Origin of the sequence: Vibrio sp. J2-3(2022) (assembly GCF_021725735.1) — a bacterium.
GTDB classification, from domain to species: Bacteria; Pseudomonadota; Gammaproteobacteria; order Enterobacterales; family Vibrionaceae; genus Vibrio; species Vibrio diabolicus.
Genome location: NZ_JAKKCK010000001.1, coordinates 980,416 through 1,095,758, shown reverse-complemented (window position 1 = coordinate 1,095,758; position 115,343 = coordinate 980,416). Strand labels below are relative to the sequence as shown.

Annotated in this window: 94 protein-coding genes (1 of these 94 running past the window's edge); 67 read left to right on the top strand and 27 right to left on the bottom strand. The window is 44.8% G+C overall.

Annotation, left to right across the window (positions count from 1 at the left end; translation table 11 throughout):
• The 4 genes from L3V27_RS04705 to L3V27_RS04690 all read right to left on the bottom strand — a co-directional run.
• Window positions 1-817, bottom strand: partial view of an enoyl-CoA hydratase-related protein gene (locus L3V27_RS04705; RefSeq protein WP_048625205.1) — the 5' portion only. The gene continues 23 nt to the left of window position 1, outside the view; 817 of the gene's 840 nt are visible here — the first part of the coding sequence; the start codon lies at window positions 815-817; its stop codon lies off the left edge, out of view.
• 29 nt (window positions 818-846) lie between these two features.
• Window positions 847-2,451 (bottom strand): carboxyl transferase domain-containing protein, encoded by a 1,605-nt coding sequence (locus L3V27_RS04700; RefSeq protein WP_237311151.1) that lies wholly within the window; start codon window positions 2,449-2,451, stop codon window positions 847-849.
• A gap of 25 nt (window positions 2,452-2,476) precedes the next feature.
• Window positions 2,477-3,646, bottom strand: a complete 1,170-nt coding sequence (locus L3V27_RS04695) for an isovaleryl-CoA dehydrogenase (RefSeq protein WP_134645805.1) — start codon at window positions 3,644-3,646, stop codon at window positions 2,477-2,479.
• A gap of 63 nt (window positions 3,647-3,709) precedes the next feature.
• Window positions 3,710-4,084, bottom strand: coding sequence for a MerR family DNA-binding transcriptional regulator (locus L3V27_RS04690; RefSeq protein WP_012842485.1), 375 nt, complete (start codon window positions 4,082-4,084; stop codon window positions 3,710-3,712).
• A gap of 277 nt (window positions 4,085-4,361) precedes the next feature.
• Here L3V27_RS04690 and L3V27_RS04685 point away from each other — a divergent pair, with 277 nt between their 5' ends.
• From L3V27_RS04685 to L3V27_RS04615, 15 genes are all read left to right on the top strand, one after another.
• The gene (locus L3V27_RS04685; RefSeq protein WP_237311150.1) at window positions 4,362-5,573 is read left to right on the top strand and encodes a thiolase family protein; all 1,212 of its coding nucleotides are present in this window, start codon (window positions 4,362-4,364) and stop codon (window positions 5,571-5,573) included.
• A 23-nt stretch (window positions 5,574-5,596) separates the two neighbouring features.
• Complete coding sequence (locus tag L3V27_RS04680; RefSeq protein WP_225461178.1) at window positions 5,597-7,090, top strand: CoA-acylating methylmalonate-semialdehyde dehydrogenase; 1,494 nt, start codon at window positions 5,597-5,599, stop codon at window positions 7,088-7,090.
• Window positions 7,091-7,109: 19 nt separating this feature from the next.
• Window positions 7,110-8,264: an acyl-CoA dehydrogenase family protein gene (locus L3V27_RS04675; protein WP_237311148.1), complete on the top strand. Its 1,155-nt coding sequence runs from the start codon at window positions 7,110-7,112 to the stop codon at window positions 8,262-8,264.
• A 38-nt stretch (window positions 8,265-8,302) separates the two neighbouring features.
• A complete protein-coding gene (locus L3V27_RS04670; RefSeq protein WP_006742441.1) occupies window positions 8,303-9,088 on the top strand; it encodes an enoyl-CoA hydratase in 786 nt (261 codons plus the stop codon).
• Window positions 9,089-9,096: 8 nt separating this feature from the next.
• On the top strand, window positions 9,097-10,236 hold the full coding sequence (locus L3V27_RS04665; RefSeq protein ID WP_048625200.1) for an enoyl-CoA hydratase/isomerase family protein: 1,140 nt from the start codon (window positions 9,097-9,099) through the stop codon (window positions 10,234-10,236).
• An 11-nt stretch (window positions 10,237-10,247) separates the two neighbouring features.
• Window positions 10,248-11,153: a 3-hydroxyisobutyrate dehydrogenase gene (gene mmsB / locus L3V27_RS04660; protein WP_237311146.1), complete on the top strand. Its 906-nt coding sequence runs from the start codon at window positions 10,248-10,250 to the stop codon at window positions 11,151-11,153.
• Between the two features lie 110 nt (window positions 11,154-11,263).
• Window positions 11,264-12,022 (top strand): SDR family oxidoreductase, encoded by a 759-nt coding sequence (locus tag L3V27_RS04655; RefSeq protein WP_065646176.1) that lies wholly within the window; start codon window positions 11,264-11,266, stop codon window positions 12,020-12,022.
• Window positions 12,023-12,813: 791 nt separating this feature from the next.
• On the top strand, window positions 12,814-13,695 hold the full coding sequence (gene cyoA / locus L3V27_RS04650; protein ID WP_005388604.1) for a ubiquinol oxidase subunit II: 882 nt from the start codon (window positions 12,814-12,816) through the stop codon (window positions 13,693-13,695).
• A 5-nt stretch (window positions 13,696-13,700) separates the two neighbouring features.
• Window positions 13,701-15,737 carry a cytochrome o ubiquinol oxidase subunit I gene (cyoB, locus tag L3V27_RS04645; protein WP_005375781.1) on the top strand — a complete coding sequence of 679 codons (2,037 nt, stop codon included), beginning with the start codon at window positions 13,701-13,703 and terminating at the stop codon, window positions 15,735-15,737.
• The gene (gene cyoC / locus L3V27_RS04640) at window positions 15,727-16,329 is read left to right on the top strand and encodes a cytochrome o ubiquinol oxidase subunit III (RefSeq protein ID WP_237311145.1); all 603 of its coding nucleotides are present in this window, start codon (window positions 15,727-15,729) and stop codon (window positions 16,327-16,329) included. Before cyoB ends, cyoC begins: the two co-directional genes overlap by 11 nt.
• The gene (gene cyoD / locus L3V27_RS04635) at window positions 16,329-16,640 is read left to right on the top strand and encodes a cytochrome o ubiquinol oxidase subunit IV (RefSeq protein ID WP_012842490.1); all 312 of its coding nucleotides are present in this window, start codon (window positions 16,329-16,331) and stop codon (window positions 16,638-16,640) included. Before cyoC ends, cyoD begins: the two co-directional genes overlap by 1 nt.
• A complete protein-coding gene (gene cyoE / locus L3V27_RS04630; RefSeq protein WP_237311143.1) occupies window positions 16,601-17,521 on the top strand; it encodes a heme o synthase in 921 nt (306 codons plus the stop codon). The genes cyoD and cyoE overlap by 40 nt, the downstream gene beginning before the upstream one ends.
• Window positions 17,522-17,644: 123 nt before the next feature.
• The gene (locus L3V27_RS04625) at window positions 17,645-18,058 is read left to right on the top strand and encodes a hypothetical protein (RefSeq protein WP_237311141.1); all 414 of its coding nucleotides are present in this window, start codon (window positions 17,645-17,647) and stop codon (window positions 18,056-18,058) included.
• Window positions 18,059-18,276: 218 nt separating this feature from the next.
• Window positions 18,277-19,380: an NADH:flavin oxidoreductase gene (locus L3V27_RS04620; protein ID WP_237311140.1), complete on the top strand. Its 1,104-nt coding sequence runs from the start codon at window positions 18,277-18,279 to the stop codon at window positions 19,378-19,380.
• 527 nt (window positions 19,381-19,907) lie between these two features.
• The gene (locus tag L3V27_RS04615) at window positions 19,908-21,293 is read left to right on the top strand and encodes an FAD-binding oxidoreductase (RefSeq protein ID WP_124008032.1); all 1,386 of its coding nucleotides are present in this window, start codon (window positions 19,908-19,910) and stop codon (window positions 21,291-21,293) included.
• 105 nt (window positions 21,294-21,398) lie between these two features.
• On the opposite strand, the gene L3V27_RS04610 is transcribed toward L3V27_RS04615, so the two are convergent.
• Entirely contained in the window at window positions 21,399-22,289 is an 891-nt protein-coding gene (locus tag L3V27_RS04610) for a LysR family transcriptional regulator (protein WP_104973784.1), read from the bottom strand.
• A gap of 155 nt (window positions 22,290-22,444) precedes the next feature.
• Between L3V27_RS04610 and L3V27_RS04605 the strand changes: the two genes are divergently transcribed.
• From L3V27_RS04605 to L3V27_RS04575, 7 genes are all read left to right on the top strand, one after another.
• Entirely contained in the window at window positions 22,445-22,843 is a 399-nt protein-coding gene (locus tag L3V27_RS04605) for a RidA family protein (protein WP_005375789.1), read from the top strand.
• 73 nt (window positions 22,844-22,916) lie between these two features.
• Window positions 22,917-24,377 carry an aldehyde dehydrogenase family protein gene (locus L3V27_RS04600; protein WP_237311138.1) on the top strand — a complete coding sequence of 487 codons (1,461 nt, stop codon included), beginning with the start codon at window positions 22,917-22,919 and terminating at the stop codon, window positions 24,375-24,377.
• A 68-nt stretch (window positions 24,378-24,445) separates the two neighbouring features.
• Window positions 24,446-25,435: a membrane dipeptidase gene (locus L3V27_RS04595; RefSeq protein ID WP_006742451.1), complete on the top strand. Its 990-nt coding sequence runs from the start codon at window positions 24,446-24,448 to the stop codon at window positions 25,433-25,435.
• A 109-nt stretch (window positions 25,436-25,544) separates the two neighbouring features.
• On the top strand, window positions 25,545-27,146 hold the full coding sequence (locus tag L3V27_RS04590; RefSeq protein WP_237311136.1) for a BCCT family transporter: 1,602 nt from the start codon (window positions 25,545-25,547) through the stop codon (window positions 27,144-27,146).
• Window positions 27,147-27,247: 101 nt separating this feature from the next.
• Entirely contained in the window at window positions 27,248-28,984 is a 1,737-nt protein-coding gene (locus L3V27_RS04585; protein WP_237311134.1) for a hypothetical protein, read from the top strand.
• On the top strand, window positions 28,981-29,712 hold the full coding sequence (locus tag L3V27_RS04580; protein WP_047009283.1) for a DUF3726 domain-containing protein: 732 nt from the start codon (window positions 28,981-28,983) through the stop codon (window positions 29,710-29,712). Before L3V27_RS04585 ends, L3V27_RS04580 begins: the two co-directional genes overlap by 4 nt.
• Before the next feature lie 144 nt (window positions 29,713-29,856).
• Complete coding sequence (locus L3V27_RS04575; protein WP_048625191.1) at window positions 29,857-30,234, top strand: nuclear transport factor 2 family protein; 378 nt, start codon at window positions 29,857-29,859, stop codon at window positions 30,232-30,234.
• A gap of 82 nt (window positions 30,235-30,316) precedes the next feature.
• On the opposite strand, the gene L3V27_RS04570 is transcribed toward L3V27_RS04575, so the two are convergent.
• Window positions 30,317-31,312, bottom strand: coding sequence for an ABC transporter substrate-binding protein (locus L3V27_RS04570; protein WP_237311132.1), 996 nt, complete (start codon window positions 31,310-31,312; stop codon window positions 30,317-30,319).
• Window positions 31,313-31,453: 141 nt separating this feature from the next.
• A complete protein-coding gene (locus L3V27_RS04565; RefSeq protein ID WP_237311130.1) occupies window positions 31,454-33,688 on the bottom strand; it encodes a hypothetical protein in 2,235 nt (744 codons plus the stop codon).
• A gap of 426 nt (window positions 33,689-34,114) precedes the next feature.
• Between L3V27_RS04565 and artP the strand changes: the two genes are divergently transcribed.
• From artP to L3V27_RS04540, 5 genes are all read left to right on the top strand, one after another.
• Complete coding sequence (gene artP, locus L3V27_RS04560) at window positions 34,115-34,843, top strand: arginine ABC transporter ATP-binding protein ArtP (protein WP_114322951.1); 729 nt, start codon at window positions 34,115-34,117, stop codon at window positions 34,841-34,843.
• Between the two features lie 88 nt (window positions 34,844-34,931).
• On the top strand, window positions 34,932-35,675 hold the full coding sequence (locus L3V27_RS04555; protein ID WP_005390934.1) for an arginine ABC transporter substrate-binding protein: 744 nt from the start codon (window positions 34,932-34,934) through the stop codon (window positions 35,673-35,675).
• A gap of 1 nt (window position 35,676) precedes the next feature.
• The gene (gene artQ, locus L3V27_RS04550; RefSeq protein ID WP_237311129.1) at window positions 35,677-36,366 is read left to right on the top strand and encodes an arginine ABC transporter permease ArtQ; all 690 of its coding nucleotides are present in this window, start codon (window positions 35,677-35,679) and stop codon (window positions 36,364-36,366) included.
• Window positions 36,363-37,031: an arginine ABC transporter permease ArtM gene (gene artM, locus L3V27_RS04545; RefSeq protein WP_065646167.1), complete on the top strand. Its 669-nt coding sequence runs from the start codon at window positions 36,363-36,365 to the stop codon at window positions 37,029-37,031. Before artQ ends, artM begins: the two co-directional genes overlap by 4 nt.
• Window positions 37,032-37,170: 139 nt before the next feature.
• Window positions 37,171-37,743, top strand: coding sequence for a protocatechuate 3,4-dioxygenase (locus L3V27_RS04540; protein ID WP_237311128.1), 573 nt, complete (start codon window positions 37,171-37,173; stop codon window positions 37,741-37,743).
• Between the two features lie 74 nt (window positions 37,744-37,817).
• On the opposite strand, the gene L3V27_RS04535 is transcribed toward L3V27_RS04540, so the two are convergent.
• The 3 genes from L3V27_RS04535 to L3V27_RS04525 form a co-directional block, all read right to left on the bottom strand.
• A complete protein-coding gene (locus tag L3V27_RS04535) occupies window positions 37,818-39,473 on the bottom strand; it encodes an ABC transporter substrate-binding protein (RefSeq protein ID WP_237311127.1) in 1,656 nt (551 codons plus the stop codon).
• A gap of 328 nt (window positions 39,474-39,801) precedes the next feature.
• Complete coding sequence (locus L3V27_RS04530; RefSeq protein WP_237311126.1) at window positions 39,802-40,419, bottom strand: OmpA family protein; 618 nt, start codon at window positions 40,417-40,419, stop codon at window positions 39,802-39,804.
• A 5-nt stretch (window positions 40,420-40,424) separates the two neighbouring features.
• Window positions 40,425-41,738: a TolC family outer membrane protein gene (locus L3V27_RS04525; RefSeq protein WP_048625183.1), complete on the bottom strand. Its 1,314-nt coding sequence runs from the start codon at window positions 41,736-41,738 to the stop codon at window positions 40,425-40,427.
• Between the two features lie 368 nt (window positions 41,739-42,106).
• Between L3V27_RS04525 and L3V27_RS04520 the strand changes: the two genes are divergently transcribed.
• Entirely contained in the window at window positions 42,107-49,726 is a 7,620-nt protein-coding gene (locus L3V27_RS04520) for a VCBS domain-containing protein (protein ID WP_267135620.1), read from the top strand.
• Window positions 49,727-49,885: 159 nt separating this feature from the next.
• On the opposite strand, the gene L3V27_RS04505 is transcribed toward L3V27_RS04520, so the two are convergent.
• Window positions 49,886-51,547 (bottom strand): electron transfer flavoprotein-ubiquinone oxidoreductase, encoded by a 1,662-nt coding sequence (locus L3V27_RS04505; protein WP_237311125.1) that lies wholly within the window; start codon window positions 51,545-51,547, stop codon window positions 49,886-49,888.
• A 138-nt stretch (window positions 51,548-51,685) separates the two neighbouring features.
• Between L3V27_RS04505 and L3V27_RS04500 the strand changes: the two genes are divergently transcribed.
• Window positions 51,686-52,651 carry an FAD-binding protein gene (locus tag L3V27_RS04500; protein ID WP_124008012.1) on the top strand — a complete coding sequence of 322 codons (966 nt, stop codon included), beginning with the start codon at window positions 51,686-51,688 and terminating at the stop codon, window positions 52,649-52,651.
• 66 nt (window positions 52,652-52,717) lie between these two features.
• On the opposite strand, the gene L3V27_RS04495 is transcribed toward L3V27_RS04500, so the two are convergent.
• Genes L3V27_RS04495 through pdhA form a run of 3 tightly spaced genes read right to left on the bottom strand, consistent with a single transcriptional unit; the run spans window position 52,718 to window position 55,933 of the window.
• Window positions 52,718-53,866, bottom strand: a complete 1,149-nt coding sequence (locus tag L3V27_RS04495) for a dihydrolipoamide acetyltransferase family protein (RefSeq protein WP_047009272.1) — start codon at window positions 53,864-53,866, stop codon at window positions 52,718-52,720.
• A complete protein-coding gene (locus L3V27_RS04490) occupies window positions 53,863-54,846 on the bottom strand; it encodes an alpha-ketoacid dehydrogenase subunit beta (RefSeq protein WP_005395620.1) in 984 nt (327 codons plus the stop codon). The genes L3V27_RS04495 and L3V27_RS04490 overlap by 4 nt, the downstream gene beginning before the upstream one ends.
• The gene (gene pdhA / locus L3V27_RS04485) at window positions 54,839-55,933 is read right to left on the bottom strand and encodes a pyruvate dehydrogenase (acetyl-transferring) E1 component subunit alpha (protein WP_237311124.1); all 1,095 of its coding nucleotides are present in this window, start codon (window positions 55,931-55,933) and stop codon (window positions 54,839-54,841) included. The genes L3V27_RS04490 and pdhA overlap by 8 nt, the downstream gene beginning before the upstream one ends.
• A 657-nt stretch (window positions 55,934-56,590) precedes the next feature.
• Between pdhA and L3V27_RS04480 the strand changes: the two genes are divergently transcribed.
• The 3 genes from L3V27_RS04480 to yegD all read left to right on the top strand — a co-directional run bounded on the left by L3V27_RS04480 (window position 56,591) and on the right by yegD (window position 59,324).
• The gene (locus L3V27_RS04480; RefSeq protein ID WP_005375836.1) at window positions 56,591-56,911 is read left to right on the top strand and encodes a DOPA 4,5-dioxygenase family protein; all 321 of its coding nucleotides are present in this window, start codon (window positions 56,591-56,593) and stop codon (window positions 56,909-56,911) included.
• A gap of 324 nt (window positions 56,912-57,235) precedes the next feature.
• Window positions 57,236-57,859 carry a hypothetical protein gene (locus tag L3V27_RS04475; protein WP_237311122.1) on the top strand — a complete coding sequence of 208 codons (624 nt, stop codon included), beginning with the start codon at window positions 57,236-57,238 and terminating at the stop codon, window positions 57,857-57,859.
• A 112-nt stretch (window positions 57,860-57,971) separates the two neighbouring features.
• Complete coding sequence (gene yegD, locus L3V27_RS04470; protein ID WP_006742470.1) at window positions 57,972-59,324, top strand: molecular chaperone; 1,353 nt, start codon at window positions 57,972-57,974, stop codon at window positions 59,322-59,324.
• Window positions 59,325-59,490: 166 nt separating this feature from the next.
• Here the strand turns inward: yegD and L3V27_RS04465 are convergent, their stop codons facing one another.
• A complete protein-coding gene (locus L3V27_RS04465) occupies window positions 59,491-59,964 on the bottom strand; it encodes a copper chaperone PCu(A)C (RefSeq protein WP_046875325.1) in 474 nt (157 codons plus the stop codon).
• Between the two features lie 93 nt (window positions 59,965-60,057).
• Complete coding sequence (locus L3V27_RS04460; protein WP_046875326.1) at window positions 60,058-60,519, bottom strand: hypothetical protein; 462 nt, start codon at window positions 60,517-60,519, stop codon at window positions 60,058-60,060.
• Between the two features lie 485 nt (window positions 60,520-61,004).
• On the opposite strand from L3V27_RS04460, the gene L3V27_RS04455 reads away from it, so the two are divergent.
• Window positions 61,005-62,054 (top strand): hypothetical protein, encoded by a 1,050-nt coding sequence (locus tag L3V27_RS04455; RefSeq protein WP_047009268.1) that lies wholly within the window; start codon window positions 61,005-61,007, stop codon window positions 62,052-62,054.
• Between the two features lie 157 nt (window positions 62,055-62,211).
• Here L3V27_RS04455 and L3V27_RS04450 read toward each other — a convergent pair whose 3' ends face one another.
• Window positions 62,212-63,411 (bottom strand): DUF5666 domain-containing protein, encoded by a 1,200-nt coding sequence (locus L3V27_RS04450; protein ID WP_237311120.1) that lies wholly within the window; start codon window positions 63,409-63,411, stop codon window positions 62,212-62,214.
• Window positions 63,412-63,501: 90 nt separating this feature from the next.
• On the opposite strand from L3V27_RS04450, the gene L3V27_RS04445 reads away from it, so the two are divergent.
• The 3 genes from L3V27_RS04445 to L3V27_RS04435 all read left to right on the top strand — a co-directional run bounded on the left by L3V27_RS04445 (window position 63,502) and on the right by L3V27_RS04435 (window position 66,401).
• A complete protein-coding gene (locus L3V27_RS04445; protein WP_005395631.1) occupies window positions 63,502-64,170 on the top strand; it encodes a response regulator transcription factor in 669 nt (222 codons plus the stop codon).
• Window positions 64,142-65,383: a HAMP domain-containing sensor histidine kinase gene (locus tag L3V27_RS04440; protein WP_237311118.1), complete on the top strand. Its 1,242-nt coding sequence runs from the start codon at window positions 64,142-64,144 to the stop codon at window positions 65,381-65,383. The genes L3V27_RS04445 and L3V27_RS04440 overlap by 29 nt, the downstream gene beginning before the upstream one ends.
• A gap of 88 nt (window positions 65,384-65,471) precedes the next feature.
• A complete protein-coding gene (locus L3V27_RS04435; RefSeq protein WP_237311117.1) occupies window positions 65,472-66,401 on the top strand; it encodes an SRPBCC family protein in 930 nt (309 codons plus the stop codon).
• A gap of 147 nt (window positions 66,402-66,548) precedes the next feature.
• Here L3V27_RS04435 and L3V27_RS04430 read toward each other — a convergent pair whose 3' ends face one another.
• The 5 genes from L3V27_RS04430 to L3V27_RS04410 form a co-directional block, all read right to left on the bottom strand.
• Window positions 66,549-67,004 (bottom strand): hypothetical protein, encoded by a 456-nt coding sequence (locus L3V27_RS04430; protein ID WP_012842506.1) that lies wholly within the window; start codon window positions 67,002-67,004, stop codon window positions 66,549-66,551.
• 12 nt (window positions 67,005-67,016) lie between these two features.
• Window positions 67,017-68,795, bottom strand: coding sequence for a S8 family peptidase (locus L3V27_RS04425; RefSeq protein WP_237311116.1), 1,779 nt, complete (start codon window positions 68,793-68,795; stop codon window positions 67,017-67,019).
• A 249-nt stretch (window positions 68,796-69,044) separates the two neighbouring features.
• Entirely contained in the window at window positions 69,045-69,386 is a 342-nt protein-coding gene (locus L3V27_RS04420) for a hypothetical protein (RefSeq protein ID WP_237311115.1), read from the bottom strand.
• 7 nt (window positions 69,387-69,393) lie between these two features.
• Complete coding sequence (locus tag L3V27_RS04415) at window positions 69,394-71,307, bottom strand: tetratricopeptide repeat-containing diguanylate cyclase (protein ID WP_114322966.1); 1,914 nt, start codon at window positions 71,305-71,307, stop codon at window positions 69,394-69,396.
• 616 nt (window positions 71,308-71,923) lie between these two features.
• Entirely contained in the window at window positions 71,924-73,180 is a 1,257-nt protein-coding gene (locus L3V27_RS04410) for an aromatic amino acid transport family protein (RefSeq protein ID WP_237311114.1), read from the bottom strand.
• Between the two features lie 381 nt (window positions 73,181-73,561).
• On the opposite strand from L3V27_RS04410, the gene L3V27_RS04405 reads away from it, so the two are divergent.
• The 11 genes from L3V27_RS04405 to nirD all read left to right on the top strand — a co-directional run bounded on the left by L3V27_RS04405 (window position 73,562) and on the right by nirD (window position 86,935).
• Window positions 73,562-73,996 carry an N-acetyltransferase gene (locus tag L3V27_RS04405; RefSeq protein ID WP_005395641.1) on the top strand — a complete coding sequence of 145 codons (435 nt, stop codon included), beginning with the start codon at window positions 73,562-73,564 and terminating at the stop codon, window positions 73,994-73,996.
• Window positions 73,997-74,288: 292 nt separating this feature from the next.
• A complete protein-coding gene (locus L3V27_RS04400) occupies window positions 74,289-76,934 on the top strand; it encodes a nitrate reductase (RefSeq protein ID WP_237311113.1) in 2,646 nt (881 codons plus the stop codon).
• Between the two features lie 20 nt (window positions 76,935-76,954).
• Window positions 76,955-77,860, top strand: a complete 906-nt coding sequence (gene cobA, locus L3V27_RS04395) for a uroporphyrinogen-III C-methyltransferase (RefSeq protein WP_237311112.1) — start codon at window positions 76,955-76,957, stop codon at window positions 77,858-77,860.
• Window positions 77,857-78,810 (top strand): glycosyl transferase family protein, encoded by a 954-nt coding sequence (locus tag L3V27_RS04390; protein WP_237284274.1) that lies wholly within the window; start codon window positions 77,857-77,859, stop codon window positions 78,808-78,810. The genes cobA and L3V27_RS04390 overlap by 4 nt, the downstream gene beginning before the upstream one ends.
• A gap of 170 nt (window positions 78,811-78,980) precedes the next feature.
• Window positions 78,981-79,898: a dienelactone hydrolase family protein gene (locus tag L3V27_RS04385; RefSeq protein WP_167427567.1), complete on the top strand. Its 918-nt coding sequence runs from the start codon at window positions 78,981-78,983 to the stop codon at window positions 79,896-79,898.
• Window positions 79,899-79,971: 73 nt separating this feature from the next.
• On the top strand, window positions 79,972-80,553 hold the full coding sequence (locus tag L3V27_RS04380; protein ID WP_237284273.1) for an ANTAR domain-containing protein: 582 nt from the start codon (window positions 79,972-79,974) through the stop codon (window positions 80,551-80,553).
• A 265-nt stretch (window positions 80,554-80,818) separates the two neighbouring features.
• On the top strand, window positions 80,819-82,183 hold the full coding sequence (locus L3V27_RS04375; RefSeq protein ID WP_005387573.1) for a CmpA/NrtA family ABC transporter substrate-binding protein: 1,365 nt from the start codon (window positions 80,819-80,821) through the stop codon (window positions 82,181-82,183).
• A gap of 72 nt (window positions 82,184-82,255) precedes the next feature.
• Window positions 82,256-83,221 carry an ABC transporter permease gene (locus tag L3V27_RS04370; RefSeq protein ID WP_237311111.1) on the top strand — a complete coding sequence of 322 codons (966 nt, stop codon included), beginning with the start codon at window positions 82,256-82,258 and terminating at the stop codon, window positions 83,219-83,221.
• 11 nt (window positions 83,222-83,232) lie between these two features.
• The gene (locus tag L3V27_RS04365; protein ID WP_237311110.1) at window positions 83,233-84,069 is read left to right on the top strand and encodes an ABC transporter ATP-binding protein; all 837 of its coding nucleotides are present in this window, start codon (window positions 83,233-83,235) and stop codon (window positions 84,067-84,069) included.
• 10 nt (window positions 84,070-84,079) lie between these two features.
• On the top strand, window positions 84,080-86,599 hold the full coding sequence (gene nirB, locus L3V27_RS04360) for a nitrite reductase large subunit NirB (RefSeq protein WP_237311108.1): 2,520 nt from the start codon (window positions 84,080-84,082) through the stop codon (window positions 86,597-86,599).
• Entirely contained in the window at window positions 86,600-86,935 is a 336-nt protein-coding gene (gene nirD / locus L3V27_RS04355) for a nitrite reductase small subunit NirD (RefSeq protein ID WP_237311106.1), read from the top strand.
• A gap of 98 nt (window positions 86,936-87,033) precedes the next feature.
• Here nirD and L3V27_RS04350 read toward each other — a convergent pair whose 3' ends face one another.
• Both L3V27_RS04350 and L3V27_RS04345 read right to left on the bottom strand, forming a co-directional pair.
• Window positions 87,034-87,438, bottom strand: a complete 405-nt coding sequence (locus tag L3V27_RS04350) for a PPC domain-containing DNA-binding protein (RefSeq protein WP_054868037.1) — start codon at window positions 87,436-87,438, stop codon at window positions 87,034-87,036.
• A 1-nt stretch (window position 87,439) separates the two neighbouring features.
• A complete protein-coding gene (locus L3V27_RS04345; protein ID WP_046875345.1) occupies window positions 87,440-88,015 on the bottom strand; it encodes a TetR/AcrR family transcriptional regulator in 576 nt (191 codons plus the stop codon).
• Window positions 88,016-88,159: 144 nt separating this feature from the next.
• Here L3V27_RS04345 and L3V27_RS04340 point away from each other — a divergent pair, with 144 nt between their 5' ends.
• The 4 genes from L3V27_RS04340 to L3V27_RS04325 all read left to right on the top strand — a co-directional run bounded on the left by L3V27_RS04340 (window position 88,160) and on the right by L3V27_RS04325 (window position 90,992).
• Entirely contained in the window at window positions 88,160-88,774 is a 615-nt protein-coding gene (locus tag L3V27_RS04340) for a glutathione S-transferase (RefSeq protein WP_047009249.1), read from the top strand.
• 213 nt (window positions 88,775-88,987) lie between these two features.
• The gene (locus L3V27_RS04335; RefSeq protein ID WP_005395662.1) at window positions 88,988-89,248 is read left to right on the top strand and encodes a hypothetical protein; all 261 of its coding nucleotides are present in this window, start codon (window positions 88,988-88,990) and stop codon (window positions 89,246-89,248) included.
• A 29-nt stretch (window positions 89,249-89,277) separates the two neighbouring features.
• Window positions 89,278-90,471: a SpoIIE family protein phosphatase gene (locus tag L3V27_RS04330; protein WP_237311105.1), complete on the top strand. Its 1,194-nt coding sequence runs from the start codon at window positions 89,278-89,280 to the stop codon at window positions 90,469-90,471.
• A 23-nt stretch (window positions 90,472-90,494) separates the two neighbouring features.
• Window positions 90,495-90,992: an ATP-binding protein gene (locus L3V27_RS04325; protein WP_012842174.1), complete on the top strand. Its 498-nt coding sequence runs from the start codon at window positions 90,495-90,497 to the stop codon at window positions 90,990-90,992.
• A 32-nt stretch (window positions 90,993-91,024) separates the two neighbouring features.
• Here the strand turns inward: L3V27_RS04325 and L3V27_RS04320 are convergent, their stop codons facing one another.
• The 3 genes from L3V27_RS04320 to L3V27_RS04310 form a co-directional block, all read right to left on the bottom strand.
• The gene (locus tag L3V27_RS04320) at window positions 91,025-91,216 is read right to left on the bottom strand and encodes a hypothetical protein (RefSeq protein WP_012842175.1); all 192 of its coding nucleotides are present in this window, start codon (window positions 91,214-91,216) and stop codon (window positions 91,025-91,027) included.
• Between the two features lie 34 nt (window positions 91,217-91,250).
• Window positions 91,251-91,586, bottom strand: coding sequence for an Hpt domain-containing protein (locus L3V27_RS04315; protein WP_005395669.1), 336 nt, complete (start codon window positions 91,584-91,586; stop codon window positions 91,251-91,253).
• A 429-nt stretch (window positions 91,587-92,015) separates the two neighbouring features.
• Complete coding sequence (locus L3V27_RS04310; protein WP_237311103.1) at window positions 92,016-94,166, bottom strand: serine/threonine-protein kinase; 2,151 nt, start codon at window positions 94,164-94,166, stop codon at window positions 92,016-92,018.
• Window positions 94,167-94,478: 312 nt separating this feature from the next.
• Here L3V27_RS04310 and tagH point away from each other — a divergent pair, with 312 nt between their 5' ends.
• From tagH to tssH, 16 genes are read left to right on the top strand one after another with little or no spacing between them, the layout of a single operon-like run.
• Entirely contained in the window at window positions 94,479-95,672 is a 1,194-nt protein-coding gene (gene tagH, locus L3V27_RS04305; RefSeq protein WP_237311102.1) for a type VI secretion system-associated FHA domain protein TagH, read from the top strand.
• 11 nt (window positions 95,673-95,683) lie between these two features.
• Window positions 95,684-96,139, top strand: a complete 456-nt coding sequence (tssJ, locus tag L3V27_RS04300) for a type VI secretion system lipoprotein TssJ (protein WP_005395676.1) — start codon at window positions 95,684-95,686, stop codon at window positions 96,137-96,139.
• A 21-nt stretch (window positions 96,140-96,160) separates the two neighbouring features.
• A complete protein-coding gene (gene tssK / locus L3V27_RS04295; RefSeq protein ID WP_258658823.1) occupies window positions 96,161-97,486 on the top strand; it encodes a type VI secretion system baseplate subunit TssK in 1,326 nt (441 codons plus the stop codon).
• Window positions 97,487-97,497: 11 nt separating this feature from the next.
• On the top strand, window positions 97,498-98,790 hold the full coding sequence (gene tssL / locus L3V27_RS04290; protein ID WP_176319532.1) for a type VI secretion system protein TssL, long form: 1,293 nt from the start codon (window positions 97,498-97,500) through the stop codon (window positions 98,788-98,790).
• A gap of 16 nt (window positions 98,791-98,806) precedes the next feature.
• Complete coding sequence (gene tssM / locus L3V27_RS04285; protein ID WP_145473018.1) at window positions 98,807-102,325, top strand: type VI secretion system membrane subunit TssM; 3,519 nt, start codon at window positions 98,807-98,809, stop codon at window positions 102,323-102,325.
• Entirely contained in the window at window positions 102,307-103,002 is a 696-nt protein-coding gene (gene tagF, locus L3V27_RS04280; RefSeq protein ID WP_104970766.1) for a type VI secretion system-associated protein TagF, read from the top strand. The genes tssM and tagF overlap by 19 nt, the downstream gene beginning before the upstream one ends.
• A 9-nt stretch (window positions 103,003-103,011) precedes the next feature.
• On the top strand, window positions 103,012-103,806 hold the full coding sequence (locus L3V27_RS04275; protein ID WP_005398381.1) for a protein phosphatase 2C domain-containing protein: 795 nt from the start codon (window positions 103,012-103,014) through the stop codon (window positions 103,804-103,806).
• On the top strand, window positions 103,799-104,917 hold the full coding sequence (gene tssA / locus L3V27_RS04270; RefSeq protein ID WP_145473012.1) for a type VI secretion system protein TssA: 1,119 nt from the start codon (window positions 103,799-103,801) through the stop codon (window positions 104,915-104,917). The genes L3V27_RS04275 and tssA overlap by 8 nt, the downstream gene beginning before the upstream one ends.
• A 15-nt stretch (window positions 104,918-104,932) precedes the next feature.
• Entirely contained in the window at window positions 104,933-105,463 is a 531-nt protein-coding gene (gene tssB, locus L3V27_RS04265; RefSeq protein WP_053808353.1) for a type VI secretion system contractile sheath small subunit, read from the top strand.
• Window positions 105,463-106,956, top strand: coding sequence for a type VI secretion system contractile sheath large subunit (tssC, locus tag L3V27_RS04260; protein ID WP_005396386.1), 1,494 nt, complete (start codon window positions 105,463-105,465; stop codon window positions 106,954-106,956). The genes tssB and tssC (L3V27_RS04260) overlap by 1 nt, the downstream gene beginning before the upstream one ends.
• Before the next feature lie 52 nt (window positions 106,957-107,008).
• Entirely contained in the window at window positions 107,009-108,520 is a 1,512-nt protein-coding gene (tssC, locus tag L3V27_RS04255; RefSeq protein WP_152814361.1) for a type VI secretion system contractile sheath large subunit, read from the top strand.
• 10 nt (window positions 108,521-108,530) lie between these two features.
• On the top strand, window positions 108,531-109,325 hold the full coding sequence (locus tag L3V27_RS04250; RefSeq protein ID WP_104973744.1) for a type VI secretion system accessory protein TagJ: 795 nt from the start codon (window positions 108,531-108,533) through the stop codon (window positions 109,323-109,325).
• A 7-nt stretch (window positions 109,326-109,332) separates the two neighbouring features.
• Window positions 109,333-109,797, top strand: a complete 465-nt coding sequence (tssE, locus tag L3V27_RS04245) for a type VI secretion system baseplate subunit TssE (RefSeq protein ID WP_012842186.1) — start codon at window positions 109,333-109,335, stop codon at window positions 109,795-109,797.
• The gene (gene tssF, locus L3V27_RS04240) at window positions 109,794-111,617 is read left to right on the top strand and encodes a type VI secretion system baseplate subunit TssF (protein ID WP_237311098.1); all 1,824 of its coding nucleotides are present in this window, start codon (window positions 109,794-109,796) and stop codon (window positions 111,615-111,617) included. Before tssE ends, tssF begins: the two co-directional genes overlap by 4 nt.
• Complete coding sequence (gene tssG, locus L3V27_RS04235; protein ID WP_237311096.1) at window positions 111,614-112,579, top strand: type VI secretion system baseplate subunit TssG; 966 nt, start codon at window positions 111,614-111,616, stop codon at window positions 112,577-112,579. The genes tssF and tssG overlap by 4 nt, the downstream gene beginning before the upstream one ends.
• A gap of 10 nt (window positions 112,580-112,589) precedes the next feature.
• Entirely contained in the window at window positions 112,590-115,157 is a 2,568-nt protein-coding gene (gene tssH / locus L3V27_RS04230; RefSeq protein WP_237308630.1) for a type VI secretion system ATPase TssH, read from the top strand.
• Window positions 115,158-115,343 lie beyond the last annotated feature (186 nt).

Genomic DNA, 115,343 nt, shown 5'->3' with positions numbered 1-115,343 from the left:
CCCAACTTGGGCTTCGTTTTTCAAGAAACGCTTGCAAGCCATCTTGGCCTTGTGGCGATACCCTAATGTCCGCAATGAGCTTGCTGGTATAGTGAATCAGTTGTTGATCGATGGGGTTTTGATGACATTGGTGACAGAGCGTTTTCGCTTTGCGCATCGCATCTGGGCTATTAAGTAGTAACGTCTTGATCACGCTATCGACCGCATTTTCAAGTTGTTTGGCTTCTTTCACTTCGTGCACAATACCAAACCGTTCGGCATCCTCGGCTGAAATGACTTCACCACTTAAAATATAACGTCTAGCTTGTCGATTCCCCATCGCGCGCATGACGTAGGGTGCAATGGTTGCCGGAACTAAACCAAGCTTAACTTCACTTAAGCAAAAGTTGGCACATTGGCTCGCGATGGCGATATCACTGCAACAAATCAATCCCAGCGCGCCGCCATAAGCGGAGCCTTGTACAACCGCGATGGTGGGTTGAGGGAACGAATCTAGTGTTTCCATGAGTCTTGCCAAGTTTTGGGCATCAACGAAATTATCTTGCCTCGTGCTGTCGGCCATCGACTGCATCCAATTCAGGTCGGCCCCGGATGAAAAGTGCTTGCCGTTACTTTTTAATACCAAGCATCGCACATCCGTTCGTAAAGCGAGATAATCTAGGCGGTGGATCAGCAAGTCGATCGTACAAGCATCAAAAGCATTGTGCTTGGCTGTTCTGTTTAGAGTGATGGTCGCTACGCCATTGTCATCGACATGCCAAAGAACATCATCTTGTCTTTGGGCGTTGGGAATAATGCTTGGTTGCATTTCCTGCATACTTACTTCCTTAATTTATCTCTGGATATTTACATTCTGAAGACGCCAAACTCGCTATCAGGAATGGGGGCATTTAATGCTGCCGTTAGCGCCTGACTCAACACCTGACGCGTTTGTTTGGGGTCAATAATTCCGTCATCCCATAGCCGAGCGCTCGCAAAATAGGGATGTCCTTGTGTTTCATACAAGTCTATGATTGATTCTCTAAAAGTGTGTTCTTCTTGCTCTGACCACGCTTCTCCCTGGCGTTCCTTCGCGTCTTTTCGAACTTGTGTTAAGACGCCTGCCGCTTGTTCTCCGCCCATCACAGAAATACGCGCGTTAGGCCACATCCACATCATGGTTGGATCATAAGCTCGGCCGCACATGCCATAATTGCCAGCGCCGTACGACCCACCGATGATCACGGTAAACTTCGGTACGTCAGCACAAGCGACGGCCATCACCAGCTTGGCGCCATGTTTTGCGATGCCTTCTTCTTCCACCTTTTTCCCGACCATAAATCCGGTAATGTTTTGGAGAAAGAGAAGCGGTGTTTTCCGTTTGGCGCAAAGTTCAATAAAGTGCGCGCCTTTTTGTGCCGATTCAGAAAACAAGATACCGTTGTTTGCCACAATACCGATCAAGTGTCCGTGAATGCGAGCAAAGCCACACACTAACGTTCTGCCGTACAAGGCTTTGAATTCGTCAAAATCAGAATCATCGACGATGCGGGCAATGATTTCTCGAACGTCGAATGATAGTCGTAAGTTGGCATTCACGATTCCGTAGATTTCTTCAGCATCGTAGCGGGGAGGTAGCACGGTGTTTTCCGGCTTAATCGATTTCGCTCTATTGGCATTGGCAATGGCTTCTCGAGCAAGCATTAGGGCATGCTCATCATTTTCAGCGTAATAATCAGCAACACCAGATTTACGACAATGCACGTCTGCACCGCCGAGCTCTTCACCCGTCACGACTTCGCCAGTGGCCGCTTTCACCAGAGGCGGTCCCGCCAAAAATATGGTGCCTTGCTCTTTGACCATAATGGACACATCCGCCATGGCAGGAACATATGCGCCCCCAGCAGTGCAAAGCCCCATCACAACAGCAACCTGAGGGATGCCTTTTGCTGACATCCTCGCTTGGTTAAAGAAAATGCGACCAAAGTGTTCTTTGTCGGGGAAGACGTCGGACTGATGAGGGAGATTTGCGCCACCGGAGTCCACCAAGTACACGCAGGGGAGTTGGCAACGTTGGGCTATCTCTTGCGCTCTAAGGTGTTTTTTTACCGTGAGTGGGTAGTAGGTTCCGCCTTTTACCGAAGCATCGTTGGCGATGACCATACATTGAATCCCCGCTATGAAACCAATGCCGGCGATAACGCCAGCGCAGGGGATGGATTCGTCATACACTTGCCAGGCGGCAAACTGGCTGATTTCAAGAAAGTCAGTGTTGTCATCAAGCAAGCGCGCGATGCGTTCTCGTGCGGGGAGTTTTCCTTTTTGCCTCTGGTGCTGAATGGCTTTTTCACCGCCTCCCTGTTTGATGGTCTCGATGTGTTGATTCAGTTGAGTGATCAACGTTTCCATCGCAGCTTTATTGGAAAGAAATAACTCGTCAGTTGGCTTAGTTTTACTTTTGATAATGGCCATAATGACTTCCTTGTCGTATGTTCCCTTAGCGAGATTCTTCGAACAGTTCTCGGCCTATTAACATGCGGCGAATCTCTGAGGTACCCGCGCCGATTTCATAAAGCTTTGCATCACGTAGCAAACGACCAGCAGGGTATTCATTGATGTAGCCATTCCCACCGAGCAACTGTATTGCATCAAGTGCCATTTGTGTGGCGAGTTCTGCACTGTACAGAATCGCTCCTGCGGCATCTTTGCGTGTTGCGTTACCTCGATCACAAGCCGCTGCGACGGTATATACATACGCTTTTGCTGCACTCATTCGAGAGTACATATCGGCGATCTTGCCCTGAACTAACTGAAACTCGCCAATGGATTTTCCAAACTGCTTTCGTTCATGTATGTACGGGACCACAATGTCCATGCAAGCTTGCATTATCCCGAGTGGTCCGGCAGCGAGGACGACGCGCTCGTAATCCAGCCCACTCATTAACACCTCGACGCCTTGATTCAGATCGCCAAGAATATTCTCTTTCGGCACTACGCAATTGTTAAATACAAGTTCGCAAGTGTTCGAGCCCCTCATGCCTAGTTTGTCCAGCTTTTGAGCATGGCTGAAACCTTCGATGTTGCGTTCAACAATGAATGCGGTAATACCTCGTGAACCTGCATTGACATCCGTTTTAGCGTAAAGCACCACTATGTCAGCGTCGGGACCGTTGGTGATCCACATTTTGTTGCCATTCAGTACAAAATAGTCGCCCTTGTTCTCCGCTTTCAGTTGCATGCTTATCACGTCTGAACCGGCATTGGGCTCACTCATAGCTAGGGCGCCAACGTGCGTACCGTCGATGAGTTTGGGAAGGTATTTCTTGCGTTGAGAAGGCGTGCCATTGCGAAAAATCTGATTGACGCACAGATTAGAATGAGCGCCGTAGCTTAAAGCGACGGAGGCAGAGGCTCGGCTGATCTCTTCCATCGCCACAACGTGAGCAAGGTATCCCATGCCTGCACCACCAAGTTCTTCATCGACGGTGACACCGAGCAGCCCCATTTCTCCAAACAAAGGCCACAAATGGTTCGGAAACTGGTTATCGCGGTCTATATCTGCGGCGATGGGAGCAATATGTTCCGTAGCAAAGGCATTAACGTGGTCTCGGAGCATATCGATGGTATCACCAAGTCCGAAATTCAGTGGGGCGTAGGTGCTTTTCATAACGTCTCCCGATATCAGAAAGGTGGAAAAGCCGATTGCAGTGTCGCTATTTGAGTATAGCGGTTATGTCTCTTTGCTTTTGAGTGTTTGAATACAGCGTTCTTTAGCGGCATTCAACTCTGCCATTACGACGCTGATGTCATTGAGTTGCTGTTGTAGGACGGCTTGTTTCTCTTCAATGATATTGAGCATTTTCAATAACTGTCCTTCGGTTTGTTGCATGTCATAGAGCTCGAAAAGTTCACGAATTTCTGCCAGTGAAAAACCGAGCCGTTTCCCTCTTAAAATCAGTTTGAGACGAATTTTATCTCTGCGTTGATAAACGCGCATGTTGCCTTTTCGCTCTGGTTCAATCAGACCTACGTCCTCATAAAACCGGATACTGCGAGTGGTAATATCAAACTCCTTGGCGAGGTCACTGATCTTGTATTTTTCCATAACATACTTACCTCGAATAAAAATCCAGTTTCTGGAAATCGAACCTTCAACGGAAAGGCCGAACGCAAATTTTGAAAGATAAACGCCTACTTGGTGTGTTTTTTCATCTCATTGTAAAGGCTAGTGCTATGCTTACGTAAACGTCAAGAAATCGCAGTATGAAAGTTTGTCAGTGAGAAAGGGCGACAAAGACTGGCGTAGCACTTGGTAAGCAATGTCATGCAAGGGCGTTATCAGTCAGTCTAGTGTTCACATATACCTCAAGGGAATGCGAATCATGGAAAAAGACATCTGGATTGTCAGCGCGAAGAGAACGCCGATCGGGCGCTTTCAAGGAAAGTTGCAAACTTACTCCGCTCCCCAATTAGGCGCACTGGCGATCAAGGCGGCAATGCACGAAGTGAATGTGACATCTGTAGATGAAGTTTTCATGGGATGTGTGCTCCCCGCGGGTTGTGGGCAAGCCCCGGCGAGACAAGCGGCAATTGGTGCGGATTTACCCATGAGTGTAGGGTGCACGACTATCAACAAAGTGTGTGGCTCCGGCATGAAGAGCGTCATGTTGGCGCACGATCTTATCAAAGCTGGAACGATTCGAACGGCCATTGCTGGTGGTATGGAGAGTATGACCAATGCGCCGTATTTATTGAAAGAGGCGAGAAAGGGAATGCGCATGGGCCACCAGTCGACGTATGACCATATGTTTCTCGATGGATTGCAAGATGCGTACGAAGGGCACTTAATGGGTGTTTATGCTCAGCACGTCGCAGACAGGCTTAAGTTTACCAGAGAGCAAATGGACGAATGGGCAGTGATGTCGGCAAAACGTGCGTTGGAAGCTCAAGAGCGAGGCTTATTTGCCGACGAGCTCTCACCGATTGAACTCAACACCAAGTCTGAACAAGGAACGCTGGATTACGATGAGCACCCGCGCTCGATTGATCTGGATAAAATCCCTCAACTCAAACCTGCATTTGATAAAAAAGGCACAGTGACCGCTGCTAATTCGAGTGCGATTTCCGATGGCGCTGCAGCGCTTGTTCTAATGGATGAAGAGACTGTGCTCCACCAAGGTCTTGAGCCACTCGCCGTTATCAAGTCTCACGCCACACACGCCAGAAAACCTGCTGAATATACTTTGGCTCCCGTTTATGCGATTGAACAGTTGTTGTCCCAATTGGATTGGTCAATTGACGAAGTGGATCTGTGGGAAATCAATGAAGCCTTTGCTGTCGTGACACAAATCGCGGTAGCAGAACTTGGGCTTGATATAAGCAAAGTTAATATTAAAGGCGGAGCGTGTGCACTCGGGCATCCGATAGGCGCAAGTGGCGCTCGAATTCTGGTGACATTGATTCATAGTTTGCGTCAGCTACAAGCTTTAGGTACCGACGGTGATCTAGACGCCAAAAAAGTGATGCGAGGCGTTGCGTCACTTTGTATCGGTGGTGGAGAGGCAACGGCGATAGGCATTGAAATACCGCTTTAATTGAAATCAGAAAGGAGTAAATGATGACTCGTTTGGTTCCCTTGTTTATTGGTGGAGAGTTTCGTGAATCTCAAACTTCGGATTGGGTTGAAGTGACTAATCCTGCCACTAATGATGTCATTGCGTACGTTCCCTGCTCTACGGATCACGAGATGGAAGCCGCCATTGATAATGCGAAAGAGACATTCCAATCCTGGAAGGAAGTGGCAGTATCTGAGCGTGCTAGAGTCATGCTTCGTTATCAGCACCTTCTCAAAGAACATCATGATGAGCTTGCCACACTGCTTTCTCATGAAACGGGTAAGATTTTAGCGGATGCTAAAGGCGATGTGTGGCGAGGCATAGAGGTTGTTGAGCAGGCTGCAAACATTGCCAGCAACATGATGGGCGAAACCGTCGAAAACGTTGCCACGGATATTGATAGTTACTCAATGATTCAGCCCCTAGGTGTGTGTTGCGGCATCACGCCGTTTAACTTTCCTGCCATGATTCCGTTGTGGATGTTCCCAATCGCTATCGCTGCGGGCAATACGTTTGTGCTTAAACCTTCCGAACAAGTGCCGTTGACTTCTATCCGTCTAGCCGAACTATTTGAGCAAGCTGGCGCGCCGAAAGGAGTGTTGCAAATCGTTCACGGTTGCAAAGACCAAGTCGACTTTCTACTGGCTCATCCTGACATTCGAGCGGTGTCATTTGTTGGCTCGGTTCCTGTTGCCCGTTATATCTACACCACGGGTACGAAACACTTTAAACGCGTTCAAGCTTTTGCTGGTGCTAAAAATCACATGGTGATCATGCCTGATGCGAACAAGGAACAAGTGGTGAATAACCTAGTGGGGTCCTCCGTTGGGGCGGCGGGGCAGCGTTGTATGGCAATTTCTGTTGCGGTATTTGTCGGCGATTCAAAACAATGGATTACAGACCTCAAACAGGCAATGGCGAAAGTACACCCAGGGCCTTGGGACGATGAGCAAGCTGCTTATGGCCCACTCATCAGTGAACAAGCCAAACAACGCGTATTGGACCTAATTGAAGATGGCAAACAACAAGGCGCAGTGTGTGAACTGGATGGCAGTCAGTGTGAAGTGGAAGGCTTTCCCGATGGAAACTGGATTGGCCCAACCTTGTTTAGCGGTGTAACAGCGAATATGTCGATTTACACGCAAGAGATATTTGGCCCCGTTTTAGTTTGTATGGAAGTCGAAACGTTGCAAGAGGCCATTGAGTTGGTGAATCGCAACCCTTACGGTAACGGCACTTCCATATTTACCGCTAATGGTGCTGCTGCAAGAAAATATCAGCATGACATTCAAGTCGGTCAAGTGGGGATCAATGTGCCAATTCCAGTCCCTTTACCATTTTTCTCCTTTACTGGTTGGAGAGGCAGTTTCTATGGCGATTTGCATGCGTATGGTAAACAAGCGGTACGTTTTTATACCGAGACTAAAACGGTGACGGCACGTTGGTTTGATGACGATATTCCAACGGGGCCTAATTTGACCATCCAACTGCGCTGAGTGAATAGAAGGAGCTTTTATGGACTTTGAACTTAATGAAGATCAACGTGCATTTGCCGATACCGCTCAGCAATTTTCCGATGAGCGTTTAGCACCGATGGCGGCGGAGTGGGATGAAAAACAGATCTTCCCCAAAGACGTATTTAGAGAGGCGGGAGAACTGGGGTTTCTCAGTCTCTACACTCCAGAAGCGCAAGGTGGCCTAGGGCTGAGTCGCTTAGATGCTTCAATTATCTTTGAACAACTGGCCATGGGATGTACGTCCACTACGGCGTTTATGACGATTCACAACATGGTCAGTTGGATGATAGCCAGTTTTGCTACCGATGAAGCCAAAACGCAGTTCTGTCCGAAGTTAGTTACGGGGGAATGGTTAGGCTCCTATTGCTTAACCGAGCCCAACGCAGGATCAGACGCCGCTGCACTGACCACTTCCGCTACAAAAAAGGGAGATAAGTATGTCATCAACGGCGGCAAAACCTTTATCTCTGGCGCAGGAGAGACAGATGTTTTGGTCGTGATGGCGAGAACCGGAGAAGCGGGTGCCAAAGGCGTGTCTGCATTTGTTGTTCCTGCTCAAACAGGTGGTATCAGCTATGGGCGCAAAGAACCCAAAATGGGTTGGAATAGCCAACCAACACGAGCGGTTACTTTTGAAAATGTCGTTGTTCCAGCTAGCCATTTACTTGGCGAAGAAGGTCAAGGTTTTGTCTTTGCGATGAAAGGGCTTGATGGAGGGCGTATAAATATTGCGACCTGCTCCGTCGGTACGGCGCAACAGGCCCTTAATCAGGCGGCACGGTATATTCAAGAACGTAAGCAGTTCGGCAAGCCGCTTGCGCAGTTTCAAGCCTTACAATTCAAATTGGCAGACATGGCGACAGAGCTAGTGGCTGCGCGGCAGTTGGTGCGCTATGCCGCCAGTAAACTCGACCGAAATGACCCAGATGCCACTGCTTATTGCGCGATGGCAAAACGGTTCGCAACCGATGTGGGCTTTCAGGTTTGCGACCAAGCGCTGCAGCTTTATGGCGGCTATGGTTATATCAAAGAGTATCCAATGGAACGTCATTTCAGAGATGTGCGTGTGCATCAAATTCTGGAGGGAACGAACGAAATCATGCGTTTAATCATCGCGCGCCGTTTGCTCTCTGAGGAGTCGACCTTGCTGTAGCGAAGTATTGGATTTGTTCATTGAGAAAGGATTCATATATGCCATTAACCCAAGAAGCCATTCAACATACGATCGCTAATCACGTTGCGGTGGTGACGATGAACAACCCGCCAGCCAATACGTGGACAGCAGAGAGCCTCAAGGCACTGAAGTCGCTGATACTCACACTTAACGATGATAAGCAGGTCTACGCACTGGTTTTAACCGGCAGTGGAGAAAAGTTTTTCTCTGCTGGTGCGGATCTCAAGCTATTTTCTGATGGTGACAAAGCGGTTGCGTTAGACATGGCGCGATGCTTTGGTGAAGCGTTTGAAACACTCTCGGAATTCCGTGGTGTTTCCATTGCCGCCATTAATGGTTACGCCATGGGCGGAGGTTTAGAAGTGGCATTAGCTTGTGATATTCGAGTAGTTGAAGAGCAAGCGGTACTTGCTTTACCTGAAGCCAAAGTCGGACTTTTGCCCTGCGCTGGCGGTACCCAAAACCTCACAGCGTTAGTAGGAGAAGGCTGGGCAAAGCGCATCATTTTATGTGGAGAACAAGTTAGCGCTGACAAAGCAAAAGAACTAGGCTTGGCTGAGGAGTTGGTTCCCAAAGGCGAAGCGTTAAGTAAAGCGTTGGAGCTTGCTGAATCTGTTGCGAACCAGTCACCATCTTCTGTCGCCGCATGTAAGGCGCTCATTCAAAATATGCGCTCTGCGCCACTTAAGCACGGCTTAATGAAAGAGCGAGAGTTGTTTCTGAATCTTTTTGATACGGAAGATCAAGTTGAGGGTGTTCGCGCCTTTTTAGAAAAACGCCCACCGCAATGGAAAAACCGATAGGAGGCCACATGGCAGGGATGGTAACCATCAGTGAAATAGAGTGCTTAGATGGCGTGCACCGCATTGGTATCGCAACGTTAGACAACACCGCTTCATTGAATGCATTGACGTATGACATGTTGGTCCAACTCAACGATCAGCTTATCAAGTGGCAAGACGATCCGCATGTGACTTGTGTGGTACTCACTGGCGCTGGAGAAAAAGCATTCTGTGCTGGTGGCGATGTTCGAGCTATGTATCACGTCATGCATAACGAGAGTAAAGAAAAAATCGTAGAGTTCTGTACGGACTATTTCTCGTTGGAGTATGAGTGTGACTATCTCATTCACACTTACAACAAGCCTATTATCGGTTGGGGAGAAGGTATTGTCATGGGCGGTGGAATGGGACTTTTTATGGGAACCAGCCACAAAGTTGTGACAACAACATCACGCCTTGCTATGCCAGAAATTAATATTGGACTGTATCCCGATGTGGGAGGTACATGGTTTTTAAGCCAGATAGATCCGCAAGTGGGTTTATTCCTCGGATTGACAGGTTCAATGGTGAATTCAAGTGACGCTGTCACTATTGGTTTGGCCGATTGGTTACTGTTGGAAGAGCAGTATCCCACCTTACTGGATGAGCTAAAGCGGCTCCAGTGGGGCAAAGAAGATGCGAAAGAGTTGGTAACTGCGCTACTACAATTAATGGAAGAACAGGTTATTGATAGCAAACCAACCACGCAAATTTGTCCATACTTAGATCAGATAGAGGAAGCGTGCAAAGGCTTTGATCTTAATGCAATAGCACAGCGAATCATGGCTATCGAAGGGAACAGTCAGTGGATAGAAAACGCGAAACAAACGTTCGCCGCGGGCAGTCCGATCACCGCACATATTTGCTTCAGACAAGTGAAAGAATACCACAGCTTACCACTTGCAGATTGCTTCCGATTGGAGCTGAGTTTATCGGTTCGCAGCGCCTTATTAGGTGAGTTTAAAGAGGGCGTCCGTTCTCGGCTTATTGACCGGGATGGCGAACCTAACTGGATGTTTAACAGTGTCAGTGAAGTCGATGAAGATGTCATCGATACCTTGTTTACCTCACTTTGGCCGGATGACGAACATCCGCTTGCTGATTTGGGTGAACAAACACTAGGTCAATAAGGAGAATGATCATGAGTACCATCGCATTTATCGGTTTAGGAAGAATGGGGCATCCGATGGCGCAAAACTTATTAGCGTCTGGATTTAACGTGCAAGTATTCGATGTCGATAGCGAAGCAGCAAAGCAACTTGCACCTTTTGGTGCGGTGGTGGCGAGCTCTATCGAGGAAGTCGTGGATGGTGCAAGCACGGTCATCACGATGCTACCAGCAGGATCTCACGTTCGTTCCGTGTATCTTGGCGACTTACACGGCGGCGTAGGTGTCCTCAATCTTGTCTCGCCAAGTACCTTGATGATTGATTGTTCAACCATTGATCCGGACTCTGCGCGATTAGTCGCCAATGAAGCGGCAAATAAACGCGTGCTGTTTGTCGACGCGCCCGTTTCGGGTGGTGTTGCCGGCGCTAAAGCGGCGACATTAACCTTTATTGTTGGTGGCTCGGATGAAGCATTTTCTAAAGCCAATGCCATTTTGCAGTACATGGGAAAAAATGTTTTCCATGCCGGTAAAGCGGGCGATGGTCAAATGGCGAAAATCTGTAACAACCTTATGCTCGGCATTTTAATGTCTGGTACGTGCGAGGCGCTAAATCTAGGTATCGATCATGGGCTCGATCCCAAAGTGTTATCAAACATCATGCTGCAAAGCTCTGGCCGAAATTGGGCATTGGAGCTTTATAATCCTTGCCCAGGAGTGATGGACAGTGCACCAGCCAGCAACGATTACCAACCGGGCTTTATGAGCAAACTCATGTTGAAAGATCTCGGTTTGGGGTTAGATGCGGCGTTACAAACACACTCTTCGGTTCCTATGGGCTCACTGGCGCGTAATCTATATTCTTTCCACAACGCGAGCGGCCACGGCGAGATCGACTTCTCAAGCTTGTTTGAGTTTTACAAGAGGAAGAAAGGCTAGACTGAGTTTTGCTACAAAGCCGTCTGAAATGGTGAAGTAAAACTCATCATTTCGGACCACCTAAACAGGCTTGAAATAGGGAACATTATTAGCGATGGAGTGCAGTAACTATGGATATTAAAAATAGTGTCATTGCCATTACAGGTGCAGGGCAAGGACTTGGGCAAATGATGGCAATTACGCTTGCTCAAGCCGGTGCAGATTTAGCGTTATTAGATGTAAACGCTAGCGGTTTAATGGAAACACAAGAGCAGTGCCGGATGCTGAGCGCAAAAGCGTTGACTTATCAAGTGGATGTAACGAGCGAAATCGACGTTGAAACCACGTTTGACGCGGTTATCCAAGATTTTGGCCAACTCAATGGGCTAGTCAATAACGCTGGCGTGCTAAGAGATGGGTTACTTGTAAAATCAAAAGACGGCGTGATCAGTAAGATGTCTTTGGATCAATTCAATTTGGTCATGAACGTCAACGTTACGGGGACATTTTTGTGTGGGCGTGAAGCTGCCGTTAAGATGATTGAGAGCGGCTCACAAGGCGTTATCATCAATATTTCTAGTGTCGCGAGAGCAGGGAATATCGGTCAAACCAATTATTCTGCATCTAAAGCGGCGGTCGCAACCATGGCGACAACGTGGGCCCGTGAGTTAGCAAGATACGGTATCCGCGCGGCGGCGATTGCACCAGGTGTGGTACATACCGCGATGGCAGAGCAAATGAAACCAGAAGCCATAGAACGGCTAGAAAAGATGATCCCAATTGGAAGGATGGGTGAAACAAGTGAAATCGCGCATGCAGTAAAATACATTCTTGAGAGTGATTACTTTACTGGCAGAGTTTTAGAAGTGGATGGAGGCATTCGTATGTAAAGCCCTAGGGTTAGGCCCCACAGACCGGAATGACAAGCTTCTTTCCCTTTCAACATTTCCTATTTTTCCGAGAGCCAGTTCTGGGCAACGTAAGTGTGTTTATTACTCATGTTTGGATTCACCCTGCGAATGGTTTGCCAAAAGTAAATAATGAGAAGTAAATACCACTCAAATACTAAGTGAAATCATTAATTTGATATTGATCACAATTTTCCACTTTTAATTTCCCCTTCGTAATCAAGCTATCTATGTAAATGCAGTTGATAGCCAGTCTCATCAAAATGAATTTGCAACTGTCTGTTTCAAAAGACATTAACTTTGAAGCACGTGAAGTTCGTGTTGAGGTTAATGTCCTATTGAAAGAGTGTGAGTTTCATTAATGGAAGGTTAGTTTCCAGTTGTGGCTAATGAGCTTTAACTTTTTACTCCTCATAATGCGCCAAATGTAACATTGTGTTTCAAAGTGTAACAATAAACTCACACTAATAGTGTGGTTTTGATCTCCACTCAATTCCGTTTTGTTTCGCTCTGATCCCGACGTTACTCATGCTCAACACATAAACATTCTAATGACTATAACAACTGGTTCTTAGCTTGATACCAATCGTAGCAAGTAATTGTTCATTCTAGCTGGTTAAGATGCTTGATAACGGCGCTGAAAAATTTGTAAGTAGAATAAATACTTATCAAAATTTTTGCCTTTTTATCAAACATTCCCCTGCGCTGTTTCTGAGCTCTTATTTACTGTGATTGGCATTGGCTTTGAAACCAGACAACCATCGAGAAAGTTAATGGAAGCCTCAAGATATAAACGCATCTTGTCGAGGGGAAGTTTGGCGTCCGTCATACTTATGCTCTCAGGATGTAATTCAGCTTTACTTGACCCCAAAGGTGCCATTGGTGTGCAGGAAAAAGAGCTAATTATTACTGCTCTTTTGCTGATGTTGATCGTTGTAATCCCTGTGATTCTAATGACGATTTACTTCGCTTACCGATACCGCGCCTCTAACACTGAAGAAGAGTACGCACCCGAGTGGTCACACTCGACCAAAATCGAAGTGGTGGTATGGACAATTCCAATCATCATCATTGCGATTCTTGCGACGATCACATGGCGTTCGACTCATGAACTAGAGCCATCCAAACCTTTGGAAAGTGATGTTAAACCAATGACCATCGAAGTGGTGTCACTCGATTGGAAATGGTTGTTCATCTATCCAGAGGAAAACATTGCGACGGTGAACTATGTGGCGTTCCCGAAAGACGTGCCAGTGCAGTTCAAACTGACTTCGGACAACATCATGAACGCGTTTTTCATACCTCGCTTAGGTACACAGATCTACGCGATGCCAGGCATGGTAACCAAGCTCAACCTGATAGCGAACCACGAAGGTGACTACAAGGGTTTTGCATCGAACTACAGCGGCGAAGGCTTTTCGCAAATGAAGTTCACAGCCTCTGCAATGTCTGATCGTGCTGCGTTCCTAAATTGGGTGCAGAAAGTGAAGGCGAGCCCTGATCGTATTGAAGATTGGGAGCAATACAGCTCACTGGCAGCGCCAAGTATCGCAGAGCCAGTCACTTTGTTCTCTAGCGTTCCTCCGTTCTTGTTCACCGACGTTGTGACTCAGCATCCTGGTTCAATGAACTGTTTGCCTGAAAACCAAGGATAATCGTAATGTTTGGAAGATTAACTCTTGATTCAGTTCCATTCCACGAACCTATTATCGTCATCACCTTAGCGGTTGTGGCGCTGGTTGGTTTAGCCGTAGTTTACGCGGTAACTAAAGCCGGAAAGTGGCAATATTTGTGGAATGAATGGTTTACTTCAGTAGACCATAAAAAACTTGGCTTCATGTACATCGCAGTAGCGATGGTGATGCTTGTTCGTGGTTTTGCTGACGCAGTCATGATGCGTAGTCAGCAACTCCTTTCTTCTGCGGGTGAAGCAGGTTACTTGCCACCGCATCACTACGATCAAATTTTTACTGCCCATGGCGTGATCATGATCTTCTTCGTAGCGATGCCATTGGTTATTGGTCTGATGAACATCATCGTGCCATTACAGATTGGTGCGCGTGACGTAGCTTTCCCGTATCTGAATAACTTGAGCTTCTGGCTGTTTGTTGTTGGTGTCATTCTAACAAACATGTCTCTCGGCTTAGGTGAATTTGGTCGCACCGGTTGGTTGGCGTATCCGCCGCTTTCAGGTATTGAGGCTAGCCCAGGAGTCGGGGTCGACTATTGGATTTGGGCGCTGCAGATATCAGGTGTCGGTACGACGTTAACAGGCGTGAACTTCTTCGCGACCATTTTGCGTATGCGTACACCGTCTATGCCAATGATGAAGATGCCAGTTTTCACTTGGGCGTCTCTGTGTGCAAACATTTTGATCATCATTTCATTCCCAATCCTAACGGTGACTATCGCTCTGCTAACGCTGGATAGATACCTAGGCATGCATTTCTTTACCAATGATCTTGGCGGCAACGTAATGATGTACGTCAACCTGATTTGGGCTTGGGGCCATCCAGAAGTGTACATTTTGATCTTGCCAATTTTTGGTGTGTTCTCAGAGGTCACCGCAACCTTCTCACGTAAAAAGTTGTTCGGTTACACATCGCTAGTTTGGGCTACCGTAGTTATCACGATTCTTGCGTTTGTCGTTTGGCTACACCACTTCTTTACGATGGGATCTGGCGCGAACGTAAATGCCTTCTTCGGTATTGCCACGATGATTATTTCTATCCCAACAGGGGTGAAGATCTTCAACTGGCTATTCACCATGTACAAAGGCCGCATCCGCTTTACGACGCCAATGATGTGGACAGTGGGCTTCCTGATCACCTTTACTGTTGGTGGTATGACGGGCGTACTAATGGCTGTTCCGGGCGCAGATTTCGTTCTGCATAACTCAGTATTCCTTATCGCTCACTTCCACAACGTTATCATCGGTGGTGTGGTGTTTGGATGTTTCGCTGCGATCACTTACTGGTTCCCGAAAGCGACAGGTTTCACAATGAATGAAACTTGGGGCAAACGCGCGTTCTATCTTTGGATTATTGGTTTCTTAATGGCGTTCCTACCGCTTTACGCGCTGGGCTTTATGGGGATGACTCGTCGTTTAAGCCAAGACATCAACCCTGAATACTTCCCACTGTTATCGATTGCCGCAGCAGGTACGGTTGTGATCGCGCTGGGCGTATTGTCTCAGTTCATCCAAATTTACGTGAGTATCCGTGACCGCGAGCAAAACCGTGACCTAACTGGTGATCCGTGGGGTGGTCGTACTCTTGAGTGGGCAACATCGTCTCCACCGCCGTTCTACAACTTTGCACACCTACCAAAAGGTGATGTGCTGGATGCCTTCTGGTACCAGAAACAAAGTGGCGAGTTCGATCCAACTAAAGAAGTGGAATACGAACGTATTCATATGCCAAAAAACACGGCAACAGGCATCTACGTGTCGGCTTGGTCGCTCCTATTTGGCTTCGGCATGATTTGGTACATCTGGTGGCTAGCGGCAGCAAGTTTGGTCGGTATTATCGTGACGTGTATTCAGCACAGCTACAACGATGACGTGGATTACTACGTGGAAGTTGAAGAGATCAAAGCAATTGAGGCCGAGCGTCGAGCTCAGCTTGAAGAAGCGAAGAAAAACTCAGTGAAAGACAGCGAAAGTAAAGATGATCTGGAGGTGACGTATGCAAACTAATCTCGCAGCACATCACGACCATGATCACCACCATAACACGAATGGCAACAAGCTATTTGGCTTTTGGGTTTACCTGATGAGCGACTGTGTATTGTTTGCGACCTTGTTCGCGACTTACGCCGTGCTGTCGAGCAATTCAATTGCGGGCCCAACAGGTAAAGACATTTTCGAACTCCCATTCGTTTTTGTCGAAACCATGCTGCTGCTGTTTAGCAGTATCACATTTGGTTTTGGCATTATCGCGATGAAGCGCAACAACGTTGCTGGTCTCAAACGTTGGATGTTAGCCACGTTCGCGCTTGGTCTTGGCTTTATCTGTATGGAGGTCTATGAGTTCCATCACCTGATTGAAGAAGGCTATGGCCCACAAACAAGTGCATTCCTGTCGGCATTCTTTACTTTGGTTGGTACGCACGGCCTGCACGTAACCTTTGGTCTGATTTGGTTAGCGGTAGCGTACCATCAACTGTCGACGAAAGGTCTAAACGACAATATGGCAATGCGCTTTAACTGCTTAAGCCTATTCTGGCACTTTCTAGATATCGTTTGGATTTGTGTCTTTACCATCGTTTACTTACTGGGGGTAATGTAATGGATCAACATGTAGAAACCAGTGCGTCAGATTATGTGAAAGGCTTTATTGCCTCACTGATTCTGACGGTAATTCCGTTCTACTTTGTTTGGACGAAATCATTACCAGATACAACGACCTATGCGATTCTATTTGGATGTGCATTAGTGCAGATATTTGTTCACTTTAAATACTTCTTGCACATGGAAACAAAAACATCCGACGGACGTTGGAACCTTGTATCACTGATGTTTACCGCCATTGTTGTACTTATCCTTATCGCTGGCTCGGTATGGATCATCTACAACATGAACGTCAACATGAAGTTGTAGGTCAAGGTATGCTGAAAAGTTATTTGTCTATCACCAAACCGGGCATTATTTTCGGCAACCTGATTTCTGTTGCGGCGGGGTTCTTCCTCGCCGCAAAAACAGAACCAGCTAGTCTAATGTTGTTCGTTACAACGTTAGTTGGTGTGGGGTTAGTCATCGCTTCAGGTTGTGTGGTGAATAATATTTTCGATCGTGATATCGACCAAAAGATGGCACGTACACGAAGTCGTGAAACAGTGAAAGGCAACATCAATATCGATATTGCGTTTGTTTATGCACTTGCTTTATTGCTGGTAGGCACCGCACTGTTATTTATCCGAGTGAACCCACTATCCGCTGTCGTCGTGTTGCTTGGCTACGTGTATTACGTGTTCTTTTACACGATGTGGTACAAACGTAACTCGGTGTATGGAACCTTAGTGGGAAGTATCTCAGGCGCAGTTCCGCCATTGGTGGGTTACTTGGCGGTAACAAACTTCATTAGCTTGGAAGCGATTTTACTCTTTACCATGTTCTGTCTCTGGCAAATGCCGCACTCGTACGCGATTGCCATGTTCCGGATGCAAGACTACCGAGAAGCCGGGATTCCCGTATTACCAGTTAAAGAGGGCATTCATAAAGCGCATCGACACATGAAAGCGTATGTCGTGGCGTTTGGGGCCGTATCGTTGGGGTTATTTTTACTTGGTGAAGCCGGGTATGAATACTTAGCGGTTGCAGCGGTCGTTTGCTTTATGTGGACGAAAGTGACTTTTCGCAGCATTGATGACAGCAACTACATCGCTTGGTCAAAGTCGGTATTTAAAGTCTCACTGCTAGTGGTGATGGGGATTAGTGGTGTACTAGGATTAGAGCTTATTCCGTTGCCGTTTATTTATTGAGTTTGAAGTTCTTTAATATCACTTCCATGTAGCTCCCATTCTGAGAGCTACATGCTTTGCTAGACTCGAATTCATGCCTAAAAGAGATAATATGATTATCCATTTTAACTATGGCCGTGGTTCATGTTTCGTCGTTTTACTCTTCTTTCAATTGTTGCAATTTCTTCATACGTATTAGCCCAAGTTCCGTCCTCGGTTAGCTCCGTGGAAACTTATCGTATTGGAGATACTCTTGTTAGGCTTATTATCCACAACATGGAGATTAATCCAGTGATTGAAGTCGATACAATTAATCGTTCAGATTATGAAATAAATGATGTATTTCGAGTTTCCTCCCTTTCTCTAGATAATGAAAAACTGGATTTCAACCAGAGTGCTGGCGTTTTTGTAGAAGAGTATGGAGAGCGTGATAATAAAGTATTTTTCGTGCTTGATTACTTTTATCTACATGGGGGAGGAAGCGTTCTTGTGGATTGTGAAGTCTCATTCGAAAAAGAAAAGATCTTACCCCCAGAATGTAGAGTGAAGGTAAACTGAGAAATCGGCCGAGTTGCTTTGCTTACAAGCTTATCTCACTAAACCTTAATCCAGATTAAAGTTTTGCCGCCCACGAGGCATTAAGGTGCGCCTGTAGTTTGCAGGTCTCACGGATTCAGAGAAGGAACAGCCATACGTTGTGTATCGCTGTTCCTTTTTTGTTCTTGGTTACTTGGGAAAAGATAGAACCATAAAGACAACATTTAAGAGGACTGGTTTTGAGCATTTTGTTTTCCGAAGCCCGCATTGGCAACATGACCCTAAAGAACCGTTTTGTGCGCAGCGCAACGTGGGAGAACATGGCGACCGAAGATGGCCACATGACGGATAAGCTTTACGATATTTACGAAGAGTTGGCGAAAGGTGAAGTGGGTTTAATTGTTACTGGTTATGCCAATATCGTGGAAGAAGAGAAACCCAACGCTGGGATGATGGGGATCTACAACGACTCTTTTATTGAAGAATACAAAAAGCTAACAGAGCTAGTACATCAACACGATTCTAAAATCGTAATGCAAATTGCTTACGGTGGAACCAAAACCACCTACAACGTCGGTGAGCGTGTCATCTTCGCTCCGAGTGACGTGCCTGAGCGTGGCACGAATACGCAAGGCAAAGCGATGACAAAAGACGAAATTGACTACATCGTAAAGGCATTCGCATTGGCGAGTAAACGTGCTCAAGACGCTGGTTTTGACGGCGTAGAGATACATGCGGCACACACTTACTTAATTAACCAGTTTTTAAGCACGTACTATAATCGTCGCGAAGACGAATACGGTGGTAGCTTAGAAAATCGCATGCGTTTCCTTTTAGAAATTTTTTCTGAAACCAGAAAGCTGGTTGGGAATACTTTCCCAATCCTTGTGAAGCTTACCGCGACAGAATTCTTTGACGGCGGTTTAACGTTCGATGAAACTCGCGTCGTTTGTAAGAAACTCGAAGAAGTGGGCGTTGATGCGATCATCGTGTCTGGCAATATTCACGGCAAAGCAAACGAGCTTGTTGGTGAAACGTTCGATGGTTACACACTACAAGAAGAAGGCTATTTTCACGAATATGGACATGTGATCAGTCAAGATGTGAGCATCCCGGTGATTACTGTCGGCGGATTGAGTGACATTGATGCGATTGAGAAAATTGCAGAAAACACAGATATCCAATTTTTCGCTGTGTCACGTCCTTTATTGGCTGAGCCTCAGTTAATAAAGCGCTGGAAAGAGGGTAATCGAGCGCCAGTGGATTGCGAGCGCTGCTCAAAATGCCGAACCAAACGTGGTAACTTTTGCGTGGTGTATAAGAACCGAAATCGTCGTAAATAACTCACCTTAAGTGGCGGTATATCATTGATAAATAGCGCAATAGTCTTCTAAAACACTAAGAAGGCTATTCAATTTAATTCAATATCACTGCCTCTAACGGCTATTCACTATTCGCAGTCCGAAATATTTTTATAATCCTATTTAATTGATAAATAAAGGTAATATAATTAATTATTAAAAATATTAATTATAAGACAAAGTTTCATATCTGAAACTAAATTGCATTCTAAACTTACAATGAACTTATTAATAATTAGGTGCGAGTGTCACGCAGGGTAAAGAATACAGAAGGTGCTTTGAGGTGCGGTATCATTGCTATAACTATCTGATTTTTATAACTGTGTTTCAGCTTTATCGAACCCAAGAGAGTAAGGGAATTTGTGACCCTACGGTATCGTTACTGTGGGGCCTTGTTTATTTGCTGAAAATAGCTACTCAAACGTCACGTTTAATTGTGAGGGACTTGTATTAGCTTGTCGTTGCATTGTGCTTTGCAAGCCTCATGTAAAACGTGAGAGGCAACTAATATGAATAGTCTAGAAAATGCAACCATTGAACACTTCAAAAATCAATTTCAGGGTGATGTTGTTTTGCCCGGAGATCCTACGTACGACGAAGTTCGTCAAATCTGGAATGGCATGATAGATCGCAGTCCCGGTGTTATCGCTCGCTGCAAGTCTGCCGATGATGTCGTGATGGCGGTTAACTTTGCTCGGGATAACAATCAGCTACTTTCGGTCCGAGGTGGTGGGCATAATATTGCGGGCAATGCGGTTTGCGATCATGGTGTGATGATCGACTTGTCGCTTTTGAATCATGTTCAAGTGGATGAAAGCGAAAGAAGGGCTTTCGTTGAACCTGGCTGTACGTTGGCTGATGTCGATGAGGCCACACAAAAATATGGATTAGCAACGCCTGTCGGCATTAATTCAACCACGGGAATTTCGGGGTTAACGCTTGGTGGTGGTTTTGGTTGGTTGAGCCGAAAATATGGTATGACGATAGACAACTTGGTCTCTGCAAATGTAGTAACTGCAGATGGTCGTCAACTGCTCGCGAATGAGGCAGAAAATGCCGACTTGTTCTGGGCGTTACGTGGGGGCGGCGGTAACTTTGGTATCGTTACGCGTTTTGAATTCCAGCTACATCCTGTCGGTCCAGAGGTGTTAAGTGGTCTCATTGTCTTTCCATTTGAGCAAGCGAAATCCATTATCACCCAGTTTGCGAAATTCACTGAGTCGGCCCCTGATGATCTAAGTGTCTGGATGGTGAGTCGGAAAGCGCCGCCACTCCCATTCTTACCTGAAAGCGTTCACGGAAAAGAAGTGGTTGTACTCGCGATATGTTATGCGGGTGACCCGGCTGAAGGTGAGAAGTTAATTGCACCGTTGAGAGAGTTTGGTGATGCACATGGTGAGCATGTTGGTGTACAGCCATTTGCGGCGTGGCAGCAAGCGTTTGATCCATTGCTTACTCCGGGCGCACGTAACTATTGGAAATCGCATAATTTTAACTCGCTAAGCGAAGGTGTGATTGATGCAGCGATAGAATACGCAGGTAAGTTACCATCGCCTCAGTGTGAGATTTTTATCGCCTCTCTTGGCTGCGCTGCCTCTAGACCTGAGCCCGAGTCTATGGCTTATTCTAGCCGTGATGCAAACTATGTATTAAATGTACATGGAAGATGGGATTTAGCAGAAGATGATGAAGCTTGCATCAGCTGGGCAAGGGAATTTTTTGCCAAGACTAAGCCCTATGCAAGTGGCGGAGCGTATATCAATTTCCTTACACAAGACGAAGCTGAACGTACAGAGTCTGCCTACGGTCCAACCTTTGCGCGTTTACAAGAAGTGAAGAAGAAGTTTGATCCAAATAATTTGTTCAGAATGAATCAGAATATCAAGCCAGAATAAGTGCAATAAGAGCGTCGTCATTTCATATGACCGGATCTGTCACTTAATATCAAATAACAGTGGCTCTAAAATCTAATGGAGCCACTGTTAGCTAAAACCTTCGAACTACGTTTCTTCATCTTGATAGTTTAGATAACGTACACACAAATCATGAAACGCTTTAGCTTGAGGCGAGATCGTGCGGTCGGTCAACGTAAAGATACCAATTTGCCTTTCAAGCGGTGGATCGATAAGCGGGATCCAAACCAAGCGTGTTTCATTGGTTGGGAAAGCAAGCTTCGGTAGGGTCGTGACACCAATCCCAAGTTCTAAGACAGAAAACAGCGAAGTGATATTCTCGACCGAATAGAGCGCTTGCTCACTCAGCGCTCTGGCTGGGGTTGGATCGAGAAGCGTACAGGTGCCGTTACGAATAAAAGGCTGTTCGAGCAAAGTTTGCCACTCGATTCCCTCTGTTTGATTGGCAATAGGGTTATCTTTTAAACACACCACGCCAATGGGGTCGGACAACAGCGGCGTAAAGTCAATGCCGCCCTCATCAAGGTGAGAGGGGTTACCGAGCGCCAAGTCGACTTCACCGGAGAGTAAGCGAGCCTCGACGCCCGCCGCGTTATCATCGATCAAGCTTACTTCTACATTTGGATACTGCTCGCAAAAGGCACCCAACACGCTCGGGATGAGTTTCGCTGCAACAGAAGGAACGCTCGCAATTCGCACTCTCCCTTGCTGTCCGGCCGCGGCAGCTTTGAGATCGTTGTCCAGCGCACTGTAGATATTGAGAAACTGAACCACCTTGGGCAAACAAATCTCACCAAAAGGCGTTAATTTGGTTTTGTTGCCGGGTTCAAACAGCGTTTGTCCTAGCATTCTCTCTAGCTCTTTTATCGACGTGGAGAGCGCAGCCTGAGATCGATTTGCACGATGTGAAGCGGCTCGAAACCCACCTTCCTCGACTACCATCACAAAATGCATTAATTGTTGAAGCTTAATACTCATCCCTAATGCCTCTTAATCCCTTTATTTACGTTATTCTCAATGAAGTGATAAGTTTTATTTATCAAATGTAAAAAATTTACCGTTAGATTTATCGCCTGTCAATGTGCATCATTTAACTATATTGAAACAAAGCTGTTACAAAGGTTGAAAGGCACGTGAATACTCCTACTAAAAAACATCCAGTAAAAACCAGTCTATTTGCTTCTAAAGCGCCGCTTGAATGGGCGATAGTCAACAACGGAACCCTATATACGGCTCAAATTCCTATTGATGACACAGGTGCGGTTGTGGAAGGCGGCATCGAAGCACAAACACGTCAAACCTTTAACAATCTCATTCACACCCTGGAGTGTGCCGGGGAGTCTTTGGACTCTGTATTGCAGGTCCTGATTTACGTGACCGACAGAGAATACTTAAAAACCGTTAACCAAGTGTACGCGGAATATTTTGAAGCGCCGTACCCAAATCGCGCCGCCATGGTGGTTGCAGGGTTAGCGCGAGAAGAGATGTTGGTGGAGTTTGTCGTCTACGCGTCGGCAAGCCAACCAGAATAAATCCAATAAGAACAATTAGAGATCAGTGAGTGGGTGGCTTGCCATCACAAATCGGAAGAACAAGGAAAGAACCATGACTTTTATTAACAATGTTCAAGCAGAAAAATCCCTCTATATAGCGGGTGAGTGGCAATCGGGCATGGACACCATCGCCAATATTAACCCTTCTGATATCAGCGAAAACATTGGCGATTTCGCACAAGCGAGTGTGTCGCAAGTAGAGCAAGCGATTCAAGCGGCTAAATCAGCGCAGCCAGAGTGGGAAAAAACACCAATCGAGCGCAAACAAGCAGTGCTGCAAGCGATTGGTGATGAGCTCATTGCACGATGTGACGAATTGGGTACCTTGCTTTCGCGTGAAGAAGGTAAGCCATTTGCTGAAGGTCGAGGTGAGATTTACCGTGCTGGCCAATTCTTCCAATACTTTGCTGCTGAGGTACTGCGTCAAATTGGCGATAACGCTGCTTCCGTCCGTCCAGGTGTCTCCGTTGAAGTTACTCGCGAAGCCGTCGGCGTTATCGCCATTATCTCTCCTTGGAACTTCCCAACAGCAACAGCGGCTTGGAAAATCGCGCCAGCACTTGCGTTTGGCAACAGTGTCGTCTGGAAGCCTGCCAACCTAACCCCAGCAAGTGCCGTTGCGCTGACAGAGATTATCCATCGCCAAGGTTTACCTGCTGGCACGTTTAACCTCGTTTTGGGTAGCGGTTCGCAAGTCGGTAATACCCTTATCAATTCGAAGGATGTGAACGGCGTTAGCTTCACTGGTTCTGTGGGCACTGGCCGTAAAGTTGCAGCGGCAACGGCACCAAATTTTGTGCGTTGTCAGCTAGAGATGGGTAGCAAAAATGCGCTCGTAGTGGCAGATGATGCAGACATTCAGATTGCTGTCGAAGCGACAATCGCAGGCTCATTCTCGGGTGCAGGTCAAAAGTGCACCGCGTCTTCTCGTCTTGTGGTTATGGACGGAATTCACGACGCGTATGTTGAAGCGCTAATCAAACGCATGAGCGAACTTAAAGTGGGTCACGCTCTAGAAGAGGGCGTATTCATGGGCCCTGTTGTTGATGGTAACCAGCTGAATGCGAACTTTGAGTGGATCGAAAACGCACGCCAAGCAGGCGCGGAGCTGGCTTTCGGTGGTGAGCGTCTGAGCCTAGAGCATGACGGTTACTACATGTCACCAACTCTGTTTTTAAATACACAGAATGGCTGGGAAGTGAACCAAGAAGAAGTCTTTGCGCCAATGGCGAGCGTGATTCGCGTTTCTGATCTGGATGAGGCAATTGCAGTCGCGAACGATACGCGCTTTGGCCTGACAGGCGGCATTATCACGCAAAGCCTGCGCAATAGCGCGATCTTCAAACAGCAAGTCCAAACGGGCTGCGTCATGGTTAACTTGCCAACTGCGGGTACAGATTATCACGTCCCATTTGGTGGCCGTAAAGAATCTAGCTTTGGCCCTCGTGAGCAAGGTCAGTACGCCAAAGAGTTCTACACCGTGGTGAAAACCGCTTATCAGCGCCCTTACTAAGACAGCAGGGTAGCTGATGGTGTCAGTTACCCGAACTAAAAGGCTAAGAAATTGTTTAAGGAGTGGTTATGTACCAACAACGGATTGTGATTGACGGATTGCAGTACTGCAATTGGGATCGAGAGTATTTCCAAACGCTTAAGGCGAGTGGCATTACCGCCGTTCATGCCACCATCGTCTACCACGAAACTGCGCGCGAAACCTTAACGCGTTTTGCTGAGTGGAACTTGCGCTTCGAGCAAAATGCGGACCTCATCATGCCTATTTATTCAATGGCAGATGTAGAAAAAGCCAAAGCAGAAGGCAAAGTCGGCATCTTCTTCGGCGCGCAAAATTGCTCACCGATTGATGATGAAATTGGCTTGATTGAAGTGATGCGCCGCCAAGGTCTGCTGATCATGCAACTGACCTACAACAACCAAAGCTTACTGGCGACAGGTTGTTACGAACAAAACGATTCCGGCGTAACTCGCTTTGGTAAGCAAGCGATTGAAGAGATGAACCGAGTTGGGATGATCATTGATATGTCCCACAGCGCGGAGCGTTCAACGTTGGAAGCTATCGAGCTCTCTTCGCGTCCAATTTGTATCAGCCATGCTAACCCGACATTTGCGCATGACGCACTGCGCAACAAGTCCAACACCGTGATCAAAGCATTGACGGAGCGCGGCGGTTTGATCGGATTCAGTTTATATCCGTTCCATTTACCAAATGGCAGCCAGTGCACGCTGGATGATTTCTGCCAGATGGTTGCGAAAACCGCAGACATGTTTGGCGTTGACCATTTAGGTATCGGTAGCGATTTGTGCCTAAACCAGCCGCAACAAGTGTTGGAGTGGATGCGCAACGGTCGTTGGTCAAAAGCGATGGATTACGGCGAAGGTTCAGCAAGTAACTCGGGATGGCCAGATGCGCTGCCATGGTTCTGCGGCAGTGCAGGGATGGAGAACATCTACAACGGATTAATGCGTCACGGATTCAGTGAATCTGAGGCAGGAAAAATATTGGGTGAAAACTGGTTTAACTTCCTCAAAGAAGGATTAGAGCCTATTTCATAGTACACCCAAAATTAGGAACCGCCTGCCTACATAACAACAATACGGCAGGCGTAAAACTCACATTTGTAGCCAGTCTTTGGCAGCTGCAAAGAACCTCTGGAGCCAGAGTATGTCTGATTTAACCAATAGCATGAAAGCTTCCACGATGAGCGTGCCATCGGGCAAGTCAAAAGCAACACACAACACATCAACAACAGAAAACACGACGGACAAATTGGGACTGAATAACCCGGCCTTTTGGTATAGCGGTGGTTTTATCGCGTTGTTCGTTGCTATTGCACTTTATGACGGCGAGTTGTTATCTACGATCGTTAACGCTGGCTTTGGCTGGGCAGTTCAAGTGTTTGGTCCTTACTGGCAGTTACTGCTGCTTCTCACTTTTCTTATTGGTCTTGGCTTGGCTGCAGGGCGAACAGGCAAAGTGATGTTGGGCGGGATTGCTAAACCAGAAATGGATTCTTTCCGCTGGATGGCGATTATTTTCTGTACCTTGTTGGCTGGTGGTGGTGTTTTCTGGGCCGCGGCTGAGCCTATAGCACACTATGTTAGCCCACCCCCGTTGTACGGCGCGCAAGATAACCCGCAGCAAGGTGCGGTGAATGCGTTGTCGCAATCCTTTATGCACTGGGGCTTTCTGGCTTGGGCGATTGTAGGTAGCTTAACTTCCATCGTGGTGATGCACCTGCATTACGACAAAGGCTTACCGCTAAAACCCCGTATTTTACTTTATCCAGTGTTGGGCGAACGAGCACTTAAAGGCCAACTCGGTGCATTGATTGACGCGTGCTGCATTATCGCGGTAGCCGCGGGCACCATCGGGCCAATTGGGTTTCTAGGCTTGCAGGTTAGCTACGCGTTAAATGCGCTGTTTGATATTCCTGATGGCTTTACGACTCAGCTTATCATCATTTTGTTTGCGATTGCGCTTTACACCTTGTCTGCACTCAGTGGATTAAGCCGAGGCATGCAACTACTTAGTCGTTACAACGTGATTCTGGCAATGGCATTGATGGTTTACATCCTGTTTTTTGGCCCTACGAATTTTATCTTTAACGGATACATTCAAGGTGTAGGGAGCATGCTGGATAACTTTATCCCAATGGCGACCTATCGCGGTGACGAAGGTTGGCTAAGCTGGTGGACAGTATTTTTCTGGGGCTGGTTCCTTGGTTATGGTCCGATGATGGCAATCTTTATTGCGCGTATTTCCCGTGGTCGCACTATTCGCCAAGTTATTTCCACCATCAGTATTGTTGCTCCGCTCACCACCTGTTTTTGGTTCACGATTGTAGGCGGCTCTGGCCTTGCGTTTGAAATTGCTGAACCGGGTAGTGTGAGTGCGGCGTTTGAAGGCTTTAACTTGCCAGGTGCTTTGCTTGCGGTGACTCAGCAACTACCAATGCCAATGCTGACTTCAATTCTATTTCTGATTTTAACCACGATCTTCATCGTCACGACGGGCGACTCAATGACCTACACAATCAGTGTCGTGATCAGTGGTGAAACGGAGCCGAATGCGATCATCCGTACCTTCTGGGGCGTAATGATGGGTGTGACAGCTCTGATCCTGATTTCGCTTGGCTCTGGTGGCATCTCTGCACTGCAATCTTTCATTGTGATTACCGCGGTTCCGGTTTCGCTGATTCTGTTGCCGTCACTTTGGAATGCACCGCAAATCGCAATCAAAATGGCGAAAGAGCAAGGGCTATAACAATTATCTAATTCAAACAACGTGGAGCTTGTGCGGGTGTTTTCCTCCTGCATCCGCACAAACCCTAGTATTCTTACAATAACAAATAGGTGGTGAGCAAAATGGATGCACATCGTTCTACTTATACGGAAGCAACTATGCGCGACGCAGCGATTGTCATGGCAGCCGAAAGGCTTGGCGCAATGCACCAAAACCGAATCAGCTTTGTTCGTAGCCTGATTCGTAATATGGCAAGCCAAAATTGGCAAGTAACCAAGCATGAGTGGCAACTTTGTCCGCGTGGTTATGGTCACGTTATTTACAAATTGACCACGCTAGAGCACGTTTATCATTTGGTGGTGTTCTGTGATGAAATTGCTGATGACGAGCGTAATGACCGCGTCATTGCTGAAAAGTGGGACGTCACATTCGCACTGGTTCAAGGCGATGTTGATGTTACTTTGTTGGAAAGATTGCGAGCAAATGTACCGCTGCAAGAAGCGGGACGTAATCCAAACAACGTACTTGTTCTGGCTCGCGCAAACAAAAGCGTGCGTGTGTTTGAACACATTGTTAGCGCACTTTCTCAAGGCAAGCAGCCCGAGCCAAAAGAGCTGGCGGAAGTGGGTTATATCCTGCGTACCACAGCTGTGTATGGGAACGGCAAGTTTGGCATCGCCGATTTCAAACTGCTAGAGAACAACTCAGATTTCAGTCAGTCTTTTAGTGCGCAAATGTGTGCCGTATATATGTTGCGTGAATTCAGCCTAGACTGGGTACACTACCTGGCACTTCAGCAAGGGGGCGACAACGCGGTAGCTTTGCATCGTGGCTTGCAGCGCTACCTTGGTGTCGGCAATGCGACTGGCTTAGGCATGGCTCCATACTTGATTAATCACCCGTGCATCGTTGACCAATGGATGACCTCTCGCGAGCGTGCGGTAGCGCGAGTCTTTGCGATGCCGTGTGAAGCGTCATTTCATGCTCCTTTGCAAGGATTGCTGCAAAAAGCACAGCGTCATTTAGAGCAAGTCATCACCATCAATGAACATCAAGACAGGCTCAATCATCAAGCGATAGCAGACATCAAACAACTGCTATCGGAGCTAACAACGTTAATGGCATTACATCCGAACTGGGCGAGTTTGGTCGAGCATAAGAAAACAATGAGTGTGGAAGCCCAAGAAATCCTCACCTCTTGCTTGATCGAACTCTACCCATCTTTAGTGGATGAATTTGCTAGCCAAATGAATACGGATGAAACGTTATCTATTCCGGGCGGGAAAAAGATCCAAGATTTACTGGAAGTGTTGCAAAGCAAGTACCGCTGGGCGATTGATGCGGATTACTCACTAGCCGAGAACAACTACTGGTTCTGGTATCGCTCACAAGACAAAGAAGAGCCAAGGCTTGGTGTTCGTGGGGAGGAAGCAGGAGAAGAAAAAGAGCTGCCGCTTGATATCGGCAGACAAGTGAATCGCTTGTACCACGCCTTGCTTGGTTGTGATGAAGAAATGTCCGTAGCAGAGTTTCTGTTGCAAAATCCGACTTACCGTTCGATCACACGTCGCGTATGGACGTTAGGCAACCGAGCAATGGGTGATATTCAAATGAACGTGCTACGCCAAGATGCACTGCCAATGCACTTATTGCGCTGTAAGTTGGCGATCTTTGGTGCGACTAAGTTTGATCCGCGCTCGGATCGTTGGGTTCGAGTAACTTTCTTCCAGGGCGCGCCGCTGTTAGATGAAATTCACGATCCTAAACTGGCGGACACATGGATTTTCCCAAGCATGCCGGAACGAGAAGAAATTGCGCAAAGTGACAATCTAAAAATCAACGGAGGATTTGCATTATGATCGTCTCTCACAACGAATTGGTGGCCGCGGTTAATAAGGCATTTCTTGGCATGCGCCGTCACTGTGGTGAGGCGGATGTCATTGCGAACATGGTGGCGGACTTGCAAATGGTTGGCTTGCACGGGGTGCGTCACTTTAATAACGCCAGCCTGTTTCTTGGGTTAGATTCGGACTGCGCCGTATCGGTGACCAACAACACGTCAGCGAGTATCGAGATGGATTTGCACAATGGCAGTGTGGCGTGCCACTTACCCGCCGTGTTGGATTTCGCACTTGAGAAAATGATTAACAGTAAGTCGATTACTATCACGTTGAAACAGTGTCATAACCGTTGGCTAGGTTTTAGTGAGTTGTTGAAGCTCTCTGCAAAAGGCATTGCGTGCCGTGCACAATGGGTCAATGGCTCTAGTCCAAAACGAACGCTTTATGTGTTAAATCGTGGACGAATCGCGCCAGAAGTCTTTTTCTCGGATCAGTTTGATGGGCATGATACGGATTTGCATAGTATGGTTATCGAACTCTCTGTGAACGATTTCGATATCGAGAAAAGCGCACAAGGATACACCATTCACATTGAAGGCGATGAGTTAAGCAACACGCAACAAGCCTCTTGGCAAAATGGTATTTTTGTCGAAGACCAAGAGTGGGAAACACTGAAACAAACCGCAACCGCGTTGCTAGTGGAGAACAGTGAGCGTTCCATGCAGGGTGCTGGTGGTGTGGTTTAAGCTCTGAAGGGACAGTGATTCCAAGTTTCAAGTGATGAAGGCTGCGGTTTAGCGGCCTTTTTTGTGCGCGATGTTCGGTCACTTCTTAGGTTCTAAGGCTATGATTATCGTTAAATACCAAGTAGAGCGACATAGGGAAGAAAAATGGACCTGCAAGAGAACAAAAGAAATGCCATTGCGTTTTACGAAACCGCCTATCGAGGTAATCCAAAAAAGGCAGTTGAAGACTACGTTGGCGATGAGTACATTCAGCACAATCCATTAGTTGGAAATGGCCCTGAGGCTTTTATCGAGTATTTTGAGCGGATGCAAAACGAGTATCCCAATAAAGACATTACGTTTGTGCGAGCCATTGCTGAGGGGAATTTGGTGGCACTACACACTCACCAAACATGGCCTAATGATATTGAATACGTGACGATGGATTTCTTTCGTTTTGATCATAATGGGAAAATCGTCGAACATTGGGACGCTCTGCAAGAGATTCCTAAAGAAACATTGAATGGTCACACCATGTATTAACGAATCGTTGATTAGCCTCCAATACTATTTATTCAAACGGTATGGGAGGCTAAATTATTTGGTACGAGTTAGACGTCAATCACTAGAGCGCTTTTTCGATCTTCATCGCTACGTCTTCAGATACCCAACCTTTCCATAACTCAGGGTAGGTATTAAAGAAGTAAAACATCGCTTCTTCACCGTCCGCGTAGTTATCTTCCATCCAGGCCAGCATTTCACTCATTTGCTCGTTGGTAAATCCGCGTTTCTGCAAGTACGCGAATGCTTGGGGTTCTTTGCTCGCAAACGCCTCAGTTGTTACTGTGCGAACTGGAGAAGGTGGGTACATTGTTACTTTTGGTGAAGCGCAATCAGGCTGGGTGGTACAGTTGCGATACTCTTCCAGATCCGTTCCGCTACCAAAATCCACTTTGACCATATCATACTTGCCCAATACGGGTGTTGGTGACCAGTAGTAACCAAACCAAGGCATTTTGCGATCATAGGCTTTGGCGATGGTGCCAGCTAATGCTGCGCCAGAGCCTGGGTCAACCATCTCAAAGCCGTGCTCACTTAACCCTAATGCATTAAACAAGTGACCGGAGGTGATTTGGCATGTCCAACCAGCAGGGCAGCTATAAAAGGCGAACTTGTCATCATCCTCAGGGTGTTCAAACAGCTTGGCGTGTTTAATGACGCCTTCTATCGTCGCGAGCTCTGGATACTGTTTTACCAGATAGGCGGGAACCCAAAACCCTTCTTCACCGCCATTGACAAGCGATTCACCAGCGATGCGCAAGCGTTTATCCGCAATGCCTTTATCAAGCGCTTCTTTAATGCCGTTTGTCCATAACTCTGGCGCAACGTCAGGTTGTCCCTTTTCAATCATAGAGGTGCCCGTAGGAACGCTATCACCAGGGATCAATTCCGCATCGCACTGGTAGCCTTCATTTAAGACAAATTGGTCGATGTGCGCCATTAAGCTGGCCGAATTCCAATTCATATCCGCGATGGTTATTTTTCCACATTCATCCGCATTTGCATGAGTTGATAATGCTGATAGCAGCAGAACAGAGAGCATTGAAGGTGTGGTCTTCATGTGACTGAATTTCCTTGTCGTTGTCATTTACTTCAGTATATACATCGGTTTATAAAGATTCAGTGAACAAGGTTTTTTCAGTGACGTTAAGCATAAAAACGGCGATTTATGAAGCGTTGAGTGAGAGTGTTTGAAAGGGAGTTAATACAGCAAGAACACCCCTTCGTAGCCGCCGAGCTCAATGTGAGAAACATAGTCGCCGATGTTACCGTCTTGATCTACAGGTCGCATAGACTCTGGAAGGGCGATAGTTATCTTCGGTGAGGAGAAATAATCGATATTCTTGCCAAAGAAATCAGTCCGATACAGCACTCGGCCTTTAGTAAATTCGCGAGCTAACACCATCTCCGTAGGGCCATGCATCACTACCGTATCTTCTGAGCGATACGCAAAGTACGTATGGGTTGGTAACAAATCGATAGCGCCATTAGGCAAGTCAGGATGAGCCACTTTGCTCATAGAAGCATCTCCAATCACCGTGTAATCGACGGAATAGGGCGTGCTGGTGGACATCATTAGCGGAGTCGCCTGATACCCATCTGGGATTTGATTGGCCGGCGTACCTAAATCGATGGCAAGCAAGGTGCTAGGTTGATAAGCAATATTCTTTGGTACGCCTGCCTTCCAGAAGTTGTTACCGGTGGTGTTATTGCTTCCATATACGTAACCATTATTCCACTGACTAAAGTAACTGCGCTCAGGGTGATAGTTTAAGTAGAACACCGCTAGTGCAGAATATTGGTCCTGCTTCCAATTGTTTTGTGTGTTACCAAAGTATTGAACGCGACCATAACGAGTTGTTGCTTGATAAATCACGTTCTGGCCAACTTTGGCGAGAGCAGAGTTATCCCAAAACTTAGCCAAGCCAGCATAGCCACTAAAGCCAGTGGAAGGGAAAAGGTAGTGCTCGCGCAAGTACAAGGAGCCAGCACCAACTAAGTGGTTTTGGCCGTTACGACCGAATAAGTTGGCCGTGCCTATGTTGAGGCCAATTAACGCATCCGCATCCAGCGTCGCCAATTTGTTTAAGAACGCCGAGAATTGCGCTTTGTATGCATCATCAGCGGCTTGGCTTCCCGCCACCAAACCAAGCTCATCCACTGTACCACCGGAATAAACGTAGAACTGATTTTCTCCGAGTAACTTATTCGTATCGTCGTTGTACGCACCGTTTAAACCTTGTTTCGCCCATTCAGCTTGGTAATAGTGGTGTATTGAGTTGGCAAGATCGGGATTGCCGAGGTTGGTTAATGCCCAAGAAGAGGTTTGATTCCACATGCGACCAAATGGAATAACGCGTGACTCCCAACGAAATCGTGCCGTTGCATTCTTATTTGAGCGGCTCTTGAATTCTTGCCAAGAAAGATAATTATCTTGGTTTCGATCAGCTGATTCGTCAAAACCTCGAATTTGTCGCCAGCGCTGAATGGTTTGACCTTCAGGTGTCTCTGTTGGTGCTCCTGAGACATTGACGACAGGGAAGCTATCTTTGAGTTGAATGTTTTCGAGGCGTGGGCGGTTTTCTATGTTGTCGTCATGCCAAGTAATTTTCGCAACGTAAAGGCGGCCGCCGTCGCGTAAAAAAGTGGACCCAAAATACTGACCGCCACCATAGGTTTGTCCGCTACCATCGTGTGTCGTAGCGCGAACCCAATCCGAAGGAACAGACCAGTTTACCGTTTGGTTTTTAGTCATGTTCTCAGTCTTGTCTTTTCTAATTGCGAAGCTTTTCCATTCTGTTACCAGACCAAACGAATCGATGGCAGAAGGGTATTCAATTATGAAGTTGCCACCTTGAGCAAACTGGGAAAACGTAAGGGTTAAGCGGTCGAACTTCTCTGAGTGATAAACATAGAGGGCACCACCATTATTCGCCTGACCGAATACATCAGCATCCCATGGCGGTGGTTGATATAGCCAAAAACCGGCGTGGTCAGCGCTGGCGGTATAGCCAACGATCATCGGTTTGCGATTTAGCAGAGTATTCTCGCCATGGCTTGAGTCAACCTCTGCGATGATAGTGTCTTCAGAAAAGTGGAGAAAGAAATCTTCGTAGTCAACTCCATTCAGTTCTGCTTGGTTACGTATATCGTTTTCCAGCCAACCTGAGTTAAGTTCCAGCTTTTGGTTGTACATGTAACCAAGCGCTTTTACACGCTCGTTATCACTCTTATTTTCGTAAGCTCCAAACACGATATCGGCATTATCCAACTCCCATTCAAGTGCAGCCGCAGCAGAGATAGGCTTATCTTGAAGATCAATACCCTGTTCATGCAATCCAGGTAACACGATTGCTGTTCTACTCCAAACGCCGGGTACAGAAAGCAAGCTCAGAGAAGCGAGTGTAACGAGAGAAAAACAATGCGACTTCAACATGGAGTTATCCCATTAATACTTAGATGACTCAAATTAAGAGTCAGATACAAAGAGAAATTATAGTCCATTCGCGAAGTCGTAATCTGGCCCCTACCATAGAGGACTTTACAGGAAAACTAACAGGGGATGCTGTGCAAAAATGAGCGGGTGTGCTTGGAATAGAGTATCCTCATTGACTCAAAACTTCCTCTACACGTCAGCACAAAAGTAACCACCATTTTAACCTTGTTTCGGTCGTCACCATGTCGTTGGATTTTCTTCAACAAATTCAGTTAAAACTCACTCTTCAAACCAGTCAGATACTCTGTCTTGGTGGTTTCTGATCATACAAAAAATTAACAAATTAAATTTTTATACATTTTTATTGCATAAAAAGTCCAATTGAGTAATATAAATACCAAGTGACAATTAATGCGGTATGTCAGCATGACTATTCAGGTAAGCGGAATCAATAAATCCTACGGTGAGACACAAGTGCTTCACGATGTCAGCTTTAAGTGTGAAAGCGGCGAAACACTGGTGTTACTTGGTCCAAGTGGTGCAGGTAAGAGCTCTCTACTGCGTGTTCTTAACCTTCTTGAAGGGGCGGATAACGGCAAGTTAAACATCACAAATGATGTTTTTGACTTCTCTACTGAAATCAAAGAGAAACAAGGTTTAGCACTTCGTCGTAAAGTAGGTATGGTGTTCCAACAGTACAACTTATGGCCGCACATGACAGTGATGGAGAACCTGATTGAGGCTCCGGTAAAAGTATCTGGCATGGATAAAGAAGAAGCGAAGAACCAAGCAATGCAAATTCTCGCAACACTTCATTTGGCAGACAAAGCGGATGCGTGGCCGATGCTGCTTTCTGGTGGTCAGCAACAACGTGTGGCGATTGCTCGTGCATTGATGATGAAACCGGAAGTCTTGCTTTTTGATGAACCGACCGCTGCGCTTGATCCGGAAATTACTAACCAAGTCGTTAAGATTATTAAAGATTTAAGCGAAACTGGCATCACCCAAGTCGTAGTAACGCATGAGGTCGATTTTGCTAAAAAAATCGCTAGCCACGTACTGTATCTAGAAAAAGGACACATCGTCGAGCACGGCACAAATGATTCGTTTTCTAACCCGCAAACCGCCCAGTTTGCTGACTACCTAAATCACTAAATTACGTTTTTAACGTTCAGTCTATTTAACAGATAAGCTCGGCTGTTATTGCGAGTGTCAGCCCACTAAGTACACACGGAGTATTGCAATGAAAAAGATTCTACTAGCTTCACTAATCGGCCTCTCTTCTGCAACTATGGCAGCAAACGCAGCAGCACAAGAAGAGATCAAATTCGCGATGGAAGCGACGTACGCACCATTCGAATACATGGATGAAAATAACCAAATCCAAGGTTTTGACGTGGATCTGGCGAACGCACTATGTAAAGAAATGGAAGCCAAATGTACCTTCCATAACCAATCTTTTGACAGCCTGATCCCTGCATTAAAATTCAAACGTTACGATGCGGCTATCTCTGCAATGGATATTACTGAGGCGCGTTTGGAGCAAGTGAATTTCACGAATGCATACTATGAAAACTCAGCAGCGTTTGTTTCTATCAAAGAAAAAGTTGCTGATCAAAAAGCACTAGAAGGTAAGCGCGTTGGTGTTCAAAACGGTTCAACACACCAAAGTTACCTGATTGAGCAAATGCCGGGCGTAACCGCGGTTCCTTACTCTAGCTACCAAGACGCATTCATCGATATGAAGAACGGTCGTATTGATTCTGTATTCGGCGATACAGCTGTCGTAGCTGAATGGTTCAAGAAAGAAGACAATCTAGCATACGTGGGCGAGCACGTAACCAACCCTAAATACTTCGGTAACGGTTTCGGTATCGCAGTAAACAAAGGTAACGACGAGCTAGTGAACAAGCTGAACACGGCACTGAAAACAGTGAAAGCGAACGGCGAATACGACGTAATCTACAACAAGTACTTCGGTAAGTAATATGGCACTAACGGGTTACTCTTTATCGCTTGTTCAAGCTAGTTGGATGACTGTCCAGCTAGCCTTCACAAGCCTCTTAGTCGGTTTGATTCTGGCAGTGGTATTCGCCAGTGGTGAAATGTCTCGCCGCGTTTTCGTTAAATGGCCAATGACGGCGTTTGTGACGATTGTACGTGGCTTGCCAGAAATCCTTGTCGTGTTGTTCATCTATTTTGGTTCGACGCAGGTTCTGTTTTTAATCACCGGCGACTTTATTGAAGTTAGCCCGTTCTTGTCTGGCGTGGTGGCGTTGTCATTGATCTTCGCTTCCTATGCTTCTCAAACTCTACGTGGCGCATTAAAAGCCGTTGGAAGAGGGCAGAGAGAAGCAGCAAGTGCACTCGGCATCAGTCACGCACACGCTTTCGTTCGCATTGTTTTACCACAAGCAGTAAGACACGCACTACCAGGTTTAACTAACCAATGGTTGGTTCTGCTGAAAGACACCGCGCTTGTATCACTGATTGGCGTAACGGATTTGTTGAAACAAGCGCAGCTAACATCTGCAGCGACGCATGAAGCGTTTACATGGTACGCAACCGCTGCGGCGATTTACTTAGGCATTACTTTGATTACGCAACGTGCCGTAAAACTGATTGATAAGAAATTCTCAATTCAAGGTATGAGCATGGGACAGGAGGCGACCGCATGAACGAACAACACGTTTGGCAAATGCTGGATGGCTTAGGCACTAGCCTCCAATTGACCGCCGCTTCCTTGGTTGTGGGCTGTCTCTTAGCTCTGATGATGACGCTGACTCTGATCCTGCGTACTCCGGGTTTGCATTGGTTAAGTCGTGGCATCATCACCTTGTTTACTGGTACACCTTTGTTGGTGCAGATCTTCTTGGTGTATTACGGACCAGGTCAGTTTGATGTCGTAAGAGAAAGCGTATTCTGGACATGGTTAAGCCAACCTTGGTTTTGTGCGATGTTAGCGCTAGCACTGAATACCGCTGCATACAGCACTCAGCTGTTTAAAGGCGCGTTTAACGCGATCCCTTCTGGTCAATGGCAAGCGTGTCGTGCTCTAGGGATGAACAAAACCGCAACGCTAAAAGTGCTGCTGCCATACGCTATTCGTCGTGCCGTTCCGGCTTATTCGAACGAAGTGATTTTGGTCTTCAAAGGTACTTCACTAGCAAGCACGATCACGATCATGGATCTGATGGGTTACGCGCAGCGCATTAACGCACAAACTTACGATACGTTGACGGTATTTGGTATTGCAGGCGCATTTTATCTAACGGTAAATGGTGTGCTAACTCTCATTTTCCGTCAGGTAGAGAAGAAAGCACTAGCCTTTGAAGCCGTTTAATTATTAGTAGCTAATTTGTAAATGCCTCTGTTCAAGCGTTGCCCTGAACAGAGGCATATTTGTTTTAGTGTGCTGCTATGCTGGAAAAATCATCAAGAATCACCAAACTTAAGTAAGGTAAACAATCACTGGTGATGATATGGAACGTCGACACTTCTTAGCTTTATGGTCGCTAATATTTGCGCCTTCGCTAAAATCCGCTAGCCCAATGAATCCGACACCACCTCAAACGGAAGGGCCATTTTATCCCGTGGTTCCAGTGCCATTTCGTCAAAATTTGATTTTGCAGTCGAAAGGTCTTATTGGTGAGCCCATTTTTCTTCAGGGTAAGGTAATGGATACAGCAGGGAATCCATTGTCTGGAATGAAAATAGAAATATGGCAATGTGATGGACAAGGCATCTATGAACACCCGAATCAACCTAACAATAATAAGTTTGATCCTCACTTCGCAGGCTTTGGTGCAGTTTTAACTGACGAAGATGGGAATTACCTTTTTCAAACGTTATTTCCGGTTCCATATAGCTCTCGACCTCCCCACATCCACGTCAAACTATGGCGTGGAGAGAAAGAGCTGTTAACGACTCAGCTTTATTTGAAAGGGCGAACTGGTAACGAGTGGTGGGGCGGAAAAGCCCGTGATTATTTGCAGTTTGAGCCTGTCAACATTGATGGTCGTGTCGTCGGTGAGTTCAATTTTGTGCTCGCTTAGTGCGATTAAGCGTTATTTTGAAAACTCACATCGTAGATTACAAAAGTAATTAGCAAACAGAAGCTTCTAACAGATTAGTCTTGTCCAGCTCTGACTCTTAGTTTGTAGAAATCACTGTACCCAGATTTACGGAGTTGAACACCGCTTACACCTTTCGCTCTGGTGATTTTTTCTTGCCCCCAGAACAATGGTAAGATTGTTGTATCAGCTCTGAGCTCCGAGAGTATTCCCTCCAAACGTTTTTCAGGCGTGGGATCAGAGACTGCATCGTGTACGTGATTAACATGCTGTTCAAATTCATCAGAGTGAAGAGCAAATCGAATACCTGTACCTGTTAATAGCCACTCATAAATTCCATAGGTTAAAGGTGGCTCAATGACATCTTCGACAAAGAGCAAGTCGGCTTGTTCTTTTACAAGTTGAGGATTACTAGCGTCAGTTAGCTCCACAAATTCTACATGCAACCCAGTTTGACGGATTAAATCTACGATCCATTGGTTCGCTTTACTTAAATAATCAATCGTCCACTTTGGATGGGTTATGACTAACGTTCCCTCAAGCTGAGGAACAATCTCGTTGTGAGAGCTATCATCGAGAATGTGCATCGTTTCCAAGCCATTCGCTTTGGCAAATTCAAATCTACGACTCTCGATAAAAGAAAATAGGCGCTGCCAAGTTTGCTCGCTTAGTGAGCACTCGGCGCGACGGTTACGTGCTAGAAAAGAAAATGCCTGAATCATATAACATTCGGTATCGTCAGTTTCCTGATTATAACTGATGTATTGATCCAGCTCAGTCCCCTGATGAGAGAGCGTGATTTGCTCCAATAATGCCTTTTTTGCGAAATAGTTATGATGTTTTTTCAGTACTATTTTGTCGGTATCCCAATGCCTAAGTACAAACGGGCCAGTACCTATTGTGATACTGCGACCTTTAAAGCTCTTCTGACGTCGAGTAGTGATAGACGCATTTGCGGTTGCTAAGCAGTAAATGAATAAGTTATTAGGCTGCTTTAAGTCAATACGTATAGCTTGTTTGGCATTATCGAAGCTGATACGAGTGACTTGCTGAAGTAATTTTTGGACGGGACCATCTGTTGTAATGAGCTTATTTAAAGAGTGTACGACATCTTCTGCTTGTAATGTTAGCCCATCGTGACAGTAGATATCAGGGCGGAGCCAAATATATATACAACTGCCTTCATTTTTGTACTCACAAGCGAGGTGATTTTTTAATTGACCGTAGTGATCAACGGTAAATAGGGTGTCATACAAGCTGCGTATTACCTGCAGTTCTGAAAAACGATAAGTCAGTGAAGGGGTTAGCTCATCTACCCAAGGATACTGGCTGACGATGAGTGTATTTGAATCTTTGTTTTCTTCTGAAACTTCTGCGAGTGCTTGGCTAAGTGCGCTTACAGCGGTGCTACGGTAATGCTCAAGTAACCTCGAGATGACGTCAAAACTACCATTGTTGATTTCATTACGAATCGTAAAGTAGAGGGCTTGGTGTATTGTTACCGTCACTTTTAGTGTGCTGGCTTTCCCACGGCCACGACCTGGCTCCCAGTGGATCCAATTGTAGCTGTCAAGTATTCTCAGTATATTAGATATATTGCGTCTAGAAGTTGAAAAAACCAGTTCTAAATCGTCGAGGTTTACCTGATACGTTTGAGAGTGTTTGTAATGTTTTAATAACTGGCTCAATCTACGAAGACATGTTTCTGTCATGTTTTATTATGTTTCCTCAATAGATGATTGATTTATTAAAGTTATATAATAAATTGATTTCATATTGTGGTGAAGAAAGGTGATTGCTTAAACCCCTCAGTGTTATTGATTGGCTTATCTTCTTCCCATTTAAAAGTATTGGTGGTTCTCATTTTGACTCTAATATATTACTACTAATATAGAGCCAAGGCTCACTTTTAATTTTTACTATAATATTAGTGACTTATGATTAATGTTAGTGTTTGTTTTATTAGTTGTGTCTAATTAGTTGGGCGTAATGGCATAAAAATACCCCCACTCATCTATGCAAATAAGCAGGGGTATAAGTTTATTTTACTTCTGGGAAGGTAGTGAATATCGTCCACTCATCTTTAACCATCCCTTGTTGGCCGACAACAGTGGCAGTAACGCGACGGTTTAATGCGTGGCTGACACGATCCATACCCGGCTCTGCTAACTGTGTGTCGCCAAAAGCAATAATTGCGAGGCGGTCACCCGGGATTCCTTTTTTTATCAATAGATTGCGTACATTCTCTGCACGATGGCGAGATAGGTTTAAATTGTATTCTGCGCGTCCTACCTTACTTGCGTATCCTTGTATCTCTATAGAAGTAGTTGGATACTTTTTAAGAAATGCAGCCAACTCATCTATCTTGTTTTTAAAAATTTGGTTAATAAGAGCAGAGTCATTATCAAACAAAATCTTAAGTTGGTGTTGCTCTTCTTTATTCAAATAGGTTTCACAACCATCATTGTCCACTTCTGCCCCTATTGGAGTACCTGCGCAAAGATCACGAGCGTTTATCACACCATCTTGGTCCAAGTCGTTTAGGTCAGCAATCTGATTCGCCTTTGGTATAGGAATGTACGCCAGCTCATCTTTTGCGTATGCACTATGATGACTCATTATGACTAAAGCCAGAGTGATTAGAAGATTCTTTTTCATTGTATTTAGTACTCCACCGATTGAGTCCACTCTTCCGGTATGTCGACGCGCAATGCGTCTAAAAGCTGCCCGGTTGAAGTCAGGGTTCGATATTGTGCGTATTGCTGCGCAAATTGTGTTTCTAAGTAGTTTTTGCGTGATTCAAACAACTCGTTTTCAGTGTTCAGCAGATCAAGTAGGGTGCGCTTTCCAATACGATATTGTTTTTGGTATGCAATAACGGTGTTTGACATGGAATCAACGTGTTGTATTAAAAAAGACTTTTGTTGTTTAGTCAGCTCAAGAGCGCTCCAAGAAAGGCGGAGCTCTTGCTCCACACTTCGGTATGCTCGCTCTCTGAGGTCTTTCGCTTTATTGAGTTGATAGGCCATACTGTCACTGTTTGCAGAGTCTCGGCCACCGTTGTAAAGGTTGTATCGGACACGAAGCATTGCTTGTGTTTCAGAGTTGAGACCATTTACTCCTCCTACATCATCGTTCCAGCTTTGTTTCGCTTCAAATGAGATGACTGGGAAATAGTTTGCATCCGCTTGTTTATATTGGAACCTGGCAGAATCGACATCTGCGAGTGCTATTTTTATGACAGGATGATTGTCAAAAGCCTGCGATTGGGCCTCGTCTAGAGAATTGGGGATAAAGTTTTGGTCTGCGTGCGGAAAAATAAGGTTAGTTGGTGCCTCACCAACTAAGCGAAAGAATGCTGTTTGAGCGTCTTTATGGTTATTTTGTGCAGCTAAAACATTACTTTGAGCTTTTGCTAAACGAGCCTTAACCTGGTTAAGGTCGGCAACTGAGCCAATTCCTGACTCTGTACGCTTTTTAATATCAGTATAAATTCGCTTATGTGTGTTTAGGTTGCTAGTGGAAAGCGCAGTCAGCTTTTGTGTTTTTACTACATCCAAATAAGCTTTGATGACTTCTAACGCAACATTTTGGGCATCTGCAAGTAACTGATAGCGCACAGACTCTGCATCTGCAGAGGTACGATCAATGTCATATAGGGTTTTTGAACCATCCCAGATCAACTGGGTAAGAGTAATTGCCATATCTTTGCGGGTCATCTCGGTATCACTCTTACCAGTAGAGTCGGAAGGGTGAATGCTCTCGTAACCGATACCCGCGTCAATATCGAGACTAGGTTTATATGCTCCACGTGATTTATCGATAATATAACGACTACTCATATACTCGTTAAACGCACTTTTGATATCAGGGTTCGTTGCAAATGTTGTCGCTATTGCTTGTTCTAAAGTTTGTGCGCTAGAAACCAGTGGTATTAGCAAACCAAAACACGCGATACTAATATTACTTAGCTTCACTAAAATCTCCCCAAATAATTTAACGCCAGTTATTTTTCAAAAATAAATATTAAAGATTACTAATATTACCCAAGGCAAACGTTTCCTTTTGCTTGCTTTTTTGGAATGTAAGCTGCTATTTCAATGAAAATTTAATGACAAGTTTAAAGAATATTAAAAATAGGTCGCATAACATATGTTTTTACGGTGCAAAATAAAACAAATTTAAAACATGAAAATTATTGATAGGATAATTGCGTGTTTTAGATGGGTTAATTGATGCTAGCTTACGTCCAATTGTGTATATCGCTTCTTGAAAATAAGTCTTATTACTTTCTTAGTTTTATGGACTTTGAGATTTTTGTATTTACTAAATGAGGTATAAGCTCTTGGTTGGACCATCAAAATTAACCGCACAAACCTATGTTGTAATCGGCCTAGATGGTCAAATTAAAGCTTTTGCGTCTAAAGAAAACTTGTTACCGGGAGAAGTGGTCGTTGAATTAGTAGAGGGGAAGATCCAACCTCAGCATGTATATATTGCTGACACAGAAGGTGAAGCTCAAACTGATTCTACCGACAAGCTTGCGAAAATATTAGAGGCCATCGAAAAAGGACAAGACCCGAGTGAACTAGGTGATGAATATGCTACTGAAGCTGGTGAAGTTACGGGTTCAAGTTTGACTGCCTCTGGTACTGTTGAACGAACGGGGGCAGAAGTACTAGCAAGTACTTTTTTTGAAACCGCCGGCGTGACGACAGAGCAAAGTACAACGCTATTTAATATTTCTCGATTCACAACCTCAGAGCTTAGTGAAACTGAAGCGTTGATTGATGGTGAAGATAGAGGTGCCGTTCAAGAAGACGTGACGCTTGGAACTTCTGGCAACCTCAGTGTTACTGATCCAAATACAGGTGAAGCGTTATTCCAATCACAGAGTGAGGTTCAAGATAGTTATTGGGGCGTCTTCTCAATTGATGCTTTCGGTAACTGGAATTATCAGCTGAATAATGAGCACGGAGAAGTGCAGGCTTTGGATCATGACAGTGACCCAGTCATCAGAAGTATTACCGTTTTATCTGTAGATGGCACTGAGCATGAAGTTGTGATCTCTATTACGGGCACTGAAGATGCGCCAGTCGTGACAGGTACGTTTACCGGTAAGGTGACTGAAGGCAATCTCGGTGATGTCGCGACCGCAACAGGCACCATTGCTATTACTGATGTCGATAATGGCGACGATCCGATTTTTGCAAACACCACCGTTACGGGCACCTATGGTGAGCTAGCATTGGTGGACGGGAAGTGGACGTATACGCTGGACCAAAGCCAGGTTCAACAGCTGGACGAGGGTGACCAGGTGCAAGATACCATCACTCTCACGGCGACCGATGGCACCCAACAAAACATCGTGATTGATATTACGGGCACCGAAGACGCGCCAGTCGTGACGGGCACGTTCACCGGTAAGGTGACTGAAGGCAATCTCGGTGATGTCGCGACCGCAACAGGTACCATTACTATTTCTGATGTTGATAATGGCGATGAGCCAGTGTTCAGCAACACTACCGTTACGGGCACCTATGGTGAGCTAGCATTGGTGGACGGGAAGTGGACGTATACGCTGGACCAAAGCCAGGTTCAACAGCTGGACGAGGGTGACCAGGTGCAAGATACCATCACTCTCACGGCGACCGATGGCACCCAACAAAACATCGTGATTGATATTACGGGCACCGAAGACGCACCAGTCGTGACGGGCACGTTCACCGGCAAGGTGACCGAAGGTAATCTCGGTGATGTCGCGACCGCAACAGGCTCCATTGTTATTACTGATGTTGATAATGGCGACGATCCGATTTTCGCAAACACTACCGTTACGGGCACCTATGGTGAGCTAGCATTGGTGGATGGGAAGTGGACGTATATGCTGGACCAAAGCCAGGTTCAACAGCTGGACGAAGGTGATCAGGTACAAGACACCATCACCCTGACGGCAACCGATGGCACCCAACAAAACATCGTGATTGATATTACGGGCACCGAAGACATGCCAGCCGTGACGGGCACGTTCACCGGCAAGGTGACCGAAGGCAATCTCGGGGATGTCGCGACCGCAACAGGCACCATCACTATCTCTGATGTTGATAATGGTGACGCTCCGATTTTTGCAAACACCACCGTTACGGGCACCTACGGTGAGCTAGTATTGGTGGACGGGAAGTGGACGTATACGCTGGACCAAAGCCAGGTTCAACAGCTGGACGAGGGTGACCAGGTGCAAGACACCATCACCCTGACGGCAACCGATGGCACCCAACAAAACATCGTGATTGATATTACGGGCACCGAAGACAAGCCTATTGTTGACGGTACGTTTACTGGCAAGGTGACCGAAGGCAACCTCGGTGATGTTGTGACCGCAGCAGGTACCATTACTATCTATGATGTTGATAATGGCGACGATCCGATTTTTGCAAACACCACCGTTACGGGCACCTACGGTGAGCTAGTATTGGTGGACGGGAAGTGGACGTATACGCTGGACCAAAGCCAGGTTCAACAGCTGGACGAGGGTGACCAGGTGCAAGACACCATCACCCTGACGGCAACCGATGGCACCCAACAAAACATCGTGATTGATATTACGGGCACCGAAGACACGCCTATTGTTGACGGTACGTTTACTGGCAAGGTGAGCGAAGGCAACCTCGGTGATGTCGCGACCGCAACAGGCACCATCACTATCTCTGATGTTGATAATGGCGATGAGCCAGTGTTCAGCAACACTACCGTTACGGGCACCTACGGTGAGCTAGTATTGGCGGATGGAAAGTGGACGTATACGCTGGATCAAAGCCAGGTTCAACAGCTGGACGAGGGGGAGCAGGTGCAAGATACCATCACCCTGACGGCGACGGATGGCACCCAACAAAACATCGTGATTGATATTACGGGCACCGAAGACACGCCAGTCGTGACGGGCACGTTCACAGGCAAGGTGACTGAAGGCAATCTCGGTGATGTCGCGACCGCAACAGGCACCATCACTATCTCTGATGTTGATAATGGCGATGAGCCAGTGTTCAGCAACACTACCGTTACGGGCACCTACGGTGAGCTAGTATTGGCGGATGGAAAGTGGACGTATACGCTGGATCAAAGCCAGGTTCAACAGCTGGACGAGGGTGACCAGGTGCAAGACACCATCACCCTGACGGCAACCGATGGCACCCAACAAAACATCGTGATTGATATTACGGGCACTAATGATGTTCCTGAATTTGTTAGTGGGAGTAATGACAACTTTGGTCTGGATGCCCAAGGTAAAACCGACATCGATAGTTACCAGTTTAGCGTTGATGAAAACAGTCAATCGGGTGTAATTGGAAAAGTAAATGCATTCGATGTCGATCAGGACAGTCAGATAACGTATCACTTAAACGGTCATAGCGAACTGTTTGAAATCAACAGTCTTACCGGTGAGATCAGTGTCAAAAATGGTGCAAATCTGGACCATGAATCTATCGATAACTACCAGCTAGAAGTGGAAGCTCGTGACCAGTTTGGCGGTAAAGACACCGCTCAGGTCGAAGTGTTGGTTCGCGATATTAATGAAGCCCCTATTGCTGAAGATGATAAGGGCATTGAAAAAATAACCAAGACAATTGACCAGAGCAACTGGGATGACAGTGCTGATATCACAGTTGATTATTATGTGATTGATACTCGATCTGGAAACAAGGTTTCTGATGCATCGAAAGCTGATTATGTTGGTGACGGCGACCACAAATATGGCGTTAGTTCTGCGCTAGACAGCGGCTCAGACCGGGTTCAAGATGGTCAGATTCGATATGATGATGCAACCGGACAAAGTGAAGCAATGCGCTTCTCCTTTGCTAATGGTCAGGTTGCCGACCATGCTGAAGTTGAAGTGAAAAACCTATGGACAGACACTTCGAACGGTAGCTGGGAGCCTGGTATTGAGCGCGGTGTTTGGAAGGCTTACTACAAAGGTGACTTGGTTGCGACAGGTGTGTTTGAAGGTACCCGTGGTGGTAATCAAGTAGTCAACATCAATGCAGATGGGCGTTTCTTCGATAGTATTGAAATGTCTACTACCAGCTATAAAGACGGTGTCATTGATCCTAAAGGCTCAGAGTACTTTATTACTCAGGTATCAGCGGACCTGACGACCTTTGATGAAGCTTACCAGACCAACGGCTCAGGCACGTTAGAGCTGGATGTTCTGGCGAATGACAGCGACCCGGATGGTGACGCTCTGACTATTATCGACTATCCATCAGAAAGTTTCCTTAGTCTGCAAGATGGTAAATTGGTCTTTGATGCGGCCAAGTACCTAGAGTCACTGCCAGCTGATCAACAAACCCTGAAAACGGGTGAAGTGAAAGATTATACCTTCGAATACACCATCCGTGATGACGACGGCCTGACTGATAAAGCAGAAGTTACCGTTAGTGTGATGGGTGAGCCTATGTCGCTCAGTGATGCACACGCAGCATTGGATGAATCTCAAGTTGATACGGATACTGGCGTACATGCTGAAGGCAACTTTATCGCAAACCTCGGTTCTGCAACGGAGGCTGAATATCACTTCAACGCCGATCAAAACCTAGGTGGTTTCACCAGTGATGGTAAAGAGGTTGTGTTTGAAGTGAGTGCAGATCAGAGCACTCTAACTGGTTATACTGGAACAGGTGCCGACCGCATCAAAGTGGTTCAAGCCAACATAGATAGCAAAACGGGTCATTTCACAGTTGATCAACATATGCCTCTTGATCATGCGGAGCAGGGGGCGGACATGCTGGATATCCGCGCTAGCGTCGAGGTGGATGCCGGAGGTCAGTCTGAGAGTGCCACCTTGCATCTGAATGTGACGGATTCATTACCGTCATCGTCTTCAGCTCACTACGAAATAAATGATGTTGATTCACAAAGTAATAGTGTTGTGATTGCACTTGATGCGTCAGAATCAATGCTCGACTGGGTAACAGATGCAGACGGACAATATGTTACTCGCTGGCAACTTGCTCAAGACTCTATTAAGTCAATGTTTGAGCAATACCAAGATTTGGGTCCAGTAAGTTTTAGAATTGCAACTTACAGCGGACAACCATCTGGCCAGATTTCTGAGTGGCTAGATTCTGCCGAGGCCATTGATGCCTTTATCTCTGGTATACATCCATATGCATCGACGCCATATAACCAGGCCGTTGACCAAATAAATGAAATACTTAGTGATCCAGAAGATGATGCATTGCTTAGTAATACCGATACCCAGCTTTACTTTATCTCAGATGGTCGACCTTCCGATTTTACCTATTGGACAAATCAAACGAACGTGGGAGAAGTTCAAACCCGTGAAAACTTGATTAAGTGGTCAACATCAGATGATTTTGAAAGTGAACAGCGTTATCAGGACATAGTGAATGGTCGGGTTCAGCCTACTTCTGAAGAAGAGGGCATCATTCTGCAAAATGCGATGGAAAATGGCATCAGCAGTAGCGGTCAGGATGTTGAAAATATCTGGTCTGTCGGTATCGGTAATGGTGCGTCTCTGGAACACCTGGAGTCGATCGCGACAGATAAAGGCAGTGCTATTGTCGTTGTAGATGATTCTCAGATTGGGGATTTGCTTAGCAAAACGGTCTCAGGCCAGTTGCAAGGTAACCTTCTGGATGACAATGGCGGTGATGCTCAGTGGGTAGATCACATCACTATCGATGGCGAGATATATTACTACAACAAAATAAACGGTGATGTCACTACCAGCGATGGCACGAAAATATCGGATCATTCTCTGGCGCAAATTGATACCAACCACGGCAAGCTGACCATTAACTTTGAAAATGGTCACTACGACTATCAAGCGAGCAATGTTGTAGGTCATCAACAAGAGAAGCTTGACGTTACGGTTATCGATGCTGACGGTGATACTACAAATAGTGAAGTTACCATTGATATCCGAGATCGCGCACCAGAATTCATCAGTGTCGGTGATACAGACCAAACCCAAGGCACCGATGCCAACGGTATGCCAACAGAAGATACAGCAAGCTTTGACGTCGCTGAGCAAGAAGTTGGGGTATTAGTCGGCCAGGTGGAAGCGTTTGATCCGGATGGCAGTGACACCATAAAGTATGAATTGAGTGGTGGTGATGCTGATCTATTCCGTGTTGACTCGAATAGCGGTGAGATTTGGCTAAAAGATGGTGTAAAACTGGATCACTCGACTCAGCAAACGTATCAGTTGGAAGTGTCTGCAAGCGATGGTGTTGATACCGATACAACTCAGGTTATCCTGAATGTCACTGAGAACCATGCCCCAACCTCATCTCCAGTTCAGGGCTTTGCTCAGATGGAAGACTTACCGATCAATAAAGTGACGGTAGTGTTCGACCACTCGAACAGCATGACCCGTACCTTTGACGGTGAGAATACCGTGGGTCGTGATGCAACCGCACCGAAAACTGAATCGAGAGCTTACAAAGCAGCAGCAGCGTTACATTCCATGGTTGAAAACATGATTGCCGATGGAGGAGAATCAAACACCTATATCCGTCTGGTACGTTTCGACGGTGATACATCCACACATAGCTGGCTGACCTTGAGTGAAGTTGAGTTGATGACACGCCCACCAGAGATGAATGGCCGTGATTCAAACGATTTAAGTTTCCAAAATGAAGTGTCAGAATATGTGCGTAACTGGTGTGACGTAGAATACGGTACTAATACGGATTACGATAAAGCTTTAGAGGCTGTAATGGAGCCTGGTGAGGCGAGTAATGCCGTTTACCCTTGGCAGGATGGTTGGGACTATTTCGGTCCAGAAAAACCGTCTGAGAGTAAGGACACCATATTCTTTATCTCAGATGGCGAACCCAACCCTAGCGAGGGCGCTGTTACTTCTCCTGATCTAGCCGAGCGCTGGGAGGATTACAAACAGACTCATGACGCCAAAGTATATGGGATTGGTATTGCTCTCTCTGATAATGTCAAAGCAGCAGAGGCTCTAGATGAGCTTAGCGACAAAGTGGTGTTTATCGACTCAGGTGAAGACTTGGGGCAGTACCTAAACCAGTTCTCTCCCGATCCAATTGCCGGTGAGTTACTGGCGGGAAGCCAGGACGCTGATGGTGATAGCATGACCGTTTCTTTGGCAGAAGGCGATTTCACTCTGTTGGGCGCAGAACTGCACGGTGTAAGCGTAAATCAGCCGTTAGTTTCTTCATCCAGTGACGTAGATGGTCAGCTTCATATCCAGACAGCGTTCGGCACCTTGGAAGTGTCATCCAATGGCAGTTATAGCTTTACTCAAAGCGATGAGCTTACTCTACAGGGTGACCAGCAGGCGGATATGCATTTCTTGTTTAAAGTGTCTGATGGTAAAGGTGGCATAAGTGAAAACGTCTTTACACTTACATTGAACGATTCTGGCACCGATATTGCCCAAACTGAGCGCCATGCGTCGGTGGGAGATGAGTTTGCGAATAGTATCACTGGTGGCGAAAGCATTGATATTTTGCTAGGACAAGCAGGTGAAGATACGTTGAGTGGTGGCGCAGGCGATGACATTCTGGTTGGTGGGCTTGGAAACGATATCCTGACGGGAGGTCTAGGCAGTGACATCTTGACAGGTGGAGAGGGTATTGACACCTTCACCTTTACTCAAGAATCACTGGACATGACGTCATCAAGAGATGTGATTAAAGACTTTAGGCTGGATGAAGACAAGTTGGATTTGAGTGACATTCTTGAGTTTGTCGGTGACGACACAACGGATATGGATAACTTGTTGGAACACGTAAGCGCAGACTACGATAGTGCCCAAGATACTCTGAATTTGACGATTACTGGAGAAGGCAGCAACACAATGTCAGTGGCATTAGAGAACTTTGATTTATCAGGGTTGGAGCTAGGGTCGTCAGCGACATCTCATGAAATTGTTGATCAGCTGTTCCATCACCAAGTTTTTAACGTGGATTAGTATTACCTGAAGATAAAGTTATTTTAGTAAACAGCACCTGATTGAATCATCAGGTGCTGTTTTTCTTTTCTGCTGTTGTTAGTTACCGACTTTTTGCCTAACCACTTCAAAAATTGGCAGTAGTAAATGCACTGCTTCGCACTTTAAGTGGTTCTTTGGTTACATGTTTTGATAGCTTGGTCCGCCACCACCTTCTGGCGCTTTCCATGTGATGTTTTGTGAAGGATCTTTGATGTCACAGGTTTTGCAATGCACGCAGTTGGCGGCATTTATCTGAAACTTCAACTTATTGTCCACTTCCACCACTTCGTAAACCCCAGCGGGGCAATAGCGCTGACTCGGTTCGTCATACATACCCAAATTCACATCAATTGGAATGTGAGGATAAGTCAGAACAAGGTGGCAAGGTTGGTTCTCTTCGTGCTGTGTTCCCGACAAAAATACCGACGAAGGCTTATCAAAACTGATTTCACCATCTGGTTTTGGGTATGTAATTGGTTGGCACTCTTGTTTAGGTTTTAACTGTTCGTGATCGTACGAATAGTCCTTGACAGTCCAAGGTAACGGCTTCTTAACCAGTGGTTGCCATAGGTTATGCTCAAATGTCGAAAGTGCACCGCCCAGTATGCTGCCAAACTTGTGGATGTTCGCACCAAAGTTACGTGTTTCGGTGAGCTCGTCATACAACCATGATGATTCAAACAATGACTGGTAGTCTGGCTCAGAAGCTCCAGTTTGTCGGGCGGTATATACAGCTTCTGCTGCAATGATTCCGGATTTCATGGCTGTGTGGCTGCCTTTAATTTTAGCGACATTCAAAGTCCCTGCATCACAACCAATCAATAAACCGCCGGGGAATTGCTGTTTCGGCAGAGAAGAAAGTCCACCTTTTGCAATGGCTCTTGCACCATATGCGATACGTTGGGCACCTTTTAGGTGTTGCTCGATAGCTGGATGATGCTTAAAGCGTTGAAACTCGTCAAACGGGCTTAAGTAAGGGTTACTGTAGTTTAAATCTACGATCAAACCGACCGCGATTTGGTTGTTCTCCATGTGATAGAGAAAACCGCCGCCAGTGGTATTTGTCTCGCTCAAAGGCCAGCCAGCGGAGTGGATAACACTGCCGGATACATCCTTGCTGTCAGTGGGTAATTCCCATATCTCTTTTAGGCCAAGCGCGTAGTGCTGAGGTTGCTTGCCTGCGTCTAGGTCGAACCTTTGAATAAGTTCTTTACCCAGATGTCCGCGACAACCTTCAGCAAAAAGGGTGTATTTTGCCTTTAGCTCGATACCTGGCTCAAAGTTAGATTTGGCTTGGCCGTTCTTATCTAGTCCCATATCGCTCGTATTAATGCCTGTCACGGCGCCACTCTGATCATAATTGATGTTTGCAGCGGCAAAGCCAGGAAAAACTTCCACCCCAAGACTTTCTGCTTGGTTAGCGAGCCAACGGCAAAGGTTGGCAAGGCTAATTACATAATTATTTTCGCCATTTATCATTGGACGTGGCGTAAGGAAATGAGGGACGCGAATATGGTTTTGCTCAGTAGTAAGATAAAGGAAATGGTCTTGCTGAACTGAGGCTGATAGCGGGGCATCCATTTCTTTCCAATCGGGGAAAAGTTCATCCAAGGCATTGGTTTCAAAAACAGCGCCAGATAAAATATGTGCGCCCACTTCTGAGCCTTTTTCTACAACGCAAATTGAAAGTGCGTCACCTTCACTATCTTGGTTGAGTTGAGCTAGGCGACAAGCGGCACTTAAGCCCGCAGGTCCGGCTCCCACGATCACGACATCAAACTCCATGCATTCTCGTTCCATCTATCTGCTTCCTTTCTATTATCGTCATCTGCGTGACAGGTTTTTGGTTTCTATACAGAAAACTATAGCTCAGTTGACGTTAACGTGAAGTGAACTAAGCTCAAGTAATGGATCTGACGTGTTATACGAGGCATGACCATGGACGACCGACCATTAGCAACACTTGTCATTGCGGAACATGACAACCAGTCGTTGGCTGTAGGGACGCTGTGTGCAATTAAAGCGGCATTTGATATCAAGGATGGTGATAAATCGCTTCCTGTTTCTGTATTGCTTATTGGTTATCAGTGCCAATCGGTTTTGGATGAGTTGAAGTGTGTTAAGGGCGTTGCAGAAATTATCTGGGTTGACGCAAAGGAATACGAGCATGGGTTAGCGGAAAACATTGCGCCTTTGATTTCACGAGTAGCCAGAGATTACTCGCACATTCTTGCTCCTGCTAGTACGTTTGGTAAGAATGTAATGCCTCGCGTGGCGGCGTTGCTCGATGTAGGGCAACTTTCGGATGTGATGACCATCGAGTCTATCGATACGGTGATTCGTCCAATATATGCCGGGAATGCATTGGCGAGAGTCACGTCGAACGACCTCTATAAAGTTATGACCATACGAAGTACGGCTTTTGATGCCGTAGAGCTGTTAGACACGCCAGTTGTCCCTAAGGTTACTCAAGTCGATACAGTGATTATCAACAAACTGAGTGAGTTTATTTCGCAGCAAACGCCAGAAAGTGAGCGACCAGAATTGCCAGCGGCTAGAGTGGTGGTATCGGGTGGTCGTGCATTCGGGAGTAAAGAGAAGTTTGCTTTAGTCGAACAATTGGCTGACAAGCTAGGTGGAGCGGTAGGAGCGTCCCGAGCGGCGGTTGATGCGGGGTATGTGTCTAATGACCATCAAGTCGGGCAAACTGGTAAAATTGTTGCACCTGAATTATACATTGCCGTCGGAATTTCTGGTGCTATTCAACATTTAGCGGGAATGAAAGACTCAAAGGTGATTGTCGCAATTAACAGCGATCCCGATGCGCCTATTTTTGACATCGCTGACTATGGGTTGGTCGGCGATTTATTTGAGGTGATGCCGGAGTTGCTAGAGAAGCTGTAGATATAATCTGTTCTCTCAAACAAAAGGCTTCCGAGCTGGAAGCCTTTATCATTTGGTTTTTACCAGTTACTTTTCGCTCGGGCGTTGCAGGTGTTCTGCAAGCACTTTAGTAAACCTTGCTGCTTCACCACCAGTACAAGCGCGATGATCAAACGTTACGGATAGCGGCATTGCTTTCACCGAAATTGCTTGACCATTTCTTATCACCACTCGGTCGAGTATTCGACCAGCACCAACAATAGCGACTTGTGGAGGTGTGACGACAGGTGTCGCGTAAATGCCGGCAATCGCTCCGAAGTTGGAAAGCGTAATCGTCGCGTGCTGTAATTGCTCTCGACCGATTTTTCTCTCTCTGATCCCTTCAACAGTTTGATCGAGCCAACGACGAACATCTTGTGGCTCGTATTCATCTGCGTGGCGCAATACGGGTACGTACAAGCCATGACGGCTATCTACAGCAATACCAAGGTTAACTGTATTGTGCACGCAACGCGTCATGGTTTCTGCATCAAACCAAGCATTTAAAGCGGGCTCTTCCTGACACGCATGAACAATCGCTTGAACCAGGCGGATACTGATGTCTTCGTTCGGCAGCCAGTCTTCCAGCAACGCTTCTTCTGTAATGGTCACGGCAGCAACGTGCTCGTGTGACTCAGTCATCGACGACACCATGGTGCGTCGAGCGCCTTTCAATACTTCGGTGCCCGGACGCTGTTTTCCGGCTTCGTCGTAAATGTCGGCATCAACGATAAGACCGTTTGGACCACTGCCTGACACGAGATTAAGATCTACCCCAAGTTTTTGTGCCAATAGACGAGCCGACGGTAGAGCAGTAACTAGATTACTCTCAGTCGTGTTGTGATTGCCACCAATCCAGAAGTCATCGACGTTAACGTGATGCGCTTGATGAGAAACATTGCCGACAACGGTCGCGGCGTCAGCGGTCTCTTTTTTCTCTACCGTTGCCCCACGCTCTGCGCCAGTTTCGTCAATTTCGAGTAGCAATGCGCCAATATTGACGATATCACCTTCTTCCCCATGGCGGCTGACTACACGGCCCGAGTAGGGGGCGGGAACGTCGACCGTCGCTTTTGCTGTCTCGACAGTTAAGATCACTTGATCCAACTTAACCATGTCACCGACATTAACGTGCCATTTTACAATTTCTGATTCAGCGAGGCCTTCGCCGAGATCGGGTAAGTTAAACGTCTTCATTTCCAATCCTCCACGAGTTCGCGCGCTGCGGTCACAATGTCTTCTTCCTGAACCATGAAATAATCTTCGTTACGGTAATAAGGCATAATGGTGTCCATTCCAGTTACTCGTTTAGGCGGGGCTTTTAGTAAGCACATGGCGTGTTCGGCTGTTCGAGCTAAAAGCTCAGAGCCCACACCACAAGTTTTACTCGCTTCATGAACAACGAGTAAACGTCCGGTTTTTTCTAGTGAGCTGAAAATCGTTGCGGTATCAATTGGCTTAATGCTCGCCAAATCAATCACCTCGACTTCAATCCCTTGACTAGATAAGGTCTGTGCGGCTTGAAGTGACTCTACGACGCATGCGCCCCAAGTAACAAGCGTGATATCGCGCCCCTTACGTAAGGTGAAGCAGGTGTCGAGTGGAAGTGCTTCGCCATTATCAACGACTTCAGATTTTACGGTTCGATAAATGCGTTTCGGTTCGAAGAACATAACAGGATCATTGCTTCGAATCGCGGCGAGAAGCAGGCCGTATGCGCGCTGAGGTGAAGAAGGAATCACTACTTTAAAGCCAGCAGTGTGCGCAAATAGCGCCTCTACACTTTCTGAGTGGTGCTCTGGAGCGTGGATACCGCCGCCAAATGGCGCACGGAAAACCGCAGGGCAAGTGAGGCGGCCGCGAGTTCGGTTACGCATGCGTGCCGCGTGGCACATTAAGTGCTCCATTGCCGGAAAAACAAAACCTTGAAATTGAAATTCGGCGACAGGTCGTAATCCTTGCGTTGCCATACCGACCGCAACCCCGCCGATTAACGCTTCAGCGAGGGGCGTATCGATGACTCGTTTAAGACCAAACTCTTGTTTGAGCCCTACAGTGGCACGGAATACGCCACCATTATCGCCCACGTCCTCACCTAACACGACAACATTTTGGTCTTGTTGCATTTCGTGGTGCAGAGCGAGGTTTACTGCTTCAACTAACGTTAGCTCAGCCATGTTTGCCTCCCTGCATTCGCATTGCTTTGTTGATGAGTTCATCTCTTTGAGCGTGAAGCTCTTGGGGAAGCGATTCATACAAATAATCGAACCCAGTTTCAGGTGCTTGTGACGGTAAGCTGAGGTAGCGCTCAACTGCCAGTTCCACTTGTTCCTTGCAGTATTCTAGCCATTGTTGCTCTTGTTCATCGCTCCAAGCTCCTTGATTAAGGAGATACGTTTTAAGACGTGCTATAGGTTCGTATTGCCATGCGGTTTGAACATCGTCCTCTTTACGATAACGAGTCGCATCATCGGCAGTAGTGTGGTCACTTAATCGGTAACTGACCGCTTCGATGAGTGTTGCGCCTTTCCCTTTTCTCGCTCTCTCAAGTGCGGTCTTGGTTGCATCATAAACGGCGACGACATCGTTACCATCTACCGTAATGCCCGGTATACCAGCGCCTTGCGCTTTTTCTGATAAGAAATCGGCAGCACATTGAAGGCTACGCGGCACTGAAATTGCCCACTGGTTGTTATTCACAACGAAAACAAGTGGAATATTCCAAGCACCCGCACAGTTTATTGACTCTAGAAAATCCCCTTTGGATGTACTGCCATCGCCACACATGACTAGCGCAGCTTCATGGTTACCTTGAATTTTCAATGCGGAAGCCACCCCGACAGCGTGCGTACATTGCGTCGCAATGGGGACGCAGAATGGAAGATCTCGGCTAGGAACTGGGCTGCCCTCAGGAGCAAAATCACTACCGCGCTCATCACCGCCCCAGTATTGAAGATTCTTCTCCATGCCAATACCACGACACCACATTGCAGGCATATCGCGATAGTAAGGGACAAATACATCATCGGCTTTCAGCGCTCTGCCGACCGCAATGCCGATGGCTTCAGCACCTAGGTGCGAAGGGTAGGTCCCTAACTTGCCGGTGCGTTGCAACGCAACGGCTTTGTTGTCGTAAGTACGAGTTAATACCATGTCTCGGTAAAACCCGACCAAAGTTTCAGTGTCAGCCCAGTTGGGTAGTTGGCCGACTAGGTCCCCATGATGGTCGATAAACCGATGCATGGGTAATGCCTGAACGTTCATCTCAAGCTCCTTTTGACGCTGCGTGTCTTTTGGACTGCAGCTGTTCATATCAAACCAGAGTTTGTATGGGTACTCAAACTCTGATATCAGCGCAAAGGCCATACCTAAGGTTGCTTGTGTTTTCTATAGCTGTAGGCATCTGTACGTCCTTTAAACTATTTTTCGATAACACCGCTGCGGCTATTTCATCGCAAGACACAGAGAAACATTTTTTCTGCATCTAACCCTCTAACTAAATCGTGGTATAGCCAGATACAATAAGTGTAAACAAGTTGTTAAATTGTGCTTCATTTTGACTTTTGACCAGTAGTAAAGTTTTGCTTACACCCTAATTTGGCAGAGTAATGTGCTGTTATTTTGCTATTGGTATTTTTAAACTCGAATTTAATTACTGGTTAATGAAACATATTTGCAACAAAATTTGGCTGTAAAATTTGACAAAGTGAGTCATTATTAATGAATCAACTCAAGTAGTTGTTATGTGTTGTATTGAGATTTTTTGTTGTACCCGAAACTCCGGCCTTATGAGAATACATAACTTCTTCCCAACAGAGTGGAATCAGGGTAGGGTGACGGCATTACAAATGTATACCCTCGGCGGTCCTTGAGCTTATCAACAGTAGATGGTGCTCAAGTCGAAGTGATTATGGAGAAATTATGTATCACGCTCATGTTTATTTTCCTTTAAGAGAACAAGATAAAGCGCAAGCCTTGAACGAGATCATCCGTCAAGAGCGTCAAGATGTGCTGCGTGTGTTTCCTTTGGTTGGAAGATTGGTTGGCCCACATAAAATGCCGATGTTTGAAATTCACCTAGAGTCATTGAGTGAAGAGTTTTTAGCTTGGCTCGATACGATTCGAGGTGATTTTTCTGTGCTTATCCATCCTGTGAGTGAAGAAGAGTTGCTCGATCATACGGAACGCGCGATTTGGCTGGGTAGAGAGATTGGTGTATTTGAAGAGAAGCTAGAGAAATAGCTTCTCTTCCCGCATGTATGACCGCTTTGAATGCTTCTCCCCTCATCGCGGTCACCGTAGCAAGTTAGCGTTTTCATGTTCGTTAATAAGTCGCGATTTCCTTTTCTCCATTCTGCAGGCCCTGTTTTTGTGTGCTAAACCTACAAGTAGGTTTTTGAGCTTAAGCATCAGTGAGACCATGTTTCTGTTTAGCATGTCGTCAAATAAGTTTTGGCAGCAATAAAATAATAAGTTCAGATAAATGAAATAGGTATAGCAGGGAAGTGCAGTTTACGACCCCAACGCCATTGGCAGTGGAGCCGATAATTTCTGAGGGGGAAGGGTATGTTTTCGATACTCTTGGTCATACTTTCACTGTATATATTTTGGTTGTTGTTTCGCAACGGACCTGCATTCGCCGAGCGCGTCGCTCATCAAAAACGTAACTGGGTTGGACCTACAGCCAGCAAAGAAGAATGGCGAGGATATTGTACGGATGTATTTCAGCCTTTCAGTTCTCAAACGACTTTTTACGCCATCGCTTATTTTGCGAATTATATTGCAGCAGCAAATGCGATATCTTGGTCAACAGTATATGAAGGGGATTACCCGATCATCATAAGCCGATTTGGTAGCTACTTTATTTTAAATACTCACGATTCACTAGTGGTTGCAGGGTTTATTGCGCTTGCTTTCTTTATCATCAATTGGCAGCTTGCCATGCACTGTTCTGGTATTCTTAGTCAGTATCTAGTGCGGATTCTTATTATCAATCGAACGCGCTTTGTTGCGATTAGCTTAGTGTTTTGCAGTTACTTTGCGTATCTCTTGACTGTTGGTATTTTCTGGTTGTTCCATGACGGTTATTCGATCTGGCACGGATTAACGCTTACTCCTGTATTCTTATTATTAGCGTTATTGGTTGCGGTTGTTTTGCCATCTATGAAAAAAGAGAGCAATAAACCTTAGATAGACTTGCCACGTTAAATTACACACGATTTTAGGATAGTAATTCCTATGCCATTAAGTTAGCATTGCCGGCTTTTTAACGGTCTACAGGCCCTTATTAGTGGGAGGAACTATGTTTATCGGCTTTGACTATGGCACTGCAAACTGTTCAGTGGCAAAAATGGAATCGGGTGAGCCAGTAATGCTTAACCTAGAAGGGAGCAGTCCATTTATTCCTTCCACCCTTGCTGCACCGACTCGTGAATCGGTATCCGAGCACTTATTTCGCCATCGAGATATTAAACCATTAGATCAAGTTGGTGAGCAGGTTTTACGCCGGGCAATCAATTTAAACAGAGAAGAAAGTATTGATCTCGAATCTGACGACATTGCATTTGGTCAGGCGGCGCTTAATCTTTATTTGGAAGATCCTCGTGATATCTATTACGTAAAGTCGCCGAAGTCTTTTCTTGGCGCTTCTGGTTTGCGTGACGTGCAATTGGCTTTCTTCGAAGATCTTGTCTGCGCGATGATGGACAATATTAAGTCGCAAGCCGAAAACGATGCGCAGCAAAGTATTACCGATGCTGTTATCGGCCGGCCAATTAACTTCCATGGGCGTGGCGGTGAAACGGCTAACATTCAGGCTGAACGCATTTTGTTGCGGGCAGCGAAACGTGCGGGCTTCCAAAATGTGGAGTTTCAGTTTGAGCCTGTCGCGGCGGGCCTAGAGTATGAAGCGACACTCAGCGAAGACAAAACCATTCTAGTGGTCGATATTGGCGGTGGTACAACGGACTGCTCGTTGATTCAAATGGGGCCGTCTTGGCGTGGCAAAGCAGATAGGACCGCAAGCTTGTTAGCTCATAGTGGCCAGCGCGTCGGCGGGAATGATCTTGATATCGCGTTAGCATTTAAGCAGCTCATGTTTCCGTTTGGCATGGAAAGTAAAATGGAGTCAGGTATTGTGATGCCGACCACCCAATTCTGGAACCCGATAGCAATCAACAATGTAGAAGCGCAGAGTGATTTCTATTCTCGAGAGAACCTATCCGCGTTGAAGTTGCTTCAAAAGCAGGCTCAAGAGCCAGAAAAGCTTGCTCGTTTGCTAGAGGTGTATCATGAGTCTTTAGGCTATAACATTGTTCGCCGTGCCGAAGAAGCGAAAGTGGCGCTTTCAGAGCAAGCATCTTACCGAACTGGCATCAACTTACTGTCAGAACTGATTGAAGTCGATGTGCAACGAGACGAAATGATCGAAGCGATTCAGTCGCCGAAGAATAAAATGACGGCGTTGGTGACAGAAGCGGTAGAGCAAGCTGGGGTGAAACCCGATGCTATCTTTATGACTGGTGGTTCGGCACGCTCGCCAATCTTGCGCGATGCGGTGCAAACCGTACTGCCAAATATTCCGGTTGTCAGTGGAAATTATTTTGGCTCGGTAACTGCTGGCCTAGCTCGTTGGGCTGAGGTCTGTTTCAAGTAGAAAGAAAACTAATTGCGCTATGGGCATTGTTACCAAATTTATGACTTCGTCTCGCGAAGCGCTGCTATTCTTCTGAAGAATCGGGTTATGATCTATCGGAATAATGATTTCTACTAAGCTGAAATAAAAATGCCCGCTAAATCAGCGGGCATTTTTGTTTACGTCATTAATGGTGCATGTGTTTTTCCATGTGTCCTTGTTTTTCAACCGCCATTTCTACTTCCACCTTACCCGCGTTTTTGAATGTTAACGTCATAGGGAAGCGGTCACCTTCTTTGAGCGCTTGTGTTGGATTGAAAATCATTAAATGGAAGCTGCCTGGCTTAAACAACACTGAGTCATTGGCGGGAACGCGCACTTCGTCAATCTTAATCATTTTCATCACACCATCTTCTTTCTTATGCGTGTGAATTTCGACATGTCCTGCGATTGGGCTTTCTGCTGCGATCAATGCATCTTCACTGTCACCGTGGTTGGTTAATTGAAAAAAACCACCGATAACAGGTGCGTTTGGTGGCGCTTCGCGGCTCCATGGATGGTCGATATGAATTTTTCCTGCTTCATAATCGTGCGCTAAACTCAGTGGGCTAGCGATGACAGCAATAAGCGCGATAGCGGCGGTTTTTAATGATTTAAGCATGTGTTTTTCCTTTTGAATGAATAGCTTCTCTGAATGGACAACAAACAGAGTCATCGTTATTTTTGAATAAAGTTGTTAATGATTAGATGCCTGTTAGGCAGGAAAAACACTCGGCGGAGAGTGCTTAGGCGCGATGTGTTTGTAAACGAGCTTATCGCATTTTGAAAATCGGTAAGGCGTCAGAGCTTTCTTGACTCGGCGCTGCCAATGGATGGTAGTCAGGTATAGCCCAATCGCAACCAAAAGAAAGAATTGAACTGCTTGAAGAAGCGGACATTCAAACTGAAAGCCTTCATGTAAATTAAGATCTTGAATGAGCGTAGAAGAAGGTTGAGCGTTAGCTTCAATCAGCGTATTGATATCCACCCATTTGAAACCATCTGCGGTACACAGTAAGACCTTTTCACTTTGAACTTTGTTAAGCCAGGTTGTGCTGTGAACTTGTGTTGGGTTAAGAGTCGCTGTGGACGCTAAATACAACTGAAACAACACCGCGATAATAACCGCAATAGCGTGCAAGCGATGGTGTTTATGCTGTATTAGAGTGTTTTCCATACAATTGAGTGCTTATCTTCTTCGGCGCGGGATACTAACAAATTAACCAAACAATGTAATTATCAGTTTACTAAAAGGTGATGCAAGTGTGCATTATTTGTTTTATTGCCTATTTTTAACGCTTTAATAGCTTGGCTCTTTACGATTTAAAGCAACGTGTTACGGCAGATGGCATGTCTTGATTCGGCTTGCATTCATAACCTCCAATTCAGCTTGTCTGTCTTGCCTAGTCGCTTTTGAAGATACTGAATTAATCTCTCTTATATGTCACTGAAACTTCGGTTAGTGGGTGCCGAAGTGGTGTTTTTACGTGCTAGATTTGGCTGATATCGATTCAAAATGCACACCGAATCTTCACTTGTTTTCCATTAACGGAATTATGACAGTAATTTAATAAAGGATACGGTATTCTGCGCTCCTTTGTACATGCCAGAACGTCCGTCCTACTTAGTCGGAGGGACGATTAATCTTAAGAAATTTCTCAAATGAAATACGAACAACAGATTGGATATCGATACCCTAAAGGTCGATTTGCCATGGTGAGTGTATACGCATTCACTGGTGCTGCGATTTTAGCATCGACTATTTTTTCTCTATTGCTGTTTTTGTCGATCGACGAAAACCCGATGATGCAAACCTTATTTGGTGGTTTAGCGATTATTTTTGAAGCGGGTAAGTTCTACGCTTGGTATGAATACGGTGAGCGCCGAGCCCATCGCAACTATACAGGGGCGGCAACCGCTCTCGTGTTTTATTTAGTCTTAGCTGCGATCTCCATTGGCGGTAGTATTGGTGGCATTAACAGTGCAACAAACAGCGCACAAAGCCATATTTCGGTAGAGCAGGCGAAAGTGGAAGCGTTTAATCGCCAAATTGCGGCAATCGATAAACAGATTGAGCTCAACAATATGGCAGCGCAGAAATACATCGAGATGGAGCGTATCGCGACTGGTGTAACTCGCATTCAGGAGCAAAACAAAACCTTACGCGAAGAGCAGCAACGCTTGGCTATGGAACGTGATAGTTTGCCACCGGTCACGCAAGGCTCAGTGATTGGTTTGATTGATAGCCTAGCCAACGCATTTGGTACCACCTCTCAGCAAGCTCAGCTTGGCTTAGTTGTATTTCTTTCGATTCTGTTGGATTTCTTTGCTGCATTTTTTGTCGGCCTGATTGGTGAAGAGCAACGGTTTAGACATTTCTATCGCCGAAATGAGGGCATGATACTGAAAACGGTTCGCGATATCGATCCAGAGCCAGCGGGATATCTTCCTCATATCAAAGAGGAGGAAGAGCAAGAAATACCAGTAACGCCGGAGCCTGAAGAGCCAAAAGAACCGAAAACTCTGTTAGAGCAAGTTAGCGATGCACTTAAAACGCATCAAATTACGTGCACAAAAAAAGCCGTTGCCAAACAATTTAGGCTATCTGCGGAAGAGGTAGACAAGGTGTTTGAGGAATTGGCAGAGCTCGGTTTAGTGGGTAAAAAAGCCAACCACCATTATCATTGGATAGGTCAGACAGAGGCCGCATAATTGGTTATCAATTAGAGATCGAAAAGAGCGTCAATCGGCGCTCTTTTTTACTGTAAGGTTTCGCTACTAAAGTGAGCCAAAAGAAGAGAGAGGATTTAAAAATAGAAAAACAAAAAAGTGCCACCGACGTGACACTTTTTCTTTAGCGTAGAAGGTATCAGTTGTCGTAAACGTCCAACTCCACTTCACGGGCAATATTTTGGTCGTTGATGATTACACCATCGACTTCGACACGAGCACCATTTAGGTTAAGTTCTTCGATGCCTTGGAAGCGTGTTTGTACATCAATTACAACGGTCGTGTTGTTTAGCAATTGATCTGCGTCGTTTTCGCAACGCTCGATGTCAAATGTTCTTGCTTCAGCATCGTAGTTTGATACGTATCCTTCACATTCAAATTCTTTACCGCGCCATTGGTTGTTATCGTCAAAGTCTGGTTGCTCAAACTCAATAACGGTAGCGATGCGTTTGCCATTTTTCATGACAGACGTTACTTCCACTTCTTGGCCTTGTTTTAGGTTCGCTTTGCTGCCATCTTCAAATCGTGTTGCGTTATCGATGAAGAATGCACCTCGGTAGTTTAATGAAAACTCACTGTAATCATTTGCAACCCAAGTCACGATGCCTTCCACATCGCTGTCATTGCTTATGACGTCGTAGCCTTCAACTTCTACCTCATTTGCCATGAAGACGCCGTTTTGCATTTCACCTTCTACTTCCACCCATTGGCCGATGCTAAGTTGGCTAATGTTGTCGTAAGATACGGTTATATTTGAACCAAGCTTAAACGTGCCAGCATTTTCATCGATACTAGTAATGCGACCTTCCAGTTCGTAGTAGCTTCCAAGAGTTGGGTAATCGTTATCTACGTCGATTTCGACCACAGACAACACTCGATAACCCGCATCCGCAGTCGGCAAGGATGACACCATCACCCAGTCGTTGATCTCTATATCATCACTTAAACCGTCAAACTGCAGATCTACGCCGTTTACCGTAAATGTTTTCTTCACATAATCAATTGCTGTAACACGTCCGGTAATGGTTGGCTCAAGTGTTACTAAGAAGCCATCGTCAGACGCTTTACGAACATCTGTTCCTACTTGAACCATCATTTTGGGTTCTACATCGGCCAATTGCATTGATGTATCGCCATAAACCACCCCAGACACATGGTATGTATATCCATTGACGGTTAACGTGTTTTCTTCAGCGTTGACCGCTTCAACAGAGCCAATCGCTACACTTGGTTTCACTACTGGTTGAGTTGGTGTGCTATCGCTATTGCTGCCACCACCTGAACCACCACAACCAGACAATGCCAAACCTACTACAGAAATAAGAGCGAGTTTTTTCATTGTATTAACCTCAATTTACGAGCTAGTTTAGGAAATTGCCTGTATCTTATTGGGCATATCGTGAAGAGATCGTGAAGAAGTGTGATTTTTATGAAAATTTTAATTGTAGATGACAACCACAATGTCTCGGAGACGATTGCGGACTATCTTGAGCTTGAAGGCATGATTATCGATTGTGCGTATCATGGTGAGGCCGCACTGAAGTTAATCGAGGATAATCATTACGATGTAATCATCATGGATATCATGATGCCTAAGCTCGATGGCATTAGTACGGTACAGAAACTTCGACAAGATCAGCTCTGTGGAACGCCAATCCTCTTCCTAACCGCAAAAGATACGTTAGATGACAAAATCGCGGCATTTAAAGCGGGAGGCGATGACTATTTAATGAAGCCATTTGCGATGGAAGAGCTTAGTTTGCGTGTTCATGCTTTGGCTAATCGCGGTCCAAGGCAAGATATTGGCACGCTCAAGTTTGCGGACATTTGTTTAGATGCGCGCACAGGCAAAGTGACGAGAAAAGACAAAGAAATTAAGCTGAGCCGAATTCAAACCAAGATTTTAAAGTTACTTCTCCAACGTGCTCCAGCATCGGTTTCGCGCACAGAAGTGATCGATAGTGTGTGGGGAGACGAACCACCCGGAAGTGATGCACTTCGTAGCCATATTTATGGTTTAAGAACCGCGTTAGACAAAGGTTTTGAAGAATCACGATTAGAGACTATTCATGGACAAGGTTACCGACTTAAAGCATAACGAATATCCAAGTATTTATCGCAAGATCCGTTGGGGTTTTGGGGTGATGACGCTTGTGATGTTTACTCTTTTTTGGTCGCTGATTTATGTGGCAGAAAACAAACTTGAAGTGCTGAGTTTACATCACTGGCTTGATACTGAAGCTGCACTTTATAGTGAGAATTTCGAGAAACAGGGCTGGGATGCGCCATTGCCAAACGTATTGGAGTTCAACTCATATTGGAGTGAAGCACCGACACCGGATTGGTTGCTCTCTTTTACTTCGCCCGGTTTTTACGAATATCTGCTTGGTGAAGAAGACAAACACTTTGTCGTATTGAAACACCCCTCAGGGAAGGGGCTTATGTACATTGTGTTTCAAGATGACTCCGATGATTACCTCGACGAATACGAAAGCTCGCTGCATCAGTTTACGCTACTGCTCGGTGGCTTATTTTCATTTGTTATGGTCGGGTATGGCATTTATATGGTGCGAATATTGTCTCGACCACTAGCGCAAATCGAAGACAAAATCAGCCAAATGTCACCGGATCAACCCGCTTTCCAAGTTGAAACCAAGTTCAGCGAGACACGCCAGATAGAGCAAACTTTGCTGGATAATAAAAACGATATCGCGGGCTATTTCAAACGAGAACAAGAATTTAGTCGTTTTGCATCGCATGAGTTGAGAACGCCAATCATGGTGATCAAAGGCTCAACAGACATTCTAACGCGTATTCCAGAACAACCTCGAGTCGCGCAAAAAGCCATCGCGAGAATGCAGTCAGCTTGTGAAGACATGCGCGTACTGACAGAAGCGTTTCTCTTGCTCGGTAAAGAGAAAATAGAGCCTCAGCATTACGGAGAGCATCAGCTTCTTACTTGTTTACAAAAACAACTGGAAGAGCTGGCTCCTTTATTTGCCAAGCAAGATTCGAACTACTCTTTGCACGAACAACATAGTGGTGTCGTGAATGCACCGGAGAGTTTTGTGATCATTGTAATCAACAATCTGATTAAAAACGCCTTTAGCTATAGTGTGGGAGATATTGAGATTGAGTTGGATGGTCATGCTCTTAAGATCCTGAATCGTCACGATGGTAACGAGACGTACAACGCTGGTTACGGTTGTGGTCTTGTTATCGTACAACGCATATGTGAACGGATGGGATGGGCATTAATACTGGACGATGATGGTGTTCGATTTAGTGCGAAAGTGGAATTCTGTTCCTAGCTTTGTGCGTCTAACCCACAGTCAAACAAGAAAAAACTGGAATTTGAATTAGACTGAAGTTAGTGACGCGGAAACTTGAGGAACCGTTATGCTTTCTTATCAGGTCAGCAGAAGTATTGAAATTAATAAGAATCAAAGCGAGATTATTGGCTATCTCAAGGATTTTAATAACTGGCCTGATTGGTCACCTTGGATCATTCTTGAACCGAGTTGCGAGCTGACATTCAGCGATAATCAAGGTCACGTTGGAGCCAGTTACCAATGGAATGGTCAGCGTATTGGGACTGGTGCCATCGTACTTGAAAGCACTCAAGAACATCGGTTAGATATGGAGCTTCATTTCTTTCGCCCAATCAAGAGTCACGGAAAGGTGACTTTAATAGTGACGCCGTCACAAGGTGGTTGTTTAGTCGAATGGCAAATGCAATCACGCGTTCCTTGGTATCTGTTCTTTTTGAAAAGTATGTTTAAGTCGATGATAGAGATGGATTATCAACGTGGGCTACGCATGCTCAAAAGCAAACTTGAAACCGGACAAGTGCTCTCAGACTTGGTTGAAATTGGTAATCGAACCCAGCCTCAGGTTCATTACATCGGAATAAAAGGCGAGGCCAGCATTCCAGAATTAGGTCCGGTAATAGAAGAACAAGTTCACAAGTTAAAGCAGATAGTTGATGACAAGGGCTTATCTGTGAACGGCGAGTTATTTTGTTATTACCAGTCGATGGATATGCAGAAAGGTATGTTTGAGTTTATCACTTGCTTACCACTTGATAACGCGGTAACTGCGCCAGAGGGGGCGGTTACTGGTACCATACCTGAGAGTGAAACATTTGTCGTCGAGCACCGTGGGGAATATCAGTTTTTGGGAAATGCGTGGGCTTTAGCGATGAACTTGGTTCGCCAGAGTGGTATGAAAGCCAAAACCAGCCCATTAGGGATTGAGCGCTACTTAGATAATCCGCAAGAAACCACGCAGGATAAACTAAGAACCGAAGTTATTTTATTTAAGAAATGACAGGCGCAGCCGGACACGCTCCCCTAAATATCATGCTAGTTCCGTCGTAATCTACAAAAGAAAAAGAGGGTCTCTATACCCACCTATAAAAATGCCTCAGCAATCGCTGAGGCATGGTTTTATCAGCCAACTTCTCTTGCTAGAGAATTATTGTGCACGGTACTTACCGCTGTTTAGTTCAATTTTAGACGCTTTTACCCGGCTGTCTGCGTTTAGATAGTCGCTAATGCTCAGTAGATCTTGATCTTGAGATGCTTTTAACACCGCAGATTCTCCCTCTGCGAAGACAACTTCCAGCTTTAGCTCTTTGGCGACCGCTTTCGCTTCGTTAGGGTTGTTTACCGTGATGTAAACCAGTCCAGTGGCCTTGGATACATTGCTAAACGCATTCTTAAACACTTCATCACCGGCTTGAAGCTTTACTTCTTCGGATAGGCTCCTAGCTGTACCCGTTTGCACCTTGCGATAATCTTGGCCATTAATCTCAACAGCTTCTGAAGGCACAAACAGTTCAGGTGCGGGTTGTTGAGAGAGTTGTTGCTCAGCGTATGCGCTAGCCGTCATCATAGAAAGAGCCAGCATAGAAAATGATATGTATTTCATGTAATTGACTCCTTAGTGTCCAAAGATGCGCATCGACCAGTTCTTAATAACACCTGGCTGAGCGTTGTTTGCCATCGGAACGTCATAGATGGTTGAAGAGTTAAAATATGCAATGTAAGAAAAGACTTCGTCGCCATTCGTATCGATTGCTCGTAATGTCCATTCGCCTTTTGCATCTTCGCCATAGAACTGGTTAGACAACATTAGTTGGTCTTTGTAGCCAGTAATCGTTGGGTCAAGAGATTGACCAACAAGACCATTACGTGGTGTTTGCAAAACGGAACGAGTCCCTGATGGCGAAACGAGCTCGATAGCTAAGTCGGGCAGGCGAGAGTGGTCTAATGTCAATTTCACTTGAACGGATTCTACCTTCAGATCATCGGCAATAGCGATACTTGATGAACCGCCAGCCAGACTCGCATCGGGTACACTGACTTCTTTAGCATTATTAACCCAAGGCGTAATAACTTGAGGCGGTAAAACACGATTTGTCATGCGAGCACGTTGCATTGCTTCATCCAAATCGACAGCGCCGAAGCCATAAAAAGTATGGAAATCTACGCCTGCAGCGTTTTTCTGCCAAGGAGAAATAGCCTCGTAGCTAACCTGTTCACCTTTGTGGTTAGTAAATTCAAGTTGTACGCCTGGATGCGTTTTATCCGTTACTTTTGCTGTTTCTGCTAGTAAAGCACGTACATCACGAGCAGAAAGTGCATGATTTGTGGACATGATTGCCGCGATGGCACCGGACGTGTTTGGCGCAGCCGACGAGGTTCCGTTCATTGTACTGGTATAGTTACAGTTCGGGTCTAGCTCCGTACCGCCGTGTAAGCCATTGATACCAAGGCCGTCGCTGGTATTTTGCCCTTCTTCACAACCCATCAAATCGGTGGTGACCATGGCAGGGAAGTCTTGCCCATATTCACCTGCTGGTGCGGCAACCCATACGTTAGATCCCACCGATGAGTAACTCGCTCGCGTGCCATCCGCACGTAGTGCACTGGTGATTAAATTAAAGTAGTTGGCGTTGTCATAAGACTGAGCGGAGTTGTGCATCGGCAAGCCTTGGTTGTCTCCACCAGCAAAGAAGTTACTTGGTAATACGAAGAATCTTCCCGCATTGAAATAGCGATAACCATTGCCGGCTGACTTAACAAATACAGCACCGCGTCCCCATGAGTTACTCTCACTGACATTTTTTATCACGTCCATTTCAAGTTTAAGTTGAGGATCGCTTTCATCAAAAGTTATTGGGTTGATCGGGCTGAAACCATAGCTTTGGTTAAATACACGAACATCGCGTGTGGCTGGGTCCATGCCGTGAGAGATTAGCCAGCCTTCTAATGTCTGGTTGGCTAACCAGTTAAAACCAATAAGAGAAGAGTGAGAAGCAACACCGCGTCCACCTTCACCATTGTTGCCGACTGCGCTGATCAAACCGGCTACAGCAGTGCCGTGACCATTGGTATCAACCGGATAACTTAATGGGAAAGAAGAGTCTTCGACGAAGTTTCTGCTACCTGTAACTATATTACCTGCAAGATCTGGGTGATCGATCTGCACTCCAGAATCAATGACCGCGACTTTTACACCGATACCCGCAATACCCATTGCTTGAGTGAGCTTGGTGTTTAGGTCGTTCCCAGCAACAGCTGGGTTAGCTGCAAAAGCAGTTTGCCCTGTGTTGTCTAAGTGCCATTGTTCAGAATAGAGTGGATCAAACGCCGAGACGGCAGGTGCAATGCCTACTGCCAACATAGCAGCAAGTAGGCGGTTAATGCGTATTTCCATTTTTGACCTCATGTCTTTGTTTGGAATTTTTTAGCTCCTGTTTCATATTCCTCTAACAGGAATAAACAAACCTAACGACAAAGAATAAGGACGAAAACCATTTACAACTTGTTTACATAAAAAGTTCGACGAACAACATGAGTCAGTGTTAATTCACTGAAACTATAGGGTTTTTTAATGTCGAATAGCGCACGTATGAAAAGTAAAAAGCAGAAAATACGGTCGTACTGTCTGCTTTGAGAGGAAGGATTATTTAGTTGAAGCTGGTTGAATTGTCGCCATTGGTTTCTTCGGTTTGGCCTTTTCTTTGGGTAACACGTTATCAATCCACTTTTTGATGTATAGCTTATTGAACTCACTATCACACCACTTCTTGTTTAAACCACGTCGGTTAAACTCAGCGCCAATCGCAACTTTGGTTTGGTTGGTTGCACGGTTGTAGTAGAGGGTCTCGCACAATTGAGTGTTGCTCATTTGCTGGGCATATACGTTAACACTGCTGCTGCGCATTCCCAGTTGAGAGGCTTGATGGTTACTACACGCAGTGAGAAGTGCAGGCGCAAAAATAGTGATGGTTAGGATTTTTTTCATTTTGCTCTTATGACGTCGGGTGAATAACGAAGCGATTTCTTCCTGCTTGCTTTGCGTCATACAAAGCTTGATCTGCGAAGAAAAACCATTGATCCCATTCTTGTTGAATAGTTTTTACGGACAGTCTGTCGACAGCCCCGAGAGAAATTGTCGCGTTTAATGACTTAGAGTCAACCACTAGTGGCGTGTTTTCCACGATATATCTCAATCGATCCAAGAATTTAGCGCAATCTTCAGTTCTGTTTACTTCAAATAATAAGACAAACTCCTCTCCACCCCAACGGATGAGTAGGTCCCCAGAGCGAGTCGATTCATTAAATAACCTGGCAATATGAATTAACATCTTGTCGCCAATATCATGCCCATATTCATCGTTAAACGTTTTAAAATGATCGATATCTAATACGGCTAAGGCAAACGTTCTATCTGGGCTTCTACGAGCCATTTTATCCAGCCAAATGGGAAGGTAGCGACGGTTGTGCAATTGAGTTAATGGATCGGTAGTATTTTCTTGAGTGAGTGCTTTATTAATACGCCTAACGCGTAGTACGTAACGAAAGCCAACGACACCAATCGCTGCGATAGCGATAAAGTAGAACATTTCTCTATAGCGTTGTGAACGCAGCTCTGAAGCTTGCAACGCATTTTTCGTTTCTAGTAGCTTGAGTTCTTTCTGAGCTAACTTAGCTTCGAGGTCAAACTTAATATTAATCATCTCTTCGCCGTGAATATGATGAGAAAATTCAGCTTCTAGCTCTCTTAACTGAGTCAAGTAACGAAAAGCCGCTTCAAAATTATTAAGGGTTTGATTCGCGTTTACTAGGACCGACAGCATATCAATGCGCTGTCGTATTTCTAGCTCATCGGTTGATTTAGTTTGCTCAAGTACGTTGATAGCTGTCGAAATAGCTTTATCGTATTGTTCATCTGCGAGGTATGCTTCTGCATATGCTTCATAACAAGGCATTTTCTTCGCCTCTACGTTTCCCGTGATAGGGAGAGCTACGCAACGCTGTGCAACCATCAACGCTTCATCAATTTTCCCTATCGAACTTAACATTTGTGAGAAGCTGGATAATGAATAGTGTTTGATGACGTCTGACCCCGTTTGCATTGAGAGTCGGATTGCTTCATTAAAATAGTATTCTGCCTTTTCGCTATCTCCACTGCTTAAGTGAACAATACTTAAGTTTGCGTAGATAACCCCAATGAAAAGGCTGTTGTCATATTGATATTCGCTGTTTAAATAGGTATCGAGTGCTTGCGTAAGGTAGCTACTGGCGCGAGCCCAATCGGATGCATCGATATAGACGGTACCGATGTTATTCAGCGTCATGGCAACTTGCATTTCAAATACGGTTCTCTCTAACAACTCATAGGCGGTTCGGTAATACTTGAGTCCGCTACGTAGTTGATTCCGTGAAACCTCTAAGTTCCCTAGCCAGCGATATGCTCTTCCTTCTAGCGCTAAATAGCCGAGATCGCGGGCTTCAGCGATGATGTCATGGAGTACAAGTTCTGCATTCCAATTGTCGTCTAGTTCAATCATGGTTACCGCTTTATTAAGCTGTGCTTCAGCGACTACCCACGGTAAATTATGCTCTGTCCCAAACTCAATTAAATCAGGCATATCTTTGGGCAGCGGAACGCCTTCGTAGCGCTTTAGGTATAGGCGCGCAAAGTAATAAAGCGCAAGAGATTCCGCTGACGCATTCTGTGGCGCAACTAATTCATCTTCTTCAATTGAGCGCGGCTTACCCATTGAACGAAAATAGAGATTGAGCATGGAGCTGCTTTGAGGAGAAATGTGTTCTTCCAGATAGCTCTGTTTTTCTGTGTTGGCAAGTACATGGGTTGGATGGAAGAAGAATCCAAGTACTGAGAACAGCGCGCAAGTTAGCGTTTTAATCGGAAAGTGCATGAGCTTATTAATAAAATGTGATCTCGTTTAACCCTAATACTAGGTAAGTCTATCACTTCTTATTGGCTAAGTGCGGATGGATTCCGAGTTACAAACGGCTTGTGAAGAAAGTTTCGCGAAAGGTGAGGCTAATATTCTGATTTATAATGATAAATCTGTTCAAAAGTGGAAAGATTGATTTAACGACAAGATAAACAGTGCGATGAATCTAGTGTGACGAACATTGTTAGTGGTGTAAGTTTCATCATTTAGTCGGTGCGATTAGCATCTCGAAAGGTGGCTGGTTCGCTAAAAAATTATCTTTCTGTCATAAATATTTAATGTTTGTATGGGTTGTTAAAAAACTCGATATTAGACATAGTGTTATTAAGCCAATAAAAAATGGCTTTTATAATAAACAGGAGATTAACTATGCATAATGAAATGATTCAACCTTCACACTTCGGTATTATTGGCCGCACTTGTATCGCTTCAGTACTTATGATTGCGGGCGTTTTTGCTCTTATTTAAGAGTCAATGGTAACGATGGTTACCCGCTTAAGAGTAAGAAAATTCAGGGAATCACCTTAATCTCGTATAAGGTATTCCCCTGAAAATCCAACCTAATAACTACTTTTTAGCTGAAGAAGCTAAAAACCAATGCACTTACCGCTACAATGCCCGCAGTTAAAACAAAGTAAGTTGAGCTATTCCCACGATATTGTTTCAATGCATCGATTTTGTATACCGCTAACATTGGCATAATAAATAAGATCATCGCGATAACAGGCCCGGACAACGCTTCCATCATACCAAGAATGCTTGGGTTCATGATCGCTGCTGCCCAGATTGAAAAGAAAAGTACTGCAACGCTGATACGATCAACTCGCTTTTCAGACAGTTTAGAGTGTTTAGTAATTAAACCATTTAAGCTTTCGCGTGCACCTAAAAAGTGCCCAAGAAAAGAGGAAGTGATAGCAACAAAAGCCACCAAAGGACCAAGCGTTGCGATAAATGGGTTGTCTGTTGCATTGGCTAAATAAGACAGCACCGACACGTTTTGTTCTTTAGCTTGAGCCAATTGCTCTGGTGACAGCGCTAATACACACGAAAAGACAAAAATAAGCACAAACGCAATTAACATGATGCTAGTGCGTCGAAGAATTACTTCGGATTTCGCATCCGCTTGATCGCCATAATGGCGACGTTGCACATTTGCAAAGCTTGAAATCGCAGCAGCGTGACTAAACGAGAAAATAACCACAGGAACCGCTAACCACATAGTGCTAGCAAAAGCAGACGCTTCTGGGACGTCCATGATTGGCATGGTCCAGTTTGGTATCAAGTAAAATGAAAGAAAGGCAAGAATAGCCACTAATGGGTAAACCATAATGGCAAAAGCCCGTAGCATGACTTTTTCGCCCGCCATCATAATGGCAATTAATGCAAACACCAGTACACCTGAAAGCAGAGGGCGAGGCAAAGAAGCCATATCAGCTTGGTTAACCATAAAACTGTCTACGGTATTGGTAATACCGACACCGTAAATTAACAGGATCGGGAAGATCGAAAGAAAATACAGCAGTGAAATAGAGCGACCCGCTTTTGCGCCAAAGTGCTCTTCTACTACATCAGTAAAGTCTGCATTTTTGATCTTGGAAGACAGTACAAAGCGAGCTAAACCACGGTGGGCGAGATAAGTCATTGGGAAAGCAAGCAAAGCCATTGCGACTAACGGCCAAAAACCGCCAATACCAAGGTTGATCGGCAGAAATAGAATGCCTGCACCAACGGCTGTTCCAAACAGACTAAGGACCCAATGTGTGTCGTGTTTTGACCAAGATGTTGTTGTGTTTAATTCACTGGAATTTAACGTATTTCGAGATTCTTTCACTTAAAACTCGCTTTTATAAAAATAATAATGCGGAGAATGGTATAGGTTTTGGTGTTTGTTATCACATCGGAAGTGTGGTGAATCATGCTGAATATAAGGGGTGGTTGTAACTTATCAAACTATGAATTTTTTTAAAAACTAGAATTTTAATCTAAATTTTAAGTGATAAATTGGTGTTATATTTCAAATTTTTACTAATGGGTGGTTTTTGATTTTGTGGTTAAAACTTAATCATGGATGTATATGCTAAAGAAGCTTGCTCTTACTTAATGAGCCATGGTGCATATTGGAGGGCTAGCAAGTGACAGGTCTATGAGTCCTGCATTTAGATGAGTTTTAGGTATATACTGCCGCCACAAATGTTAAAGGAGGAATCATTGAATGGACATTCTGTCTGCACATAAAGACGACTTATTGGCTGTGTATACGCTTGAAAATACTTTATTTGGAGAACATGCCTATCCTCAATTTTTCTTTCGACAAGCTTTTGATTGTTGGGGGGAAAGCTTACTAGTGGCGAAAGAGGGGGAGCAAGTCGCAGGGTATATTTTGCTGACGACAAGTACAAATGCGCAGCAATATTGGATCATGTCACTGGCTGTCGATACTCAACATCGTGGTAAGGGTATTGCGCGTTCTCTGATTGAAAGTGCCATTGCGCCGTTGAAGTTGGGCTCAAGTGTGAAGTTGACGGTCGATCCGAATAATCAGCCTGCATTGTCTTTGTACCTCTCCCTTGGCTTCAAAGTATTAAAAGAAGAAGCGCATTATTTCGGTGACGAAGAGTCTAGATTGGTCATGGAATTAGTAAAGTAACCCTGCACGATAATGAACGAAACTTGCACTCAATCAGTGCGCGGTATTACTTTGCAATAGTTGTTTACATTCTAACGTTTTGTAAATTAATGATTTTCAATCTTGGCACCTCGTTTGCTTTGAGATAAATGTTCATCGTTAACTCGATGCGCCGCTCTCTATAGCAGGCGAGAGCGGGATAGGGTATTACTTTTGAAAATGTACTAACAGCGTTAAAGGCATTGCTGCCTCTCTCGATTCGGGAGAGGCTTTTTTTTGCCTGTAATTTAGGATTAGTCGCGCAGGAGGCGTTATGTCACAAGGGTGTAGAAAGACAACTTGTCCGTATTGCGGAGTAGGCTGCGGAATTGAAATCAGCAATAACAAGATTATTGGAGATGCGCTTCATCCGGCCAATTCCGGTTCACTGTGTGTAAAGGGTGTCGCATTAGCAGAAAGCTTAAAAATGCCTTCAAGGTTGCTCTACCCCAAGCTAAGGGAAAAAGAAGTGTCATGGCAGTCGGTCACAGACTTAATTGCACAAGAGATCCATCAAGCGAAAGCGGAGTTTGGACCAGATTCTGTCGCGATGTATGTTTCAGGGCAGTTGCTTACTGAAGATTACTACGTCGCGAACAAACTCATGAAAGGTTACGTGGGTAGCGCGAACATCGATACCAATTCCCGTTTATGCATGTCTTCGGCGGTTGCTGCTCACGTACGCGCATTTGGCGAAGATGTGGTTCCTGTCAATTACGACGATATTGATAATACCGAGCTGTTGATCATCTGCGGTGCGAATACCGCTTGGACGCATCCCGTGTTATTCCGTCGTGTTCAGCAAGCGCGAGAGAATAATCCAAACCTTAAATTAGTGGTTATTGACCCGCGTGAAACGGTCACCGCGCAGCAAGCGGATTTGCATCTACCGATTAAAAACGATGGGGATGTGTCACTTTTTAATGGGCTGCTCAAGTTTCTTATCGAGCAGCAATATATTGATTCTGAATACATAAATTCCCATACCGACGGGTTTGATGCGCTTGCAGAAGAAGTTTCTGATTTGCGTTACGATGTCACTAATTTAACGTATTCCATTGGTATTTCAGAAGAAAAACTCACGACATTCTTCCAATGGTTCGCACAAAGCCCAACCGCAATCACGCTGTTTTGCCAAGGGGTTAACCAAGCCGAAAATGGTGTCGATAAAGGCAATGCAATCATTAATGCACACTTGGCGACAGGTAAAATTGCTAAGTCAGGTTGTGGGCCGTTTTCTATTACAGGTCAGCCGAATGCGATGGGTGGGCGAGAAGTCGGTGGTTTGGCAAACCAACTAGCGGTTCATCGCGCTTTTGACGCAGATTCTATAAAGCAAGTCCAAGCGTTTTGGGATTCACCCGAAATTGCCACTAAGCCTGGATTAAAAGCCGTCGAGCTGTTTGAGGCGGTAGAACGTGGTGAGATTAAAGTTCTGTGGATCATGGCAACCAATCCCGTGGTTTCTTTGCCTGATAATCAGATGGTTAAGCGCGCGTTAGAGGCTTGTCCTTTTGTGATTGTGTCTGATATTACCGCGGAGTCGGACGTTGCTAAATATGCAGATGTTTTATTGCCAGCGGCTGGTTGGGGTGAAAAGCAAGGCATGGTGACTAACTCTGAACGTAGAATGTCTCGTCAACGTCAGTTTCAAATACCACCTGGTGAAGTAAAACCAGATTGGTGGGCGATAAGCCAAGTCGGACAAGCTCTGTGTACATTGGAAAAAACACAAAATGGCTTTGCGTTTACTTCTGAGCGGGCGGTATTCAGGGAATATGCGGCGATGACAGGTATGAATGCAGATTCGCCATTGAAGCTCGACCTGTCTCAACACGCGAACTTAACCGAGCAAGAATACGAAGAGTGGGTACCGACTCAATGGGGAGGAGGGCGCCCTTTTGCTGATGGAATCTATTCACACCCAGATGGAAAAGCGCGTTTTGTCGTCACCAGCGAATTACCTCAACGCTTAGAGAGAACAAAAGGCTGGTGGCTCAATACGGGCAGGCAACGTGACCAATGGCATACCATGACGCGTACAGGGCATATCGCACACCTAGCCGCCTCTGAGTTAGAGCCAACCGTGTACATGAATACACTCTCCGCCACTCAAAATCGCTTAAAAGCCGGACAGCTCATCAAGCTGTTTCAGCCTACTTCAAACACCGGTATTTATGCCAAAGTTGCCATTGATGAAGGTTTAGGTTTTCAGGAGCTGTTTATGTCAATGCACTGGGCGGGCCGATATGGCGGTGAAAGCAGTGTTAACGCGATAATAAACAGCGCAAAAGACCCTATTTCTGGGCAACCTGCGTTTAAGTCGTCTTATGTTGAAGTGCAAGACGCAGCGGTAAAAACCTACGGTATGTTCATCGGGACACAGTTTGATTCTGGCAAGTTTCTCTACAGCGCATTTCAAGCAGAAAGTAATTTGGGCATCTGGCGCTTCGCACACGATAAACGACCAAAAAAGCAGAGTTTTTGTCGAACGGAAAAGAGTCGCAGGATTACGATAGATATTGCCCTAGGTTGGCTAGCGGTGGATTACGACCTTGTTGGAGACGTTCGTATCATTCGTTCTGTTTTGGTGGTGTCTAGTGAACCGATTCAAACCGACTACACCAACTTTACCGGCTTGATTGGCAAGCCGATGGAGTTATCGCAACTGCTTACCATCACTCAATCGCAAAGCAGCGCCAAACTGGTGTGTAGTTGTTTCCGTGTTACTGATAAACAGATACATGACGCGATGGAGAAACAAGACTGCACTTCACTGACCCAACTTCAAAACAAACTCAAATGCGGTACCAACTGTGGTTCGTGCGTTTCTCAAATCAAACAAATGCTCGACAGCCATCTGCATCAAAAGGGTAAACTGCAAGCGAACCAGCAAAGTCTGGCGATTCAAATAAAGTAAGTCATAAAGAGGATAAGCACATGGAAGCGCCTTATCAAAAGTCTTGGTTTAAGAAAGGACAAGCGGACCAGAGTCAAGAACGCTCGTCTCGCTTTTCTAAGCATGACCAAGCAAGCAAACTGAACCAACTTTTAGAAAATCACTCCGAAGATCTAGATGCGAACCACAAAGGTTTTGTCTCTATTGTCGGAGCAGGACCGCACGACCCAGACTTGTTAACCGTGAAGGCAGTGAAAGCGATTATGTCGGCAGAGGTGCTGTTGTACGACCGTCTGGTAAACAAAGATATTTTGGAGTTGGCCTCGCCACAAGCCGATTGGATTTACGTGGGCAAACGATGCGGACAACCTAGTATTGGTCAGGAAGAAATCTGTGATTTGTTGGTGTCGCTCGCTCAGCAAGGAAAGCGAGTTGTGCGCTTAAAAGGGGGAGATCCTTTTGTATTTGGTCGTGGAGGCGAAGAAGCATTAGCGCTCGTCAAACACTCTATCGCTTATGAAGTCATACCGGGTATTACTGCTGCGATTGGGTGTTCCGCAAACAGCTTGATTCCGCTGACTCATCGCGGCGTTGCTCGCAGCGTTACCTTTGTTACAGGGCAAGTGGTAACAGGCGCATTTGAAGCGTGGAGCCAACTGATGCAAAGCGGACAAACATTGGTGTTCTACATGGGATTAGAAAAATCGGCAGACATACAAATCGGTTTAGTCGGCGCTGGTTTGAACCAAGATTTCCCTGTTGCGGTCATCACTCATGGTTGCAGCCCTCAGCAACAAGTTCATGTTACCCAACTCAATCAGCTCAATGAGTTATCGATTGCACTTAAAGGCGTGAGCCCAGCATTGATTGTGATGGGAGAAGTTGTCAAACTGCACGAACAACTAATAGAAACCGTACAGTCAGTGACGGAATACGAGGGAATATGAGCAGCATTTTGGAGTGTATCAGAACAGTCGGTCGTGGCGAACGTGGTAGAAAACCACTGAACTTTGACCAAGCGTTTCGAGTTATGGATGAATACCTAAACGGAGAGTGCGATGATGATCAAATGGCTATTCTGCTGATGCTGATCCGCGTACAAAACGAGACTCAACAAGAAATCGCTGGCTTTGTGAAAGCATTCCAATCCCGCATGCCTGCTATTGGTGCAGATATCGACTGGCCATGTTACGCAGGCAAACGTGAAGCGGCAGGTCAGCCTTGGCACCTGTTAGCAGCGAAGATCCTTGCTGACAATGGTCATAAAGTGCTGATGCATGGCTATCACGACTGCCAATCTGGTCGTTTACACGCCGAAGACTACCTCGGCAAATTTGCTATTGCGAAAGCGGAATCAGCAGAAGACGCAAAGCGTGTGTTAGAAACGCAAAACATCGTGTATCTACCGCTCAGTGCATTTGCTCCTCAAGCAGAAACCATGATCGGTTGGAAGAATCGTTATGGGCTGAGAACGCCGATTAATACCGTGGTTCGTGCATTGAATCCGGGGCAGGCGACGGTTGGTATTCGTGGTAGCTTCCATCCTGGATTCCAACAACTTCATGCTGAAGTTGAATATGAAATCGGTCAAACCGCTCACGCCGTTGTGTCATTCAAAGGACAATCGGGTGAGTCAGAATACAACCCGAAAGTAAGCCAAACGGTATGGCTAAGCCAAACAAGCGGCGTGACATCGCACTACTGGACGGAGCAAATGCTGTCTGAGGTGCCAATGCCTACGAACTGTCCGTTTGGGACGTCAGAAGATGACATGAACCAAATGGCGAATACGGTTTTGGCAACGATGACAGTTGTGCTCTTTGCTCAAGTGCACGATAGGGAACAGGCCTTTGAACGTGCGTTTGCTTATTGGGAAAACTATTGTTGTGGCAGTTAATCCTGTGACGAGCTAACCGCGAAACGTTGTTGGATCGGAATCCTTTATCTATTGTTTGTGTAAGCTTGTCAGTGATGTATTTATCACTTGAAGTGTCTCACAACTGGTTGGGGCAAACATCAGTGAGGCCTGATGAGTTTACTTTTCGATAAGAAATGAGGACAAGGATAATGGTTCTAAAGCACTCAAATTCTAACAACAAGGCGTCACATCCCATTCCACAAGAAGCTTTCGATTGGTATGACGAATACGCACATGGCAAAATCTCTCGTCGAGAGTTTCTCAACCGTCTTGGTGGCCTCGCTGTTTTAGGTTTTAGTATGACGGCCCTGGTTGATGCTCTGACTCCAAATTATGCACTCGCAGAGCAAGTTTCCTTTAATGATCCTGAGATCAAAGCAACCTATGAAACCTTTGCCTCGCCCAATGGACATGGGGAAGGTAGCGGCTATTTGGTTGTGCCACAGAAGAAGACCTTAAAATCGCCGACAGTGTTGGTGATTCATGAAAATCGAGGTCTAAACCCATACATCAAAGATGTCGCCAGGCGACTAGCGAAAGATGGCTTTATTGCTTTTGCTCCTGACGCGCTTTATCCACTCGGTGGCTATCCGGGGAACGACGATGAAGGTCGCGCCATGCAGAAAGAGATGGACAGAGCCAAGATCGAACAAGATTTTATTGCTGCTGCTAATTTCATTAAACACTACGAGGGTGGGAACGGTAAATTGGGCGCAGTTGGGTTCTGCTTCGGTGGATACATCGTCAATATGCTTGCAGCGGTAATGCCAGAAGAGCTGGATGCAGGTGTGCCTTTCTACGGAACACCAGCGGCGCAAGAGATTCAAAAGCAGGTCAAAGGGCCGTTGATGATTCACTTCGCAGGGCTCGATAAGCGCGTCAACGACACATGGCCTGCCTATGAGCAGCAATTAATCGCGAACGATGCGCAATATCAGGCGTTAATGTATGAAAACGTCAATCATGGCTTCCACAACGACTCAACGGCACGCTACGCACCAGAAGAAGCGGCGCTCGCGTGGGAACGCACACTAGGCTTCTTCAAAGAACATCTTACCTCTAGTTAAAATACTTCAACTTTAATTGGCACAGTCCTTGTTATGTCTCTCTTAGTGAGTGAGATATAAACAAGGAATGTGCATGACTCGATCAACGTCAAAAACACCCATCATAGTGTGCTGTGATAGCCTTCAAGAGCAGGCTCGACTGTCCGGCTTGTTGAGCAAAGATTACGACAACATCATCGGCTGCCAATTGGCACAACTAGAAACGTTAATGCAACGAGAACCGTCGGCAAGCGTTGTGGTTGGATGGCAGCAGCCAACGGCAGAACTGCGTTTGATTGTGGATTTCTGCCGCAGAAAATCGGCACCACTTCTTATCGTCTTAAAGCAGTTATCATCGAATGACATCAATCGGTTATCAGAAAAAATGGACTATGTTCTCATGCCGAACGATAGCGAGTTTGCACTTCAACCTTGGATTGAACATGCGACATTAGTGAGAGCGAAATTCGAAAGTATGCAATCGGAAATTGAGTTGCTGACCCATAAGATCGAAGAGCGCAAGCTGGTGGAAAAAGCCAAAGGTCTGCTGATGAAGATGCACAGCGTTGATGAAGAGCAGGCTTATAAAGCGTTAAGAAACTCCGCCATGCAATCGAGTCAAACGCTCTCACAAGTGGCGAAGAATCTGATTACGGCATTGCAGTTAATGGATTAACTTCTCTACTACTTTGGAGTTATGGCAGAAATTCTACCGTGGTGCGTGTTGCACTAACAGCAAGCAAAAACAGTTGTTTGGTAATCGGGGTAAACTCTAATGTGCTGTATTTAAAGTAGAAAATAAGTTGGCACAGTAATTGGATTAGTAGAATTGGGTTTATTGTTGAATCGCTTATCTCAATTATCAACGGCGGTAATTGTAGACTTAGCAACGGCGCTACTGCTCTTCGGAGTAGTGGCGCTTTTTTTATGGGAGCAAACCAATGAAATGGAGTTCGATGCTGAAAGTGTCAGCAATTTCGTTATCGGTATTTACCACTGTCAGCGTAAAGGCAGAGTTGGGTGAGCCAGAAATTGAAGACCTGAAGTTTGGTTTTATTAAGTTAACCGATATGGCACCGCTGGCGGTTGCTTATGAGAAAGGCTTTTTTGAAGACGAAGGCTTGTACGTAACTTTAGAAGCGCAAGCAAACTGGAAGGTGCTATTAGACCGAGTCATCGATGGTGAGCTTGCTGGCGCGCACATGCTTGCTGGTCAGCCATTGGGCGCGACGATTGGTGTCGGCACAAAAGCAGAAGTGATTACCGCGTTCAGTATGGATTTGAACGGCAACGCAATCACGGTTTCCAATGATACTTGGGAGCAGATGAAGCAGTACATTCCAAAGCAACCAGATGGCAAACCAGTTCACCCAATCAAAGCGGATGCCTTAAAACCAGTTGTGGACAGCTATCTGGATAAAGGTAAACCGTTCAACATGGGTATGGTGTTCCCTGTATCGACGCACAACTATGAGTTGCGATACTGGTTAGCGGCAGGTGGGATTCATCCAGGCTTTTATGCTCCAGAATCCGGTGACAACAGTGGCCAGTTGGATGCTGACGTTCTTTTGAGTGTTACACCGCCACCACAAATGCCAGCCACAATGGAAGCGGGCACGATCAAAGGGTACTGCGTAGGTGAACCATGGAACCAGCAAGCCGTGTTCAAAGGCATTGGTACACCAGTCGTGACCGATTACGAGATCTGGAAGAACAACCCAGAGAAAGTGTTTGGTGTTTCCAAAGCTTGGGCTGAGAAGTACCCAAACACACACATTCGCGTAGTGAAAGCCTTGATTCGAGCGGCACATTGGTTGGATGAAAACGACAATGCCAACCGCCAAGAAGCAGTGAAGATGCTATCAAAAAGCGAATACGTTGGAGCCGATGCCGAAGTTATCGCCAACTCAATGACGGGCACATTTGAATACGAGAAAGGCGACAAACGAGACGTTCCAGACTTCAACGTGTTCTTCCGTCATAACGCCACGTATCCGTATTACAGCGATGCGATTTGGTATCTGACCCAAATGCGTCGCTGGGGACAGATCTCAAGCGAGAAATCCGATGATTGGTACATGGATGTAGCAAAAGAGGTTTACCGTCCTGATATCTACCAGCAAGCAGCTCAAGCACTGATTGAAGATGGTGTGTTGAGCAAAAAAGACTTCCCAGATTTTAGTGCTGAAGATGGTTTCCGTGCGCCACAAACACACTTTATCGACAACATCGTTTATGACGGTCGCGAGCCAAATAAATATCTAGAGAAGTTCTCTATCGGGCTTAAAGGAAAGGACAAGGTTTAACCATAACGATAAACGCCACAGGCGAGGGAATTCGCTTGTGGCAACAAGGATGTAAATTTCTTAGGAGTGAGTATGTCTAGTAATGTCATTTCCCTTTTTCCTGCTAAGCAGGTAGTGAACCGAAGTCGGTTGGTGCTTTTGCCCGTCATTGGCTTGCTGATCTTTTTGGCAATGTGGCACTTAGCGGCGAGAGAAGTGCAAACCTCATTAGGTACGCTACCAGGGCCAGTGCAAACTTTTCAGCAGTTCAGCAACCTTGTCGATGACCATTGGCAAGAGCGAGAAAAGGAACAAGCGTTTATCGAGCGTCAGGAAAAGCGCAATGCTGCGAAGTTAGCCAAGAATCCGGATGCGGAAGTGAAGATTCGTCCCTATACAGGTAAGCCGACGTTCTTCGATCAAATCATAACAAGCTTAGTGACTGTGACTGCGGGCTTTTTGCTGGCGACGGTCATTGCGATTCCGCTTGGTATCGTGCTTGGTCTTAATCAAGGGCTGTATCAAGCGTTCAACCCAATCATTCAATTGCTCAAGCCTGTATCACCTTTGGCTTGGCTGCCTATCGTTACCATGGTGGTGAGTGCCACTTATGTGAGTGATGATCCGATGTTTGCTAAGTCGTTCATTAACTCTCTGATCACAGTGGCGCTGTGTAGCTTGTGGCCGACGCTGATTAACACCGCAGTGGGTGTAACGAGCGTTGATAAAGACTTAATCAACGTGAGCAAAGTGCTCCAACTTTCGTGGTGGCAGCACATACGCACCATCGTTTTACCTTCTGCCATTCCAATGATCTTCGCCGGTTTACGTCTCTCTTTAGGTATCGCTTGGATGGTGTTGATTGCGGCAGAAATGCTCGCTCAGAACCCAGGGTTAGGCAAGTTCGTTTGGGATGAGTTCCAGAACGGCAGTTCAGCATCATTGGGGCGCATCATGGTGGCAGTCATCACCATTGGTTTTATCGGTTTGATGCTCGATAGAGGCATGCTGCAACTTCAAAAGTGGCTGTCTTGGAATAAACAACAAGCGTTGAGATAAGGGAAAAGATCATGGAAAAAGCATTATTAGATCTAACGCGTTTAGGGATGCGATTCCCAACGCCAGATGGCGAATTCATCGCGCTTAAGAACGTCGATTTGCAAATCAATAAAGGCGAGTTTGTATCGCTGATTGGCCACTCTGGTTGCGGAAAATCAACGGTATTGAACTTAGTTGCGGGTCTGCACATGCCAACAGACGGCGGCGTGATCGTCGATGGACGAGAAGTGGCAGGGCCGGGACCTGACCGTGCGGTTGTGTTCCAAAACCATTCACTATTGCCTTGGCTCACCGTGTATCAAAATGTTGAGCTCGCAGTAAAACAAATTGCCGGCAAAAAGGGCAAAGCGTGGATTCAGGAACAAGTGAATCACTATTTAGAGTTGATTCAAATGCAGCATGCCGCGCACAAAAAGCCGGATGAAATCTCTGGTGGTATGAAGCAGCGAGTCGGCATCGCGAGAGCACTGGCACTTCAACCAAAGGTTTTATTGATGGATGAACCATTTGGCGCGTTGGATGCGCTAACACGCGCGCATTTACAGGATGCACTGATGAAGATTCAAGCCGAGCTAAACAATACCGTGATAATGATTACCCACGACGTGGATGAAGCGGTGCTGCTATCCGACAAAATCGTGATGATGACCAACGGACCGGCAGCAACCATAGGCGAAGTGTTAGAAGTGAATCTACCGCGTCCTCGCGAGCGTGTCGCACTGGCAGATTATGCGCAGTATCAGAAGTGTCGACAAGCGGTGTTGAAGTTCCTTTACGAGAAGCAATCCAAAGTCGAGATTCCTGCTTCGAAAGAAGACAAACCCAAAACTGCAGCGCAAACGGCATAAGGAGGCAGCGATGAACAGTCCTTTAACGATCCCAGTAAAGAACGCATTGAGCCACATTGTTGTGGTAGGTAACGGTATGGTCGGGCAACACCTTGTCGAGCAATTAGTACAGAAAAACGCGCATTTGGAGCACCGAATTACCGTGATTGGTGCAGAGCGTTTTATCGCGTATGACCGTGTACAACTTTCTTCTTTATTTGCGGGTAAGTCTCATGATGATTTGATGCTGAGTAACCAAGAATGGTACGACCTGCATGGCATCCAACTCGTACTTGGCAGCCAAGTAACAGGCATCGACAGAGAGCAAAAGCGCATTCTGCTTGATGGTGAAGATGTGCTGGGTTACGACCAACTCGTGCTCGCGACCGGTTCGTATCCATTTGTGCCGCCAATTGAAGGTAAAGACCGCGACAACGTGTTTGTCTACCGCACGCTTGATGACCTTTCACAAATCAAGAAGGCATGTGAAGGCGCAAGAACAGGCGCAGTGATTGGTGGTGGCTTGTTGGGTTTAGAAGCGGCAAACGCACTCAAACTATTGGGGTTAGAAACTCACGTTATTGAATTTGCACCCCGCCTGATGCCCGTGCAGTTAGACGATGGTGCTGGCTTAGTGCTAAAAGAGAAGATTGAAGCGCTAGGGCTAACCGTGCATACCTCAACGGGGACGGAGCGAATCTGCGATGGTGAAACGGCTAAGCATCGTATGGTGTTTAAAGACAAAGATCCTCTCGAAGTGGATGTGATTGTCTTTTCCGCAGGGATTCGCCCTCAAGATGAGTTGGCAAGGTTGGCTGAGCTAGAAGTCGGCGAGCGAGGCGGCATTGTGATTAATAACCAATGCCAAACCAGCGATGAGAACATATACGCGATTGGCGAATGTGCACTGTGGGAACAGAAGATCTTTGGTTTGGTCGCCCCCGGTTACACCATGGCGAGAACTACAGCCGATGTCTTGACTGGTATGTTGAGCGAAGGTTTTAAAGGTGCAGACATGAGCACCAAACTTAAGCTGCTTGGGGTGGATGTGGCGTCTATCGGCGATGCACAAATGCAAACCGAAGGCGCACAGGAAATGGTGTTGCAAGATGCGGTTGCAGGTATCTACAAAAAGCTGGTGGTTGATGCGAGCGGCACCCAATTGCTTGGTGCGATTCTCGTTGGTGACAACAGTGACTACGATGCGCTTTTGCAGTGTTATTTGAACAAAACAGTCCTGCCAGACCACGCGGCGAACCTGCTGTTTGATACCGGAATGCTTGATGGAGAGATGCCAGACAGCGCCATCATCTGTTCTTGTCACAACGTCACAAAGGGCGACTTAGTTGCCGAGATTCAAGCTGGCACTACCAACCTGACGGACCTTAAAGCCAACACCAAAGCCGGTACTGGCTGTGGTGGCTGTAGTAATATGGTGAAGTCGGTATTGGATACGCAATTGGCAGCCATGGGGGTAGAGGTTAACAACCACCTTTGTGAGCACTTTGATCTCAGTCGCCAAGAGATGTTCCATATTTGCCAAGTGGAACAGATCAAAGACTTCGACACCTTAATCGCACTGCATGGCAAAGGGCATGGGTGTGATATCTGTAAGCCGACAGCAGCATCTGTGTTTGCTTCTTTGTGGAATGAACACATCATGGAGCCGCAGCATCAGTCTCTACAAGATTCTAACGATGCTTTTATGGCTAATCTGCAAAAAGATGGCTCTTACTCGATTGTGCCTCGTGTTCCGGGCGGCGAAATTACACCAGACAAACTTATCGTACTAGGCGAAGTTGCGCAGCAATATGATTTGTACACCAAGATCACTGGCGGTCAGCGCGTGGATTTATTTGGCGCGCAGTTAGAACAGCTTCCTGAAATCTGGCAAACCTTAATTGATGCTGGTTTTGAAACAGGGCACGCCTACGGCAAATCGGTGCGCACCGTGAAATCTTGCGTCGGTTCTACTTGGTGTCGCTATGGTGTTGATGACTCGGTCGGATTAGCCATTGAGTTAGAGAACCGCTACAAAGGATTGCGAGCGCCCCATAAGCTTAAGTTTGCCGTATCGGGCTGTACTCGCGAGTGTGCAGAAGCGCAAAGTAAAGACATTGGGGTGATCGCCACTGAAAACGGCTGGAATCTATACGTTTGTGGTAATGGCGGCATGAGACCACGACACGCGGATTTGTTTGCATCCGACTTATCTAAATCAGAGTTGATCACCATGATCGACCGGGTTTTGATGTTCTACGTCAGCACCGCTGATCGCTTACAGCGCACGTCCGTGTGGATGGAGAACATGGAAGGGGGCTTAGACTACCTTAAACAAGTGATTTTGGATGACTCTCTCAACCTATGTGACTCATTGGATGAGCAAATGGCACGAGTCGTAGATACCTATCAATGTGAGTGGAAGAGTACGTTGGATAATCCTCAAAAATTGCAACGCTTCCGTCCTTTCTTGAACAGCACGTCGGGCAGCAAAGTCTTGCCGTACCAACGTGTGCGCGGTCAGCGTATTCCAGTGAAACAGGAGGTGTAAATGGCAGCGTTAACCAAAGTGAAAGTGTGTCAGCTTGATGACTTGATGCCGTTTATCGGTGCCACTGTATTGATTGAAGGCGAGCATGTCGCGTTATTCTACATTCCCGATAACGGTGTTTACGCTGTTCAGGATTGGGACCCAATTGGTAAGGCTTATGTGATGAGTCGAGGGATTGTCGGCGATATTGATGGTGAGATGTGTGTTGCGTCACCACTGTACAAACAGCATTTCAGCCTAAAGAGCGGGCAGTGTTTGGAAGACGAAGCGCACGGTCTAAAAACGTGGCAAGTAACGGTCGACGATAATCAGGTTTGTTACTTAGTCGAAGAATGATCCTCGAAATTAGCTTGCTCGATATGAATAAATTATTGGCGTAAGAGACAAGCGAATAAGGCTCCAGAGACAGCACAGTGTGGCTCTGGAGCTTTTGACTATTTGCAAGAATTCACTTGCAGTTCGGTATAGCCAGTCGAGTCGTCCATCGCTCTGGTAAACTCAAGTTCTGGATAAGAATGGATGATCAATTCTGCGGTGGTGTCTATAACCGTGCCTTCCATTAAATGCCCGCCCCAGACTCGTCCATCACGATCAGACACCGAGATATGAACGTGCTGATGTTCAGGCGTCAGTGTTCCCATCACAGAGACGATTTCAAATGGCTCTTGTTTGGTTAACGTACACTCTGCACCTGCCAAACGAAGATTGAGGTCAGAGACACAGCCAACGCATGAGGCAATCGAGCCTGCTTTGATACCGTGCTTCTCGACCAATTTCGCTAGGCTCAGCTTTAAGTCCATGCCTTTGGTAAGACGAACTGCTATCACTTCAATCGACATATTACTTCCTAATTAAAACCAGCAAGCAGGAAAGCGCCGTATCCAAGTCTGCATAACGTTTGGCTTTGCCAAGTACGCGCATACCTTGCATGTTGTTGAGAACGAAACGAGCGAGCTCTTCTGGTTTCAGCGTTTTCGGCACTAAGGTTTCTTTTTGCGCATTGGTTAGTGAATCCGCAATGATGTCGATAAGATGGTCAAACAAAAAATGCCCTTTGCGCAGTACGTCATCGTCTTCACCAGCGTGCTCAATCAACGCATTTTGAATAAAACACCCACAGTTGCGTTTGCGTTGCAGCTCAGCAAAAGATTTAAGGAACGATTCCAACTCGGGTAAAGACGCATCGTCTTTTTCCAAATCATTCAGTGAGGGTAGCGAGATTTTTTTCAAGTAAGTATCGAGCGCTTCGTAGTAGAGCTGTTGCTTGTCACCGTAGGTGTTGTAAAGACTGAAGCGGTTGATGTTCAACTCGTCGGTGAGATCAGAAATGGATGTATTAGCGAAACCTTTGCGCCAAAAAACGTCCATAGCGACTAATAGTTTTTCTTCTCGATCGAAGTTGGCTTTTCTTGCCATATGCGTACCTACCTGAGCGGTTTTTCTCAAACCACTCCTAAACTTATTGAACAACTTCTGGGAAATGAAGTTCTTGACTGATCGTTTATAAACTGGATACAGTATATCCTAACCAATCGGTTAGAAAAAGAAAAAGGATATAAAATGAAGCTCTACGAAACCGCGATAACTCCAAGTTGTAAGCGAGTTAGCATTTTTTTAAAGGAAATTGGTGGCGATGTTGAACGCATCGCTTTAAATGTGCGTGACGGCGAAAATCTAGCGGAAGATTTCAAGCAAAAAAGCGTCAATGGAAAAGTGCCATTGCTTGAGCTTGAAGATGGCACGACGATTTGTGAGAGCGTCGCAATTTGTCGTTATCTGGATGAAGCGTTTGAAAATAATTTAGCTCTGTTTGGGGCAAACCAACTTGAGCGCGCGCAAGTGGAAATGTGGCATCGCGTGGTGGAGTTTCAAGGTCTGTATGCTGCTTTTCAAGCATTTAGAAACATCACAGCTATCTATGAAGATAGAGAGCGTTGTGTTAAAGAGTGGGGCGAAGAGTCCAAGCAACGCGTGCAAGAGTTTTTACCGTTGTTAGATAAGCGACTTGGTGAAAGCGAGTTCATTGCCGCTGACCATTTTACTATCGTCGATATTACAGGCTTTATTTTGATTGGTTTTGCAATTAAAGGCCTAGAAATCGATGTGTTTACTACTGCACCAAACATTGCGCGTTGGTATGAGCAAGTTTCAGCTCGGCCTGCATTTCTAAGTTGATGTACCAGCAGCGAGTAGATCATTGCTCGCTGCTATTGCCTTTCGAATTCACAAGGATATTCAAATTCTTCAGCTTTTTTCTTATTTTGTCTCCTATCGCCTATAATTGGAAAAACAACCTCAATGGGCTTCAATGCGTTTTAGAGCCTAGCGCTCTTAGTCTGTAGACGTTCTTTTCATAGTGGGAAGTCTATTAATAGACAAGGAGAGGTCATGCGTATTCAAGTTAAAACTATCAATAATGTTCTTATTGCTCTTTTAATGGTTTCGGTCTTTGGTCTCGTCGCGCTGTACCTCAATAACACACAGCAGAATGAACAGATTGAAAAACTGCAAAGTCAGTTAATAGAGAAAGAACATCAGATATTAATCTCCAATGAGGCGCTGTCCTACACTCGATATCAACACCAGTTATTAGCTGAAGATTATAGTCGTTTTAGAAATGAGCAATCAGTGACTAGTGTTCTACGTTAGCGTGCCCGACTACCGTCTTAAGGAGGCGAATGAAATCCATTCTTTTGGTCGATGACAGTAAAACAGTACTACTTTATATCAGCAGTGCATTAGAAAAGCAGGGATATGAAGTTATTGCTGTTGAAGACGGACAATCCGCACTTGAAGTGCTGACTTATCGCAAAGATATTCAGTTTGTACTTAGTGACTTAATGATGCCTGGCATTAATGGTATTGAGCTGTGTCGGCAATTAAAATCGCAAGTTAGCGAACGTTACATTTTCTTTGTTTTATTGTCCTCTAGAAATGACCAAAGCTCGATCGTGAAAGGCATCGATGCTGGCGCAGATGACTTTGTGGATAAGAAAACGTCTGTCGAAGAACTTCAAGCGAGAATTCGAGCAGGTTTTCGCACTCTGCAGCTGCACAACAAACTCGTTGATAGAAATAAAGAGTTAGATGCAGCCTATCGAATGATCCATCAAGATTTACAGTCTGCTAGTCACCTGATGGAGCAACTACTCCCAGCGGAGTCGTCTATCCAGAACATGCAATTTAGTTACGCCTACAAACCGTGCTCCCAGATTGGTGGTGACATGTTGGGGTATTTTGAGCTTGATGAACAACATGTCGCATTTTATGTTTTCGATGTTTCAGGTCATGGTGTTTCGTCTGCTTTGATGGCTTTTTCTATCCAACAGACGTTATCTCAAAATCTGGGACCTGATTCGATAACCATGGAGCTAAGAGATGGTGACTACTGTATCAGTGAACCAGCAGCCGTTATTGATCGGCTAAACCGACGGTATCAGCAAACTAGGAACAGTCAGCTTTATTTCACCATGGTTTATGCCATTCTTAATACAGAATCAGGACAACTTCGCTATTGTACTGCTGGTCATCCTAAGTTCCTTGTTTGGCGAGCGAGCACCGAAACTACAGAGCTGGCGGGTGAAGACAACTTTATGATTGGCGCTTTGCAGCCGATGGAGTACGTTGATAATCAAATTATTCTGAGTGAGGGGGATGTAGTATGGCTTTATTCGGATGGTTTGATAGAAGCGAGGCGAGGCGAGGCGATGTTTTCAGTACAAAGGTTGGCATCAAGTATAAAAGCTGTTTGTACTTCGCAATTAGAAGCAGAAGTGCAGGCTAGATGTGTCTTTGAACAAGTACAATCGTGGCAGAACAAAGATGAGTTTGATGATGATGCGAGTCTTTTACAAGTAAGGTGGCGTGGCTGATAGCCTAGGGATAAAGGAAAAGAATGTTCCAGAGCGAGTTTAAACGAACTTACGGTGGATCCCTTACTCGCTCTCGAAGTGCGAGCAAAGAGGTTGCTAAGTTTTTAATGGATAATCAAGTATCGTTAAGTACGGCTCAGTCATTGGAGCTTTGTGTTGTTGAGCTTATGAACAATGCTTACATCCATTCTTACAGCGAAATTGAAGGCAAGCCGATAGACGTGGAATGTAGGATTAGATGCGACCAAATGTCAGATTTCATTGAACTTAGGGTTTCTGACTACGGAGCGTCAATCAATGAAATGACATTCAACCAACATAAAAATAAACAGATTGAGGCTCCTAACTTAATGGATGATGATAGTTGGTCTGCTTCAGGTCGTGGACTGATGTTAGTCGCTCAATTATCTGACCAGTTCAAGTTAGAAAAAGAGATTGGAAAAAACACGTTTGTTTTAGTGAAGAGGAACGGCGAAAAACTAACAACCAAGCAAGATCTATTCACCCCACCTGGTCCCTAGCGTCAATCTGACGGTTACGTTGTATGTTATTGTTATTTTGTATTTGTGGTTGGTGCAGGTGACAATAATGCTTCCAACTCTTCTGGTGTCAGTATATCACTGATGTTTAGCATATTGCTCTCATCATCTAACGCCATCTTTGTACGACTAAGCAAGTACCTCTTTTGAGTTGGCGTTAAGTCTTTGAGAGACTCAATCAGCTCCTTGAAATTGCTATTGTTCATTGCCATATTTCCCCCAGTTAAGCCTTAATTTGTTTTATTGCATATTCTTCAAGTAAGCAAAGATTTGTTGATTAATGGCAGCTAGCTCTTTAGTAACTATAGCTATATCTGAGCTATCTGGCTCGTTATCGTTTCTTGTTTCTGCTTCTATTTTTGTGAAAACAATGACAGCGGTTTCTTCACCAAAGCTTTCTAGAATGCCCTTTAGACTGTGAGCCAATAAGTAGAGTTCCGGCCAACATTTGTTTGCGTACAACTCATTGATACGCTGTATGTCATTGGCGTGGTCTTCTAAGTATGTGGAAAAAACGGTGACGATAAGATCTACGTCGTTCTCCATGTATTTATTGAGAACATCAAAATTAATCATGTTTACCTCTGACTAACCGCGAGGTAGAAAAATGTATCGGATAGGAACGTTGAAGTGGGGGGAGTTGAGCGCTGAACAGTGTGCTTATCACTTGAGCTAGACTCATAAAAACAAAGTTATTGTTCGGTACACTTTGACTTATATACAAGTGTCTATGATCTAATCTTTTGTGCAAAGCATTTTGCACTCGTGTCGTGGCAACACAAGTTACGTGATAGTGGGTTCCAAATAAAATGCTGGGTTGGGAACAGTCTTGTCTACCTAGTTTAAAGTAATCATCAAACAAGTAAGCCAAGCGCTCGCCAACTTTGACTATTCCTTCAGTCAAGGTTAACTCTCCTAATTGAGTACAAATACAAGCTAGCAACCTAGTTGCATAATGGCAAGTAGCTTGACGCAAAAAAGGGGCCTTGCGCCCCTTTTGTACAATTAGCTTTGCTTGGAGTCCTGTTCTACCTGCCTCATTAACTCGTTCGCCTTCTTCATTGCACGTCTTGCGCTTGTGGTCCTTCTCTTATTGAGTAGTATGTCGGAGAAGCGCAGGTATTTATCTGCAGTTTTGAATCTCAAATCGTTAATATCTTGAAAACCGATAGGAAAGTTCTTCGAAAACTGATCAACATCTTTCACTAAGTTATCGAGGTGAGTTGTTGTTCTTGCCTTTTCTAGGCGGTAATAGAAGTTTTCAAATTCCTCTTGGAACAAAATTCGAGCAGCCTCGTCCGGAAATGGTAGAGGATCGTTAGAGTCTAGCGCGGTCTCATACAGTTTCATCTCGAGGACTGCATCTTTCATCGCGTTGCTTATTTTTAAGTTGTTTTGATGCTCTTCAACGTTTGAGAAGAAAGTATTCCCAACCTTAATTAGCGCAACAAGTGCTGCAGCATCTTTATTTTTGAGTGCTTCAGTTAGGTGTTTACCAAAAACATCGCTAGATAATGAGCTTGGTGTAAATGGGTAATCCTGATGAATTTGATTTAACTCATCTTTCAGTTCATAGATGGACTTACTGTCTTCTTCTTTACTGTATCGAGACTTTTCCAGTTGGCTATTGATTTGTCTGGCTATCGAAAGCAATGTGGAGTGCTTGCTTGATTGAATATCTAACGCCAGAACTTCAATTTTATGTGAGTCAGGGTAGTAGGCTTTTGCTTTGTTTAGTACAGACTCGATTTCATCATAATTTGGATAGTTGTTAGCATCAGAATTCAGAACCTGATCAATCTCAGATTCAAACTCACTTAGAAGGTAGCTCTTGTGCTGTCGTAGTAAGCCAGCTTTAATCACCGGGTGTAAGTTTTTCTCACTATTAATCAGTGACAAGCTTTTTTCTGGCGGTGTATCAAGCAACCATTCCTGCCCATTAATCTGATCATTTTGCTTGTTAATAGCTATTTCTAAATCAGAGATGGTTTCTTGTTGTTGTTGATAGCCAAATACGATTCCGGTAACCAATAGTACGCTTGCAGCTACACCGCTAACGATAGGCCAATATCGCATGTTCAACTTTTGTTTTAACTGCTCTGGGGTAAGGTCTTTGGGGATGATGCCAGTTGAAAAAACGCGTGCAAAGATAGGCCACTTAGATGCTGGCATATTAGCAGGTTTCGAGACCTTCATTTTCTTTTTGAGAGCTTCATTAACAGGAGTTCTTGAATAAGGATGCTTGCAACTCAATAACTCGTAAGCAATACAAAATAGCGCAAACATATCGTCGCTTAAGTTTGGCTCTTTACCCGACAACAAGTTGAGCGATGCGTAGTTTGGAGTATAACCAAGAGTCTCCACATTTTCGGATTTACGTTTAGCTGCGTATTGATCTTGCTTTAATTGATGAGTTTTAGATACACCAAAGTCGAGTAATTTAACATTACCTTCAGACGTTAAAATGACGTTAGCGGGCTTTAAATCGGCATGCACGACACCAAGTGAATGGGCGTAAGACAGCGCTTCAAGTACCTGATTTAGAATCGATAAAGTTGCGTTAAACTTCAGCCCATGCGGCCTAGATCGTTGTATTAAATTCTCTAATGTTTCCCCGTTAATATATTCCATCACTAAGAAATATATTTCGCCATCAACACCAAAATCAAAAACCCTAATAATATTAGGGTGGCTTAATCTTTGTGTTTGCTGAGCTTCACGTATCAACATGCGTGCAGTCTCTGGTTGAGATGCAAACTCTTTTTGTAAAATCTTTAATGCTACGTAAGGGGTTTCTGAACCTGAAGATTCTAATATCTTATCTTTAGCCAAATAAACATCACAAAGTCCGCCATGGCCAAGAACCGACTCGATTTCATATCGATTTTTGACAGTTGTGCCTATTAAATTCTCATTAATAACATCTTTGTCATTATTTGATGTGTTATTTTTATTGTTTGTTTTCTTATTAACTAACGGAGTGTTTTCTTTTTGAGACAGTTTTGTATTTGTTTCATTTTTATTTTGAACGGAGCCTTCATTGCTAGCAACTTTATTTGATTGGATTGCATTGTCTCGTTTTTGAGTCTTTACAATTTTAGTTTTGTCTCCGCTATCTTTATTATTTATAGAATTGTTTTTATTACTGTCTTCCATCACAAGAACTCCGTATAAATGATGGGGGAATATATACCTTTCTGCTCAATGAAAAGTCATTATGTTAGAATTTCGCGGCCAAACTAACATTCGTTTTTTTATTGATGAAAGTCTAAGTGTCAAAAATTTGAACTTGGTTGGATAATTAAAATTGTTGAACATTACGTGATTGCTTTGATAAAAAAATGATTCATTATTCCGTGCATGATTTTCAATGGCAGTTTTAAGGTTTTTATTAATCTTACTGTTAATAAGAAAGTGACTAATAATAAAATTAAAAATAATATTTAGCAGGTCTTTGGCGAGGTTTACATGAAGTTGGTTTTAACCATAACAAGTTTTCACAAATTTACTCCAGAGATTGAGAGTGAGTTTGTGTTTGAATCAAGTGATGAGCATGCCAAAGTTACATTTGGTCGGTCTGAGCAATGTGATTGGACACTGCCAGACCCTGAAAGAGTAGTATCCGGAACTCACGGAGAGCTCATCAAGTTTGGTGATAAATACTTGATAAAAGACTTATCAACTAATGGCACGTTTGTTAATAACGCTGTGACACCTGTGGGCCAAGGAAATGAGATTGCACTAAGTGACGACGATACGGTTAGTTTAGGGGATTACCAAATTTCAGTAAGTATTCAAACTAGCACTGAGGCATTCAATAATCAGGAAAATAACTTTCGTTCCAGTTCAGAACCTGAAGCATTCTCGAGTTCATCTGAAGCAGAGTTTGTAGACCTCGGCCTTAGTGCCAGTGAGCTTTTGAATGAGAGTGTTCCTTCTGACTTTCAATTAGATATTGGCTTAGTCGATGATTTTATTGATATCCCCAAACCAGAAAAACAGAGTGTAGATCCTACACCTGTACCGGAAACCCCGCGACAGCTAGAACGTCAACCAACTCCCAAATTTGATAGTAAAGGGAGCGAGCTTGCGGCGTTCATTAAAGGAGCGGGTATTGATCCAACGATGATTCCCAGCGACAACAGAGAGCAATGGTTTGAACAACTGGGGGAATCATTTTCTTTGATGTTAGTTGGTTTAATGGAAACGCTGCACAATCGAGCGGTATTTAAACAAACAAATCGACTTAGTCATACTGCGTTTCGGAAGTCAGAAAATAATCCTCTGAAGTTCTCTGCGAATTTAGAAGATGCAATTCATAACTTATATAACCGTCAAACTGCAAGTTTCCTAAAACCAAGTGCAGCCATTAAAGAAGCGTTTAGTGATATAGAAAGTCATGAACAAGCGTTAATGAAAGGTGTTGAGGGTACGGTTTCAAGTGTTATGTCGCTTGTTGAGCCTACGTCGATATACTCAGAAGCTTTAGCTAAAGACACGGTTATTAATAAGGTTATTCCAGCAAGGAAATATGCTCAAAGTTGGAAGCGGTTTGAGGATATTCATGAAAAGCTATCCGATGACATTGTCAATAAAGAATCTCCATTTTATTTAGAAGATTTCGCTAAACACTATGAGTTAGCATTAAAAAATAAAAGCTAGGAAATAGGGTGATGAAAAGAGTTTATCAGTACATTTTGTTATTAATTTCAATGGTTTTATTTGGATGCTCAGCAGCCAATTTAGTTGTTGATCCATATTCAGATTTAGAAATAACAGCAAATCACAATATTAACCCTGACTCCAATGGTAGGCCATCCCCTGTAGTCGTGTATGTTTTTGAATTAACATCAAATACCCTTTTTGAAAGTCAGGATTTTTTTTCAATTTATGAAGAAAGTGAAAAAGTCTTAGGCCCTGATTTAGTGAATAAATATGAAATATCATTAACTCCAGGTCAGAAAGAAACATATCAGGCAAGTATGTCTCCAAAGACTGAATACTTAGGCATTGTCGCAGCGTTTCGAGATATTGAAAATTCAAATTGGCGACAAGTCATTGAAGTGGATAAGACCGGTTACAACACCTATCAAATTCTGTTAGAAGATCTGTCTTTGGTCGTAAAATAACGTTTAGTTGGCTAATTATAAATGACGCAATACTCCAAGACGGCTTGGTGCGAAGGGATGTTTTTACGTCCCCAGCACTTTCAACAACATGAACGCGCAACCTCTCAAGAATTCAAAGGCTTACATCAGTTTGGTGGGGCTTATAATTGGGGGGTTTGGAAATGTCGAGTAAAAGAACATGCATTAAAAGATGGTCTGATTGAATTAGATCACTTTGAGGCAGTTTTGCCAGATATGACTCTGGTTAATACCTTAACAGCCAGCGATTCGGTTGTGCCTTTATTTATTGATAAAGACGTAGAAAATACGTTAGTAAAAATCACTCTTCCCCTTTCAAATGTCAAAGGTAAAAATGTTTCTGATGTAAGTGAGGCGATCGTTTCTCGTTATGTACTTAAAGACGTTGACGTTATAGATAATCTCACAGGGCAGGATGAAGAAACGATTCAAGTCGCAGCCCTAAACCTGGAACTGAAAGCCAGCAATGACAAATTAGCGGGTTATGTTGAGTTACCGATATTGAAAATAAAAGAGGTAACGGCAGAAGGCGAAGTAATACTAGACGATTCGTATGTTCCACCGCTTATCAATTTACTTAACGACAAAGTTATGTCGGCTTACTTGCGTAACGTTATTGCGATGACAAAGATGCGTGCCGACGTTATTGCGCAGCGATTGATTAAGGGCAAAGCCGCATCTGCATCTGCTGTTGATTTCATCATGCTACAAATGTTGAACAGGTATGAGGCGATGTTAAAGCACTTTAGTGACCTAGACAGGCTACATCCATTGGAATTAGCGACGACCCTGAAAGGTTATATTGGTGAATTAGCTACGTTTTCTGACAAAACCAAGAGGATGCCAAGCTTACTTGCATACGATCACTTAGATGTATCAAGTGTTTATAGCGAATTGAATCAAGTTCTGAGTCAATATCTGAGCGTTGTCCTTGATCAAACTGCAAGCAAACTTCCTTTGGAGCCACGACAATATGGAATTCAAGTGACGCCACTTCCAGATAAGCGTTTACTTGAATCATGCCAGTTTGTGCTTGCGGTCAAAGCTGATACGACAACAGATGAAATCAGACGTTTAGTCCCGGCGCAGCTCAAGTTTGGACCAGCGGAGCAGATTCGTGATCTGATCAACAATCAGATTAATGGCATAAACGTAGCGCCATTGAGTGTAGTACCGAGGCAGATCCCTTACCAAACGGGTTATGTCTACTTCGAAGTAGTCAAGAAAGGCCCGTTTTGGATGAGGCTGAAAGACAGTGGTGGTATTGCGCTGCATTTATCGGGGCATTTTCCGAATGCTGACCTTGAGCTGTGGAGTATTAGTCAATAGGTGTGCTCAGTATGGAACAAACGATCGTAAAACCAACACCGGGTGGAAGAGCGCCCGCACCGAAACCACAATCAGAAAAGTCAGCAGATAATACGGTAGTTATCTCAAAAAGTCCTGAATTGGTGAATAACGATTCAGTGGTTGCTTATGGGAACAACCCTTTATTGGCAGAAGCGAATGGTCTTTTATCCATTATTGGTCAAATTCGAGCGACAGCGACTCATTCTGACCCGTTGTTTCTAAAAGAGACGTTGGCACAAAAACTTAGAGATTATGAGAACCGACTACGCCACCACGACGTTGATTTGGACACTATTGATACGGCTCGTTACTGTTTGTGTTGCTCGTTAGATGAAGCGGTGCTCAATACTAATTGGGGGGGGCATTCATTTTGGAGCCATGACTCATTGCTTAGTTCTTTCTATGCCAGCAGCCAGGGTGGGGAAGCGTTCTTTAAGTACCTTGATAAGTGCATGGCGCAACCAGATACAAATTTAGATTTGCTTGAATTGATGTACGTGTGCTTATCGCTTGGGTTTCTCGGCCAATATCGTTTGGAAAAAAACGGACTGGAGTCTCACCGAAAACTGAGAAGGCAGATTATCGCTATTCTTAAGTCTTACGGAAGAGGGATACCTCAAGAGCTAAGCAATAGTATCGAACAACACATTTTGAATGGCTCTAAGGCTTCCGACAGAGCTCCTCTCTGGGTTGTGTGCTCCGTAACGGCTGCATTATTGGTTTGTATATTTATGTATTTTAGCTATGAGCTAAACAAGGCTTCCAACCGCACCTTTTCTCAATTAGTCAATTTGGTTCAACCGCAACAGCTTAACCAAGATACAACGTCAGAATCAAAATCAGCGCCAATTTCAGAAAGGATCTCTATGTATCTGGCAACCGAGATCGGGAAGGGGCTAATTAACGTCGAGCCGTTGCAAGACAGGGTAAGAATTTCGTTAAAGTCGCAAGATCTATTTGAATCAGGTAGTGCTGATGTTGTTGCGTATATCCAACCCGTAATTTCTAAACTCGCTAGAACGTTGGAGTCGACCCAAGGCAAGATCATTGTGACAGGTCATACCGATGATAGGCCAATTTTCACGAGTAAATATCCTTCGAACTGGCATCTATCATTAGCTCGAGCTACTGCTATGTCTGAACAACTTATCTCGAATAGCGCACTAGAAGGTCGAGTCATACCAGAAGGGCTGGGTGATGCAAGACCATTGGTTGAAAACAATAGTGACGAAAACCGAGCTATTAACCGTCGAATTGAAATCGACCTCCTTGTCGCGAATTAATAACAGGTAGATAGAGATGCGTATTAAAGAAATTGGCAGAATATTTACTCAAAGGTGGTTTCTCGGTCTTATCGGTGTCGCTGCTTGTTCAATTTTTATTTGGGTTGTTGGTCCACTTATCACGATAGCGGGATATGAGCCACTAAAGAGCGACTTCCAACGACTCGTCACGATTTTGGTGCTGGTGTTTGTCTGGGCTTTATTCAACGTGACTAAGCAGCACAAGCAAAAAGTTAAAGAAGACGAAAGTATTCAAACGTTACTTGAGGTTGATAGTCAATCAGATAAAGAAGCGGCGAGTGAAATTGACTTAATGCGCGAGCGTATTGAGCAAGCTGTCAAAGTAGTAACGAAAACACATAAAGGAAAGCGAAGCTTATATGACTTGCCTTGGTATGTGTTGATCGGCCCTCCAGGGACAGGGAAAACAACAGTGTTAAAGCAGTCAGGGCTAGAGTTTCCGTTAGCGGATAGCCTTGGTTCTGACTCTATTGCTGGTGTCGGTGGAACTCGTCATTGTGATTGGTGGTTTGCAAATAAAGCCGTTCTGATTGATACGGCCGGTCGATACACGACACAAGACAGTCAAGAAAAAGTCGACTCTAAAGCATGGCACGGCTTCTTAGGGTTGTTGAAAAAATATAGAACGCAAAGGCCAATTAATGGTGCAATTGTCACGATCAGTTTAGCCAGTGTGATGTCGCAGACAAGAACCGAGCGAAGCCTTCATGCTCGAGCTATCAAGTCGCGCCTTCAAGAACTGAAGAATCAGTTAGGGATGCAATTTCCTATTTACGTACTACTGACCAAAATGGATTTAGTTGCGGGTTTCAATGAGTTCTTCTCTGATCTAAGTAAGGAAGAGCGTGAGGAATTGTTCGGTTTCATGTTTCCGCGTGAAGTGGCTGATGAAAGAGGGGTTATTTCTTTATTCAATAAAGAATTTCATGGCATGTTGGAGCGCCTTGATGCGCGAATGCTGAGAATCCTTGAAACTGAAGATGATTTAGAGAAGCGAGCACTTATTTTTGAGTTTCCTAAACAGCTAAGGGTATTGCAAGCTAACCTTGATGAATTTTTAGCGGAAATATTTGCACAAAATAGTTTTGAAGAGCCAGCCTTGATTCGTGGTGTGTTTATGTTGAGCTCGGTCCAAGAAGGCTTACCAGTCGATAAGTTAATGAATGAATCGACCAATGGACTTGGACTAAATCGCCTCGCTCTAGCAAAGAGCCCAACAGGGTCTCATAGTTATTTCGTGAAGAACTTGTTTGATAAGGTTATTTTCAAGGAACAACTGTTAGGAACGGTTAATCGTCACTATCAAAAGCAGTCAGGATGGATGCGCCGAGGTGTTTACATTGGCTGTGCTTCTCTACTGCTAGGTGCGTCTGCACTTTGGCTTATGAGCTACAAGTGGAATTCTCAGTTGATTGTCGATACCAATGAGCAAGCCGGCCATATTGAAGCAATGATTGGTGCTGAGAGCCTAGATTTTGAGGCGGATATTATCTCAGCCGTAGAGACATTAGACCGATTGATGACGCTTCCTCTAGGAAAGCAAAGCAACTACGGCGATGCTGATTCCGTAAAAAGGTTTGGTCTCTATCAAGGAGATAAAGTCTCACAGGCGGCAAACAATGCATATTCTGATGCGTTGACCCAATATTACGCTCCCTTGCTTCTTGATAGCTTGGTGACGGAAATGGAAAGTAATCAACAGCATCGAGAGTATTTGTATGAAACGTTGAAAACTTATTTGATGTTGTTTAATCCAGACAAATACCAACAAGATGAAGTGTTGGCTTGGTTTAACTTCTATTTTGAACGTCAATATCCGGGTGAACTAAATATAGACTTAAGAAAAGGTCTGTTACAGCACACTCAAAATTTATTAGAGAATAATGGACAAGGCTTTTCTTATAATACTGCTGCCGTGACTAATGCTCGCGAGGTTTTGACACAAATGTCTCTACCAGAACGTGCTTATCAGCGAATGAAGATACAATTTTCGAAGAGTCATGTTCCTTCATTTCGTTTGACTGATGTCTTGGGGCCTAAAGGGCTTGAGCAGTTTGAACGAGCGAGTGGAAAGCCGTTATCACAAGGCATTTCGGGCTTTTATACGTACAATGGCTTTCATAGCATTTTTCAGATTCAGATCAACCGTACAGTAAAAAGCCTAATGGAAGAGAACTGGGTTTATGGTGACGATCTTAAGGCTCATGAAATTGATCAAGATAGCGCTATTCAAGGAGTCCAATCTCGATACTATCAAGATTATGTGAATGAATGGAAAACTCTGATCGAAGATATTCAACTTAAGCAGGCTCCGAGCCTAGAGCTTGCAACAGAACAAGCTAGAGTTCTATCTGGAGTTGAAAGGCCAATCGAATCGTTGTTGAGGGCAATCCAAAAAGAAGTTGGTTTGTCGAAAGTATCATTGTCAGAAAATCAGAAGGCCACTTCTGAAGTCGCAGGTAAGGTTGCCAAAGTTAAATTTTCGAATACGGCAGATAGACTAGACATGTACTTGCCTGAAGAAAATGGTTTCAATGTTGCACTGCCAGGTAAAGAAGTCGAATCTCATTTTTCTGAGATCTTACGTCTCGGCGAACAAGACTTTGATGATATTCAACAAGCTATGGTTAACTTGCGCTCGTATTTAAGCGATTTATCAAGCTCAGGTAATAATCAGAAAATTGCTTACAAAAGTATTTTAGATGGGACCGTTACACAAGATGTGGCTGCTTCCTTTGCTCGCGCTAAAGAACTTTTGCCTAGGCCATTTAATCAATGGCTAGGTGAACTTTCTCAAGAGTCAGTTAAGTTTGCGGAGAGCGGGTCGAAAGATCATCTAAATCAGCTTTGGGTTACGCAAGTGGTGCGCCCTTATCAGCGGACTATTGCGGGTAGATACCCATTCGAGCCAAATGCGAGCAGAGAAGTAAGGCTGAAGGACTTCAAACGTTTCTTTGGTTATGGAGGTACGCTTGACTCATTCTTCCAAGAGTATCTTGAACCGTTTGTCGATACGTCGAAAAGTCGTTGGCGATTAGAAAAGGAAATTGGAGTTCGTCCAGAAACGCTGATGGTCTTTCAAAGAGCGAAGCGTATCAGGCAGTCTTTCTTTGAATCTGATAATTCATTGCGCGTAGAGTTCGGTATGAAACCAGTGTATCTGGATCAGCACATTACTCGGTTTGTTCTAGAGTTAGGTAAGCAAGATTTGGTTTATAAGCATGGACCAGCACGAGCTAAATCCTTGAGCTGGCCTGCGGGTCAAGACCAGACTCGAATAGTGTTCACACCACCAGAATCTAAACGTGAGATTGCCCATACTTATGAAGGTGAGTGGGGCATATTCAAACTGTTAGATCAATCACTTAAAGCAAGACCAGAATCGCGTAAAGACAACATAGTTATGATTGATTTAAAGGGAAATAAGGTGCAACTAGAGCTTATTCCGTCTAGTGCCATTAATCCGTTTTGGTCAAATGAAATGGAGAGGTTCAGATGTCCACGAACCTTGTAACATCAGCCTGGGGTTATATCGGTAAAATGCCTGCAAAAGGAGACTTTGTGAAAGATGGCTTATCACAAGATTTTTCAGAGCGCTGGCATGACTGGCAGCAGGCTGTTATTGCAGTCAGCAGAGAACAATTGGGTGAAAGTTGGAATGAACACTTTTTAACCGCGCCTGTGTGGCACTTTGCTCTGGATGTTAGTTACTTAGAAGACTCGACATACATTGGTAGCATGATTCCTAGTGTAGATGCATGCGGTAGATACTTTTTCTTTACTATAGCTCGTGCCGTAAAAGGTGAAGCTGCGCAATATTGGGGGGACAAAGCTTGGACCGAGGACAGTGCATCTCTTGCCCTAGCAGTACTTGAGGACGACTTTGTATTTGATGTTTGGCATAAGAGCATGCAAGAAAAAAACGATTTAGTGGCGAATGTAAAAAGTGAAGTGCGGCCTCTTAAGTTTCTTTATCAAAGCCAAATATCTACGATTTTTCATGATCAAGGTGGAGCAGATCAAAGCGCACTTTTGAATTACCTCATTAAAGAAAAATTGAGTAAGCCATGCTTTTGGTGGACTGAAGGCTCGACTCTAGTTGAACCATGTATGTTTATGACCAGCGGTTTCCCTTCTATTGGTCAATTTTCTGCCATGCTTGATGGCGGTTGGAAAAAGTGGAATTGGTAGGATAGAAGAATGAATTGGAACTATTTTACCTTTGCTAAATCGCACGCAGGAAAAGTACGCCCTTATAACGAGGATGCTCTTTTAGATATGACAGAGCAGCATATTTGGGTTGTAGCCGATGGAATGGGTGGGCATAGTGCTGGCGACATAGCAAGCCAGATGCTAGTGGATAGAATCGCGCGCCATATGCAGGATGTCCCAAATACCAATATCGATGATATCCGGAGTGTGGTTCAAGCCGCGAATTTAGAAATTTATCAATACGCACAAAATCACTTAGACGGTAAAACGATGGGAACAACTCTCGTTTTGTTGTTTATCCAGGACGGGTATTACCACTGTCTTTGGGTCGGTGATAGCCGAATTTACCAGCTTAGAAATGGTCATTTTTCTCAAAAAACACGCGATCATAGTCAAGTTATGGATTTAGTCGATCAAGGGTTATTGGCATTTGAAGATGCTGAGTCACATCCTCTCGCAAATGTTATTACCAGAGCTGTTGGGGTAGATGAGAGTATCACTATTGATCAAGTTTCAGGGCAGTTGGCTGATGGAGATCAATTTCTTCTGTGTAGTGATGGGCTTTCTAAAGAATTAACGAGTGATGAAATTCACCGGACATTGTATGCGGACTCAGTAAATCAAGCAGGATTAGCACTCATGCATTCGGCGTTAGTGAGAGGTGCAAGTGATAACGTTACTTGTGCGTTAGTCAAAGTTCGCCAAGCGCAGACGGAATTTGAAGCAGTAACGAGAGAAGACGCGACGATCCCCGTTTTTCTTAGAGGGAGGTCTTATGAATAGTGAGATGTTCGATTGGTATGAACAAGCGTTGACTCCTATATCTCAAGAGAATCCCACAGGTGTTGACCCTAGAGAAGATGTATCGCCACAGTCTGCTTATTACCGATTAAAAGATCAGCGTATGGCTGCGCGAAATGCAGAGCGCAATGCACTTATAGAAGAAGAAAGTATTTATACCCACAGTAACTTATGGCGGGTATTTATAGAAGAAGTACCAGAGATACTTACGAATCAATCTAAAGATTTAGAGTTTGTGGCTTGGCTTATAGAGGCTCTAACTCGATTGCATGGTTTTCGTGGTATGGGCGTTGGGTACAAACTCGCAACCGAGTTCATCGAGAAGTTTTGGGATGATCTCTATCCAATGCCTGATGAGGATGGTATTGAAACAAGAATATCGGCGATTACTGGCCTCAATGGTATCGATAGCGAAGGAACACTTATTTTCCCTATTGCTTGTATCCCGCTTACTGACGTAGGCGTTGAGCAAGCGTATGCCTACTGGGAATATCAGCAAGCTATTGAGTTGGAGCGTTTAGATGAAGATAAGCGCCGAAATCGAGTCGATCTTGGCGCTACAGAGCTATCTGATATTACAACTACAGTTAAATCTACCTCTGATGCCTTTTATCGTGAGCTAATCGCTGATCTGGAGTTCGCCACAGAGTCATTTAATGAATTCAGTCAGCGATTAGATGAAGCGGTAGGTGATGTCACTCCTAGCTCTTATATATCAAAAAGGCTTGAATCAATACACTCGGCATTAAAGCATCTCCTTGGAGAGCGTTTTAATCAACCACAAGCTGTGTTTGAAGAACTGGAGGAGGTGGATGAATCTTCTTCTTCGGAACAACAAGTGAGTTCACAAAGTTCTGATGCACTATTAGCGACAAACATGAAATCACGAGAGCAGGCGATTAGACAATTGCAGCAAGTGGCTGATTTCTTCAGAGAGAGTGAGCCTCACTCACCAGTTTCTTACTCCATCGAACAGATCATTCGTTGGTGTGGAATGCCTCTGCCGGAGTTACTGGCGGAACTTATCTCCGACGGAGATGCAAAGAAAAGCTACTTCCGTTTGGTTGGCATAGCAGAACAAAATGAAAATTAATAAAGGGAGAATGGTATGACGAGTATCCACTCGAAACTGTCACGAGTACGGAAGCCTCGTGTCCACATTACCTATGATGTTGAAACTGAAGGTACAACTCTTAAGAAAGAGCTACCTTTTGTTGTAGGTGTAATGGGTGACTTCGCTGGTCAAAACACTGAAGCGTTGAAGCCATTGAAAGACCGCCGTTTTATTCAGATCGATCGAGACAACTTCGATGATGTGCTCAAAAAGATGAACCCATCGGTTAAGTTCAAAGTTGCGAACAAGCTTGCGAACGACGATTCACAGTTTGAGGTGGATTTGAACTTTAAATCAATGCAAGACTTTGAGCCCGCTGCGATCGTAAATCAAGTTGATCCACTGCGCCAACTGATGGAAACGCGTAATAAACTGCGTGATTTGATGACAAAAGTTGACCGTTCTGAAGAGCTTGAAAACATCTTAGAGGATGTTTTGAACAACACAGACAATCTGGCAAAACTTGCGGGCGAGTTAGATCTTGGCAAGCAAGCGAAGTCAGACAGTACTGAAGGAGCGGAATAATGACGACTGAAGCTGAAAAGCAGTTAGATCCAACTGTTAATGAACAAACAACTTCATTTTTAGATCAAGCTATTGGTGCAACTAAGCAGACAGAAGCCTCTCGTGCTGAAGAGCTAATTAAAACGCTCACTGAAGAAGCAATGAAAGGGACGGTTACTTGGAACAAAAACCTAACGGTAACTTTTCGTGAAGCGATTAATTTACTTGATAAACAGATTTCTGATCAGTTGTCTGAAGTAATGCATCATCCTGAATTACAGAAACTTGAAGGTTCTTGGCGTGGTTTAAATTATCTAGTGATGAACTCAGAGACGAGCTCTACTCTGAAAATTCGCATGATGAGTATGACCAAGAAAGAGTTACATAAAGACTTGAGTAAAGCGGTTGAATTTGACCAAAGCCAGATCTTTAAGAAAGTTTACGAGTCTGAGTTTGGCAGTGCAGGTGGTGAACCTTATGGTGCATTAATTGGTGACTATGAGTTTACCAACCACCCAGAGGATATTGAGTCGCTGCGCCTAATGTCAAATGTAGCCGCTTCAGGCTTCTCCCCATTCTTGTCCGCGGCCTCACCAGCACTATTTGGCTTTGATGAGTGGACTGAACTGTCAAAACCACGCGATCTAGACAAGGTCTTTGAGTCGCTAGAATACGCTCAATGGCGTTCGTTCCGTGAGAGTGCTGATTCACGTTTTGTTAGCCTGACTATGCCGAAAGTTCTGGCTCGTTTGCCATACGGACAAGCCACTGCTCCAGTTGAGGAATTTGGATTTGAAGAGTTCGAAGTAGATCCAGTGTCAGGTATTGCTGTCAATGCTGAGCATAATGACTACTGTTGGATGAACTCTTCGTATGTTCTTGGTGTTAAGTTAACAGACGCCTTCTCAAAATATGGATTCTGTACAGCTATCCGTGGTGCAGAAGGTGGTGGTCGAGTGGATAATTTGCCAACACATTTCTTCATGAGTGATGATGGCGATCCTGATATGAAGTGTCCAACAGAGATTGGTATTACCGACCGACGTGAGGCAGAGCTGGGTAAACTTGGTTTCTTACCGCTTTGTCACTACAAAAACACCAACTATGCGGTGTTCTTCGGTGCGCAAACCTGTCAAAAACCGGCGAACCACGAATCTCCAGAAGCAACGGCTAATGCGGCGATTTCAGCACGTCTACCTTACATGATGGCGACATCTCGTTTTGCGCATTATTTGAAGGTAATGGCTCGAGATAAAATCGGTAGCTTTATGGAAGCAGAAGACGTTGAGTCTTGGTTGAACCGCTGGATTCTAGGCTATGTAAATGCTTCAGAGGGTGGTGGTCAAGAGATCCGAGCGAAATACCCTCTAGCAGATGCTCGTGTCCAGGTTAAGGAAATCCCTGGCGCACCAGGTTCTTACAATGCTGTAGCATGGCTTAAGCCTTGGCTGCAAATGGAAGAATTGACGACATCTTTGCGACTTGTTGCAAAGATCCCTCAGTCGGGTGGATAAGAAATGAATTGGCTGGTCGTAGGGCCAGCCATACCAAATCGTTATGTTCTAGATGGAAATAGCAGTGTCACTTAACTTTCGCGATCCCAGCAAGCTAAAGCATGAATTCAGCACAGGAGGCTATGCTGAGCTTGATAGCCCGTGGTTGACTCGATTCAATGAATCTTCTGATCTTTTAGAGTCAGCTCGAATTTGGCTAGAAGGTACGCGTTCAAGAGATTTGGACAGTTTTCGTCATAGTGTGATGAACACGATAAACCGAATTGATGAGCTATTAGAATCTCAATTAAACGAAATAATACATCATCCTGAGTTTCAACAACTCGAAAGAGGTTGGATCGGCGTGAGGTATTTATGCGAACAGGTCGACACTCGCTCATCAGACTCCGTCAAAGTCAAGGTGTTGGCGGCAACATGGAATGAAGTCAGTAAAGATGCACTAAAAGCCATCGAGTTTGACCAATCAGCACTATTTAAGCTGCTCTATCAAAATGAATATGGCATGGCCGGGGGAGAACCCTTTGGCGTGGTAGTTGGCGATTATCAACTTCGTTGTGATGCGAGTAAAAATTATTTTGATAGAGATCTGTCTGTGCTCAGCAAGATCTCTCAGTCTGCAGCGGCAGCATTCAGCCCGTTCATTATGTCAGCATCGCCGGAGATGTTTGGTGTTGACAGTTTTTCACAGCTTTCTGCGATAAGAGATATTGCGGCCCAATTTGAACAGGCAGATTACGCAAAATGGCGCAGTTTGAGAGACAACGATGATACCAAATTTATTGGCCTGACTGCGCCGAATGTTTTATTCCGTCAGCCATATAAAAGTGATGGTTCACGCAACGATCAGTTCGACTTTCAAGAGCATGTCTACGACTCTAATCGCGATTTGCTATGGGGGAGTAGCGCGTATTGTTTTGCGGCCGTATCAATTAGAGCGTTTCAGGAGCATGGGTGGTTTACGCACATGCGAGGCATTAAGCAAGGGGATTATAGTCAGGGTATTATCGTTGCTCCTACTAGGAACAAAATGCGTGTTAATGGCAAGAATGACCGTGAAAGATGTCCTTTAAACTTAAAGATCTCTGAGAGAAAAGAACAAGAGTTGTCTGAATGCGGTTTCATTTCTATTTCTCCTGTACCTGAAACCGATATGGTAGGGATGACCTCGAATGTATCTCTCTACAAGCCTAAGCAATATGCAGAAAAACACATTTCAACGAATGCAAAGCTCACGTCGATGTTGCAATACACGTTGTGTGTGTCGCGAGTCGCACATTATCTCAAGGTTATGGGGCGTGACAAGATTGGTGGATATCAAGATGCAGAAAGCCTTGAGCGAGACTTTCAACGATGGTTGCATCAGTACACTACCGCGTCGGATGAAGCATCTGATGAACTTAGGGCGAAGTACCCCTTAAATGAAGCGAAAATTACGGTTCGAGAGAAAAGAGAAACTCCAGGACACTATTACTCTGTTATCCATTTGCGACCGCACTTCCAGCTCGATCAAATGGTATCTAGCATTAAATTAATTACTGAATTATCACCAGAGCACTTGGTGTAAGGAAATAACAATGACCCAATGGAAAAATGCTTTGTCCCAAGGCCAATTGCAACAAGCTCTAGAGCTATTAATTGATGAAATTAAAGCGGCGCCTAAAGATGCAAGCTTGAGAAGCTCGTTCATTGAGCTGCTTTGCATTGATGGAGACTTCGAGCGTGCGGATGAGCAACTTATGCAATCGATCAAATTGTTTCCTGAGTATCTACCTGGTGCAAGTCAGTTGCGACATTTAGTGAAAGCGGCCCAGGCTAGAAAAGATTTTATCGACGGTGCGGCTAGTGCCAAGGTATTAGGTGACGAGGAATTCACTAAAGAGCTTGTTCGCTTTAACCTCGCTCTCAAAAATCAAGACTATGCAGAAGCGTCACACCTAGCGCATAGCATTGAAGAGCATCGTACTATTAAAGGCTTTAACATAAACGGTACAAACTATGAAGATGCTAGGGATATTGATGATCGTTTAGGTGGTTACATTGAACTGTTTTCCACCGCGGGTAACTATTTTCTTGTTCCAATTTCTAGCATTCAAGCGCTAGAAATAAAAGCACCTACCTCTTTATTAGAAAGTATTTGGCGACCTGTAGAGTTTGATATTGACGGACTTGGCGAAGGAGAAGGCCATATGCCATTGACCTATGTTGACTCAGAAACTGACGCACAAAAGCTAGGTCGAGAAACAGATTGGAAACAGCTTGGTGAGCAAGAATCCTTCGTGGGTTTAGGCCAAAAATGTTGGCTAGTTGGTGATTCAGCCCTCCCAATCTGTGACTTGATTACATTGTTAGAGTCGAAACAAATAGCGTAACAATAACATGTCTTTAACCGTTTCTCTGCTCGACAAATTGATGGATAGTGATCCTTCAACTAGAGATGAAAAAGACTTCCCTACGAGCCAACAACAGATGTTGAACAGCTTGCTTAGAGATCTGGAGTCTATGTTAAATAGTCGTATCGGATGGAAAAACATTCCTGATGACCTTTTAGAGGTTCGCTATTCAATATTGAATTATGGTCTGCCAGATTTTTCCTCGATGCCTTATAGCAGCCAAGAGGGGCAGAATCAGCTTTGTGACATTGTTCATGATGCAATTAAAGAGTTCGAGCCTAGGTTAAGGAATCCTTATGTCCAGATTTCGGACGAGAAAAACGCTATTGATAGGGTGTTGAGGTTACAAATTAGCGCCACTTGCTTAATCGATAACAGCATTCATGAAGTGCGATTCAATTCTGAAGTAGAGCCGGTAAATTTAGGTATGAAACTGAGTAGAGCGAAATGAGTGAAGAGTTTCTCAAATACTATAATCGCGAGTTAGCTTATTTACGTCACAAAGGACAAGAGTTTGGGGAGCAGTATCCTAAGATCGCTGCGAGACTCCGTATCAGTGAGGAGCAGGTTGACGATCCACATGTAGAAAGATTGCTAGAAGGCTGTGCATTTCTAACGGCAAGGATTAGACAAAGTTTAGACAATAGTTATCCTCAGTTCACTGAATCTTTGATGGGGCAGTTATATCCGGATTTTCACGCACCAATTCCATCAATGTCCGTCATTAAGATGAACTGCTCTAGCTCCACTTCCTCTTTTTTTGACGTAGAAGAAGGTGAGCGAGTCGTTATCGGTGCTCCTGGATACCACGAATGCGAGTTTAGAACCTGTTATCCGGTCAGAATGTACCCTGTTGATGTGACCTCTGGCGCTTTCAAAAACGCACCGCTTAAATCGGTGGGCTCCCAATGGGAAAGCCATGCTCATTCAGTTCTGAAAATCCAGCTCACCGCCCAAGATGAAGAGACATCTCTGAGTGAAATGGGATTAGAACGGTTGCGCTTTTATTTAAACGGGCAATCTCAGTTGACGTTTAAACTTTACCAAATGCTATTTCAAAATCTAATTGGTTTATCTGTCGTTGCGGGTGGCAAAGAAGTCCGTTCTTTAACGAAAAGGCATCTTATTGAAGTGGGATTTTCAGAAGATGAGAAGGTTGTTCCATACAGTAAGAGAAGCTTTTCGGGAGCAAGATTACTTGTTGAGTATCTGCACTTTCCTGAGAAGTTCATGTTCTTTGATATCACTGAACTCGGATTATCAGAACTAGCTCTTGGAGAGCAAGTTGAGCTGTATTTTTACTTTGATACCAATGATGATTGGCTTCCTAAGCAAGTGGATGAAGAGAGCTTGATGGTTGGTTGTGTGCCAGTCGTAAACTTATTTAAAAGTGTTATGGAGCCAAAGCGTATTCTACCAACCGAGTACGATTACCACTTATCACCGCAATACCAGGAAGCCGAGAGTAACGAGGTTGTCTCTATTTCTGACGTAACATTGAGAAACTGGAACAAAACGTATCACAACCTGCCATGTTATCACGCTGGTGAGCACACGCATTATATGAACGCCAGTGAAATTTATTGGTTGATGAGACGTGAGGATAAAAACTGGGCTGGTGGATACGATGAGCCGGGTAGGGAAACGTACATTTCTTTTGTTGATAAAAGGCATCAATTGTTCAGTCCAGAGAGCCGAGAAAACTGGTTAATGTACGTTGAAGCTGAGTGCTGCAATCGTAATTTAGCGCAGAAGCTTCCATTTGGAGGCGGTCTTCCAAAAGTCTCTTTGCCGGAAGTAAATGACAACTTCGAGTCAGTTCGTTGTTTAGTTTCTATATCAGAAACCCTCCGGCCAGAAATGGATGAAAGTACACGATGGCAGCTAACTAAGCTTCTAACTTTAAACCACTTTACCGAAGAAGATGGATTAACAACTTTGAAGCAAACTCTGAATCTCTATGCATTTTCTGGGACCGCAGAAACGAAAGCGGTAATTGATGCTTTAGCGAAGTTAGAGTTCGAGCCGACTACAGGCAGAGTAAGTCAGAAAGGTAAAGTTGGTTTTGCGCACGGTATAAAAATCATTTTGACGGTTTCTGATCAAATTTTACCTAAAGAGCAAATCTTCCTCCTAGGTAGTGTTTTATCCGTTTACTTTGCACAATATGCTGAAATTAACATTTTTACGCAGCTAGAAATAAGACTTAAGTCAACGGGAAAACCCTTCCACTTATGGCCTGCATTAACTGGCGATAAGGCGTTGCTATGATCGCGGAGCAATTTTATCGAGATCTAAAGCAACATCCGTTGTTTGAAGCAATTCACCTTATCGAACACGAGATCTTGCAAGCCGAGGCACAAATAGGGACAGATGCTCTACCTAAGCATGAAAAACTAAACCTAAAGGTCAACCCATCGTTAGGTTTTGAAAATGCGCAGCTTTGCGATCTGAAACATATTGATAGCCACAAGCTAGCACTAGAAACTAATCTGATAGGCCTAACGGGTGAGCAGGGGGTGCTTCCTCAGCACTACAGCGAGTTAGCTTTGCATCGTCAAAAAGAAGGCGATACGGCAATGGTGGACTTCTACGATATTTTTAACCATCGTTTACTGTCTCTTTACTATCGATGCTGGCAACTAAGTCAATTGACCGTTCAGTCTCGTGCTCATGCACAGGGATTACGTTCACCTTTAGAAGATTGTAAATCGGCATTAACTGGGCAGGGTAGTTCTTTGTCCCTGCACTATGGTGGTGTTTTTGCTTCACCGACGAGAAGTAAAGCTGGACTAAAAAGTGTTCTTGAATGTTTATCTGGATGCCAAGTAAAGATTCATGAGTTTCAAGGGCAGTGGCTACATCTTGCAAAAGAAGAGCAAACACGTCTTTCATCTCGAACTATGCCAGAAGGGCAGTTTGCTCAACTTGGTTCCGGAGCATCCTTAGGCTCGAAAGCTTGGAATATAAACGCAGGAACAACGATCGAGTTTCTGCCAAAGCACAGAGATCTGGTTAGTAAATTACTGCCTAACCATCCAAATGTAGAAATTATTAAACGTGCGGCTTATGAATTTATTGGTAAGCATAAGCAAGTGAAATGGCAGCTCACCACCAAACATAGTTTATTACCTCAAGTTTGTTTATCAAAAAAACATGGTCAGTTAGGTGTTGGTTCTGTACTTAAAAAACATAAACGCACAAAAGATCGAACCATAACAATTACTATTTAAAGGAAACATAATGGCTTCACTCTCACTTTCAGCGTTGGTCGAAAGATTGTCTCCTCAGGCTAAGGAAACACTTGAACAAGCAGCTGCGATGGCAAGCTCTCGAACCCATCACAGTATTGAAATGTCTCACTGGTTAATGACGATTATTCAACATCCTGCCGATATTTATTCAGAAGTTTTCGACGAATTTGATGTCGATAAAATCAAGGTTGAAACTGATCTTCAAAAGACACTTGAAAAATACAAAACGGGATGTCAATCGGTCCCAGGTCTTTCAGCTCACACAGTGACTGTGATGCAAAATGCTTTGCTATCGGCAACGATTGAGTTCAATCAGGAGCAGTTGGATTGCATTCATCTTTTATTTGCCTACTTGTCTGATGATACGTTAGTCAACATGGCTGGTTCGATTAGCCCTGAGTTAAACAAGATAGAACCATCTCGGTTATTGAACTTTAAAGAAAGTAATACGCGTCAATCAGGATCGAATGACCTAGGGAAATCAAACGCGAATTCTGCGCTGAATCAATTTACAACAGATCTTACTGAGCAGGCTAGGGAAGGTAAGATAGATCCGGTTATTGGTAGAGACAATGAAATCCGTTTAATGATCGACATCTTATTAAGACGTCGACAAAACAACCCGATTCTAACTGGTGAAGCTGGCGTTGGAAAAACAGCCGTTGTTGAAGGTTTGGCGCAAAAGATTATTGATGGCGATGTACCTCCTGCTCTACAAAATGTAGCGATTAAGTCTTTGGATCTGGCGTTATTGCAAGCTGGTGCTGGCATGAAAGGTGAGTTTGAAAACAGACTTAAAAACCTTGTGAAAGAAGTTAACGACGCACCACAACCCATTATTTTGTTTATCGATGAAGCACATGGTCTGATTGGTGGTGGGGGACAAGCAGGACAAGGTGATGCAGCGAATATTCTAAAGCCAGCGTTAGCGAGAGGTGAACTCAGAACGATCGCAGCAACAACTTGGGCAGAATATAAAAAGTATTTTGAAAAAGACGCGGCTCTTACCAGACGCTTTCAAGTAGTGAAGGTCGACGAGCCAGCGCCTGAGCTTGCGGTCGAGATGTTACGTGGTTTACTTGATGTAATGGCACAACACCATGACGTCCACATCACTAGCCAGGCTCTCAATGCTGCCGTTCAACTCTCAGCTCGATACATTAATGGCCGACAACTGCCAGATAAGGCTGTGTCTGTTTTAGACACAGCCTGCTCGCGAGTCGCGTTAAGTCAATCGTCTACACCGGGAGGTCTAGATGCGAAAAGGAATAAACTAAAAGCTAAGCAAGCTGAGTATGAGCACCTAAGCCAAGAAAGTCAGCTAGGTGCACCTCTTGATATGCAGTTGCAAGATGTCAGAAAAGAGATTGATGTTCTATCTAGTGAAATAGTTGAACTAGAGATGCTGTGGGAGAAAGAAAAAGAGTGGGTAAGTGAAGCTAAGTCACTTAGAGCTCAAATAATCAAGGAGGGTTCTGAGACTGCTAGGGACAAGTTACAAGAGCTCGAAAGTAGCCTCTCCGCTAACTCGCAGCCATTAGTATTTTCGCATGTCAATGAAGCGCTTGTTGCAGAAGTAATTTCAGATTGGACCGGGATACCACTGGGCAAACTTCAGGATGATGAAATCCAAGCTGTACTGAGTTTGAAAGAGAGTTTGTGTAAACGAGTTGTCGGACAGGATCACGCTTTGGAAGTCATGTCTGAAGTGATAAAAACTGCCAGTGCACAGCTCACGGATGAGACACGACCAAATGGTGTATTTCTTCTCACGGGACCAAGTGGAGTGGGTAAAACTGAATCTGCTTTAGCTATTGCAGAGAAAGTGTACGGCAGTGAAGAGAATGTCACAACTATCAATATGTCCGAGTTTAAAGAAGAGCACAAAGTTTCCTTATTATTAGGCTCGCCTCCTGGTTATGTTGGGTATGGCGAAGGTGGTGTACTTACTGAAGCCGTCAGACGCAAACCTTATAGTGTGATTCTCTTGGATGAAATGGAAAAAGCACACCCTGGAGTTCAAGATATTTTTTATCAGGTATTCGATAAAGGCTCAATTAAAGATGGTGAAGGTCGCGATATAGATTTTAAAAACACTATTATTATTATGACCGCGAATACAGGGACCGAAACGACGATGTCTTTGTATTCTGATCCTGATTTATCTCCAGAACCTTCAGCACTAAAAGATGCTTTGCGTGACGATTTGTTGGTTGACTTTAAACCTGCATTTTTAGGACGTGTTAATGTATTACCTTATTTGCCTCTATCAAGAGAAGTATTGATAGAAATAACAAAATTAAAATTAGCCAAAGTTACGAATCGCATTCGTAAAAATTACGGCGCTGACCTATTTTTTGATGAAGAACTAATTAATGATATTGTAGACAATAGTAATGAGTCGGGGAGCGGTGCACGTGTGGTACAGACAACCATAGAAAACACATTACTTCCTAAGATTTCTCATGAAATATTGCATGCAATTCTTAATGATAAGACGTTTGATGAAATTATTGTTAAAGGTACAACTAGTGGACTTGATGTCTCAATAGTTTAACATCCTTTACACTCTCAATAATAATTGGGAGTTGGTTCATATTAACTATTATTTTTTATAAAAAACGCTTAAATTAAGTCTTATTTAAAGATATAACAGGGCGTATTTAAAATGAAGTTTTTGATACATTAATCACTAATTATCATCAAACGTCAGATAATTAAATTACTACGATATATGTCAATT

What these genes read in the sequence shown, in the direction of transcription:
- L3V27_RS04365 (WP_237311110.1), top strand. Translation starts at nt 83,233, where the DNA reads ATGGAAAAAGCATTATTAGATCTAACGCGTTTAGGGATGCGATTCCCA.
- artM (WP_065646167.1), top strand. Translation starts at nt 36,363, where the DNA reads ATGAACGAACAACACGTTTGGCAAATGCTGGATGGCTTAGGCACTAGC.
- L3V27_RS04595 (WP_006742451.1), top strand. Translation starts at nt 24,446, where the DNA reads ATGTACCAACAACGGATTGTGATTGACGGATTGCAGTACTGCAATTGG.
- tssK (WP_258658823.1), top strand. Translation starts at nt 96,161, where the DNA reads ATGACGCAATACTCCAAGACGGCTTGGTGCGAAGGGATGTTTTTACGT.
- cyoE (WP_237311143.1), top strand. Translation starts at nt 16,601, where the DNA reads ATGGATCATCTACAACATGAACGTCAACATGAAGTTGTAGGTCAAGGT.
- L3V27_RS04670 (WP_006742441.1), top strand. Translation starts at nt 8,303, where the DNA reads ATGCCATTAACCCAAGAAGCCATTCAACATACGATCGCTAATCACGTT.
- L3V27_RS04430 (WP_012842506.1), bottom strand. Translation starts at nt 67,004, where the DNA reads ATGAAATACATATCATTTTCTATGCTGGCTCTTTCTATGATGACGGCT.
- L3V27_RS04450 (WP_237311120.1), bottom strand. Translation starts at nt 63,411, where the DNA reads ATGAAAAAACTCGCTCTTATTTCTGTAGTAGGTTTGGCATTGTCTGGT.
- L3V27_RS04455 (WP_047009268.1), top strand. Translation starts at nt 61,005, where the DNA reads ATGAAATACGAACAACAGATTGGATATCGATACCCTAAAGGTCGATTT.
- L3V27_RS04460 (WP_046875326.1), bottom strand. Translation starts at nt 60,519, where the DNA reads ATGGAAAACACTCTAATACAGCATAAACACCATCGCTTGCACGCTATT.
- cobA (WP_237311112.1), top strand. Translation starts at nt 76,955, where the DNA reads ATGGAAGCGCCTTATCAAAAGTCTTGGTTTAAGAAAGGACAAGCGGAC.
- L3V27_RS04685 (WP_237311150.1), top strand. Translation starts at nt 4,362, where the DNA reads ATGGAAAAAGACATCTGGATTGTCAGCGCGAAGAGAACGCCGATCGGG.
- L3V27_RS04435 (WP_237311117.1), top strand. Translation starts at nt 65,472, where the DNA reads ATGCTTTCTTATCAGGTCAGCAGAAGTATTGAAATTAATAAGAATCAA.
- L3V27_RS04445 (WP_005395631.1), top strand. Translation starts at nt 63,502, where the DNA reads ATGAAAATTTTAATTGTAGATGACAACCACAATGTCTCGGAGACGATT.
- L3V27_RS04275 (WP_005398381.1), top strand. Translation starts at nt 103,012, where the DNA reads ATGAATTGGAACTATTTTACCTTTGCTAAATCGCACGCAGGAAAAGTA.
- L3V27_RS04535 (WP_237311127.1), bottom strand. Translation starts at nt 39,473, where the DNA reads ATGACAGAAACATGTCTTCGTAGATTGAGCCAGTTATTAAAACATTAC.
- pdhA (WP_237311124.1), bottom strand. Translation starts at nt 55,933, where the DNA reads ATGAACGTTCAGGCATTACCCATGCATCGGTTTATCGACCATCATGGG.
- artQ (WP_237311129.1), top strand. Translation starts at nt 35,677, where the DNA reads ATGGCACTAACGGGTTACTCTTTATCGCTTGTTCAAGCTAGTTGGATG.
- nirD (WP_237311106.1), top strand. Translation starts at nt 86,600, where the DNA reads ATGGCAGCGTTAACCAAAGTGAAAGTGTGTCAGCTTGATGACTTGATG.
- tssC (WP_152814361.1), top strand. Translation starts at nt 107,009, where the DNA reads ATGGAAATAGCAGTGTCACTTAACTTTCGCGATCCCAGCAAGCTAAAG.
- L3V27_RS04375 (WP_005387573.1), top strand. Translation starts at nt 80,819, where the DNA reads ATGAAATGGAGTTCGATGCTGAAAGTGTCAGCAATTTCGTTATCGGTA.
- L3V27_RS04505 (WP_237311125.1), bottom strand. Translation starts at nt 51,547, where the DNA reads ATGGAACGAGAATGCATGGAGTTTGATGTCGTGATCGTGGGAGCCGGA.
- L3V27_RS04600 (WP_237311138.1), top strand. Translation starts at nt 22,917, where the DNA reads ATGACTTTTATTAACAATGTTCAAGCAGAAAAATCCCTCTATATAGCG.
- tssB (WP_053808353.1), top strand. Translation starts at nt 104,933, where the DNA reads ATGACGAGTATCCACTCGAAACTGTCACGAGTACGGAAGCCTCGTGTC.
- L3V27_RS04580 (WP_047009283.1), top strand. Translation starts at nt 28,981, where the DNA reads ATGATCGTCTCTCACAACGAATTGGTGGCCGCGGTTAATAAGGCATTT.
- L3V27_RS04665 (WP_048625200.1), top strand. Translation starts at nt 9,097, where the DNA reads ATGGCAGGGATGGTAACCATCAGTGAAATAGAGTGCTTAGATGGCGTG.
- L3V27_RS04555 (WP_005390934.1), top strand. Translation starts at nt 34,932, where the DNA reads ATGAAAAAGATTCTACTAGCTTCACTAATCGGCCTCTCTTCTGCAACT.
- L3V27_RS04415 (WP_114322966.1), bottom strand. Translation starts at nt 71,307, where the DNA reads ATGCACTTTCCGATTAAAACGCTAACTTGCGCGCTGTTCTCAGTACTT.
- L3V27_RS04465 (WP_046875325.1), bottom strand. Translation starts at nt 59,964, where the DNA reads ATGCTTAAATCATTAAAAACCGCCGCTATCGCGCTTATTGCTGTCATC.
- L3V27_RS04330 (WP_237311105.1), top strand. Translation starts at nt 89,278, where the DNA reads ATGAAATCCATTCTTTTGGTCGATGACAGTAAAACAGTACTACTTTAT.
- L3V27_RS04590 (WP_237311136.1), top strand. Translation starts at nt 25,545, where the DNA reads ATGTCTGATTTAACCAATAGCATGAAAGCTTCCACGATGAGCGTGCCA.
- artP (WP_114322951.1), top strand. Translation starts at nt 34,115, where the DNA reads ATGACTATTCAGGTAAGCGGAATCAATAAATCCTACGGTGAGACACAA.
- L3V27_RS04655 (WP_065646176.1), top strand. Translation starts at nt 11,264, where the DNA reads ATGGATATTAAAAATAGTGTCATTGCCATTACAGGTGCAGGGCAAGGA.
- L3V27_RS04345 (WP_046875345.1), bottom strand. Translation starts at nt 88,015, where the DNA reads ATGGCAAGAAAAGCCAACTTCGATCGAGAAGAAAAACTATTAGTCGCT.
- tagF (WP_104970766.1), top strand. Translation starts at nt 102,307, where the DNA reads ATGTCCACGAACCTTGTAACATCAGCCTGGGGTTATATCGGTAAAATG.
- L3V27_RS04390 (WP_237284274.1), top strand. Translation starts at nt 77,857, where the DNA reads ATGAGCAGCATTTTGGAGTGTATCAGAACAGTCGGTCGTGGCGAACGT.
- tagH (WP_237311102.1), top strand. Translation starts at nt 94,479, where the DNA reads ATGAAGTTGGTTTTAACCATAACAAGTTTTCACAAATTTACTCCAGAG.
- L3V27_RS04315 (WP_005395669.1), bottom strand. Translation starts at nt 91,586, where the DNA reads ATGATTAATTTTGATGTTCTCAATAAATACATGGAGAACGACGTAGAT.
- L3V27_RS04370 (WP_237311111.1), top strand. Translation starts at nt 82,256, where the DNA reads ATGTCTAGTAATGTCATTTCCCTTTTTCCTGCTAAGCAGGTAGTGAAC.
- tssF (WP_237311098.1), top strand. Translation starts at nt 109,794, where the DNA reads ATGAGTGAAGAGTTTCTCAAATACTATAATCGCGAGTTAGCTTATTTA.
- cyoB (WP_005375781.1), top strand. Translation starts at nt 13,701, where the DNA reads ATGTTTGGAAGATTAACTCTTGATTCAGTTCCATTCCACGAACCTATT.
- L3V27_RS04335 (WP_005395662.1), top strand. Translation starts at nt 88,988, where the DNA reads ATGCGTATTCAAGTTAAAACTATCAATAATGTTCTTATTGCTCTTTTA.
- nirB (WP_237311108.1), top strand. Translation starts at nt 84,080, where the DNA reads ATGAACAGTCCTTTAACGATCCCAGTAAAGAACGCATTGAGCCACATT.
- L3V27_RS04250 (WP_104973744.1), top strand. Translation starts at nt 108,531, where the DNA reads ATGACCCAATGGAAAAATGCTTTGTCCCAAGGCCAATTGCAACAAGCT.
- mmsB (WP_237311146.1), top strand. Translation starts at nt 10,248, where the DNA reads ATGAGTACCATCGCATTTATCGGTTTAGGAAGAATGGGGCATCCGATG.
- L3V27_RS04565 (WP_237311130.1), bottom strand. Translation starts at nt 33,688, where the DNA reads ATGTTGAAGTCGCATTGTTTTTCTCTCGTTACACTCGCTTCTCTGAGC.
- L3V27_RS04480 (WP_005375836.1), top strand. Translation starts at nt 56,591, where the DNA reads ATGTATCACGCTCATGTTTATTTTCCTTTAAGAGAACAAGATAAAGCG.
- tssL (WP_176319532.1), top strand. Translation starts at nt 97,498, where the DNA reads ATGGAACAAACGATCGTAAAACCAACACCGGGTGGAAGAGCGCCCGCA.
- L3V27_RS04575 (WP_048625191.1), top strand. Translation starts at nt 29,857, where the DNA reads ATGGACCTGCAAGAGAACAAAAGAAATGCCATTGCGTTTTACGAAACC.
- L3V27_RS04700 (WP_237311151.1), bottom strand. Translation starts at nt 2,451, where the DNA reads ATGGCCATTATCAAAAGTAAAACTAAGCCAACTGACGAGTTATTTCTT.
- L3V27_RS04585 (WP_237311134.1), top strand. Translation starts at nt 27,248, where the DNA reads ATGGATGCACATCGTTCTACTTATACGGAAGCAACTATGCGCGACGCA.
- L3V27_RS04380 (WP_237284273.1), top strand. Translation starts at nt 79,972, where the DNA reads ATGACTCGATCAACGTCAAAAACACCCATCATAGTGTGCTGTGATAGC.
- tssG (WP_237311096.1), top strand. Translation starts at nt 111,614, where the DNA reads ATGATCGCGGAGCAATTTTATCGAGATCTAAAGCAACATCCGTTGTTT.
- cyoD (WP_012842490.1), top strand. Translation starts at nt 16,329, where the DNA reads ATGGATCAACATGTAGAAACCAGTGCGTCAGATTATGTGAAAGGCTTT.
- L3V27_RS04680 (WP_225461178.1), top strand. Translation starts at nt 5,597, where the DNA reads ATGACTCGTTTGGTTCCCTTGTTTATTGGTGGAGAGTTTCGTGAATCT.
- L3V27_RS04530 (WP_237311126.1), bottom strand. Translation starts at nt 40,419, where the DNA reads ATGAAAAAGAATCTTCTAATCACTCTGGCTTTAGTCATAATGAGTCAT.
- yegD (WP_006742470.1), top strand. Translation starts at nt 57,972, where the DNA reads ATGTTTATCGGCTTTGACTATGGCACTGCAAACTGTTCAGTGGCAAAA.
- L3V27_RS04310 (WP_237311103.1), bottom strand. Translation starts at nt 94,166, where the DNA reads ATGGAAGACAGTAATAAAAACAATTCTATAAATAATAAAGATAGCGGA.
- cyoA (WP_005388604.1), top strand. Translation starts at nt 12,814, where the DNA reads ATGGAAGCCTCAAGATATAAACGCATCTTGTCGAGGGGAAGTTTGGCG.
- L3V27_RS04440 (WP_237311118.1), top strand. Translation starts at nt 64,142, where the DNA reads ATGGACAAGGTTACCGACTTAAAGCATAACGAATATCCAAGTATTTAT.
- cyoC (WP_237311145.1), top strand. Translation starts at nt 15,727, where the DNA reads ATGCAAACTAATCTCGCAGCACATCACGACCATGATCACCACCATAAC.
- L3V27_RS04690 (WP_012842485.1), bottom strand. Translation starts at nt 4,084, where the DNA reads ATGGAAAAATACAAGATCAGTGACCTCGCCAAGGAGTTTGATATTACC.
- L3V27_RS04350 (WP_054868037.1), bottom strand. Translation starts at nt 87,438, where the DNA reads ATGTCGATTGAAGTGATAGCAGTTCGTCTTACCAAAGGCATGGACTTA.
- L3V27_RS04570 (WP_237311132.1), bottom strand. Translation starts at nt 31,312, where the DNA reads ATGAAGACCACACCTTCAATGCTCTCTGTTCTGCTGCTATCAGCATTA.
- tssM (WP_145473018.1), top strand. Translation starts at nt 98,807, where the DNA reads ATGCGTATTAAAGAAATTGGCAGAATATTTACTCAAAGGTGGTTTCTC.
- L3V27_RS04425 (WP_237311116.1), bottom strand. Translation starts at nt 68,795, where the DNA reads ATGGAAATACGCATTAACCGCCTACTTGCTGCTATGTTGGCAGTAGGC.
- tssJ (WP_005395676.1), top strand. Translation starts at nt 95,684, where the DNA reads ATGAAAAGAGTTTATCAGTACATTTTGTTATTAATTTCAATGGTTTTA.
- L3V27_RS04675 (WP_237311148.1), top strand. Translation starts at nt 7,110, where the DNA reads ATGGACTTTGAACTTAATGAAGATCAACGTGCATTTGCCGATACCGCT.
- L3V27_RS04625 (WP_237311141.1), top strand. Translation starts at nt 17,645, where the DNA reads ATGTTTCGTCGTTTTACTCTTCTTTCAATTGTTGCAATTTCTTCATAC.
- L3V27_RS04420 (WP_237311115.1), bottom strand. Translation starts at nt 69,386, where the DNA reads ATGAAAAAAATCCTAACCATCACTATTTTTGCGCCTGCACTTCTCACT.
- L3V27_RS04400 (WP_237311113.1), top strand. Translation starts at nt 74,289, where the DNA reads ATGTCACAAGGGTGTAGAAAGACAACTTGTCCGTATTGCGGAGTAGGC.
- tssE (WP_012842186.1), top strand. Translation starts at nt 109,333, where the DNA reads ATGTCTTTAACCGTTTCTCTGCTCGACAAATTGATGGATAGTGATCCT.
- tssH (WP_237308630.1), top strand. Translation starts at nt 112,590, where the DNA reads ATGGCTTCACTCTCACTTTCAGCGTTGGTCGAAAGATTGTCTCCTCAG.
- L3V27_RS04385 (WP_167427567.1), top strand. Translation starts at nt 78,981, where the DNA reads ATGGTTCTAAAGCACTCAAATTCTAACAACAAGGCGTCACATCCCATT.
- L3V27_RS04540 (WP_237311128.1), top strand. Translation starts at nt 37,171, where the DNA reads ATGGAACGTCGACACTTCTTAGCTTTATGGTCGCTAATATTTGCGCCT.
- L3V27_RS04695 (WP_134645805.1), bottom strand. Translation starts at nt 3,646, where the DNA reads ATGAAAAGCACCTACGCCCCACTGAATTTCGGACTTGGTGATACCATC.
- L3V27_RS04615 (WP_124008032.1), top strand. Translation starts at nt 19,908, where the DNA reads ATGAATAGTCTAGAAAATGCAACCATTGAACACTTCAAAAATCAATTT.
- L3V27_RS04490 (WP_005395620.1), bottom strand. Translation starts at nt 54,846, where the DNA reads ATGGCTGAGCTAACGTTAGTTGAAGCAGTAAACCTCGCTCTGCACCAC.
- tssA (WP_145473012.1), top strand. Translation starts at nt 103,799, where the DNA reads ATGAATAGTGAGATGTTCGATTGGTATGAACAAGCGTTGACTCCTATA.
- L3V27_RS04500 (WP_124008012.1), top strand. Translation starts at nt 51,686, where the DNA reads ATGGACGACCGACCATTAGCAACACTTGTCATTGCGGAACATGACAAC.
- L3V27_RS04405 (WP_005395641.1), top strand. Translation starts at nt 73,562, where the DNA reads ATGGACATTCTGTCTGCACATAAAGACGACTTATTGGCTGTGTATACG.
- L3V27_RS04495 (WP_047009272.1), bottom strand. Translation starts at nt 53,866, where the DNA reads ATGAAGACGTTTAACTTACCCGATCTCGGCGAAGGCCTCGCTGAATCA.
- L3V27_RS04475 (WP_237311122.1), top strand. Translation starts at nt 57,236, where the DNA reads ATGTTTTCGATACTCTTGGTCATACTTTCACTGTATATATTTTGGTTG.
- tssC (WP_005396386.1), top strand. Translation starts at nt 105,463, where the DNA reads ATGACGACTGAAGCTGAAAAGCAGTTAGATCCAACTGTTAATGAACAA.
- L3V27_RS04320 (WP_012842175.1), bottom strand. Translation starts at nt 91,216, where the DNA reads ATGAACAATAGCAATTTCAAGGAGCTGATTGAGTCTCTCAAAGACTTA.
- L3V27_RS04340 (WP_047009249.1), top strand. Translation starts at nt 88,160, where the DNA reads ATGAAGCTCTACGAAACCGCGATAACTCCAAGTTGTAAGCGAGTTAGC.
- L3V27_RS04325 (WP_012842174.1), top strand. Translation starts at nt 90,495, where the DNA reads ATGTTCCAGAGCGAGTTTAAACGAACTTACGGTGGATCCCTTACTCGC.
- L3V27_RS04610 (WP_104973784.1), bottom strand. Translation starts at nt 22,289, where the DNA reads ATGAGTATTAAGCTTCAACAATTAATGCATTTTGTGATGGTAGTCGAG.